The sequence below is a fragment of the Pseudomonas sp. LBUM1644 genome, from assembly GCF_059716195.1.
The window spans coordinates 1,841,352-1,955,000 of record NZ_CP166812.1 but is presented as its reverse complement, the minus strand read 5'-3'; the positions used below and the strand labels follow the sequence as shown (position 1 = coordinate 1,955,000).

Here is a 113,649-nt window from a genome sequence, read left to right as displayed (position 1 = left end):
GCGGCAAGAAGGGGCTTCATATCAACTGTTCCGGGCTTTCGTCATCCTGGGACAAGTGCTACGCCAGCGCTGCCAACTCATGTGCCCCCAAGGGATACAAGGTTATCGCCAAGTCAGGGGACTCCGTGGAAGAACCCGGCGACTATCCGTTTGGCCTCAACCCTGCCGGCTATACCAGCCGTAGCATGATCGTCATCTGCAAATAGGCCGGCTTGTCAGGTTCGTGGACCTGATATCTGGCGGCCAATCTCATCGTAACTGGACTTCAGCACCTTGCGCTGGAGGTCCGCAGTGGCCAGCATTCTCGCCACCACCAATGCGCCGATGCATTGCGACAGAATGGCCCAGGCCAGGCTGTCGCTTTCCAGAACCCGCGCCCAACTCTCGTGAAGCCGACAAATCCAGCTCTCCGCTTGCTGCCGAATCATCACGTCGGCGCGAGCAATTTCGGCGCCCAGTGTCGGCAAGGCACAACCGGACCCCGGGTGCTCGACATGGGCCATGGTCAGGTATTGTTTCAGGCAACCCTCGAGTTTGCTGCGGTCCAGGTCTCCTCCCAGCCGTGCCAGGCTTTGCCCCAGTTCACGCTCGACGATGGAAGCGAACAGTTCGTCCTTCGACGAAAAGTGACTGTAGAACGCCCCTCCACTCAGACCTATCGCCTTCATCAAACCGTCGACACCCACGGTCGAAAACCCGGATCTCTTAGCCGACACCGCGCTGCTTTCCAGCAACTTCTCTTTGGTTTCCAGCTTGTGATTGGCCGAGTATCGCATCGCATTGCCCTCCGGATTGTTCGTCTTGACGCTTGCCGAATCGTAGCATAACGTTCGTTCAGTTAACGAACGTTTAGCAAAGGGATCACCTCATGAATAATAAGAAGGTCGTATTGGTTGTCGGCGCAGGCGATGCCACAGGTGGCGCCATTGCCAAACGCTTTGCGCAGGAAGGATTTGTAGCGTGTGTCACCCGTCGTAGCGCGGATAAACTCCAGCCGCTGGTGGATGCCATCAAGGCTGACGGCCGTGAAGCCCACGGCTTTGCCTGCGATGCACGCAAAGAAGAAGACGTCATTGCGCTGGTCGAGCAGATTGAAAACGAGATAGGCCCCATTGAAGCGTTCGTCTTCAATATCGGCGCCAACGTCCCCTGCAGCATTCTCGAAGAGACCGCCCGCAAGTATTTCAAAATCTGGGAAATGGCCTGTTTCTCAGGTTTTCTTAATGCCCGTGAAGTGGCCAAGCGCATGGCCAAGCGCCAACGGGGCACCATTCTGTTCACCGGCGCCACAGCCGGCATGCGCGGCGCGGCCGGATTTGCAGCATTCGCGGGGGCCAAGCACGGGATTCGTGCATTAGCCCAAAGCATGGCCCGAGAATTGGGCCCAATGAATATCCACGTCGCCCACGTCGTCGTCGATGGAGCCATCGATACCGACTTTATCCGCAACAGCTTTCCCGAGAAGTACGCGACCAAGGATCAGGACGGCATTCTCAATCCCGAGCACATAGCCGAGAACTATTGGTACCTGCACAGCCAGCCCCGAGACGCCTGGACCTTCGAACTGGACCTGCGCCCCTGGAGCGAACGCTGGTAAGCCCTTCCCCACAACAATAAACAGAGCGCATCGACCATGAGCAAAACCGTGGAGTTCTACTTTGACCTCGGCAGCCCGGCCACCTATCTGGCCTATACCCAACTGCCAAAGATCTGCGAACAAACCGACAGTCAACTGATCTACACCCCGATATTACTGGGCGGCGTTTTCAAAGCCACCGGCAACGCCTCCCCGGCAACGATACCCGCCAAGGGTCGCTACATGTTTCAAGACCTGGACCGCTACGCCAAACGCTATGGCGTGCCGCTCAAGTTCAACCCGCATTTTCCCATCAACACCCTGATGCTGATGCGCGCCGTGACCGGTGTGCAATTGCGCCTCCCGGAACGCTTCCAGGCTTTTATCGATTGCCTGTTTCAGGCGCTTTGGGTTGAAGGTCGCAGCCTTGATGACCCGGCGACCGTCGTAGTCGTACTGACACAGAACGGTTTCGATCCCAACGAGGTGCTGGCCCTGACGAACGATGAAGAAGTCAAAGCCACCCTCAAGGACAACACTGAAAAAGCGGTGCAACGAGGCGTGTTCGGTGCACCGAGCATGTTTGTCGATAACCAGTTGTACTTCGGCCAGGATCGACTCGACTTCGTCCTGGAAGCCCTGCGTTAAATCTCGACGACCAACCGCCCCTGCGCCGCTCCCGATACGAGCAGTTCATGGGCGGCCTCGGCGGTTTGTAACGTGAATTGCCGAGGGTCGAGCAACGGTTTCAGCTTGCCCGCCTCAATCAACCGCGCCGCCTCACGAAGAATCTTCCCGTGATGCTCGCCACCCTTGCCCGTCAATAACGGTAACAAGGTAAAAACCCCGGAATAAGTCGCCCCGCGAAACGACAGCGGCGCCAGGCTGTGCTGCCCCCAACCGAGGCAACTCACTACATGGCCGTGATAAATCCTAGCGGCCTTGAACGACGCATCCAGTGTCTCACCGCCCACCGTGTCATAAACGATATCGAAGCCTTCCCCGGCCGTGTGCTCGGCCACATAGTCTTCAACTGAAGCGCTTCGATCGATAAACGTCGCCCCAAACCCTTCAATGATTGCTTGCTGACGGGCCGAACCCGTGGCGAACACTTCGGCGCCCAACGCGCGGGCTATTTGCACAGCCACCTGCCCGACACCACCCGCGCCGCCATGAATCAATACTTTCTGGCCCGCCCGCACCCGAGCCCGATCTACGAGTCCTTCCCAAGCGGTAATCAGCACCAGCGGTAACCCTGCCGCTTCGCGCAGGCTCAGATTGCGTGGTTTAGGCGCCAACAACCGCGCATCCACTGCCGCGTATTCAGCGAGCGAACCTTGGGCACCGCCGATTCCGGTTGCCATCGCGTAGACCTCATCGCCCGGTTGCCATCCGCTGACGCCCTCCCCCAACGCTTCAACAACTCCCGCAAGATCGATGCCCAATACCGCAGGCAACGGCTGTCGTGCATGGGCGGCCTGGCCCGCACGGATTTTTACATCCAGAGGATTCAGCCCGCTGGCCTTGATCCTGACCAACACCTGACCCGCTTCAGGCACGGGCCGTAATACTGAGGCCAAGCGTAGCGGCCCATTAGCCGAGTCAACAATCAGAGCGCGCATTTCAAGTGAGTCAGTCATTTCGCAAATTCCCGTCAGAGGTGGCTGTGAGATAAATCTTGCGCCCAATCACTCATGCCGATAAGCCGTCATATCGCTATAGTAATCATGCCCATTTGGCATGAATGAGAACGACCATGGACAAACTCAATGCAATGGCGATCTTCGTCCGAGTGGTTGAGCGCGGGAGCTTTTCGGCGGTTGCCCGAGAGTTGCAGACCAGCCAGCCGACCATCAGCAAAGTGCTGCGGGCGCTGGAAACCGAACTGGGTGGAAAGCTGATTGCCCGCAGTACCCGACAGCTCTCCCTGACCGATGAAGGTCAGCGGTACTACAGCGAATGTCGACACATCCTCGCGGCCGTGGACGCCGCAGAACACAGCTTTCAATCAGGCCGCGAAACCGTTGCTGGCAACCTGAGAATTGGCTCATCAGTGAGCTTCGGACGTTTGCAGATTGCCGCGCGTCTTCCGGGTTTTCTCAAAAAATACCCGCAGGTGCAGATTGATCTGCAATTGAGCGATCAAAACCTGGATCTGGTCAGCGAAGGGCTGGATGTCACGTTCAGGATTGGCGAGCTGAACGACAGCGGCCTGATCGCGCGCCGCATCGGCACCACGCACCGCATAACCGTCGCAGCACCTGACTACATCGAGCAACACGGCCAGCCGCAAACACCGGAAGAACTCAGCGGGCATAACTGCCTGCAGTTCAACCTGCTGAACAGCCAGAACCTATGGGTTTACGAGAAAGACGCTCGACGTTACGACGTGCGGATCAAGGGCAATGCGCAAAGTAACAATTCCGAGGCGATCCGCGAGATGGTGCTGGGCGGATTGGGGATTTCGCTGTCGCCGGTGTGGCTGTTCAGCGAGGACCTGAAGGCTGGCCGAGTGACCGCGATATTGCAGGACTACAGCGCACAGTCGCTGCCGATTCATGCGGTGTCCCCGGCCAATCGTCGCCAATCCGCCAGGGTCAAAGCCTTTGTCGACTACATGAGCCAGGCGCTGGAAACAGCGCCTGAACTCACGCCTGTCAGATAGCGGCGGTGCGGGTGTTCAGCCACTCAAGGGCGGCACCGTCGAGCAGTGGGCTCAAACGGTCGCGCACTTCAGCGTGGTAGGCGTTGAACCACTGCTTCTCGTCGACCGTCAGCAACGACGGCTCCAGGCAACGCGTGTCGATCGGGCACAGGGTCAGGGTTTCGAATTTCAGGAATTCACCGAATTCGCTGCTTCCGGCCTCGCGGTTCAACACCAGGTTCTCGATCCGCACACCCCAGCGGCCCGGGCGGTAAGTACCCGGTTCGATGGACGTGATCATGCCTGGCTGCATCGCAGTCTGCGGTGCTGGCGCGGCTTGATAGGCGATGACTTGCGGACCTTCGTGCACGTTCAGGAAATAGCCGACGCCATGGCCGGTGCCGTGGCCATAGTCGACGCTTTCAGCCCAGATCGGTGCCCGGGCGATGGAATCCAGCAATGGCGACAAGATACCCCGAGGGAATTGCGCACGGGACAAGGCAATCACGCCTTTGAGCACTCGCGTGCAATCGCGCTTCTGCTCGTCCGTCGGTGTACCGACCGGCACCATCCGGGTGATGTCGGTGGTACCGCCCAGGTACTGACCGCCGGAGTCGATCAGCAACAGGCCATCGCCTTCGATCACCGCGTGTTCTTCTTCGGTGGCGTGGTAATGCGGCATCGCGCCATTGGCGTTGAACGCGGCAATGGTGTTGAAACTCAGCGACACATAACCCGGACGCCGGGTACGCGCAGCCGTCAGGTGTTCGTCGATGGTCAGCTCGGTGATGCGCTCACGCCCAAGCGCCGTGTCCAGCCAGGTGAAGAATTCGCACAGCGCTGCGCCATCCTGCTCCATGGCCTGACGAATGTGCTGGGCATCGGCCAGGCTTTTCTGCGATTTGGCCAGGGTAGTCGGGTTGAGGCCTTCGACCAGTTTGACGCCGCTGTCCAGGTTATCCAGCAAACCTGCCGTGACCCGTGCCGGGTCGACCTGCAGGCTCGCCCCGCTCGGTACCGCGCGCAAGGCCGCGGCCACTTCGCTGTAATCACGCAGGGTCACGCCGTCTTGTTCGAGGACTGCACGCAGGTCGGCGTCGACCTTGCTCAGCGCCACGAACAGCGTCGCCTGCTGCTGGCTGATCAAGGCAAAGGACACGAACACCGGGTTGAACGACACATCGCCGCCGCGCAGGTTGAACAGCCAGGCGATGTCGTCGAGGGTCGCGATAAAGTGCCAGTCGGCACCGCGATCTTTCAAAACCTCACGCAGCTTGGCGAGTTTTTCGCCGCGGCTGACCGTCGCCTGGGGTGGCAAGTGTTGATAGATCGGTTCGTTCGGCAGCGTTGGGCGGTCGCCCCACACTTCGCTCAACAGATCGATGTCGGTGCGCAGGCGCGCGCCACGCTCTTCGAGCTTGCCGCCCAATGTACGCGCCGACGCGACAGCCATCACCGCGCCGTCTACGGCGACGACGCCGCCTTCAGGGGTTTGCTCGGCCAGCCAGTCCAGCGGGCCGGGTTGGCCCGGTTGCAGCTTGACCAGTTCGATGCCGCTGCCGTTGAGTTCCTTGCTTGCTTGCTCCCAGTACCGGCTGTCAGCCCAGACGCCGGCGAAGTCAGGCGTGACGATCAACGTGCCGACCGAGCCATGGAAGCCCGACAGCCATTGCCGCCCTTGCCAATAGCCCGGCAGGTATTCCGAGAGGTGCGGATCGGCCGACGGCACCAGCAAGGCGTGAATGCCTTCCCGGCTCATCAGTTCGCGGGTTTGCGCCAGGCGCTGGGGCACCGATCCATTGATCGAAGGCTGCGTAGTCATAGTGTCTCCTGCTAACCACTTCATCATTATTGTTGAGTGCCGATTCGGGTCGGCGCTATAAGGCGCTACTGCCAGAATGCCGGAGCACTGGCGCAGGCCGCTTTAATCAGGTGTGCCGCTTGGTCGATATCCTGCTCGGTGGTGAAACGCCCGAGACTCAAGCGGATGGTGCGACTCGCCGAGCGAGCGTCATGCCCCAATGCCAACAACACATGGGACGGCGCATTGCTCGCGGAATTGCAGGCCGAGGTCGCGGAAAACGCGATCGACGAGCTCAGCGCTGCGGAATTGAACTCACCTTCATTGAAGGTCAGGCTCAACGTGTGAGGAATGCGTTGAGTCGGGCTGCCGTTGAGGCTAACGCCGGGAATGCTCAGCAGTTGCTCGAGCAGGCGCTCACGCAAGCGCACGATCGTGGCTTTCTCTTCATCGAATAATGACGCCGCCAATGCGAAGGCGACGCCCATGGCAGCAATCTGGTGGGTCGCCAGGGTACCGGAGCGCAAACCGCCTTCGTGACCACCGCCGTGGATCTGCGCCTGCAAGCGCTGTTGCGCGCGAGGGCCGACATATAACGCGCCGATGCCTTTGGGACCGTAGACTTTGTGGGCCGAGAAGGACATCAAGTCCACTGGCCATTCGGCCAGGTCGATCGCCACTTTCCCCGCGCCCTGGGCCGCGTCGACATGGAACAACGCATCGCGATCACGCACCACCTGGCCGATGGCCGGGATGTCGTTGACGGTGCCCAGCTCATTGTTGACCAGCATCAACGAGACCAGGAAAGTGTCCTCGCGCATTGCCTCGCTGACCGCTTGGGCGCTAATCAACCCCTCGGCGTCAGGCACCAGATACGTCACCGCAACACCCGCATCCTGCAGTTGTCTCGCGGTGTCGAGAATCGCCTTGTGTTCGATCTGGCTGGTGATGATATGTCCGCCGGACACACCCCGCGCCTGAGCAACGCCCTTGAGGGCGAGGTTGTTGGATTCGGTGGCACCGGAAGTCCAGACGAACTGGTCTGCCTGGGCGCCGACCAGTTCGGCCACTTGACGCCGCGCCTGCTCGACCGATTGCCGGGCCTGTTGGCCAAACGCGTGGGAGCTGGACGCCGGGTTGCCGAAGTTGCCGGAAAAACCCAGGCACTCGACCATGACGTTGATGACCCGCTCATCCACCGGCGTGGTGGCGGCGTAGTCGAAATACAGCGGACGTTCATTCATAAAAAGACTCGCAGAGCTTGTTCCGGGATCAGGTGCCGGAAACCCGTGCGCCAGCAATACCTGATCGGATGCGTTAAAGAAGTACGACTTCAGTGAAAAGTGCGTAGGAACGCTCCTGAAGTCGAGCTTAACAGGCATCGGGCAACCGGTTGAAGCAATGCGTCAGCTAAAGCTTTCGAGCAACAACGGGTACAGCGAAATCACCAGCAGCGCGGCCATGCCCCAGTTGAACAGGCGCAGCCAGCGGCGGTCCTTCAAAACGTTGCGCAGCAGCGTGCCACACGCGGCCCAGACGCTGACGCTCGGCAGGTTGATCAGGGCGAAAACCGCGGCGATCACAATCACATTGGTGAAGTAGCCCTGCATCGGTGTGTACGTGCTGATGGCACCAATGGCCATGATCCAGGCCTTCGGGTTGACCCACTGAAACGCGGCGGCGCCGAGGTAGCTGATCGGTTTGCTCTCGCCCTTTTCGCTCTCGGAGACGGGCCCGGAGTGGGCGATCTTCCACGCCAGGTACAGTAAATACGCCGCCCCGACGTATCGCAGCGCGCTGTAGAGCAGTGGATAAGTTTTAAACACGGCGCCCAGACCGAAACCCACCGCCACGACCAGTACGAAGAAGCCGCAGGTAATGCCAAGCATATGGGGAATGGTGCGGTTAAAGCCGAAGTTCACGCCCGATGCCAGCAACATGGTGTTGTTGGGGCCCGGCGTGATCGAGGTGACGAAGGCAAACAGGGCGAAGCCCAGCAGCAGGTCGAATGAGAGTGTCATGAGCGGCAGTCCATCAAGGTCAGTCAGGTATCGACCCTATCGCACGCCTTGAGGGAAACCCATGGACAGTTAGGTAAAACTTCGACCAGTACAGTCTCAGCTCGCGCGGCCGTGAAGCTTCACTGTGCGCTCGGCGTTCATCTCGCCCTGGTTGTCGAAACTGAACGATTTCTGCGGCTGGCCAAGCAATTCGGCTTTTTTCGCGTGGTATTCGTCGAAGGACAAACCGCGACGATTCAGATCCTCCAGCGCCAATTCCTTGGTTTCTTCTGCGGTGTATGGGCGCAATTCCGGGGAGACGTGGCTGGCACATCCGGCGAGAACGGAAACGGCGAGCATCAGGAAAGTGGCGATAAGAGGTTTCATGTCTGGCGTCCTGGCATCTGGGTTCGGGGCAATGAACACAGGCTACGCCGGGGGTTGGATCAGCAGAAATCAACGCTCTCGATAGTGAGTATTGGGGATCGCCGAAGATGATGAGAATCAAAAGATCGCAGCCTTCGGCAGCTCCTACAGGGATATTTGTTATTCGTTAACGATCTATAAATATTAATTAACAGTCTTTTACGGAATAACAATCAACCTTTATAACAATCCCCATCGCTTTACCAACTGTTGCTCACGCAACTGTTTGTCGGGCAACAGTCATTCAACAAACAGCCCTGAAAATCGAACAGCGCTTGCCGACCAATGCGTTGAAAGCACCGTAATACGGGGCTCCGAGGGATTGGTACAGCTCTTGCTCAGCCTAGTGACTACTCACTGCTCCTTGAGCAACTGTTTAAAAAGGAACTGATCATGACGCGTCCGTTGAAAGTCGTTGCCCTCTCCGGCGGCACTTGGCGTCCGTCCCGCACACTGGTGCTGACTCAAGCGCTGCTGGCCCAATTGGCTGAACAATTGCCGATCGAGAGCAAGCTGATTGAACTGGGTGACATCGCCCGGCCATTGGGTGCTGCGCTGTCCCGTCAGGAACTGAGCGCCGAGATCGAAGCCGAACTGCACGCCATCGAAAACGCCGACCTGCTGATTGTTGCGGCGCCGGTGTATCGCGGCTCCTACCCTGGCCTGCTCAAGCATTTGTTCGACCTGATCGACCTGAACGCGCTGATCGACACCCCGGTGTTGTTGGCCGCCACCGGTGGCAGCGAGCGACATGCGCTGGTGCTCGATCATCAGTTGCGCCCGCTGTTCAGTTTCTTCCAGGCCCTGACCTTGCCGATTGGCGTCTATGCCACCGAAGCCGATTTCTCCAATTACCAAATAACCAGTGAGCCCTTGAAGGCTCGCATTCGCCTGGCTGCAGAACGCGCCGCGCCGTTGTTCGGCGTGCATCCCAACAATCTGCTGAAAATCGCTTAAGGATTTCTTCATGGATGTTTTCTGGTTCCTGCCGACTCACGGCGACGGCCATTTCCTGGGCACCACTCAGGGCGCACGCCCGGTGACCCTCAACTACCTGAAACAAGTGGCGCAGGCTGCCGACAGCCTCGGCTACCACGGCGTGCTGATTCCCACCGGACGTTCCTGCGAGGATTCGTGGGTCATCGCTTCGGCGCTGGTGCCATTGACCGAGCGCTTGCGTTACCTGGTGGCAATCCGGCCGGGGATCATCTCGCCCACCGTCTCGGCACGCATGGCCGCGACGCTGGACCGCTTGTCCAATGGCCGCCTGCTGATCAACGTGGTGACTGGCGGCGACCCGGATGAAAACCGTGGCGACGGGATCTTCCTCGATCACAGCGAGCGCTACGAGGTCACCGACGAGTTCTTGCAGATCTGGCGCCGGGTGCTGCAAGGCGAATCGGTGGATTTCGAAGGCAAACACCTGCAAGTGCAAAACGCCAAGGCGCTTTATCCGCCGGTGCAGAAACCCTATCCGCCGTTGTACTTCGGTGGTTCTTCCGAAGCGGCCCATGAGCTGGCTGCCGAGCAGGTCGATGTTTACTTGACCTGGGGCGAACCGCCGGCCGCTGTGGCGGAAAAATTGGCCGACATTCGTGAGCGCGCCGCGCGAAACGGACGCACGGTGAAATTCGGGATTCGCTTGCATGTGATCGTCCGCGAAACCGCCGAAGAGGCCTGGAAAGCCGCCGACAAACTGATCGAGCACATTAGCGACGAGACGATCGCCGCCGCGCAAAAATCGTTCTCGCGCTTCGACTCCGAAGGTCAGCGCCGCATGGCCGCGTTGCATGACGGGCGCCGCGACAATCTGGAAATCGCCCCCAACCTGTGGGCCGGTGTCGGCCTGGTGCGTGGCGGTGCCGGGACGGCGCTGGTCGGCGATCCGCAGCAGGTGGCGGCGCGGATCAAGGAATACGCAGACCTTGGGATCGAGAGCTTCATTTTCTCCGGCTATCCACACCTTGAAGAAGCGTATCGCTTTGCCGAGCTGGTGTTCCCGTTGTTGCCCGAACCGTACGCCAGTTTGGCGGGGCGCGGCGTGACCAACCTCACCGGGCCGTTCGGCGAAATGATCGCCAATGATGTGCTGCCCACCAAAGCCAAGGCCTGACCCAGCCCGCTGGATCTGCTCCGGCCCCGATCCTGTAGGAGCTGCCGCAGGCTGCGATCTTTTGATCTTGATCTTTGAAAGTCAAAAGATCGCAGCCTGCGGCAGCTCCTACAGGGGGTCATCGACATGAAGGAACCCTGCGTGACTGCCAAGCCGCGAAGCGCCCTGTTATCCCCACTGCACACCGCTCGCCTGTTAGCGGCCGAGTTTGCCTTGACCGCCGTCGAGCGCGACGAGCGTGGCGGTACGCCCAAAGCCGAACGCGACGCCTTGCGCCACAGCGGTCTGCTCGCGTTAAGCATTCCTACCCAGTTCGGTGGCCTCGGTGCCAGCTGGAGTGAAACCCTGGCCATCGTGCGCGAATTCGCCAAGGTCGACAGTTCAATTGCCCATGTGTTTGGTTTTCATCACCTGATGCTCGCCACCGTGCGCCTGTTCGCCCGGCCTGAGCAGTGGCAGCCCTGGTTCGAGCAGACCGCGCGCAAGAATTGGTTCTGGGGTAACGCCCTTAACCCGCTGGACACGCGCACCGTGGTGAAAAAACTCGGTGGCTGGCGTGAGTTCTCCGGCAAGAAGAGCTTCTGCTCCGGAGCCAGCGACTCGCAAATGCTGATTGCTTCGGCGGTGGATGAAAGCGCTGGCGGCAAGCTGCTGATCGCCGCGATTCCCAGCGGCCGCAGCGGCATCACCTTGCACAACGACTGGAACAACATTGGCCAGCGCCAGACCGACAGCGGCAGCGCCAGCTTCGAGCGGGTACGGGTCGAAGAATCGGAACTGCTGCTCGATCCGGGTCCGTTGAGCACGCCGTTCGCCTGCCTGCGGCCACTGATCGCCCAACTGACGTTCACCCACATGTTCCTCGGGATTGCCGAAGGAGCCTTCGAGGAAGCGCGGCAATACACACTGACCGAGACCCGGCCATGGCACAAATCCAGCTCTCAGGATGTGCGCCAGGACCCTTATGTGCTCGCCCATTACGGCGAATTCTGGGTCGCGCTCGAAGGTGTGCGGTTGCTGGTAGAACGCGCCGCCGACTTGCTCGACAAGGCCTGGGCGAAAGGTCCGAATCTCAGCGCCGAAGAGCGCGGGCATCTCGCGACGGCGATCGCCACCGCGAAAGTCGCAGCCACCCGTAACGGGCTGGAGTTGTGTAGCCGACTGTTCGAAGTGACCGGCGCACGCTCGACTCACGCGTCCCTGCGACTGGACCGTCACTGGCGCAACCTGCGCACGCAAACCCTGCACGACCCGGTGGACTACAAACTCCATGAACTGGGTGACTGGGCGCTGAACCAGTCCCTGCCGATTCCGACTTTCTATTCATAGCCTTCTCATGGAGCCTGCCCCATGCAACTGCTGACCTTACCGCCATCCCCCGCCCTGGCCACCTCGATCCGCGCCACGGCCCAGGTGTTTGAAGACCCGAAGTCCCAGGCCCTGCTCGCGCACTTGCAACAAGTCGCACCGAGTGAAGCCAGTGTGCTGATCATCGGCGAAACCGGCACCGGCAAAGAATTGGTGGCGCGGCATATCCACAACCTCAGCGCCCGACGCAACCGGCCGTTCGTGGCAGTGAACTGCGGCGCGTTCTCCGAATCCCTGGTGGAAGCCGAGTTGTTCGGCCACGAAAAAGGCGCCTTCACCGGTGCGCTGAGTGCCAAGGCCGGCTGGTTCGAAGAGGCCGACGGCGGCACCTTGTTCCTCGATGAAATCGGTGATTTACCCATGGCGATCCAGGTCAAGTTGCTGCGCGTGCTACAGGAACGCGAAGTGGTACGACTCGGTTCGCGCAAGAGCATTCCCATCGACGTGCGCGTGCTGGCGGCGACCAACGTGCAACTGGAGAAAGCCATCAACGCCGGGCACTTTCGCGAGGATTTGTACTACCGCCTCGACGTGGTCAGCCTGGAACTGAGCCCGCTGCGTGATCGTCCCGGGGACATCTTGCCGCTGACCCGCCACTTCGTCGAAGCCTACAGCCAGCGCCTGGGTTACGGCACCATCACCATCAGCAAAGAGGCCGAACTGAAATTGCGCGGCTACAGTTGGCCGGGCAACATCCGCGAACTGGAAAACGTGATTCACCACACCCTGCTGATCTGTCGCAATGGCGTGATCGAACGCGACGATTTGCGCCTGTCGAACATGCGCATCGAGCGTCAGGACGATCACCAGGCCAACGTCGACGATTCGGCGCAAGCGTTGCTCGAGCGGGCTTTTCAAAAGCTGTTTGAGGAGCAGGCCGGGGCGTTGCACGAGAAAGTCGAAGATGCGTTGCTGCGCGCGGCCTATCGCTTCAGCCATTACAACCAGGTGCACACCGCTGCGCTGCTGGGTTTGAGCCGCAACGTGACCCGCACGCGATTGATCAAGATTGGCGAGCTGGCGGTAAACAAGCGCCGCCCCACGGAAAACGTACAGGGCGAACGCTTGATGCAGTTGTCGATCTAGGCGCTTACCGGGAGGGAGCTTGGGCCAGGTGCGCGGCTGCTGGAATCGGGGGTTGGTCCGAAATAGCGGTGCGGCCTTCGCGAGCAGGCTCGCTCCCACAGGGGATTTGTGTCGTTCACAGATCCAGTGTGGGAGCGGGCTTGCTCGCGAAGGCGTCCGCCCCGTCAACGAAAGGTTAGAACCCCGGCGCGATCTGCCCTTTGTAGCGCGTCAGGATGAACTGCCGCACTTCATCGGAATTCAACGCCTTGGCCAGTTTCTGAATACCCGGGTCGTTGATGTTATCCGGCCGCGCGACGAGGAACTCGATGTACAGACTCTTGCCCTTCTCGACGATCAGCGCGCTGTTGGTGTCGATCCCCGCTTCCAGTGCGTAGTTGGCGAAGACAAACGCCAGGTCCACCTGACTCACCGAACGGGCCAGCAATGCGCCTTCCAGTTCACGAATCCTCAGGTGCTTGGGGTTTTCAATGATGTCCCGTTGCGTCGCCAGGGTGTTGCTCGGGTCCTTGAGTTTGATCAACCCGGCTTCGTCCAGCAGCACCAGTGCGCGACCGGTGTTCACCGGGTCATTGGGAATTGAGACGGTGGCGCCATCCTTGAGCTCGGCGATGTTTTTGATTTTGGTCGAGTAAGCCCCGAACGGTTCGATGTGCACGCCGACCACCGGCACCAGGTCGGTGTGGCGGGTCTTGTTGTAGTCATCGAGAAACGGTCGGTACTGGTAATAGTTGGCGTCGAGGTTCTTCAGCGCCAACTGCTGGTTGGGCTGGATGAAGTCGGTGAAGACCTTGATGTCCAGGTCCACGCCTTCCTTGGCCAGGGTGGGTTTGACGAACTCGAGGATTTCCGCGTGCGGCACGGGAGTGGCACCGACGGTGAGTTTTTCATTGGCGTGAACGCTCAACGACACGATGGCAGCCAGAATGGCCAGGGTCATTTTCATGCTGTGCTCCTAGGCAGTTTGAGTGGCCGTCGTGGGGTGGACGTGGGGCCGGAGTGCTTTTTTTTGTATAAAAGTGGATCGAAATCGAATGCTTATCGTCGGCTATAGCGCGCCACCAGTCGGTCGCCGGTCATTTGCAGGGTCTGCACCAGGATCAGCAACAGCACGACGGTGACCACCATCACGTCCGTCTGAAACCGCTGATAGCCGTAGCGGATCGCCAGGTCACCCAGGCCTCCGCCACCGATCACTCCGGCCATCGCCGTGTAGTCCACCAGCACAATCGCGGTGACCGTGACCGCCGCCAGCAACCCGCCTCGTGCCTCGGGCAACAAGGTGTGGCGGATGATCTGCCAGGTGGTGCCACCCATGGCCTGGGTCGCTTCCACCACCCCGCGATCGACTTCGCGCAATGCGGTTTCCACCAGTCGCGCGAAGAATGGCGTGCAGCCGACCACCAGCGGCGGAATCGTCCCCGGTACGCCGAGCGAGGTGCCGACCAGCAAGGTGGTCAGGGGAATCAGCACGATCAGCAAAATGATGAACGGCAGCGAACGCAGCATATTCACGATCACCGACAACACGCGGTAAACGCCGACCGCTTCGTGCAACTGGCGCTTGCCGGTGAGGAACAACACCACGCCCAGCGGCAAGCCCAGCAGCACGGTAAACCCGAGGGCGGCGCCGAGCATGCTCAACGTGTCGAGGCAGGCCTGGGCGATGTCGGCCCAATAAATGTTTTTCAGCAGCTCGGCCATGATCAGGACCAGTCGTGGCGCGGCGGTTTGATGCCGTTAAGTAACCAGTTGCCCACCACATGGTACTTCCAGCGCACCGGATCATGCAGGGTGTGGACCCGGGCATTGCGCCAGTGGCGGTCGAAATTGTGCTTCTTCAGCGTCGAGCGGGTGCCGCCCAGTTCAAAGAGTTTGTTGCTGGCCTCGATGGCGATTTCCGTGGTCAGCACTTTGGCCTTGGCCACCGCCAGAGACGCTCGGGCGACGTTGTCTTCGTCGGGTGCCGGACGCGCCGCATCCAGCGCTCGACCGGCGCGCTCGAGCAAGGCTTCGGCCGCTTCGAGACGAATCTCCAGGCCGCCGACCTGAATGATGGTCAACGGGTCTTCGCTGGCCTTTTCCACACCCGCGTCGATCCACGGCCGGGCAAATTGCTGGACGAAGGCGATGGTGTCGCGCAGGGCGGCACGGGCGATGCCGGCATCGATGGCGGCGGTGGTCAATTGCGCGAAGGGGCCGGCCAGGGTCGGGCTTTCATACGAGCGATAGGTCGGAAACAGGTTGAACGCCGAGACGTGCAGGTCCTCGGCGAGCACGGTGCCGCTGGAGGTGGTGCGCTGACCGATGCTGTCCCAGTCGTCGACGATCACCAGTCCCGGGGTTCCGCGCTCGACGAACGCCAATTGGCCCTTCTGCTCTTCATCCAGCGCCAGCACCGCCAGCCAATGAGCGTACAGCGAACCGGTGCAATAACCCTTGCGGCCATTGATCACATGGCCGTCGCCATAACGGCGAATGGTCGCCTGAATGTCCTGCACGTTTTTCCCGCCGGTTTCCGACAGGGCATTGGCAAACCGGTGGCCTTGCAGCGCCAACGCGAAGAAATGCGCTTGCTGCTCCGACGTGCCTTGCAGGCGAATGTCTTCCAGCAGGCAATAGTGATTTTGCGGGATCTGCCCCAAGGACGGATCGGCCGCCGAGATGATGGCGATGACCTGAGCCAACACCGCATACGACACCTGCGCGCCGCCGAATTCCCTGGGCACGCTGATGCCCCACAAACCGCTGTCGGAATACAGGTCGACGATTTCGGCGGGCACTTGGCGGGTGCGGTCGCGTTCGGCGTCCTGCTCCAGCAAGACGGCGGCCACGCGTTCGGCAACCTGCAGGGCTTCGGCTTCATCGGCGATCCGATGGGCGGCCGGAGGATTGATCGGATAAACGGCAGATTCAGGCATGCAAGATTCTCGGTACAGGTCAATACCGAGGGTATTGCAGCTTCTGTGCCTGACAGCCAAGGCCAATGCTTTCGGGCAGTTGCGGGGTATTTTCAAGACATGGAGAGCTGCAAGCCGAACAATCTGTTGCTTCACTGTTGATGGCTGAACAGTGGCGTTGATATGCCGCGAACTTGTAGGAGCTGCCGAAGGCTGCGATCTTTTGATCTTGATCTTCTGTTGGCCCTACCGACGCCAAGGTCAAAAGATCGCAGCCTTCGGCAGCTCCTACTATATTTGTTCGCTCGGAATAACAACAAAAGGGAGATCCGTCATGAGCGTCAAACCCATTCCAGAGGGTTATCACAGCATCACCCCGTATCTGGGCATTCAGAAAGCTGCCGAAGCGATCGAGTTCTATAAAAAAGCCTTTGGCGCCATCGAAGTCATGCGCCTGTCCATGCCCGACGGCGGCATCGGCCACGCCGAACTGCGTATCGGCGACTGCCCGATCATGCTCGGCACGCCGTGTGATCAGGGACCGTTGAGCAACCCGGACACCTCACCGTCCGTGGGCCTGCATCTGTATGTCACCGATGTCGACAAATCCTATAAACAGGCGATTGACGCCGGCGGCAAGGTGGTGTCCGAGGTCAAGGATCAGTTTTATGGCGACCGGTCGGGGACGTTGAAAGATCCGTATGGGCATTTGTGGTTCCTGGCTACGCGTAAAGAGGATTTGACCCAGGCGCAGATTGAGCAGCGGGCGAAGGAGATGTTTAGCCAGGGTTGAATTTTTGTAGTGAATGTTCGGGCCCCTTCGCGAGCAAGCCCGCTCCCACAGTGGATCAGTGTCGAACACCTATATTGTGTCTGTAGCCGATTCCTGTGGGAGCGGGCTTGCTCGCGAAGGGGCCCGGCCAGGCGCCACATCGCTCCTTGAACACACTTCATGAACAAACGCACCACGCTTCGCGCCTTGCCCTAACCGCGCAACACTTTCAGGATGCAGGCAACCACAACAAGGAGCCCCCCATGTTTGCCGGATTCCTGAAAGATCAGCGCCACGTCAACGGCGTGGACATTGCCTACCGCATCGGCGGTAGCGGGCCGGGCCTGCTGTTGCTGCACGGTCACCCGCAGACCCACGTCATCTGGCACAAGGTCGCCGAACAACTGGCCGAGCATTTCACCGTGATCGCCGCCGACCTGCGCGGTTACGGCGACAGCGGCAAACCGCTGGCTGACGAACACCACACCCACTATTCCAAACGCGAAATGGCCAAGGACAGCGTCGAGTTGATGCAGGCCCTCGGCTTCGAGCGGTTTTCGGTGCTGGCCCACGACCGTGGCGCCCGCGTTGCCCATCGCCTGGCGCTGGATCATCCGGAGGTCGTGCAGCGCCTGGTGCTGCTCGACATCGCGCCCACCCTGTCGATGTACGCCCAAACCAATGAAGCCTTTGCCCGCGCCTATTGGCACTGGTTCTTCCTTATTCGCCCGGCGCCGCTGCCGGAAACCCTGATCGAAGCCGACCCCGAATCCTATCTGCGCAGCGTGATGGGCAGTCGCAGCGCCGGGCTCAAACCGTTCACGCCCGAAGCCTTTGCCGAATACCTGCGCTGCCTGAGCCTGCCGGGCACCGCGCGCGGTATCTGCGAGGACTACCGCGCCAGCGCCAGCATCGATCTGGAGCAAGACCGCGCCGATATCGCCGCTGGCCATCATCTGGACCTGCCATTGCTGGTGCTGTGGGGCGCCGAAGGGACGGTCGGACGTTGCTTCGAGCCGCTCAAGGAATGGCAACTCGTGGCCACCGATGTTCGGGGCAAAGCGCTGCCTGCCGGTCATTACATTGCTGAAGAAGTCCCTGAGTTGCTGCTCGCCGAGGTGTTGGACTTCCTGCGCTGACCTAGAAGGTTCGCTGGCACCTGACGTGAACGCAACCCCCTTGTCGGAGTGAGCTTGTGGTGAGGGGATTCATCTGTGGCGAGGGGATTTATCCCCGTTGGGGCGCGAAGCGGCCCTGACCCTGTGACTAGGGTGTTTCAGGTAAACGGCGTTCCCCGGGTTTGCGACTGCTTCGCAGCCGAACGGGGATAAATCCCCTCACCACAGATAAATCCCCTAACCACAGATAATCTCCTCACCACAAATAAATCCCTTCACTACAGATAAATCCCCTCACCACAGATAAATCCCCTAACCACAGATAAATCTCCTCACCACAAGCCCGCTTGCCTGCTTGCTGGAACGCGAAACATTTTCTTTCATATCCCGGTTCGGGATTTCGCCCCCTCATTCGTCTTATAGAGATGCAGTCAGGCCGCGTAGGCAAAAGCCACGGCCGACTTTTATGGACCTGCGCGCGATGAAACCCACAGCAAAGGCCCTCTCATCGATACAAGACCTTTAATCATGTCGAAGAAATCCCGTTCCAAACTCTGGTTTCTGGTCCATAGCTGGCTGGCATTGCCGATCTGGTTTTTTGTCCTGATCGTCTGTGTCACCGGCACTTTGGCGGTGGTCAGTCAGGAAATCGTCTGGCTGGCCAACCCGCAAATGCGCGCCACCCAGCCTTCGGACGATGCGCCGCTGCTCAGCTATGACCAGATCGTCGCCGCCATCAAGAAAGCCGAGCCGAACACCCTGGTCGAAGAAATCAATCGGCCCGATGAGTCGCACTTCGCCCTCGACGTCAACGTCAGCTATCCCGATGGCCGCTCGGTGACGGTGTACGTCAATCCGTACAGCGGCGTGATTCAGGGCACGGCCCCACCATTCAACTTCAAGGCCTTCACTCGCGCACTGCACGGTTGGTGGCTGGTGCCGTTCACCAACGGTTACAGCTGGGGCTGGTACCTGGTGTCGTTCCTCAGCCTGCCGTTGTTGGCGTCTTTGGTGACCGGGCTGGTGGTCTACAAGAAATTCTGGAAAGGTTTCTTCCGACCGACCTTGCGCATTCGTCATGGCGCACGGATTTTCTGGGGCGACTTTCATCGGCTCAGCGGCCTCTGGTCGATCTGGTTTATCGCGGTGATTTCCATCACCAGCACCTGGTTCCTGATTCAGGCGTTCCTGTTCGATAACCAGATTTCAATCTCCACCGCCCCGGTGGCCGCAGTGGTCCCGCGTGAAAGCGTGCCGCTGACCGCCGACGGTGCGCGGGCACCGATGATCAGCCTGGAAACAGCCATCCGTGAAGCCAAGGAACGCATACCCGGCCTGGAGGAAAGCTTTGTCAGCCTGCCGGCCAACGCCTACAGCTACCTGTCGGTCGGCGGGCGCAGCTGGTATCCGCTGATGTACCAGACTGCCGACATCAATCCGTACACCGGTGAAATCGCCGCGACACGCCTGCTGTCCGACCGCTCGGGGCTGGAGTTTGTGACCGAGTCCATGCGTCCGCTGCACACCGGTGATTTCGGTGGCATCTGGATCAAACTGATCTGGTTCTTCTTCGGCTTGATCCTGAGCATGATGGTCCTCAGCGGCCTGCTGATCTGGACCAAGCGCACTGCCCTCGCCACGGCCAACGCCCTCAAACGCAGCAACAAGCGTCCGCGCACGGCCGATGCCACTCAGGCCTCGAGCCGCGAAACCACGGAGGTCAGCCAATGAGCCTGTTCGCCGCCGACAAGCCGTCCTCGGCATTGAGCCGCTTCTGGCACAAATGGCGCTTCCATATCAACGTCCTGTTGTTGCTGGTGCCGCTGGGATTCATGCCCAAGTATTTCGCCGATGCCGCGCTGTTTCGCGGTGACACCGGCCTGGGCGAACGGGAAATCGGCGAAGTTCAGGTTGGGCCGTGGAGCCTGCGCCTGGCCGAGTTGCGCAACGAAGAACCGCGGCTCGATGGCCCAGCCGGTCACATGAAAAATTTCAACGCGGCGCTTTGCGACAGCTGTCGCGACCAGGTCAAGGCCACTTACCTGCGTATCGGCAAACCGCGCAGCCTGCGCGCCGCCGGGGTGATTTTCTTCGGTACGCCGTACCGCATGGGCGCGATGTTGCCGATCCCGGACAAAACCAAGGCCGACGCTGAACTGTGGATCACCATGGAAGGCTGGGACGGCGCCATGCATCAAGCGTCCATTCCGCTGAGCCAGGCATCCCCGGCCACCGTCGCGTGGCTCAACAAACAAGGAGGCAAACCATGAATTTTCGTCCTCTGAACGCCGCACTGCTGGTGCTGTGCAGCGGTTTCAGCGCCAGTGCCCTGGCCCACAATCCGATGTGCGAGTGCAAAGCCATTGATGCCGAGCAGATCCAGTGCACCGGCGGTTTTTCCGACGGCAGCGGCGCGCCGGGCGTGACCCTGGACGTGATCGGCTACGACGAAACCATCCTGGTGCCGGGCAAACTCGGTGCCGATTCGACGTTGACCTTCAAAAAGCCCGGTGCCGAGTTCTACGTGCTGTTCGACGCCGGTCCCGGCCACGTGGTCGAGATCGACCAAGCGGACATCGAAGCCCCATGAGTAAGCCTACTACGCACGTCGTCCGCCCGGCCGGTGCCGGCCATGAAACCCTGTATGTATTGCTGTTGTGCCTGATGATCCTCGCGGTCGCCGGCTCGGTGGTCGCCTGGCGCCACGAGTCCCAGGAAACCAGCAGCGTCAACAGCCATCAACTGGATGCCCGCCGCGACCTCAGCGCTTCCGAGCAAGGCATCTACGCCGACCTGCGGGTGACGCTGGACGAGATTCACCTGCTGCGCCAGGAACAGCACACCCTGCCAACCCCTGAAGCCCTCGCTGATGAAGGTTTTGCGCCGTTCGCCCGGGACGCCAGTTCCGTCAGCCGTGGCGGTCATGCCTGGCAGTTGCTCGACGCCAAGGCTTACTTCGGCCAGAGCCAGGTGCCCGCCGTGGCCGGTTCGTTTCTGATGCGCCTGAGCGCTGACGACGATGCGCCGGACGTCTGGCTCAACCGTGCCGCCGACCTCAAAGCCCCGGCCGACCTGACTGACGCCACGCTCGAAAGCGCTGGCTGGCAGCAGATCGTCGCGCAATTCGATGCCGGCGTGACCCGCCAGCACCGGCACTGAACCCTCGCCTTCACCCGAGAGAAGACCGCTTTCCCATGCCAATTTCATCTCAACGCTCATTCCTGCGCCTGCTGCTGGTCGGCCTGCTCGCCTGCCTGCTGACGCCACTGGCCAACGCCGACGAGGCCAAGCGCCTGCGCATCGGCATCACCCTGCACCCTTATTACAGCTACGTGGCCAACATCGTCGGCGACAAGGCCGAGGTGGTGCCGCTGATCCCGGCCGGTTTCAACCCGCATGCCTACGAGCCCCGTGCCGAAGATATCAAGCGCATCAGCGGGCTGGACGTGATCGTGCTCAACGGCGTCGGGCATGACGACTTCGCCGACCGCATGATCGCCGCCAGCGAAACCCCGAACATCCCCGTGATCGAAGCCAACGAAAACGTGCCGCTGCTGGCCGCCACCGGTGTCGCCGCGCGCGGTGCCGGCAAGGTGGTGAATCCGCACACGTTCCTGTCGATCAGCGCCTCCATCGCCCAGGTCAACAACATCGCCCGCGAACTGGGCAAGCTCGACCCGGCCAACGCCAAGACCTACACCCAGAACGCCCGCGCCTACGGCAAGCGCTTGCGGCAGATGCGTGCTGATGCGTTGGCGAAACTGACCCAGGCGCCGAATGCCGAACTGCGGGTGGCCACTGTTCACGCGGCATACGACTACCTGTTGCGTGAATTCGGCCTGGAAGTGACGGCCGTGGTCGAACCGGCGCATGGCATCGAACCCAGCCCGAGCCAGCTGAAGAAGACCATCGATCAACTGCGGGAACTGGACGTGAAGGTAATCTTCTCAGAGATGGATTTCCCGTCCACCTACGTCGACACCATCCAGCGTGAGTCCGGGGTGAAGCTGTACCCGCTGTCGCACATTTCCTACGGCGAATACACCGCCGACAAATACGAAAAAGAAATGACCGGCAACCTCAACACCGTGGTGCGGGCGATTCAGGAGTCCGGCTCATGACCGCGAAAGAAATCATAAATGCACAACCTCCCATCCCGACCCACCCCGAATCCAATGTGGGAGCGGCGGTGCGACGATTCGACTTGCTCGCGAAGGCGTCCAGTCAGCCAACATCATCGCTAAATGACGCACCGCATTCGCGAGCAAGCCCGCTCCCACAGGGTTCCGGGCCGACGCTGGATTTTGCGGAGGTCAGCCTGACGCTGGGCCGCACGGCGATCCTCGACAAGGTCACCTTCCAGGTCCAGCCCGGCAGCGTGCATGCGCTGGTCGGCCCGAACGGGGGCGGCAAGAGTTCGTTGATCAAGACCTTGCTCGGGCAGATGCCGCATCAGGGGCGCTTGAGCCTGCAATGGCCGGGCACTCCCGGAACCATCGGCTATGTGCCGCAAGCCCTGGAATTCGACCGAGGCCTGCCGATGACGGTCGACGATTTCATGGCGGCCATGTGTCAACGGCGTCCGGCGTTCCTTGGACTGAGCAAGCATTACGCCGCCGCCATTGGCGAGGCGCTGGAACGGGTCGGCATGCAGGATAAACGCAAACGGCGCATGGGCGCGCTGTCCGGTGGGGAACGCCAGCGCGTGTTGCTCGCCCAAGGGCTGATCCCGGCACCGCAGTTGCTGGTGCTCGACGAACCGATGTCGGCCCTTGATGAAGCCGGCATTCAGGTGTTCGAACGGCTGCTCGGCGACTGGCGCCAAAGCGGCATCACCGTGCTGTGGATCGAGCACGATCTGGCAGCCGTCGCGCGCCTGGCGGATCGGGTCACCGGGCTCAATCGCCGCGTGCTGTTCGATGCCACGCCGAAACAGGCCCTGACCCCGGAGCGCTTGCTGACCCTATTTTCAACCCATCCACGGAGCGCTGCCTGATGAGTTTTGAAGCCTTTCGCTTGATGGTTCAGGGCTGGGCGTCTTCGGGTTACCTGCCTGAGGCGTTGGCCTATGGATTTGTCGTCAACGCACTGATCGCCGGTCTGTTGATCGGCCCGGTGTTGGGGGGGCTGGGCACGCTGGTGGTGGTCAAGCGCTTTGCGTTTTTCTCCGAAGCGGTGGGTCACGCGGCATTGACCGGTGTGGCCATCGGCATTCTGCTCGGCGAACCTTACACCGGCCCTTATGGCAGCCTGTTCGGTTACTGCCTGCTGTTCGGGATTTTGCTGAACTACCTGCGCAATCGCACGGGGCTGGCGCCGGATACGTTGATCGGCGTGTTTCTGTCGGTGTCGCTGGCGCTGGGCGCGAGCCTGCTGCTGATTCTGGCGGGCAAGATCAACGTGCACATTCTGGAAAACGTGCTGTTCGGTTCGGTATTGACGGTGAATGGCAATGACCTGCTGGTGTTGGCCATCGTCGGTTCGCTGGTGATGGCGCTGGCCTTGCCGCTGTACAACCGCATCATGCTGGCCAGCTTCAACCCGCAACTGGCGGCGGTGCGTGGGGTTGCGGTGAAGACCCTGGATTACCTGTTCGTGATTCTGGTGACGCTGATCACCGTGGCAGCGGTGAAAGTCATCGGCGCGATTCTGGTCGGTGCGCTGTTGGTGATTCCGGCAGCGGCGGCGCGGTTGCTCAGCCAGTCGCTGAAGGGCTTCTTCTGGTGCTCGGTGTTGATCGCCACGGTCAGCACGTTGTGCGGAATTCTTGCGCCGATTGTGTTCGACCTGCCTATCCCGTCCGGCGCCGCGATCATTCTGGTGGCCGGTATCGCCTTCGCCCTGGCCGCCATTGCGCGCGGTGTCGTCCCCAGCCTGAAAGGGAACCTTGGATAAATGTCATTTTCTCTGCGTCAACCGACCCTGGCCGTGGCCCTGTGTGGGCTGTTGAATCCTTCCTTTGCTGCCGACAGCGCCAGGCCGTTGCATGTGCTGGCGTCCTTGCCAATCACCTACGGCCTGGGCGAAGTGTTGCTCAAAGGCACGAACGTCAACCTTGAACGTGCGGCGCCAGCGAACCTGCCCGGCAGCCGTCAGACCGCTTATTTCACCGGGCGCGGTGCCCCGGCACTGGCCAAACTGGCGACCGACGCCGATGCGGTGATCGGCCTGCGTTCGCTGTGGGCGGACGATCCGCTGTACCCGATTTCCCGTCGCAGCAATATCCGCATCGTCGAAGTCGATGCTGCGCGTCCAGTGGACGGCGCCCTGCCCGGCATCGCCGTGCAACCCGGCAACAAGGTTGAGGGGTTGAACAGTCAGCCGTGGCTGTCCAGCAACAACATGGGACGGATGGCGGATGTGATGGCGGCGGACCTTGTGCGTCTGGCACCGGCAGCCAAACCGACAATCGAAGCCAACCTGGCGGCGCTCAAGCAGCGTTTGCTCAAGTTCAGCGCCGACAGCGAAGCGCGGTTGGCCAGCGCCGATAACCTGAGTGTGATGAGCCTCAGCGATCACTTCGGTTACCTGATCGGCGGGCTCAATCTGGAGCTGATCGGCACTGATGCGCGACCGGATGCCGAGTGGACACCCGAAGCGCTGAAGGAATTGGCCTCAACGCTCAAGGACAATAACGTGGCGGTGGTGCTGCACCATCGGCAGCCTTCCGACGCGGTGAAAGCGGTGATCGCCGAGGCCGGGAGTCGGTTGGTGGTGTTGAGCGTGGATGCGGCGGATCCGGTGGCCGAGCTGGAAGGGAATGTGGATTGGGTGATCATGGGGTTGAGTGGCGGGCCTTCGGCCTAGGATCAAAAGATCGCAGCCTTCGGCAGCTCCTACAGTGACCGTATACAACCGTGGTGTCCCCATCCCTGTAGGAGCTGCCGCAGGCTGCGATCTTTTAATGTGTCACACAAAAAACCCGCTGACCTTATCGGTTCAGCGGGCTTTTTGTTGGGCGATGACTCAGCGAGCCACAGCCGCCTGCTCTTCCATCTTCTTGCGCAAACTCAGCGGACGCATATCGGTCCAGGTTTCTTCGATGTAGGCCAGGCATTCCTTCTTCAGGCCGCTTTTGCCCACGGTACGCCAGCCTTCAGGCACGGCTTTGTAGTCGGGCCAGATCGAGTATTGCTCTTCGTGGTTGACCACGACCTGAAAGAGGATGTCCTCGCGGTCGAATACTGACGTCATGGTGTCTCTCCATCGCTGTAGGGTGGGCTGCACGCCGTGCGCAGCCGGTATGTAGAAGGAACGTTCGGAGTGCCGAAAAATTTAGAGATTGGCGGTAGCGGCGGCCATGGCCCGGCCGAAAATCTCGGCCACCTGGTCGATTTCTGCGGCGGTGATCACCAGCGGCGGCAGGAAGCGCACGACGCCGCCATGACGGCCGCCCAGTTCGAGAATCAGCCCACGCTTGAGGCATTCCCGCTGCACCAGCGGCGCCAGACGACCGAAGATTGGCGGATGCCCTTGCGCATCCGGCGCGCCGTTCGGGTCGACCAGTTCCACGCCAAGCATCAGGCCACGGCCGCGAATATCGCCGAGTTGCGGAAAGTCTCGCTGCAGGATGTGCAGGTGTTCGCTCAAGCGTTCGCCCATGGCGGTGGCGTGTTCGCAGACCTTGTGTTCGGTCAGGTAACGCATCACCGCGGAGCCTGCGGCCATCGCCATCTGGTTACCGCGGAAGGTTCCGGCATGCGCGCCCGGCAGCCAGGTGTCGAGCCAGTCGCGATACACCACCACCGCCAGCGGCAGGCTGCCGCCGATGGCCTTGGACATCACCACCACGTCCGGAATGATCCCGGCGTGCTCGAAGGCGAACATCTTGCCGGTGCGGGCGAAACCGCTCTGGATTTCATCGACGATCAGCGCCACACCGGCCTTTTCGGTGATGCGCCGCAAGCCGCGCAACCACTCGAGATCGGCCGGGATCACCCCGCCCTCGCCCTGAACGACTTCCACGATCACGGCGGCCGGCAATTGCACGCCGGCCTCGGGGTCGCTCAACAGATTGTCGAGATAATTGAGGTTGACCTGCACGCCCTGAGCCCCACCGAGGCCAAACGGGCAGCGGTAATCGTAGGGGTAGGGCATGAACTGCACACCGCTGCCGAGCAAGGCGGCCAACGGTTTTTTCGGCCCCAGGCTGCCCATCAGGCTCAGCGCGCCCTGGCTCATGCCGTGATAACCGCCCTGGAACGACAGCACGGTGCTGCGCCCGGTGGCGGTGCGCACCAGTTTCAACGCGGCTTCCACGGCGTCGGTGCCGGTCGGGCCGCAGAACTGGATCTTCGCTTCAGCGGCCAAAGCCCGCGGCAGCAGGCCGAACAGGTCCTGGACGAACTGATCCTTGACCGGAGTGGTCAGGTCGAGGGTGTGCAGCGGCAGTTCATCGGTCAGCACTTGCTGGATCGCTTCGATCACCACCGGATGGTTATGCCCCAACGCCAGCGTGCCAGCACCCGCCAGGCAGTCGATGAAACGGCGGCCTTCGACGTCTTCGACATAAATACCCTTGGCACGTTTGAGCGCCAGGGGAATGCGTCGCGGGTAGCTGCGGGCATTGGATTCCTGCTGGTTTTGCCGCGCCAGCAATGGTGACTCGTTGAATTGATAAAGCGTTTCGGCCGGCGCCGGCGTGATCCGGGCCGACTGATCTTCCATAAGGCTGGTAGCGACTGACATCTCTCGACCCCTCAAAAAGGTTTTCCTGTTCTGGAAACGCATCAGGGCGCCGAGGATTTAGACCCTCGATCAGCTTTCTATGCAGGGGGCGACAGACCTTTGTGCATGGGAATGGCATGGAGCCCGGCGACGGTGAAGGTTTCGGCGCAGGGCTGGTAACCCAGATGCCGGTAAAACGCTTCGCTGGTCCGGGTGCTGTTGAGTCGAGCCAGATGCAGCCCCTGGCCTCTCATCCAGCCTTCGAGGTCCCGCACCAGCGCTTGGCCGGCACCGCGACGGAACCATTCCGGCTGGACATAACAGAACGCGACCTTGCCGCTGATCGCCGCCATCGCGACGCCGACCGGCTTGTCCTGCAACAGGGCGATGTTCAGGTAGAGCCGCTGGTCGGTGAGCCAGGCGTTTATGTGTTCGACGGTTTTGGTGTGGGTCCAGGCCGCGACGAGTTTCGCATCGTTGCGGTGGTCGAGCGCGCACCCGATGCGGATGGAACGCTCGACAATCCGGCTGATAATGCCGGCATCGGCAGGGGTTGCGGGGTTGATGTGAATCGATGCTTCCATGGCGCTGTTACCTCAATCCATTGAGAAAAAGCTGCCGGGGACAATAGCGCTGTGGAAGGTCAGGTGGCTAATGGAGAGAAGTTACATTTGATGTACCCGCAAAACACTGTATTTGATGAACCCGCAAAACACTGTAGGAGCTGCCGAAGGCTGCGATCTTTTGATCTTTTTTTTGAAGATCAAGATCAAAAGATCGCAGCCTGCGGCAGCTCCTACAGGGGGGTTGTGGTGTCAGACGGGTTGCAGGGGCATGGTCAGTTCGACCCGCAAGCCGTCGGGCCGACTGTCAAAGCGCAGGGTGCAGCCGCAGCGCTGGACGATCGCCTGGACAATCGCCAGCCCCAGGCCGCAGCCGGTGCTCTGGCCGTTGCGCCAGAAGCGTTGGGTCAGGTGTTGCAAGTCGTCTTTGGCGATACCCGGGCCATGGTCGCGTACCACAAACTGCACGCGATCGGCGGTGGTTTCCAGGCTCAGTTCCACCGGACCGTCGTTCGGGGTATGGCGCAACGCGTTGTCCAGCAGGTTGCGCAAGGCGGCAATCGACAGCACGGCGGGCATTTGCACCGGCGCATGGGAGATCTTCGGCGGCACGTTGAACTTGATGCGCTGCCGATCGCCACTGGCCGCATCCTGAATCGCCAGTTTCGCCACCTGCTCGGCGCTGCATTGCACGCCGTCGTCAAACGACAAACTGCCCTCGACCCGCGCCAGCAACAGCAATTGTTCAAGGGTTCGGTGCAGGCGGTCGGCGCCCTCTTCGGCCCGCGCCAGAGACTGATCCCGGGCCGCGCCCTCGGTCATGCGCGCCACTTGCAGGTGGGTCTTGATCGCCGTCAGCGGGCTGCGCAATTCGTGGGCCGCGTCGCCGGTCAGCCGGCGTTCACGTTCAATGGTCTTGCCGATGCGCTGGAACAGCTGGTTCTGGGTATCGAGCAACGGTTGCAATTCACTGGGCAGCGGCTGAATCTGCAACGGCTCCAGCGAATCGGCGCTGCGGCGCATCAAGGCATCGCGCATGCGATTGAGCGGCGCCAGCCCTTGTCCGATCCCGAGCCAGAGCAGGCACAGGCAACCGAGCAACGCCACGCCCACCGGCACCGAAGCCGCCAGCAGGATCGACATGTTCAGCGCTTCACGCTCGATCTGCCGGTCTGCCGTGGTAATGCGCAGATCGCCACGAGCCAAGGTGAAACTGCGCCACGGCGCGCCGTCGATCATCTGATCGTGGAAGCCCATTTTCTCGGCTTCCAGGGTTTGCTGGGGATCGGTGTGGCTGCGGGCGAGAATTTCGCCGCGCAACGAACTGACCTGACAGGCCATGCCCCCGGGAATGTTCAATTGCTCCGCGCTGAAATGGGTGCCCTCGCCCTTGGTCGGCAGCGCCGGCAGTTGTTCCATTAGCCCGGCGACCATGCGCGCCGAGGCGACCAGGCGCTGGTCGAGGGAAAACATCATCTGATTGCGCAGGTCGCTGAGCATCCAGGCCGCGGCCAGGGCCCAGATCAGCGCAAAGGCGGCGCCGAGTGTCAGGCTCAGGCGCAAACGAAGGCTCATCACTTCGATTGATCTCCGCCACCATCCGCCGGCCCGAGGCGATAGCCCAGGCCGCGCACGGTCTCGACAATGCCGTTGCCGAGTTTGCGTCGCAGGTGATGGATATGGACGTTGAGGGCGTTGCTTTCCAGTTCGTCGTTGAAACCGTAGACGCTGTCCTTCAACTGCTCGGTGGACAGCACTCGGCCACGGTTATGCAATAAGGCTTGCAACAGCGACTGTTCGCGACGGGACAAGTCTACCGGCTGACCGCCGAGCAGGGTTTCGCGGCTGCTGGGGTCATACGTCAGGGCGCCGTGCTCGATCAGATTGACGCTGCGCCCCGCCACTCGTCGCAACAACGTGTGCAGACGGGCGGCGAGTTCGCGCAGGTCGAATGGCTTGAGCAAGTAATCGTCGGCCCCCGCTTGCAGGCCGTCGACGCGATCGGTGACCGAATCCCGGGCGGTGAGGATCAGCACCGGGATTTCCAGGCCGCTGTGACGCAACTGCTGCAACAACTTCAGTCCGTCTTCGTCCGGCAGACCGAGGTCGAGGACCATGACGTCGAATTCGGCGACCTTAAGCATTGCCCGAGCGGCCGAGGCGGTGGCAACGTGCTCGACCGTCAGGCCCTGAGCCGTCAGGCCGGCAACAATGCCGCTGGCGATCAGCTCGTCGTCTTCGCAAACCAGTACGTGCATGGTAAGACCTGTTGAAAAAAGGTGATTAGGCCGGTGGCCGATTAAGCGGACATTATGCCGCAAGCACCCTGGCTACAAGGCCATCGCGGTTAATCATCGGTTAATCGCCGCCACCCATTGTGCACCTCACTTGCACAGGGACAAGGCTTACCCAATGCGTCGACTGTTTCTCTTTTTTGTTCTTTTGATCTCGACTGTGGCCCAGGCTGGGACCAATCCGTTCGAGACCAAGCCCGACTTTCTGCCCGTCGGCAAAGCGTTCATCTTCACCTCCGAACGCCTTGAGTCCGGTGAAACCCAGCTGTATTGGCAGATCGCCGACGGTTATTACCTGTATCAGCAACGCCTGAAATTCGACGGCTTACCGGTGGAGCACAAACCCGCACTGCCGGAAGGCGAAGCGCATAGCGATGAGTTTTTCGGCGAACAACAGGTGTATCGCCAAGGGCTGGAGCTGAAGATTCCCGCAGGCGCCACCGGCCAGATCAAGGTCGGCTTCCAGGGCTGCGCCGATGCCGGCTTGTGTTACCCGCCGCAAACCCAGGTCGTGGATCTGGGTGGCAGCGCTGCAACGTCTGCGACCGATCAAGCACCGGATCAAGCCTTGGCCAGCGGCCTGCAACAACGGGCATTGGGCTGGAGCTTGCTGGTGTTCTTCGGCCTGGGACTACTGCTGGCCTTCACCCCTTGCACATTGCCGATGCTGCCGATTCTGGCCGGTTTGATCGTCGGCAGTGGCGCCACGCCGAAACGAGGTTTCGCCCTCGCCACCAGTTATGTGATCAGCATGGCGCTGGTGTATGCGGCGATGGGCGTTCTGGCGGCAATGCTTGGGGCGAACCTGCAAGCGCTGTTGCAAAACCCTTGGCTGCTAGGCAGTTTCGCGGCGGTGTTTGTATTGCTGGCGCTGCCGATGTTCGGCTTCTTTGAGCTGCAACTGCCGGTGGCCGTGCGCGATCGGCTGGAAAACGTGTCGCGCAACCAACGCGGCGGCAGCCTGATCGGCGCCGGTGTACTGGGCGCGGTGTCCGGGCTGCTGGTCGGCCCGTGCATGACCGCCCCGCTCGCCGGGGCCTTGCTGTACATCGCGCAAAGCGGCAATGCGCTGCACGGCGGGTTGATTCTGTTTGCCATGGGCATCGGCATCGGTGTGCCGCTGCTGTTGCTGGTGACCGTCGGCAATCGCTTCCTGCCCAAACCCGGCGCATGGATGAACCTGCTCAAAGGTGTGTTCGGTTTCCTGTTCCTCGCGACCGCGCTGCTGATGCTGCGCCCGGTGCTCGATGAGTCGTTGTGGGTTGGCCTGTGCGGCGCGTTGCTGTTGATCGCCGCCTACAGCGCCTGGAAACAGTCCGAAGGCTACGGTCGCGTCGCTCATCTGTTCGGTGCCAGCTCATTGCTGCTCGGTGTGTGGGGCAGCCTGCTGGTGATCGGTGCCGCGGGCGGTAGCGATGATCTGTTCAAACCGCTGCGGGTCTACAGCGCTGCCAATGCGAGCACTGCCGCCCGCCCGGTCGGCCACGACGCCTTCACCACGATCAACGACCCGGCCGCACTGCAACGGCAACTGGACGCGGCAAAGGCGCAAGGCCAGTGGGTGCTGCTGGATTACTACGCCGACTGGTGCGTGTCGTGCAAGGTCATGGAAAAACAGGTGTTTGGCAAAGCCAAGGTGCTCGACGCCTTGAGCGATGTGCGCTTGCTACGGCTGGACGTCACCGCCGACAATGCCGCCAGCCGCGAACTGCTCGGCCGCTATAAAGTGCCGGGGCCACCGAGTTTTCTGTGGATCGGTGCCGACGGCGAAGAGCGTCGCAGCCAGCGCATCACCGGCGAGGTCGATGCCGACACTTTCCTGCAACGCTGGACCACCACCCGAGACGCTCGTTAATGCTGACTTTTACCCTCGGCACGTTTGCCATCGCGCTTAACCACCTGCTGCTGATCAGTGCGCTCGCGCTGGCGACGTTTGTCGGCTGGCGAGTGGCCAAGCGCGGTGGCGAGAATCCCGAGTCGGTGCTGTTCACCTTGTTCCTGATCGGCCTGCTGGCGGCCCGGATCAGTTTCGTGGCGCTGTACTGGGCGCATTATCGCAATGATCCGTGGCAGATCATCGACCTGCGCGACGGTGGTTTCCTGGCGCTGCCCGGGGTGATCGTGCTGTTGCTTGCCACCCTGTATCGGGGCTGGCGGCGACCGGGTTTGCGCCGTCCGCTGGGCTTCGGCGTGGCCAGCGGCCTGGCCTTCTGGCTGCTCGCGACGTTCTCCCTGACGATTTACGAACAAGGCACGCGCCTGCCGGACATTGCCCTGCGCAATGCCGCCGGGGACACCGTGCAACTGGCCGACTACCAGGGCGGTCCGTTGGTCATCAACCTGTGGGCCACCTGGTGCCCGCCGTGTCGCCGGGAAATGCCGGTGCTGGAAAACGCCCAGCAACACCGCCCAGACCTGACCTTCCTGTTCGTCAATCAGGCTGAAAGCATGCAAAGCGTCAGCACCTTTCTGGAAACCCAGGGCTTGAGCCTGTCCAACGTGCTGTTCGATGGCAGCGGCCGACTGGGCCAGGCCGTCGGTTCCATGGCATTGCCGACTACGCTGTTCTATAGCCCCGACGGTCGTCTGCTGGGCAGCCACCTGGGCGAGCTGTCGGAAGCCAGCCTGGCCCGCGCCCTGGAAAATTTCGACACCCCGAATCCTGCCACACCTTCCACTTCTTCAAGGAAACTGCCATGCCCCGCCTCCGCCACCTGCTGACGCTGACCCTCGGCGCCGCCCTGCTGCATTTGCCGGCGGTACAGGCTGCCGAAGAATTGCCCGAAGCGATCAAGAAGATCGAAGCCAAGGGCGCGAAAATCGTCGGCCAGTTCGATGCCCCCGATGGCTTGCGCGGTTACGCGGCGCAATACCAGAACCGCGGGATGGCGCTGTACCTGACGCCGGACGGCAAGCATGTGCTGCTGGGCAATTTGTATGACGAAGCAGGCAACGACCTGAGCAGCGCGCCGTTGCAAAAACTGGTGTACGCGCCGATGTCGAAAGAAGTCTGGGGCAAGATGGAATCGAGTAGCTGGATCGGTGACGGCAAAAAAGATGCGCCGCGCGTCGTGTACCTGTTCAGCGATCCGAACTGCCCTTACTGCAATATGTTCTGGGAACAGGCACGGCCGTGGGTCAAGGCCGGCAAGGTGCAACTGCGGCACATCATGGTCGGGATCATTCGTGAAGACAGCCCCGGCAAGTCCGCCGCGCTGCTGGCCGCCAAGGACCCGAGCAAAGCGCTGGAAGACCACGAAAAATCCGGCAAGGAGAGTTCGCTCAAGGCGCTGAAAGAAGTACCACCCGCGATCCAGGCGAAACTGGCGGCGAACATGCAGTTGATGGAAGAGCTGGAGTTGTCCGCGACTCCGGCGATTTTCTACATGGACGACAAGGGCGAACTGCAACAGCAGCAAGGTGCGCCTTCGCCGGACAAGTTGCTGAAGATTCTTGGGCCTAAGTGATTCAAGATCAAAAGATCGCAGGCTTCGCCAGCTCCTACAGGGGTTCGGTGTCATCCTGTAGGAGCTGCCGCAGGCTGCGATCTTTTGATCTTTAAAATGTTACAACAGCCGGTGACGCCCCATATAAACTTACCCACCAAAATTATAAAACCGTTAATAAAACGCAACAAACCCTTCGCAAAAAACAATTAAAACTTCAGATAAAAACAAATAACCTATCGACCACCAGGAACAACACCCAGCAACTAAAACATATCAAGGACGATCGAATGACCTGCACATACACCCGAACAATAGACCGCACCGCCGAGATTACAGAACTCAGTATTACTGCCAAAATCAAGGATGAGTCATGGGCCGGGACTGACGACAATATCTTTATCAGCTTTAATGACCAGCCTTCCGTAAACCTGCTTTTCAATGCGCCCAGAGTCGGTCAAGTCAGGACCGTTGATATTAATTTACCCAGCATTTTTGGTCGCAGCGGCATTCCTCTCAGCGAGTTGCAACATGTCGTGTTGTACCAGGAACCGGGCTCCCACCCGATTGCCAGCGATGATTGGGAGCTTGAGTCGCTGATGCTCAAGGTCAACGGTGTATTTACTAATGCATCGTTACATAAGGTTGATAAGTGGCTCGGCACCCAGTCCAACTACATGGACAAGATCTGGACCGGCTTCATCAATCAAGCAGACTGGTACAATTCCGACGCTCGCCCCATCGACTTGAATGCCCAGACCTATCCTGTCAGATGGATGCCCTATCTCGCTGATCTCAAATCCTGGCGAACCTATGACCCGTCGACAATCGACGGTGTTGGTCAATTGATCGGCATGGTCGATGGGCACTTAATCGGGAAACTCCTTAAAACAGGCCAAAGTGAGATCCTTGGACCCAATGGACAGCTCGATAGTTACACTTGGGTTTACACCCCCGAAGGTTCGATCATTTATAAGCGATGGGATCATCGCGCCCCTGCAGACTACACACGACATAGTCAACTAGGCAGTGGAAAACCAGTGATATGCGCTGGAGAATTTATAATCGAACGTACACAGCACACTCATATCATCCGCGACGTTATCACCATGATTAATGACGCATCGGGACACTATCAACCCGATGGAGCTAACTGCTTGAAATATATTTCTGAAAAGTTAGAGACCCTGGGGTTGGATATGAGCGATACACAATGGACCTGGAGGTTCAGCGACTCTTAAATTATTTAAAGATCAAAAGATCGCAGGCTTCGCCAGCTCCTACAGGGGTTGGCGTAATCCTGTAGGAGCTGCCGCAGGCTGCGATCTTTTGACGTTAAAGCCCCTCCAACTCGGGACTATGTGATTTTTAAGATCAAAAGATCGCAGGCTTCGCCAGCTCCTACAGGGGTTTGGCGTAATCCTGTAGGAGCTGCCGCAGGCTGCGATCTTTTGACGTTAAAGCCCCTCCAACTCGGGACTATGTGATTTTTAAGATCAAAAGATCGCAGGCTTCGCCAGCTCCTACAGGGGTTGGCGTAATCCTGTAGGAGCTGCCGCAGGCTGCGATCTTTTGACGTTAAAGCCCCTCCAGCTCGGGACTATGTGATTTTTAAGATCAAAAGATCGCAGGCTTCGCCAGCTCCTACAGGGGTTGGCGTAATCCTGTAGGAGCTGCCGCAGGCTGCGATCTTTTGACGTTAAAGCCCCTCCAGCTCGGGACTATGTGATTTTTAAGATCAAAAGATCGCAGGCTTCGCCAGCTCCTACAGGGGTTTGGCGTAATCCTGTAGGAGCTGCCGCAGGCTGCGATCTTTTGACGTTAAAGCCCCTCCAACTCGGGACTATGTGATTTTTAAGATCAAAAGATCGCAGGCTTCGCCAGCTCCTACAGGGGTTGGCGTAATCCTGTAGGAGCTGCCGCAGACTGCGATCTTTTGACGTTAAAGCCCCTCCAGCTCGGGACTATGTGATTTTTAAGATCAAAAGATCGCAGGCTTCGCCAGCTCCTACAGGGGTTGGCGTAATCCTGTAGGAGCTGCCGCAGGCTGCGATCTTTTGACGTTAAAGCCCCTCCAGCTCGGGACTATGTGATTTTTAAGATCAAAAGATCGCAGGCTTCGCCAGCTCCTACAGGGGTTTGGCGTAATCCTGTAGGAGCTGCCGCAGGCTGCGATCTTTTGACGTTAAAGCCCCTCCAGCTCGGGACTATGTGATTTTTAAGATCAAAAGATCGCAGGCTTCGCCAGCTCCTACAGGGGTTGGCGTAATCCTGTAGGAGCTGCCGCAGGCTGCGATCTTTTGACGTTAAAGCCCCTCCAGCTCGGGACTATGTGATTTTTAAGATCAAAAGATCACAGGCTTCGCCAGCTCCTACAGGGGTTGGCGTAATCCTGTAGGAGCTGCCGCAGGCTGCGATCTTTTGACGTTAAAGCCCCTCCAGCTCGGGACTATGTGATTTTTAAGATCAAAAGATCGCAGGCTTCGCCAGCTCCTACAGGGGTTGGCGTAATCCTGTAGGAGCTGCCGCAGGCTGCGATCTTTTGACGTTAAAGCCCCTCCAACTCGGGACTATGTGATTTTTAAGATCAAAAGATCACAGGCTTCACCAGCTCCTACAGGGGTTGGCGTAATCCTGTAGGAGCTGCCGCAGGCTGCGATCTTTTGACGTTAAAGCCCCTCCAACTCGGGACTATGTGATTTTCAAGATCAAAAGATCGCAGGCTTCGCCAGCTCCTACAGGGGTTGGCGTAATCCTGTAGGAGCTGCCGCAGGCTGCGATCTTTTGACGTTAAAGCCCCTCCAGCTCGGGACTATGTGATTTTTAAGATCAAAAGATCGCAGGCTTCGCCAGCTCCTACAGGGGTTGGCGTAATCCTGTAGGAGCTGCCGCAGACTGCGATCTTTTGACGTTAAAGCCCCTCCAACTCGGGACTATGTGATTATTAAGATCAAAAGATCGCAGGCTTCGCCAGCTCCTACAGGGGTTGGCGTAATCCTGTAGGAGCTGCCGCAGGCTGCGATCTTTTGACGTTAAAGCCCCTCCAACTCGGGACTATGTGATTTTTAAGATCAAAAGATCGCAGGCTTCGCCAGCTCCTACAGGGGTTTGGCGTAATCCTGTAGGAGCTGCCGCAGGCTGCGATCTTTTGACGTTAAAGCCCCTCCAACTCCGCCATCAGGTCATTCAGGCGATCCACCTTGTCCTCGGTCATATCGCCCGCCGCCAAGCCTTCGATGTACTCGGCCAGTTCCTCCACCGTGCTGCACTCGAACATCGCCCGCAGCGGTACATCCCGTTGCAGCGACTTCTGCACCCGTGAAGCAATCTGCGTCGCCAGCAGCGAATGACCGCCCAATTCAAAGAAGTTGTCGCGGATGCCGACCTGCTCGATCTTCAGCACTTCGGCCCAGATAGCCGTCAGGGTCTGCTCCAGTTCATTGCGCGGCGCTTGGTAATCCTGGCTCTGCAACTGGCCGATCTCAAGCGCCGGCAGTGCCTTGCGATCCAGTTTGCCGTTGGCGTTCAGCGGCATGCGCTCGAGCCACAACCAATGCAGCGGCACCATGTATTCCGGCAATTCGGCGCGCAGGCGCTGCTTGATGCGATCCAGGCGTTCGGCCGGATTGAGCGCTGAATCCGCTGCCACCAGATAACCCACCAAGTGCTTGCCGTTAACACCTTCCTGCGCACTAACGGCTGCTTCGCGCACTTCCTGTTGCTCGTGCAGACGCGCCTCGATTTCACCCAATTCGATGCGGTAACCGCGAATCTTCACCTGATGATCGATGCGCCCGACGTACTCCAGCACACCGTCACTGCGTCGACGGGCCAGGTCGCCGGTGCGATACAAACGGTCGCCCGGTTCGCCAAATGGGTTCGGCACAAACACCTGTGCGGTGCGCAGCGGATCACTGACATAACCGCGCCCGACCCCGGTGCCGGCGACGCACAACTCGCCCACCGCGCCCAGCGGCACCAGCTCCAGCGCGCCATCGAGCAGGTACAAACGGTTGTTATCGGTCGGCGTACCAATCGGCAAATAACTGCCGCGAGTCGAGGCCATGTCGACGCGGAAGAACGCGACATCGTCCGAACATTCCGCTGGCCCGTAAGCATTCACCAGGCCGATGTCCGGATAACGCAGCAACCATTGATGTGCCAGCTCCGGCGGCATCGCTTCCCCGGTCGGCAGCATCCAGCGCAGACCGTCGAGGCTCATGCGCTCCTGGGCAAGCATGCCCTGAATCAGCGACGGCACGCTTTCCAGTACGGTAATGCCCTGGTCCTGTACATGGGCCAGCAACCCCTGCGGATCATGGGCGATGGCGTTCGGCACGATGTCGACCCGCGCACCGAACAACGGCGCAGCGAGGAACTGCCAGACCGAAATGTCGAAGCTTTGCGAAGCGGTTTGCGCGATCACATCGGCGGCGCTCAGGTTCAGGTAAGGCACCTTGCTCAACTGGTTATTGAGCATGCCGCGCTGCTCGACCATCACACCTTTGGGCAGACCGGTGGAGCCAGAGGTGTAGATGACGTAGGCCAAATTATCCGGGGCACTGTAGATGCCCGGGTTCTGCACCGACGCATCGCTCGCCTGCACCTCCTCCCAGACCAGCAACCGTGGCCGATTGGCACACCCCAATTCTTCCAGCAGCGCAACGGCCTGATCACGGCAGGCCTGAGTGCAGACCAGCAACGGCGTGCGGCTCAAGTCGATGATCCGGCTCAGACGCTGACTCGGCAGCGCCGGATCCAGCGGCAGGTAACCCGCGCCCGCCTTGAAGCTGCCGATGATCATGCCGAGCAGATCGAGGTTACGTTCAGCGAGCAGCGCCACCGGTTGATCCAGCCCGACACCTGCGCCGATCAACGCATGTCCGAGGCGATTGCTGCGCTGATTCAGCTCGACGTAACTGTGCAACCTGTCGAGGCAACTGGCGGCAATTCGCTGTGGATGCTGCGCAACCTGGGCTTCGAACAACTCAACATAGCTTTGCTCCAGCGGGTAATCGTGTTCGCTCTGGTTGCAGCCATGGATCAAGAATGCCTGTTCCTCGGCCCCCAGCAACGGCAAGTCCGCCATGTCGCCATGGAAACCGTCCACCAGCGCCAGCAGCAAGCGCTTGAACTCGCCGAGCATGCGCTCAACGGTGGATTCATCGAAATAACGCTGGTCGTAAGACAGGTGCAAACCGAGGTCATCCCCCGGATAACACACCGCCGTCAACGGGAAGTTGGTGTGGGTCCGGCCGGAATCCGAGGTGGCGTTGAGGCTTTGCGCACGGCCCAGCACCGAGACTTCCACCGGGGCGTTTTCGAACACGAACAGGCTGTCGAACAATGGCTGGCCCTTGGGCAATTCACTGTTTTCTTGAATAGTCACCAGCGGCAGGTATTCGTACTCGCGCAGTTGCATGTTGCTGTCGAGCAAACCGCTGAGCCACTGACGAACACTGCAACGCTGATCGTCTGCCGGCATTTTCACCCGCAGCGCGATGCTGTTGATGAACAGCCCGACGGTGCGTTGCATCTGCGGCATGTCCACCGGACGCCCGGCCACCGTGACACCGAACAGCACGTCACGATCACCGCTCAAGCGTCGCAACACCAAGGCCCACGCCGCCTGGGCGAAGGTGTTGATGGTCAACTGATGCGCCTGCGCCAGTTCACGCAGTCGGGCGCCATCGCGAGCATCCAGTCTTGTGTAGCGGTCGCCGACGATCATGCCGCCGCTGTCACCGGCGTGTTCACGCAGGAACGGCCGGTCGCTCGGAATCGGCGTAGTACGTTCGAAGCCTTGCAGATTGGTTTTCCACCACTGCCGCGCTTCGGCCAGGCTCTGGCGTTGCAGCCAGCCGATGTAGTCGCGGTAACGCGGCGGCACGGCCAATTGCGCCTCTCGACCTTCGCCGAGCGCCATGTAGATCTCGAAGAAATCGTTCATCAACAGCGAGCGGCACCAGGCATCGATGAGGATGTGGTGGTTGCTCATCATGAACCAGTAGCGCGCCTCGCCGACGCGGATCAAACGCAGGTGGAACGGTGCCTGGTTGAGCAGATCGAAACCGGCCTCGCGTTCGCTTTTCAGCAGCGCTTGCAGCTTCGGCTCTTGCTCGGCCTCGGTAACTGCCGTCCAGTCGAGGTACTCGATCGGAGTGCTGCCCGGCTTGTGGATAACCTGCAGCATGTCTTCGCCGACGTTCCAGCAGAACGATGCGCGCAAGGCTTCGTGACGGGCGATCACGGCTTGCCAGGCCTGGGCAAAACGCTGCGGATCGAGCTCGCTGTTGATGCGGTAGCGATCCTGCATGTAGTAGAGGCCGGTGCCCGGTTCGAGCAAGGTGTGCAGCAACATGCCTTCCTGCATCGGGGTCAGCGGGTAGACGTCTTCGATCAGCGCCGGCGGAACCGGCAAGGCATCGAGTTGCGGCTGGGTGAGTTTGGCCAGCGGGAAATCCGAGGGCGTCAGTCCGCCCGCGCCTTCGTGCAGGCAATGCTCGATCAGGCTCTGCAATTCACCGAGGTAGGCGTCCGCCAGATCGCTGATGGTCTGCGCAGCGTAGCGTTCGGCACTGAAGGTCCAGCGCAGCACCAGCTCACCGCCATACACCTGACTGTCGACACTCAGCTCATTGGGCAGCGGCGCACGTGGATCATGAGCCGCGCCGATGGCTTCATCGAGCGGCAGGAACAAGGCATCCGCACCGAAGCTCTGGTCGAACTGACCGAGGTAGTTGAAGGTAATCGGCGCCACGGGCAACACAGCCATGGACTGACGGCACAGGTCATCGGCGAGATAACGCAACACGCCATAGCCCAGACCTTTGTGCGGAACAGCGCGCAGCTGTTCCTTAATCGCCTTGATCGACGCACCCTGCTCGTTTGCCGGCGTCAGTCGCAGCGGGTAAGCGCTGGTGAACCAGCCGACCGTGCGCGTCAGATCGATCTCGTCGAACAGCGTTTCACGGCCATGGCCTTCCAGTTGAATCAGTGCTGATTCGTGACCGCTCCAACGGCACACCACGCGGGCCAATGCCGTCAGCAGCAGGTCGTTGACCTGCGTCCGATATGCGCTCGGCGCCTGTTGCAACAATTGGCGCGTACGCTCGGCATCGAGGCGCACGCTGACGGTGTGCGCATGGCGATTCTGCCGGCCACCTTCGGGTCGATCACAGGGCAAATCCGCGCTCGGCCCGGCCAATTGCGCCTGCCACCCGCTCAGTTCTTCGCGCAGGGATTCGCTGCCGGCATACGCCTGCAAGCGCGCCGCCCAGTCCTTGAAGGCGCTGGTTTTCGCCGGCAGTTTGGCCGGTTGTTGAGCCTCCAGTTGGCGATACACCGTTTGCAGATCGTCCAGCAATACCCGCCAGGACACGCCGTCCACCACCAAGTGGTGAATGGCGATGAACAACCGCTGCTGGCCCTCGGGACCGTCCACCAGCAGCGCACGCAGCAACGGCCCTTCCTGAAGGTCGAGGCTGCGCTGGGCATCGGCGAACAGGGCGGCGCATTTATCCATGGAGGACACGCGCACTTGCCACAGCACCGCCGCATCGGAAACCGCCTGGTGCTCGGCCTGCCATTGACCGGCGACTTCTGTGAAGCGCAGGCGCAACGCGTCGTGTTGTTCAATCACCGCCAGCAGCGCTTGCTCCAGGCGATGCGGTTCCAGCGTCATCGTCGTTTCCAGCAGCAAAGCCTGGTTCCAGTGCTTGCGTTGCGGGATATCGGTGTCGAAGAACCAATGCTGAATCGGCGTCAGGCGCGATTCGCCCGTCAGCAAACCCTGCTCGGCCGTGATCTGCTCGGTGCGGGTCGCGACAGCGGCGAGGGTCTGCACGGTCTGGTGCTGAAACAGGTCGCGCGGGCTGAAGTGAATGCCCTGCTGCCGCGCGCGGCTGACCACCTGGATCGACAGAATCGAATCGCCGCCCAGTTCGAAGAAGTTGTCGTTGAGGCCGACCTGCGCGACGTTCAGCACGTCGCACCAGATTTGCGTCAACGTCAGCTCCAGCACATTGCTCGGCGCCACATAGTGTTGACGGTTCAGCTCCGGGTGTGGCGCTGGCAGCGCACGGCGGTCGAGTTTGCCGTTGGCGGTCAGTGGCATGCTCGTCAGCAGGATCAGGTGGGTGGGCACCATGTAATCCGGCAATTGCGACTTGAGGTGCGATTTGAGGGCTTCGCGCAGTGCGGCTTGTAGAGCTTCGTCCTGTTCCGCGATGTCGGTGACCAGATAGCCGACCAGTTGTTTGCCACTCGGCGCATCCAGCGCCAGCACCACCGCTTCGCGGATCGATTGATGTTCCAACAGACGGGTTTCGATCTCGCCCAGCTCGATGCGGAAACCGCGAATCTTCACTTGATGGTCAATGCGTCCGAGGTATTCCACCAACCCGTCGGCACGTTGCCGCACCAGGTCGCCGGTGCGATAAATACGTCCTCCGTCGAGCGCAAAAGGATCGGCGACAAAACGCTCCGCCGTCATGCCCGGACGCTGGTGATAACCCTGCGCCAATCCCGCACCACCGACGTACAACTCGCCCGTCGCGCCTTGCGGCACCAACGCCAGATCGGCGTCGAGGATGTACGCCACCCGCGCGCCAATCACGCTGCCAATCGGCACGCTGCCCAGGCCTTCGTCAAGCTGCTCCGGCGCGAGGCTGGCCAGCGGCATGACCACGGTTTCGGTCGGGCCATAGGCATTAAAAAACAGACTCGGCGTGAACGCTGCGCGAATCCGCGCCAAGTGTTCACCGGTCAACGCTTCGCCGCCGGTGATGCACATGCGCACCGGCAAGGTTTCGCCCTGGGTCGCCAGCCATTGCGCCAACTGGCTGCCGTAGCTTGGGGTGAAGCCGAGGATGTTGATGTGATGACGGCGAATCAGCCCGCAGATTTCTTCCGCGTCCCATTGGCCTTGGGCACGCAGAACGACTTGGGCACCGCTCAACAACGGCACCAGCAAACGCTCGGTGGCGGCGTCGAAGTTGATCGAATAGAAATGCAGTTCGCAGTCGTCCGGACGCATGCCGAAGCGTTCGATGACGGCTTGGCAATGCATGGCGATTTCACCGTGGGACACCACCACGCCTTTCGGTTTACCGGTGGAGCCCGAGGTGTAAATCAGGTACGCCTGATGCTGCGGCAGGCTGATCAATGGAAGCTCGCTGGCCGGGTAATTCGCCAGTTCGGCGCTGTCTTCTTCGAAGCACCAGCGAGCAACGGCGGGCGGCAGCTCACCCAGCGCGTCGAACATCGCCGCATCGCTGAGCAGCAAACCGATGCCACTGTCTTCGATCATGTAATGCAAGCGATCCAGCGGGTATTCCGGGTCCAGCGGCACATAGGCGCCGCCAGCCTTGAGGATCGCCAGCAGGCCGATGACCATTTCCAGCGAACGCTCCAGCGCCAGGCCAACGCGAACCTGCGGGCCAACGCCCCGCTCGCGGAGCATCCAGGCCAGTTGATTGGCGCGGCTGTCGAGCTCGGCATAGCTCAGGGTTTGCCCGGCAAAGGTCAGGGCCGGCGCTTCTTTGCGCACCAGTGCCTGCTCGCTGAACAGGTGATGAATGCACTGATCCAGACGATGCTCGCCCGGCTCGACGCCGAGACTATCAATCAGTTTTTGTTGTTCACTGGCTTCCAGCAACGGCAGTTCGCTGAGGCGTTGCTGCTGATCGGCCAGCAGCGCTTCCAGCAAGTTGCGCCAATGCCCAGCCATGCGCGCAATGCGCGGTTCGTCGAACAAATCGGTGCTGTAGGTCAGGCAGCAACCCAGGCGATGGTCGAGGTCGGTAACTTCCAGGTTGAGGTCGAACTTGGTCGCACGCGCATCGTTGGCCAGGTATTCGACGGTCATCCCGGCCAGGGTGCGGCTCTGCTGGAACTCCCAGCGCTGCACGTTGCACATCACCTGGAACAGCGGGTTGTACGCGGCGCTGCGCGGTGGCTGCAACGCTTCGACCAAGTGATCGAATGGCAGGTCTTGATGAGACTGGCCTTCGATCACGGTGTGACGCACCTGCTCGAACAATTCGCCGACGGACATCTGCCCATCGAGTTGGCAGCGCAGCACCTGGGTGTTGAGGAACGCGCCGATCAGCCCTTCGCTTTCCGGGCGAATGCGGTTGGCCACCGGCGCGCCGATGCGCAGGTCAGTCTGGCCGCTGTAGCGGTAAAGCAGCACGGCCAACGCGGCCGTCATGGTCATGAACAGGGTCAGGCCGTGTTGCGCGTTAAAGGCGCGAACCCGGGCCGCGAGGTCGTCGCTCAGGTCGAAACGGAACAGCTCGCCCTGATGGCTTTGCACCGCTGGACGCGGACGATCCGCCGGCAATTCCAGCAGCGGATGTTCGCGGCCCAGTTGGGCGGTCCAGTAATCGAGCTGGCGCTGACGCTCGCCGGATTCCAGCCATTGACGCTGCCAGACACTGTAATCCAGGTAGTGCACCGGCAGCGGCGCCAGCGGCGATTCGCGGTCATCGACGAAGGCTTCGTAGAGCGCGCTCAGTTCCCGGGCGAAAATGTCCATCGCCCAGCCTTCGGTGACGATGTGGTGCAGGGTCAGCATCAGGTAGTGTTCCTGCTCGGCGGTCTTGACCATGCAGGCGCGCAGCAGCGGTCCGGTTTCCAGATCGAAGGGTGTGTGCGCTTCGTCGTCGGCCAACTGCTGGACGCTTTGTTCACGACTGTCGGCATCCAGCGCAGAGAAGTCTTTCCAGTCCAAACGCATCCCGGTTTGCGGGTGCACCCGTTGCTGCGCCACGCCATCGATGCTCGGGAACGTGGTGCGCAGGGTTTCGTGACGCATGATCAGCGCTTGCAACGCCGCCTCGAAGCGTTCGACATCGAGCACCCCGCGCAGCCGCGCCATGCCGCCGACGTTGTAGGCCGGGCTGTCCGGTTCCATCTGCCAGATGAACCACATGCGCTGCTGCGAATAGGACAGCGGCACCGGCTGGGTGCGGTCGACCTTCTCGATCGGCGGCTGCTTATTCGTTTTACCGCTGGCCTGAATCAGGTAAACCTGCCCGGCGAAGGCGCCCAGCTCACTGTGTTCGAACAGCGCGCGCAGCGGTATCTCGACGTCGCAGGCCTGACGGGTGCGCGAGATGATTTGCGTGGCCAGCAACGAGTGGCCGCCGAGGGCGAAGAAATCGTCGCGCAGACCGATTTGCTTTAAGCCCAATACTTCACGCCAGATCGCAGCGATGTGTTGTTCCAGTGCAGTGACCGGCTCGACATGTTCGCGGATTTGCCACTGCGGCTCGGGTAAGGCGCGGCGGTCGAGTTTGCCGCTCGGGCTCAAGGGCATAACGTCCAGACGCATCAGTTGCGCCGGGACCATGTATTCGGGCAACTCAGCCGCCAACGCGGTTTTCAGGCGGGCGAATTGCGCGTCTTCGGTTTCACCGGTTTCGGTGGCGGTGTAGTAACCGATCAACTGCCCGCCCGCTGCCGTTTCGCGCACCAGCACCACGGCTTGCGCAACACTTTCCTGAGCCAACAAACGCGCTTCGATTTCTTCCGGTTCAACACGGAAACCCCGCAGCTTGATCTGCTGATCGAGACGGCCGAGGTATTCGATCACGCCATCGGCAGTCCAACGTGCACGGTCGCCCGTGCGGTACAAACGAGCGCCCTGCTCGCCCAGTGGATCGACGACAAAGCGTTCGGCGGTCAGGCCCGGACGGCCCAAATAGCCGCGAGCCAAACCGACGCCGCTGATGCACAGCTCGCCCGGCACACCGGCCGGAACGGGATTGAGATCGCTGTCGAGCACGCGGCAGATGACATTGCCCAACGGACGGCCAATCGGCGAGCGCTCGCCATCGGCCGTTGTGCAGTGCCAATGGGTGACGTTGATCGCGGTTTCGGTCGGGCCGTAGCGGTTGTGCAGCTGAACGGCGGGCAGTTGTTCCAAAACACGGTTGCGCAGTTCGGCCGGCAAGGCTTCACCGCCGCTGAATACCCGGCGCAGACTGGTGCATTCGGCAGTCAGCGGCTCATCGATGAACAACGAAAGCAGCGGCGGCACAAAGTGCAGCGTGGTCACGCCGTATTGCTGAACCAGCTGGGCGATGCGGTGCGGATCGCGGTGTTCGCTGGAACCGGCGATTAGCAAGCGTGCGCCGGTGATCAGCGGCCAGAAGCACTCCCACACCGACACGTCAAAACTGATCGGTGCCTTTTGCATCAGCACGTCGGTTTCATCCAGCCGATAAGTGTTCTGCATCCATTGCAGGCGTTCGGCGAGGGCGGCATGGGTGTTCCCGACACCTTTCGGCTGGCCGGTGGAACCGGAGGTGTAAATCACGTACGCGAGGTTGTCGCCGTGCAGGTGCAGGCCTGGCGCCTGACTCGGCCAGTTCTCCAGATGCAGCGCGTCCATGGCAATCACGCTGACGCCGTCGGTGGCCGGCAGACGGTCAAGCAATTGGGTTTGAGTCAGCAGCAATTCGACGCCGCTGTCGCTGAGCATGTAGGCCAGGCGCTCGGCCGGGTAATCCGGATCGAGCGGGACATAAGCGCCGCCGGCCTTGATGATCGCCAGCAGGCCGATCAGCAACTGCGGCGAACGCTCGGCGGCGATGGCCACGCACACATCCGGGCCAACGCCCTTGTCGCGCAGGTAGTGCGCGAGCCGATTGGCCTGGGTGTGCAGTTCGGCGAAGTCGAGGCTGCCACCGTCCCACACCAGCGCGGTGCGTTCCGGCGTCAGGCGCGCTTGTTCGTTGAGCAATTCCGGCAGCCATTGGCTGGCCGCTGGGCACGGCGCAACGCTCCAGTGTGCGTGTTGCTCGTGTTCGCTCGGCGTCAAAAGTTGCAGGTCGCCGATGGCGGTTTTCGGTTGCTCGCAGATGGCGCGCAACAGGTGGCTGAAATGCTCGGCCAGACGCTCGATAGTTGGCGCATCGAACAGCTCGCTGGCGTAGTCAAAGGACACACTCAGGCGCCCGTTGCGGTCTTCTTCACTGTGCAATTGCAGGTCGAACTTGGCTTCGCGGCTGTGCCACGGCAGCTCTTCCGCGAGCAACCCCGGCAGCCGACGCAGCGCGCTCAGGTCCCGTTGCTGATGGTTGAACATGACCTGGAACAAGCCTTGCTCGCGAGCCTGCGGGAAAGCCTCGAGCAGTTGTTCGAACGGCAGATCCTGATGGGCTTGCGCCGCCAACGCCGCATGACGGGTGTGTGCCAGCAGCTCGGTGAACGGCAGCCGTGAATCCACCTCGGCGCGCAGCACCTGGGTGTTGATGAAGAAACCGATCAGCCCTTGGGTTTCCAGGCGCGGACGGTTGGCGTTCGGCACGCCGATGCGGATGTCGCGCTGGCCGCTGTAGCGGTGCAGCAAGCTCTGGAACGCGCTGAGCAAGAGCATGAACGACGTGGAGTCGTGGGCCTGGGCGGTCTGGCGAACGGCATCGCTCAGGGTCGCGCCCAGCTTGATGGAATGACGAGCCGCGCTGTGGGTGTGTTGAGCCGAACGCGGATGATCGGTGGCCAGGCTCAGGGTCGGATGCACATCGCCCAACTGTGCTTTCCAGTAGGCCAGTTGACGCTCGCCCTCCCCTTGCGCCAGCCATTGGCGCTGCCAACTGCCGTAGTCGGCGTATTGTGTTGGCAATGCCGCCAGCGTCGCTTTTTCTCCTTGAGAGGCTGCGGCATACAGGCGAGAGAATTCGTCGAGCAACACATTCAGCGACCAGCCATCGGCGATGATGTGGTGCATCGTCACCAGCAGTTGGTGGTCTTCATCATCGAGGCGCACCAGCGTTACCCACAGCAGCGGGCCCTTCTCCAGATCGAACTGGGTCCGCGCTTCGTCCTCACGGATGTGCTGCGCCCGCGCTTCACGCTCGTTGGCTGGCAGGTCGCTGATATCGATCAGTTGCAGGTTGAATTCACCCAACCCATCGACCTGTTGCAACGCCACGCCGTCACGCTCGAAGAACCGCGTGCGCAGGGATTCGTGGCGCTCGATCAGCTGCTGGAAACTGGCGCGCAACGCATCGGTATCCAGTTCGCCGCGCAGGCGCAGGGCGCCGGGAATGTTGTAGGCGCTGCTTTGTGGATCGAGTTGCCAGGTGATCCACAAACGGTTTTGCGCCAGGGATTGCGGCATGGCTTCGCTGCGCGAAAGCGTGGTGATCGCGCCTTGGGCGAGGCCGCCGTCCTGCTGTTGCCGAGCCACGACTGCAGCGAACGCCCCCAGCGTCGGTGCCTCGAACAGCAGGCGCAGGTTCAGCTCCAGACCGAGTTCTTCACGCAGACGCGCGACCACTTGAGTGGCCGCAATGGAGTTGCCGCCGAGCAGGAAGAAGTGGTCATCGGCGTTGACCTGATTGACGCTTAATTGCTCGCCCCAGATTCGACCGATCAAGGCTTGCAGCTCAGAACCCGATTCAGGTTTGTCTTGGCTTTCCGTGGCCGCCGACGGGAACACCGCGTAGCTGTCGAGGCTGCCCTCCGCCAGGCGATTGCGGCAGGCCGAACGCTGCAGCTTGCCGCTGGACGTCTTGGGCAGCGCGCCCGGATTGAGCAGCACCACCACGCTCGGCGCTTCCTGATACGCCTCCGCCACCGCTTGGCGAATGGCTTTGATCAGCGCCTCGGGCGCAAGGATTTTCTGCACGCTGCGACTGATTTCCGCCGCGATGCCGATGCCTTCCTGACCGTCGATATAGACAGCGAACGCGGCAACGCGACCTTTGCGCACCACCTCCACTTCGCGCTCGACGGTCTGCTCGATGTCCTGTGGATAAAGGTTGTGACCGCGCACGATCAGCAGGTCTTTCAAGCGACCCGTGATGAACAGTTCACCGTCGCGCATAAAGCCAAGGTCGCCCGTGCGTAGCCAGGTTTTGCCGTTGTGCTGAACAAAGGTCTTGGCGCTGGCCTCGGGGTTGCGCCAGTAACCGTGGGCGATGCTCGGCCCGGTGGCCCAGACTTCGCCGACCGAGTTGCCCGCCAATTCGTTAAGTGCCGCCGGATCGACGATCAGCACCGCGTGATCCGGCTGACTGATGCCGCAACTCATGATCGCCGCGCCCTCGCCCGATTCGGCGCGGTTCTGCGCCAGGGCCTGATCGTCGACGCGCAGGTTGCCAATGCCTTTGCCTCGAGGGCTGCCGGCGACAAACAGAGTCGCTTCGGCCAAACCGTAAGACGCCATGAAACTGTCCGGGGTAAAACCGCTGGTGGCGAACTTCTCGGCGAAGCGTTCCAGAGTGTCGAGACGAATCGGTTCGGACCCGGAATACGCCACCCGCCAGCCACTCAGGTCGAGGCGCTCCAGCGCGGATTCACTGACCCGCTCGCTGCACAATCGATAAGCAAAATCCGGCCCGCCGCTGATGGTGCCGCCGTATTCGCTGATCGCCTCCAGCCAACGCAGCGGACGCCCGAGGAAGTACGCCGGCGACATCAACACGCACGGCACGCCGCTGAAAATCGGCTGCAACAGACCGCCAATCAAACCCATGTCGTGGTACAGCGGCAGCCAACTGACAATCACATCATCGGGGTTCAGGTCGATGCCAAAGCCGTGGCGAATTATCAGCTCGTTGGCCACCAAATTGCCGTGGCTGACTTGCACGCCCTTGGGCAACGCGGTCGAACCCGAGGTGTATTGCAGGAAAGCGATGTGCTCATCCTGCAGATCCGGCGCGACCCAACGTTCAGCATGCACACTGTCGAGCGTATCGACACAGAGCAGCGGCGGCGCGCCTTCGATTTGTAGCAACGCATCGCCCAGGCTCGCGCTGGTCAGCAGCAGACGCGGCTCGGCATCGCTGATGATCGACAGCAGACGCTCCTGATGATGACGCTTGGCCGACTCCGGCGGATAAGCCGGCACCGCGATCACGCCTGCATACAAACAACCGAAAAATGCCGCCACGTAATCCGGCCCGCTGGGAAACAGCAGCACCGCGCGATCACCCAATCCAGCCTGAGCCTGCAACGCGCCGGCAATGATGCGAGCGCGCTGATCCAGCTCACGATAACTGAGCACCACAGCCTGATCCTGGGTTTCGGCAAGAAAACGCAAGGCCACCCGATCCGGCGTCAGGGCCGCACGGCGCTGAAGGGCTTGGACCAGAGTGCTGGGGAGTTCGAACGCGTCGGTCATGAGGTTTCCTGCCTGAATTCGGCTTGGTAGGAGCGAGCCTGCTCGCGAAAATCCGGAGAACGCCGCGGGGTGTCAGGTACCCATCGTCATCGTTGACGACCATCGCGAGGGAGCTCGCTCCTACGGGGTGATGAGGGTTGCGCTGTGCAATTTCTTCCTTTGAGAACGGATGACGTCTGGAAATAATTAGTCGCCAGGCATGAGCACCAACCAGGCCGTGATGCGACAGAGTGTCGCAGTTCTCACTCTGCACTTTTGAGGCGCATCAATTCTTCTTCTCATTTGACAATCATTATCATTAAGAATAATTTGTCGCTCGATGTGTAGGACGACCCCGCTCTTCTAGCCGTCCCACAAACCTATTTGGCAGCAGGGTGATTTCCATGACGGAACAAGTATCCACAAGCAGGTGCGATTCACCGCTACTTCAGGCATTCGTCGACAATCGACTGATACTGGTCAAAATCGCAGCCCGCATCACCGGCTGCCGCTCGCGTGCTGAAGACGTGGTACAGGATGCGTTTTTCCGGCTGCAATCGGCGCCGGCTATTACGTCATCCTTTAAGGCTCAGCTGAGTTACCTGTTCCAGATCGTGCGCAACCTGGCGATTGATCACTACCGTAAGCAGGCGCTGGAACAGAAGTATTCCGGGCCTGAAGAAGAAGGGCTGAATGTGGTGATTCAGGGGGCTTCGCCGGAAACTTCGCACATCAACTTTTCGACGCTTGAGAACATTGCGGATGCGTTGACGGAGTTGCCGAGTCGGACGCGGTATGCGTTTGAGATGTATCGGTTGCATGGGGTGCCGCAGAAGGACATTGCCAAGGAATTGGGGGTTTCGCCGACGTTGGTGAATTTTATGATTCGGGATGCGTTGGTGCATTGTCGGAAGGTTTCGGGGAATCGGGCGGATACGTTTGCTCGGCGGTGATTGAGTTGTTAGCGGGACAGTGGATAGTAAAAAGGGCGCTCTTGAAGGGGCGCCCTTTTTCGTTTTGGTTTGGGTGGTGTGTGGTGGGTCAGTCGTCGTGTAGTAGGCCTGAGCTGTATTGGTTGAAGCTGTTGCCGAGTGCGCTGCCGTGGAAATTGAGGGTGTTGGGGGTGTTGGTGTGGGTTGGGGTGAAGCCGGCAGAGGGTAGGCATTCTTCTGAGTCACAGCTGCTGTGGGTGCTCGCCCCCGAACAGGCGCTCAACAGCAAAGCACCGGTGATTAGGGCTACTTTGGGTAGGTTTGAGGTCACTTTTCGGATTCCTGTGTAGGAGCGGCGGGTTGGTTTTGTGTGTTTATCCTAGGCTGTTGAGCTGGCGTCTATTATGAAACTTCGATGAGTGACAGGGTTTGTTCAGGTGCGGTGGTGTCTCGGATAAAAAGGACGCCTCTCAGGCTAATGCCGATCAGTTAAGCAAATTTACCAGCAACAAAGACATAGCAGCTGGAAAGCATGCGTCCGGCTGCGCAGCAGTCGTAAACGCTGAGTACGCGGTGAATCTGACGCACAGCATTGTCTGACTTTACGACTGCTGCTACGGATCGTGTTTTGGCTTAACTGATCGGCATTTGCCTCTCAAGTACAAAAATAAATCCGTCACCTTTTATCGCTCTGCGCCACAGCCGAGGTACGTATACCCCACGAAAAGCTGCGCGAGGCAGCTACTCCTGATGCAACGCCGCCCGCCCGCAGCCTGCTTTAGGGTACAGGGCGCTACTGCATGTCTATAGACGTATCATGTTCTTGATCTTCAGAACGACGTTGAAAGGCGACTCCCGCCGCCGTGGCTTTACGCCAATAAAGAACTGCAATTGTTTTTCTCGCACTCGCCAGTTCATCGCGACGGTAGTCAAGCTCTTGAATATCGCTCTGACTCTGATAGCTCGCTATCTCATAGTTTTTTTTCACTCGCTCTGCAGTACGCAAAGCATCAGAAACATGTTCCTGAACGATGAAAATCGAGCTAAAAGCATCTGCTGGAAGTGGTCTATTCGCCAACCCCCTCAGCGTATGCTGGACTCCTTCCAATCGTCCCAGCCCAATCATGTAAGGCGCACTCATCGCAAATCCTGCCGCCTGATTGACAGACGAATAAGCTTCATATGCGGCACTTTCAGCGAAATGAAGGGCGTCTATTTCGGCCTGGATAACTTCGTCAGACCTAGTCTTTTTCTCTAATTGATGTGTATGCTGAGCTACCAAGAAAGCCCCCAAGATTGCAGCGATCGAACCAAAAGCCTGCACCCACGCCGCCGCTTCCGCCGTTGCGTGAAAAGCATCGAGCAGCACAAAGAACGCCCCCCCCAAAGCACCGATGGCCAAAAACAACCACACCACCCAAATTGTGGCCACAGTCATAATCGGTGGAAACTTGAACCCTTTCATACAACTTGGCCCCATGCCCTCAAAAGAGCCGGGAGATTGCCTGCATTCGTCGCGTCCGTCCATGGAGAAAAGGGGACCGATTTATTTTCCGTGCGGCGACCCTCTCTAATTCTGAAATTGTTTTACACCTTTTTTTGGACTAGACAACGCAAGAAGGCACCTCAGAGAAAATAATCTGCCCCCTTTTCCTTGGATACTATGCTTGTTGATCAATACCGTGACAATCAGCGAACCCCTACCATTCCGTGATTTTTCGACTAGTCTCCTCTTGGCAACAGGAAACAAATAGATAACAAACTGTAACTTGTCCCCTGCATATTGAGTATCGATCTCTCGACTTTTATTAGGAGACTTTGCATGACACCAGAAACTCTAGCTCAAGCCCAATTAACAGTAGCCCAATGGCAACTATGGGTAACAGCAATCGCTATTTTTGCTGGGCCACTTACGGGGATTATTTTTACACTGTGGTTTCAATCAAAAAAAGATAAGCTTGAAGCAAAGCGCAAACTATTCCTTACTCTTGTAGCCGAGAGAAAAGGTCTTCTAATTTCCCAGAAAGTCGCCCAAGCACTGAACACAATAGATGTGGTATACGCAGACAACGCAAATATCAAAAACCTTTGGCACAAATATTATGCTTTGCTATCTCATCAACCTAGCCAAGAGCGCGACCACACTTGGATCGAACTAATCGGGGCAATGTCACAAGAACTTAAATATACAAAGTTCAGTCAAACCGATATTGATAAGTTCTACATTCCTCAAGGGCATGCGGATGATATCGAATTCCAGAGAAAAATCGCGCAGCAGTGGTCGAGGGTTCTTGAGAACACGGAGCATCTTAATGTCGCGACTAGAAAAGATGAACTTCCTCCATCTAAAATCTGACCACTGGCACAACAACCAATAAAATGTTGGCTTGGTCAAAAAAGGACTGTAAAAAGAAAACTGCGGACAGATTTATTTTTCCATGAGGTCTCGTACCAAAAATAAATCTGTCCCCATTTCTAATTCTTCTAGTTTAGCTAAAGAACAACCCTAAAAAATACATCGTCACGTGGGAAAAAGAATAACATTTCATCCATATGTACCCACCTAAAATCGCGAAAGCCATGGACACCAATGACCCGAGCAAACCCAGATATGCACGCGACACATCTGTGTTAGCGTCGGTGAAAATTCTGTAATGTACCTGCCCTTTCATCGCAATCCAGGCAACTGCAGCCTGAAGCGCTCCATTTCCATCTAGTGCCCAAATAGCGAATGTAAAGAAAAATCTTTCCACTATCCCCATCAGCACACCAGTGATAATAAACTCCGGAAAAGATTCTTTTGGGCCTTTCGAACCAATCAATATTTTTTTGAATATCCAAAAAAAAGTAAAAATAAATAATGTTCCGGTGGCTCCTAATATTCCCGAGACCACTACCAAACCAAAAAACCATGGCAACTCAACTAAACTTTTCCAATCCACCGCCCGAACCCTCCAAAGCTTAACAGATCGATACTCCGTCATTGCCATATGGGAGTGTAGGCGCTTTAAGGTTGACTGCAGAGGTTTGCATGGTCGAGAAAGGGTACAGATTTATTTTTCAGACATGAGCAATAAAAGCAATCTGTAAATGCTATCGACACATAGCCTACTATAGTAACGACCTATCAAGCGCCGCCATTGACTCTTTCCGCTGCGCAAGAAGAACGATCTTGTCCGAATCAGAAAGGTTTGAACCAGGTGTGGGAAAAGCAGAGGCGGTGGCCTCGCACCAGCGAACGAAGGTATCACTGCTGGCGAACGCTAGTGCTTTCGCCTTCCGTACTAAGGCCATCTTTATATGTGCGGCGATGACTGGATTAACTCTGGAATATGCAAACCGCGAAGAGGGGTGGTTCACCACCGCCACTGGGACATCCCCAGCGAGCGACCGAATCCGATGACCGTTCCGCGCGCTAAGGCAAACAATCAAATCCGGTGCTAATACGTCCAAGACTTCGGCAAATGCACTTTTGCCCCTCTCCCAGGCTTCTTTTGGTGGATGGACGCGAGTATCGCGTATGAATTCCTGCAGGAAATTGTAATAAGCAACGCTATTCCAGAACTCCCTTCTTTGTATGCTCGTGAAGCTTTGTCTGACGTTTTTCACCGCACTCATTATTTTGGTGAAGTGCGGGTGCCGACGAAGCTTGCTGGTTGCCCTAGGGTGCTTCTCGCCTAACGCTAGAGCTTTCACGATTTCGGGTGTAGCTGTTGGGCGTTCGTGTTTTTTATCGCCATAGTGAGACTCGCACACTAGAAGAATGCGTAGATCGCAAAACCCTTCCGCATAATGGGAGCCGACCCAAGGCGCAAAGCGGACTTTATTTTTCTTCATGGTTATCCATACCTTTAATACCGTTTATTCGCGGTTTGTTTACGACGGCATTGAACCCGAGGAATGTTTCGTTGAGCACTTTGACAGCCAAACAGGACTCAGCCTTTCCTGGGGGATAGTGCCAACGACTCCTACATTCGTCACGCTATATCTGTTAAAAACACTCCGCTACGGCCCTAGGCCGTGTCCGCTTGCGAACCGTAAAATGTTTAATCTTGCGATGAACCGCCACCGGAATACTGGCCCTAACGACCGGCTGGTTTTGGCCGATTTCTGCCTTCCACGACTGGCTGAAACAAACCCATAGCCGCCGGTGAGCAACGGCAAATTCGGCCAGTTGACGTCGGTCATGAGGGGTAGCAATCGACCCGAAGCAAAATAGTGCTCCGCATTTAAGCACCCTACATGAAATCGATCTTTTGTATCCTGAAAATCTAAAAGCCGGTAATCAGAAGCTTGAAGATTGCGGCAGTTAATAATTGTTGAAGGTAAATTACGGGCTTCTCCTAGGATAGCGCCAATAATTTTAGACTTCTTTTTGCGCCTCAAGTGCGATATGTTCAATGTGCTGGTCGAGCGAGCGAATCATTTTGTTAATTCTTGGCTTGTTGAAGATGAAGCGAAAAACGCTGACTATTCCTGTGGCAATTACGCCAATAGCACCAAAAAAGAAATTTGTCGCCGCTCCGAATATTATAGATGCAATAAATAATATTGTTGTCGGAGTGGATGAGATAACATCTAATTTTAGGTGTTTATTCAGGTCGCTTGCGTTGCTTATGATGTGGTGGTTTTTCGCGCTATGATTAACTAGAGCAGTGTAGTAAGTGGATTTTGCATCGTTGGTGGTAGCAGAAATCAAGGTAATAAATTGGCCCTCCCGTAGAGGAATATCATACCCGGTCAGCTTGACGCTTTTTTCGGTGCCGTCAGCTTTTTTTATCCAGAATTCCTGCTTTTTAATTATAGTCGTCTGGATTTTAGGTGCTTGTACGTGACCGCCTTGCTTGCCAATATAGCCTCCGCCTCCACTGGACGAAACGCGCGTTTCTGAGTACTTGTTTTGGCTTAAAACCTCGCCCGTAACCTTCGAGAACTCAACCGCTTTGTTTTTATGCTTGAAGCTTTCCATCGCTTTTTCCTTATCGTTATTATCGTTTGAAGGCCGTTTGACAATATGTGATCTATTTGGCGCGTTTCAATGATGGCTTTTTTGGTCATCATTTCCGATTACTGCCTGCCGCAAATGGTTGCACTCTTAGAGACGGCGGACGCCAAGTCGCCCCTAATACCTAGGCAGCGCGTAAATCTATAGCAATCAAATGAACCATCTAGAATGGCTGTAAGCAATATAGCTGCTTAGGAATAACCCGTGAGCACCAAAAAAGTGGAATTAAAAAGCTATGTAGTTATGCTCTCAAGATCAAAATTTTCCTGAACTTTTAAATTTAATTTGTTCACAACCACACCCGAATTCTGCCCACGCTTGATCATCACTTAGTGCGAGAATTGCATCACGCGACTTTGTATACATCTCGATTCTAGATTTGATTTGAGCGATCATTACGTATTTAATATTGCTCTCCGGAGAGCTTTCAAAACCTGACAGTTTAACCTGCAGTTCATCAATTTCTTGTTGCTCGACTGCAGCGTGCCGATCACGATTCCATTTGATGAAATATGTCTTGGTATCGGCGATGTCAGGCTTCAAATCTTGCAGCGTCCTTCCGCCGAATCGCTTGGCGAACTGATCGCCCTCAGAGTAGCGGCTCTTCAACATGGCCACATCATTTTGCCATTGAATCGACTCGCCATCTGGCATGGTGTTGATCATCTTGTCCAACGATCGCTGAGCCATGGCATTTGAGGTGCCATCAATCTTCGGTGTTGAGTCGCCGCACGCAGCCAAAATTAAAAAAGATGCAACTAGAATAGCTTTTTTCACTTAAAACCTTCCCTGAGTGATAGTCGTCGATTTTTTATCAGGTTATTAGAGTCAAATCAATGGCCTATGGCTATCACCGATCATATTCTTAGCCGCCGGCAAGGAGTTTGCTCACGTAGCGCGCTAGAGGAACCTAATTTGAGAATTCGACAGGCAGCTTTTGGCCGATTGCTGCCAGTCACGATGAGTATCATCAGATTTTTCGGTGATGGATCGGATCTACTAAATGCCAGACCAACGAAAAGGCAGAGCGTGTCCTTTCGTTAAACATCGCCAGAGGGTGTTTGTTTAAGCGCCCTCAAGCTTACGTCCTTAAAGCTACAAAACCTTGCGCCTTTGCCTACGCCTACGCCAGAATCCGCCGGCTTGTGCGCCTTGGAGCCCACCGGTAACTTGACTCCTGTCGCTGCCCATCAGTGATCGGGTTTAGCAGCCCGTGGTTTTTCTAGTGAAGTGCGCAAGCTCTATCAGCCAGGCATTCCCATGCCTGCACTTGATGGTAGCTGTGCGCAGGGCGCCTTCGGGCGCGCCGGCTTGCTAGATCCCCGGTCTGCTAACCTGCGTACAGCTGCCTCCCCTTTCGTTTAGCAGCAAGAGGGGTGGCACTCCATACAAGGATCTAGTTAATGATAAAGCCTTCACCCAACCCACCGGACACCGATCCGGTCTCCCCGTACGAACCCGATTCAAACAAACTCAACGACGCCGCCGAACGGGCCCTTGATTACCACTTCCCCTCGACTGCCGATATCAAAGCGAAGCCGCGTACGCCCAGCACGCTGTTTACCGTGGACCCAGCGGTGACGACTGAAACCCTAGTGGTTTACTTGGTCGAGACGCTGGCCTCGGTCGACGTGATGGTCCATCACTTGGTGGATCTTCTGGACGGTGGGTCGCGCAATGCCCTGCTGGGTATATCCAACAGCATCATGCTGGCGGAGATCACGGCTAACCGGGTGTTGGATCAGATTGATCCGCGTGAGTAGGCCGGGTTCGATCTGACGAGGGGCTTGTCGATGTGGGTTGCTGTGCAGCCCAACAGGGGCAAGCCCCTCGCCACAGTTATTTATCGAAAGGGACCAGCTGATAGTTAGTAACCGTCCGGCCAAGTCATCTACCCAGCGCTGTAAAGCCAAGACATGGTGTGCACTTAAATTTAAGTGGGCACCAGTTCTAGCCTTTTAAGCGGGTATTTCATGCAGCCAACACGCCGTTCCTATTCCAAGTCCTTCAAAGTCCAGGTCATTCAAGAGTGTGCCCAACCCGGTGCTTCGATTGCCAGCATCGCACTCAGGCATAGTCTCAACGCAAACCTCGTCCACAAGTGGATTCGCCTGCAAGCGCAGAAAAGCACACCGCTGCAACCTGCATTCATTCCGTTACCCGTGCCGCTGGCCGGGGCAAAGTCCCACTCATCATCATCGAATATCTGCGTTGAAATACAGCACCCGTGCGGCACCGTCAAAGTGAACTGGCCCATTGAAAATGCTGCTGCCTGCGCGACCTTTATTAGAGACCTTCTGCGATGATTCACATCGACTCTATCTGGCTCGCCACCGAGCCGATGGACATGCGCGCTGGTACCGAGACCGCGCTGGCCCGGGTGATTGCGGTGTTCGGTGCGGCGCAGCCGCACTGTGCTTATCTGTTCGCCAACCGCCGCGCCAATCGCATGAAAGTGCTGGTGCATGACGGTTTCGGAATATGGCTGGCGGCGCGCCGGTTGAACCAAGGCAAGTTTCACTGGCCTGGCATTCGTCATGGCTCTGAAATGGAACTGGATACCGAGCAACTTCAGGCATTGGTGCTGGGTCTGCCATGGCAACGCGCGGGTTCTGGAGGCTCGATCACACTGCTTTAAGGGTTGCCATTAGCCTATCGGTCTATCGCCGCGAAGCGCCTGCTCTGGCAAAATCCGGCGCATGACTTCTTCGCCCAATCTCGACCAAATGTCCCCCGACCAACTGCGTGCTTTGGCAGCGCAGTTGCTGTCGCAAGTCGACACAATGGGCAAGAAAATCAACCGTGATCAAACAGTCATCGAGAAACTGACCTTCGAGATCGCACAGCTCAAGCGCTTGAAATTTGCCAAGCGCAGCGAGCAGATGAATCCTGAGCAGGCCAGTTTGCTCGATGACCTGATCGACACCGATATCGCCGCGATTGAAGCCGAGCTTCAGGCTTTGCAAACAGCGCCAGCGGCGACCGAGAAAAAGCAGAAGCCCAAGCGCACTGCATTACCGGCTGAGTTTCAACGCACACTGATCCATCACGAACCGGACAACACTCACTTCCCATGCGGCTGCGCGCTGAAACGCATCGGTGAAGATGTCAGTGAGAAGCTGGATTACACACCGGGCGTGTTCACCGTCGAGTGTCATGTCCGTGGCAAATGGGTCTGTGATGACTGCGAAACGCTCATCCAGGCACCGGTTCCGGCGCAGATCATCGACAAGGGCATCCCAACTGCTGGGCTGCTGGCCCACGTCATGATTGCCAAGTTTGCTGACCATTTACCGCTTTACCGTCAGGAATCAATCTTCGGTCGAGCGCGCCTGGCGATTCCACGCTCAACCTTGGCTCAATGGGTTGGCGTGACCAGGGTTCAGTTGCAGCCGCTGGTCGATGCGCTGCGCGAAGTAGCACTCGGGCAGCAGGTTATTCATGCCGATGAAACACCCGTGCAAATGCTCATGCCGGGAACAAAGAAAACCCACCGTTCCTATATTTGGGCCTACGCCACCAGCCAGTTCTCGGATGCGGCAGCGGTGGTTTATGACTTCAGCCCCAGCCGCGCCGGAGAGCATGCTCGCAACTTCCTGCAAGACTGGAAAGGCAAGTTGGTCTGTGATGATTTTGGTGGTTACAAAGCCAGCTTTGAACTTGGCGTTACCGAAATCGGGTGCATGGCCCATGCACGGCGCAAATTCTTCGAGCTGCACGCTACCAATAAAAGCACGCTTGCTGAGCAAGCACTGCGCTATATCCAGTTGTTGTACGAAATCGAGAGTGAAGTCCGCGACCTGGAGCCGGATTTACGGCGCCGAATACGGCAAGAAAAAGCAGTACCGGTGATGAATATGTTGCATGCTTGGATGATCGCCCAGCGTGAACTCGTGCCCGAAGGCTCAGCCATCAGCAGAGCACTCGATTACAGCCTGAAACGCTGGGCAGCGCTGTCGCGCTACCTCGATGACGGGGCCGTGCCCATAGACAAAAACTGGGCCGAAAATCAAATCAGGCCATGGGCTCTTGGTCGCAAGAACTGGCTCTTCGCAGGGTCGTTACGCAGCGGAAAACGGGCGGCAGCGATCATGAGCTTGATCCAGTCAGCGCGGCTGAATGGGCATGATCCGTATGCTTACTTGAAGGACGTTCTCACTCGTCTGCCGACGCAGCGCGCCAGTGAGATCGCCGAGTTGTTGCCGCATAACTGGTTGCCGTTGCGCGACCTGTAATGCCCGTTAATTTACAGTAGTGGCCCAAGGGTACGGACTTGTCGGTACACAGCCAGGAAGCGTTGGACGCCATCTCCTACCAAATGAATATTCGCCCTCGTAAACGCTTCGGTTATAAATGTCCAATTGAAGTCATTACAGAGGTGATGGACATGCATCATGCGACTCCCACTTCAGTTCAACAGCCGTGTTGCGCTCAACTCTTGCAACCGCCATGCCTCATCGAACAGCACCGGGAAGGTCTAATGGTTGGCTCGGAAACAGGGGATAAATAACAAATCAAAAACGACTACCACATTTTTTTGGGGGAAGGCATCGGTACGGTACCTGTGCCAGCGACCGATCATTCCAGATGCAAGACGCCGGTAGGTCATTTTATTTTGCCAAATCAAGGTGCCTTGTCTAGCATCTGTTGGATAATCTTGTATGCCTTCGTATTCCTACCGTCGGTAATTTCAACATAGAACTTGCTATAGGCTTTCGAGAGATCGTCATATTGTTGCAGATCTGTATCAGCGAACAGCCGATAGCCTGGGATGTCTCGAGGTTCGAGTTTTTCCTGAATCATCTCATTTTCGTCTGCTGAAATTAAAGGTTCCATCTGTATATGCAGAGCTAGTACGGAGAGATCTGTCAACTTGTAAAATTCAAGCTTTTTACGTAAATCCAGAGCTGCTTGCTTCAATAATGACGTATCCATATGCATTCCTAATTGTCGATTTCGACAATGAGTTTTGCGGCTTTTGCCCGATGTGAGCGTGGGAAGCGAATAGCCAAGATTGGTTGTCGAGATACTGCAGGTCGGTCGTTTGCATCTGCGGTGCCCGAGGTAAGAGAAATGGTGATGCTGGGGGAATCGTGTCCTTTGCCAGCGATACATCATTCAAGACGCAAGATCACCGTTAGCCGCTTTTTCGAGACAGTTGGCTGATCCCAAATATCATACTGGCTGTAGCAGTCGCGGCAAGGCACACAAACGATTCAAGCATTCTTATAATCTGCTTTTTCTTAACATCTCTTGTAACATTTTGAAGGCCTCTGAGTTTCTGCCATCATTCAGCTCAATAAAGAAATTATTATAGGCTTTCGAAAGGTCAGAGTATTGCTCTAAATTTGACTCGACAAAGGTACGGTATCCAGGAATGTCTCTCGCTTGCATTTTTTCTTTGATCATTCCACGTTCAGCAGCTGATATTAAATGTTCAAGCTGTTGATATAAGGCTAGCGCGGCCGGATCTTTGTCTTTGTAAAAATCCAATTTCTCACGAAGATCAATAGCGCTCTGTTTTAAAGCTAGAATATTCATACCCATTCCTAATTATCGATTTCGCCGATGAGTTTAGCAGATGACCACTCATTTCTGTTAGGTACTAAATACTGCGCCGCTTCGCCAGTTCTTGTGATTTTACCTCCGAACTCTACCGTTGGCGCGACCTTACTAACAAAAATATCGGTAGGCTCGAGTGGTGTGATTTCAAAAATTGAATATCTAGCGTCTTCACTGATCACTGGTAGGCCGAGCGAATCGGCTAAAGTTTTATCACTTCTAGCTGCAGCCTTTAACTCATCCATGGTGGTGAAAAAAGGCGAGTAGTCGGAAATTCCTTCTGCGCCCTGAGGTACGATCTTCACCAGCGGCGTTGACATACGAGTTGTTACTGGCACAGTGCTTCCTGAGGCGATCTGATTAAGAGCCCTGTTGTAAAGCGCTTCATCAGTCAGTGTCGGGTCTGCTGCAATTAGTTTAGCTGAGTATTTCTGCCCCTCTGCGCTAAGCAAATAGTCATCGACTTGCTGGTCACTCAATCCTACCGGCTTGAATGTTTTAGCAAGCTCTCGCTGTTTTTCGACTGCCACGAATTTCGGATCCTGCTGAGCATAGAACTCACGCATCTCCTTTTCCTTCGCAAGCCTCTCCAGCGAGGTCACTCCCCTAATCTGTAGCTCCGGATGCTCCAAAAGTAGTTTTTCGTTTTTCGTGAGCCATACAGCGAACGGCTTGTTGGAAATCTCTGATCGAAGCTTGGCACTTCTCGTCGCGATACTTTCCAGGCTGTTGACCACCCCCGCTTTCATCTGCCCTCGGGTGAGATAGGTGACAATCGCCGTCAGTAACAGCAACACCAATTGCTCTTGCCCTTGGGCCAACTGTCTGGCTGCGCGTTCTTTGCGTTCCTGAATCATCGCCGCTGAACCGCCAGTCGGGTCGAGGCCTGGATTTTTCAAGCCGTCTTCCGCTCGCCACGCGGTACGGAGACCTTCAAATATCGTTGATAGGCAGGGCCCTATTCCCGCCGAGAAATAACCGGTGATGGCGTACAACCCCAGCGCTGCCATGATCAAGTTACCGACCTGCAATCCGACACCGGCGCCGATTGCTGCGCCAGGCACTGCGCCAGCACCAAAGGCAAGCGAGCCGACCGCTCCACCCAGAGCGGCGCCGATCGTCACGCTACCGCCCACGATCATCACAACTTCCTGCAACAGTTTGAGCAACACCGGCAGAATTTCGTTGATATTGATCGACGCCCATTTGCGGCTGATGTTCATCTGCATGATGGGTGCAGATAGGGCCATCGCGTGGCGGACGTTATCGATCCGATGCCCGCCCACGTACCCGTAGGCTTGAGTGGCGCCGTTGCTGACGCGGCGGGTAAAGCCGTTCCAGCCGTCGTGGGCGCTTTGGAAGCCGTCATCAACGCCCTCATTCAACGCATTGAATTTCTGGTCGAAATTTCGTTCGATGTCGTCCCAGCTGGGCAGGTTGGTTAAAAGATCCATTTACTCGTGACGTCCTTGAAAGGAGGCGGGGCTGCCACACTTGTTGAAAGCTCGGCCGGGTACTGGCAGGGTTGCCCATTTATGACCGCAAATGCTCGAAAACATTTTCAAACGGGGGCTATTTTTCTCATCGGCGTTACAAAGGCAATGATGTCAAACAGGCATTATGGGTATTTACTTATTGCTCAAATGCTCGCAATCCCTGTGCGGCAGGGGTTCAAGGCTGTTCTGATGCGCACGTTTTCTTTTGAATTTCCTCGAAAGGGGGAATTGGGCGGATGATCGTGATCCGCTGGTGAGCGCCTAATGTCGGCTGCTCTTATAAAGCGGTGTACGTAAAGCGCGCATAGACGATCTGTTCGATACGCACATGCCAAAGGGTGTCCTCACGCGCCTGCCCACACAGCGGGGGAGTGAAATCGAGCAGTTGCTTCTACATAAGTGACAACCGGTTTAATCACGCAAGACGTGATGCCCGGACGCATACGATAGTTAAGCCGAAAAACGGTCTGTAGCATTTGGCGAGGTCTGCGTTCGGCCGCGTAGCAGTCGTAAGATCAAGCGATGCGGTGTTTCAGGAAAACCCTGTGCTCAGGTTTTACGACTGCTGCGCAGCCGAACGCAGGCTTCGCCAGCTGCTACATAAATCGTGTTTGGCCTGCTATTTCTAAACTGATCGGCATTACCGGCTAATGGATGTCCCTTTTTTCCGACCCAAGCCTGACCGAGGACGCTCCCTCAATGATTAAACGTTGCACTTTGCTCGACCATAACGGTTGGCTCCCCCTGCGTGTTGCCCTGTGGCCTGATTCCGCCCCGGCCAATGACCACGACAAACAGACCATACTGAGCGCGCCAGATCGCTATCTGATACTCATCTTCGCTGATGAGAACGGCAACGCTCTAGGGTTTGCCGAGGCGTCGATCCGAGCGGACTACGTCAACGGTACCAGCTCCTCGCCCGTGGCCTTTCTCGAAGGTCTGTACGTCCAGCCCGCCAGTCGGGGCCAAGGCATAGCGCGGCAACTCGTGGTGAGCGTCCAACAGTGGGCCGAAGAAATAGGCTGCACCGAACTGGCTTCGGATGCACTGCTAGATAATCAGGGAAGCCACGCCATGCATGAGGCCTTAGGCTTCGCGGAGACGGAGCGGGTGGTTTACTTTTTGAAGCCATTGGGGGCTATTAAGGCTTAGTCGTGGGTGCATAACGAGCAGTAGGTTATTCTGATGACCAGCCTGCCAGCCGCGCGGCCTCAGTGCTGATGCATTTGATCCTGAACCTCGTGGCATACCTTTCTGAGCCAGAATGCTTAGCGCAGCTTGAGATACACCTCGCGACAACCTGCCGGTCCCGATTGTGTTTGACGGTATCAACATACCCAATCACCACCCCACGCCGAGGTTGCCATGGCCGGTATATCGCTAAACCTTCCGGAAGACCTATCCAACTCTCTCGCAGACCTCGCAAGGACCAATGGCCAAAGTGCGAGCTATCTGGCTATGGACGTTCTTCGTGACTACATCGAACACGAAAAGACGCTGACCCTGCAGATCGAGCAGGCGGTGAAGGAAGCCGACGAAGGTAAATTCGCGAGCGATGAGCACGTAGCGGCGATGCGTGCTCGGCGCTGGAGCCGGAATGCGGATTGAGCGGCTGGAAAAAAAGGCCTCAATATTCTGAAATACGTAGCAGCTCAGTAAAAGCCAGGACTGGATTTTCGAGTCATTCCGCGAGTTTTTTCTTGAGTTTGTCTCGCAAGGTGTGGCTCGGTTTGTCACTCATTACGTGCTGAAGACAGAAATTCAGGCTTATAAATCATCCAGTTCTACCGGCACGGGTGTTTCGTGGCGGCGAGCGCGGACCAGCTCCGCCAGATCCAGGTCATCCAGGCGCTCCATCATTGCCTCGAAGAAATCAGTGGGCACCATATAGCCCATCACCCGATTATGGTTGAGTACCGCCACCGGGCTGCCATGCGCCCCGTTCAACACGGCAGTGGGGTTTTTCTTCAGTTCGGACACGCTGACTGCAAAATCCGCCAATACACTTTCCATAATTAAGACTCGAGGTCGGGAGGGTCGCGCGAATGTGGTTGCTGCTTGCTGAGGCGGGCTGCGGGCTGCGGGCTGCGGGCTGGAAGTGATCTTGTACCACCCCGGCACCCCGCTCGCGGCGAGAAAAAGCTCGCCGCTTGCTTTGATCACCGCTCGGCAGATTCTGTGTAGCTGAATGCGTTACGTGTAGACATCTGCTACACAGCAAACCTATGATTCATTTGCGGGGCGAGCCAATGCACCCCAGCCATTTAGTGGCTTAAGCGGCACTGCCGCCTATTTGAGGAGCAACCTGATGAACACCCTAACCTGCGTAACTATCAAGAAATGAGTTTAAGGAGGTAACCCGCCCCCCTTCTGAAAGCAAGCAACAACAGGACCAAAATCATGACCACAACTCTTTTGCCTGCGAAGGCCGCTGCAACAGAAAAAACCAAAGCCGTCCCTATCAATATGCGGGTCGACTTTAGAAAGCGAGACTTGATCGACGTGGCAGTAGCCATTTCTGGAAGCGATCGGACCAGCTTCATCTTGGACGCTGCCTGTAAAAAAGCAGAGGAAGTCATCCTGGATCAGCGCCTATTCAGCCTTGCAGACAATGAGTTTGACGCATTCGAACAAGCCTTACAGTCGAATCCCGTAAGGAACAACGAATGTCTTCGCCAACTGCTCGAACGACCACCTCGGTGGAGCTAAGCGCCCCGGAAAAACTGACTGTAAGCCACGATCTGAGTTCTTTTGATTGTGGTGAAGAATCGATCAACGAGTACCTGACAAAAAGGGCTCTCAAAGCTCAAAGTGCCAAACACGCTTCCGTATTTGTGACCTGCATAAAGGGCACCAGGACCGTCGTCGGCTACTACACATTGTCGAACGGCGTGGTGATGCGCGCAGACGTGATGCCCAAACGAGCGCAGCGCAACTCACCAGACCAGCACCCGGTGACCATCTTGGGTCGCATGGGGATATGCAAGACTGCCCAGGGCACGGGACTCTCCCTCGATCTACTCAAGGATGCCATTCTTCGTGCAATTACCGCGTCCAGCGACGTCGCGTCGACGGCTCTCGTGGTGCACCCGCTCACTGATCGTCTGGTGGGGTATTACGAGAAGGCTGGATTCATTCGTTGCCCGCAACTGTCCCCCATTACCATGATGCTTCCTTTTACCTGATCAGCGCTGGGTCAGCACTCTGGCCGCAGGCCACTGGGAAAAACAAAAAAGAGGAAAAGAGACAGAGGAAAAAGGGACACCCTGTCTAGCCCTGAAGCAGGTGTAAATCTTATTCAGGACGGGACACCCTCCAGAAAAATAGTGTTATTTGCTGGACAGATTTTCCTGCGTCAGCCGCACTCGTCTGAGCCCACCAACCCCAATCCTGATAAACTCCCCCACCTCCCAGCCTCACCGATTCCAGATCCCCCATGTCCGCATCCAACGCCACACCCGCCCCGCTCTCCCGCCGCTTCTCCGTCGCCCCAATGATGGACTGGACAGACCGCCACTGCCGTTTCTTCCTGCGCCTGCTCTCCAAGCACGCCCTGCTCTACACCGAAATGGTCACCACTGGCGCCCTGCTCAACGGCGATCACGAGCGTTTCCTCCGTCACAACGAAGCCGAACACCCGCTCGCGCTGCAACTCGGTGGCAGCGTGCCGTTGGACCTGGCCGCCTGCGCACGCATGGCCCAGGACCACGGCTACGACGAGGTCAACCTGAACGTCGGCTGCCCGAGTGATCGAGTGCAGAACAATATGATCGGCGCGTGCCTGATGGGGCATCCACAGTTGGTGGCGGATTGTGTGAAGGCGATGCGCGATGCGGTGTCGATTCCGGTGACGGTGAAGCATCGGATCGGGATTAATGGGCGGGACAGTTACGAGGAGCTGTGTGATTTCGTAGGTACGGTTCGGGATGCCGGGTGCACGAGTTTTACGGTGCATGCGCGGATTGCGATTCTGGAGGGGTTGTCGCCGAAGGAGAATCGGGATATTCCGCCGTTGCGTTATGACGTGGCGGCGCGGTTGAAGGCGGATTTTCCGGAGTTGGAGATTATTCTCAACGGCGGGATCAAGACGCTGGAAGCGTGCCACGAGCATTTGCGGACGTTTGACGGTGTGATGCTGGGCCGTGAGGCGTATCACAATCCGTATGTGATGGCCGAGGTGGATCAGCAGTTGTTCGGCAGCACGGCGCCGGTGATCAGCCGGGCCGAGGCGCTGGCGCAGTTGCGGCCATATATCGCGGCGCATATTGATGCCGGTGGTTCGATGCATCACATCACCCGGCATGTATTGGGGCTGGGCACCGGGTTTCCGGGGGCGCGCAAGTTTCGGCAGTTGTTGTCGGTGGATATTCACAAGGCTAAAGAGCCGTTGGCGTTGCTGGATCAGGCCGCCGAGTTGCTTGAGGGGCGTTGATCGCCCCGCTTCGGCAACGTCATCGTTACGTTCAATCCGCCCCATTCGCTTTCGCGCAACGCTAAAGCGCCGCCCCACGTGTCGACGATGTCGCGCACGATTCCGAGGCCCAGGCCATGCCCGTCAGTCTGTTCATCAAGCCGCGTGCCACGGCTGAACACCTGATCGCGCTGGTCCTCGGGAATGCCCGGGCCGTCGTCTTCCACGCTTAGCTCAAAGTGTTCTGCGGTTTCGGTCACGCTCAATCGAACCTCGGCGTCTGCCCATTTGCAGGCGTTGTCGAGCAGGTTGCCGAGCAGTTCCAGCAAGTCCTCGCGGTCCCATGGCAGTTGCAGTCCTGAGGGTGCGACGTAACTGAGGTGCAGATGTTCGCCGTGAATCATGCTCAACGTGGCGAGTAGCCCGGGCAATTCAGCGTCGCAATCAAACAACGCGCCGGGCAGTGCGTCGCCGGACAAGCGGGCGCGGTTGAGTTCGCGATTGAGTCGGTTCTGGACCTGCTCCAGTTGTTGTTTGAGGATTTTGCGCAATTGCGGGTGAGCGTCGAGCTGCTCGCTGGACGCCAGGCTCAACAACACCGCCAGCGGGGTTTTCAGGGCATGGCCGAGGTTGCCCAAGGCATTGCGTGAACGCTTGAGGCTGTCTTCGGTGTGGGCCAGCAAATGGTTGATCTGGGCCACCAGCGGTTCCAGTTCCACGGGCACTTGATCATCGAGTTGCGAGCGTTGGCCCTGTTGCAACTGGGCGATTTGTTCGCGGGCCTTTTCCAGTGGACGCAGTGCGCGGCGCACGGTGATTCGCTGCAACAGCAAAATCAGCAACAAGCCCGCCAGCCCCAGGCCGAGACCGACCTGCTGCATGCGCAGGAAACTCTCGCGTACCGGGGTGTAATCCTGGGCCACGCTGATGGAAATCTGCTGACCCAGTCGCCGGTAGTCCGAGCGCAGCACCAGCAACTGTTGGCCTTCGGGGCCGAGCTGCAGATGGCTCTCCAGGCCGGGGGACTCGAGGCGTGGCAGTTCCTGATCCCACAACGAACGCGAACGCCAATGGCTATCGGCAAAATCGATGCGGAAGTAGTGCCCGGAAAACGGTCGCTGATACGCCGGCGCCAGGTGTCGCTCATCCAGTTGCAAACCCTGCGGCCCACGCACCAGCGCCACTAGCAGGTTTTCGCTGTCGTTGCGCAGCCCGGCTTCGAGGTAGCGTTGCAAGCCCATCTCGAAGAGCCACAGGCTGGTTTGCGCCAGCACCAGGCCGACGATGACCATTACGCTGATCAGCCCCAGGCTCAAGCGACGCTGGATCGACTTCACTCGGCTTGCCCGCCGAACAGATAACCCTGGCCCCGGCGGGTTTCGATCACGCTGCGGCCGAGTTTGCGTCGCAGGTGGTTGACGTGGACTTCCAGCACATTGGAATCGCGCTCGGTTTCACCGTCGTAGAGGTGTTCGGCGAGGTGGCTTTTGGAGAGGATCTGTTCCGGGTGCAGCATGAAGTAACGCAACAGGCGGAATTCGGCGGCGGTGAGCTGGATGTCGGCGCCGTCGCGGGTCACGCATTGACGCCCCTCATCCAGGTGCAATCCGGCCGCCTTGAGCGTCGGCTGATTGGCTTGGCCGTGGGACCGGCGTAACAACGCCTGTACCCGCAAGTGAAGCTCTTCGGGGTGGAAAGGTTTGGTCAGGTAATCGTCGGCGCCGGCCTTGAGGCCTTCGATGCGTTCGGCCCATGAACCGCGCGCGGTGAGGATCAGCACCGGCGTCGACAAACCGCCGGCGCGCCATTGCGTCAGCACTTCAAGCCCCGGCAAACCCGGCAGGCCGAGGTCGAGGATGATCAGGTCGTAGGGTTCGCTGCTGCCCTGGTAGACCGCGTCGCGACCGTCGGCCAGCCAGTCCACGGCATAACCCTGGCGGTTGAGCCCGGCCATCAATTCGTCGGCCAGGGGCACGTGGTCTTCCACCAGCAACAATCGCATCGGTCAATCTTCCTTGTCTTTCAATAAGCGGCCAGTGGCGGCTTCGATGTCCAGTTCACGGACCACGCCTTCGGTGGTCAACAGCTCGACTTCATAAATGTAGACGTCGTGTTTTTCTTCGAGCTCGGCTTCCAGCAGTTTCGATCCGGGATGGCGGTCCAGCGCCTGCTGCAGCAATTGCTCCAGCGGCAGGATCACGCCTCGCTGACGCAGGCGCAGGGCTTCGTCCTGATCCAGGTCGCGGGCCATGACCACCGAGCAAAACGCCAGGAGGACCAGCGCCGTGCGTGAAAAAGAAAGCGCCTTCATTACGTATCCTGATGATCCTTGAGAACCTTCCCGCTGACAGCGTCCAATTCCAGGTCCCACTCAACGCCCTGCGGGTCGCGCAGTTCCACCTGGTAGATGTACTTGCCGTACTCTTCTTCCAGCTCGGTTTCGCTGACCTTGGCGCCGGGATGCTTGGCGAGGGCGATGGCATTGAGTTTCTCGAAAGACACAATGGTACCAGCGTCGCGCAGCCGCAGGGCTTCGTCGGGGCCGAGGTCGCGGGCGTGGGCGATGCTGGCGGTCAGGCCGATGATTGATGCGGTGATCAGGGCAGTCAGGGTTTTCATGGGTGTCTCCGTATTTTTTGTGTGTTGCCTACGGGGGCCACCTTAGCGATCCGAACTTAATTGAAACTGAATTGCCATCATGGAAGATCGATCGTTTATTGGGCCAACACCTCATCAGCCCTTCCACCTTCCTGCTGAATCACCAGATGGATGAAGTGCAGCTTGGCGATCACTGCCGGCGGCAAGACGAACGGATAGAAATCCGGCTGGCCCATGCTGCGCGACAGTTCGTTGAGCATGCCGGCCAGCTCGATCCACGCATTGACGAATGAAAGGAACGCCGCACCGCCGGGGTGTTGTGGATCGTAGAGTGTGCTGGACGGGAACGGCTGGTAGTCGAAATCCATTTCCCGGGCGCTCATGCCAAAACCCAGCGCCGTGTCCACCGCGTCCATCATGTGCAGATAGTGAGCCCAGGTTTCGGCCCAATCTTCCCACGGATGCATGGTGGCGTAGGCGCTGACGTAGTGTTGTTGCCAGTCGAGGGGCGCGCCTTGCTGATAGTGCCGTTCGAGCGCGTCGGCATAACTGGCGCGCTCGTCGCCGAACAACCCGCGAAACGGTTCCAGCCACGGGCCGCTGGCGATCAATCGGTCCCAGTAGTAATGCCCGACTTCATGCCGAAAGTGCCCGAGTAACGTGCGATACGGTTCGTGCATCTGCACCCGGACGTGCTCGCGGTGGGCGTCGTCGGCTTCCTTGATATCGAGGGTGATCAGGCCGTTGGCGTGGCCGGTGGTCGGCGGCTTGCCTTCGAGGTCGACGCCGATGAAATCGAAGGCCAGGCCGGTTTCTTCGTTCACGGTTTTCGGGATGACTTGCAAACCGAGGCTGATCAATTGAGCGACCAGACGCCGTTTGGCGGTTTCGACCTTGCGCCAGCGCTCGTGGTTTTCGGCAATCGATAAATCGGGGATGGTGTGGTTCAGGCTGCAGGCGATGCAGAGCGCATCGTGGTCGTTGGCCGGGAGAAGCCAATTGCATGCGGCGGGGGTATCGAGGTTGGCGCAGCGACGGAACACGCCTGCTTCGGGATCGGCGTCGAGGGTCCAAGTGTCCGTCTGCTCGGCTGGCTGAAGGGAGGACAGGCGACTCTGTTCCGGCTGATAACCCAACATCGCGGAACAGGCCAGGCATTGGCTGTTGCGGAAAAACAGCGATTGCCCGCAACGGCAATGCCAGACCTTGCTGTTGCGCGAGCTCTCGCCGATGAAGGGCGCGGCGATGCGTGAGCTGAGCTGTTCGAAGAAGCGGTGCATGGCGATCTCTCCCTGGGGGTTGCCAAGACTAGATCATTCCCTGGCCGTGATCGTTCCCGTGTGTTTGTGGGGTCGATCAAAAGATCGCAGCCTTCGGCAGCTCCTACAGGGATTGGCAGTTGCCGCACGTTCGGTGGAAACGACATCAATTGGCGGTCGGCGCTCGTTTCGTGGAAACGACATCGATCTACTGTAGGAGCTGCCGAAGGCTGCGATCTTTTGATCTTGGCCTCCCCAGCGTCAGACCGTAATACCATGCCCTTTCAGAAACCCGACAAACGCTTCTTCATCCAACACCTTCAACCCCAACTCATTGGCCTTGGCCAACTTCGACCCCGCCCCCGGCCCGGCCACCACGCAATGGGTCTTGGCCGATACCGAACCCGCCACCTTGGCGCCGAGGCTTTCGAGTTTGTCCTTGGCGATGTCGCGGCTCATCAATTCCAGCGAACCGGTCAGCACCCAGGTCTGCCCGGCCAGCGGCAGGCCTTCGACGACTTTCTTCTCGCTCTGCCAATGCATGCCGAAATCGCGCAGCTGCTTCTCGGCGGCTTCTGCGATCTGGCGATTTTCAGCGAGAGCAAAAAACTCGCGAACCGAATTCGCCTGTTTCTCCGGCAGTGCCTGGCGCATGTCTAGCCAGTCCGCACTGAACACCCCTTCCAGCGAACCAAACCTGTCGGCCAGTTTCTGTGCCCCGCCCGGCCCCACCGAAGGAATGTGCAGCTTGTCGAGGAACCCGCCCAGCGTGGTGCTGGCGGCAAACTCGGCGCCCAATTCGCCCTGATCCTGAATCTGCAGGCCGTGCTTCAGCAGTTCGGCGATCACCTGTTGGTTGTGCGCATCCTCGAAGAAGCTGTGAATCTCGTGCGCCACTTCCAGGCCGACATCCGGCAAGTACGTGAGCACTTGCGGCAACGCTTGCTGAACCCGCTCCAGCGAACCCAGAGAGCGCGCCAGCACCTTGGCCGTCTCTTCGCCGACGTCGGGAATGCCGAGGGCGTAGATGAAGCGCGCCAGGCTCGGTTGCTTGCTGTCTTCAATGGCGCTGAGCAGGTTCTTGCTCGACAGCTCGGCAAAGCCTTCCAGATCGACGATCTGTTCGAACGTCAACGCGTAGAGATCGGCCGGCGAACTGACCAGACCTTCGTCAACCAATTGCTCAACGCTCTTCTCGCCCAGACCTTCAATGTCCATGGCGCGGCGGGAGACGAAGTGAATGATCGCCTGCTTGAGTTGCGCGCCACACGCCAGACGACCGACGCAGCGGTACACCGCGCCTTCGCTGACGGTCTCGCGACCCTTGCTGCGCTTGACCAGTTGCGTGCGCTCGACATGCGAGCCGCAGACCGGGCACTGCTCGGGAATCTGCACTGGCCGCGCGTTTTCCGGACGACGTTCGAGGACCACTTGCACCACTTGCGGGATCACATCGCCGGCGCGGCGGATGACCACGGTGTCGCCGATCATCAAGCCCAGGCGCGCCACTTCGTCCATGTTGTGCAGCGTCGCATTCGCCACGGTGACGCCGGCCACTTTCACCGGTTTCAGACGCGCAACGGGGGTGACAGCGCCGGTACGACCGACCTGGAATTCCACGTCGAGCAATTCGGTGAGCTCTTCCATGGCCGGGAATTTGTGGGCAATCGCCCAACGCGGTTCGCGCGCGCGGAAACCCAGTTCACGCTGCGAGGCGATGCTGTTGACCTTGAACACCACGCCGTCGATTTCATACGGCAGCGCGTTGCGGCGCTCGCCGATGTCGCGGTAGTAATCCAGGCATTCGTCGATGCCGTTCGCCAGTTTCAGTTCATGACTGATCGGCATGCCCCAAGCTTTGAGTTGCTGCAGATTGCCGATGTGGGTGTCGGCAATATCCGCCGAAATCTGGCCGATGCCGTAGCAGCAGAATTCCAGCGGACGGTTGGCGGTGATCTTCGAATCCAGCTGACGCAAGCTGCCGGCCGCTGCGTTGCGCGGGTTGGCGAAGGTCTTGCCGCCGACTTCCAGTTGCGTGGCATTGAGCCGTTCGAAACCGGCCTTGGACATGAACACTTCGCCGCGCACTTCCAGGGTCGCCGGCCAGCCGCTGCCTTGCAGTTTCAGTGGAATATTGCGCACGGTGCGCACGTTGACGCTGATGTCTTCGCCGGTGGTGCCGTCGCCGCGAGTCGCGCCGCGCACCAGTACGCCGTCTTGATAAAGCAGGCTGACTGCCAGGCCATCGAGCTTCGGTTCGCAGCTGTATTCCACCGCCGCGCCGCCACCGAAGAGGTCGCCTGCCGGCAGGTCCAGACCTTCGGTGACCCGGCGATCGAACTCGCGCATGTCGGTTTCTTCGAAGGCGTTGCCGAGGCTGAGCATCGGCACTTCATGACGCACCTGGGTGAACGCCGACAGCGCCGCGCTGCCGACGCGCTGGGTCGGCGAGTCGCTGGTGATCAGTTCCGGGTTAGCGGCTTCGAGGGCCTTGAGCTCGTGGAACAAGCGGTCGTATTCCGCGTCGGGGATGCTCGGCTCGTCCAGCACGTGGTAGCGATAGTTGTGCTGATCCAGCTCTGCACGTAGCTCTAGAATGCGGGTTTTGGCGGCGGTCATGGGTGTTCTCTCATAAAGCAAAAGAGCAGCCGAGGCTGCTCCTATTTATCCATTCAAGATCAAAAGATCGCAGCCTCGTTGCACTCGGCAGCTCCTACAGGGATCGCGTTCCCTGTAGGAGCTGGCGAACCCTGCGATCTTTTGACTTTAGCGCTTCTGGGTCAACGCGCGACGTTCGAATTCGACGATGCGCTGACGGTAATGCTCGATCGTCTGCGCGGTCAGTACGCTACGCTGGTCGTCTTTCAGTTCGCCGTTCAGCTCCTGGGACAGTTTGCGCGCGGCAGCCACCATCACGTCGAAGGCTTGCTTCGGATGACGCGGGCCTGGCAGGCCGAGGAAGAAGCTCACGGCCGGGGTGCTGAAGTGGTCGATGTCGTCCAGGTCAAAGATGCCTGGCTTGACCGCGTTAGCCATCGAGAACAGCACTTCGCCATTGCCGGCCATGCTTTCGTGGCGGTGGAAGATATCCATCTCGCCAAAGCGCAGACCGCTTTCCAGAATGTTCTGCAGCAGCGCCGGGCCCTTGAAGCCGGCAGCGTCGCGGCAGATCACGCTGATCACCAACACTTCTTCGGCTTGCGGTTGTTCTTTCTCGCTGACCGAAGGCGAAGCTTTGGTGTCATCCGGGAAATCGTCGTCGCGGCTGCTGAAACTAGGGCCGCCGTCCAGGTCCAGACTCAGGTTCATGTCGCCTTGCGATGGCTCACCATGACTACGCTTGCCGCGCTTGGAACCCGATTCACGCGGTTCACGGGCCGGCATGCTCACCGACGGCAGATCGTGCTCGTCCAGTTGCGGTTCTTTTTGCGCATCCAGCACGCGGGGCGGGCCCAACAGCTCCGCGCCGGTGTCCTCATCCGGCAAATTGGACAAACTTCGGTCAAGACGGAATTTCAGTTTTCCCTTGCCGCCGCGCATACGGCGCCAGCCATCAAAAAGAATACCGGCAATGACAATAATGCCGATGACGATCAGCCACTCGCGCAGACCGATTTCCATGTAATCCCGTGCCTCTATAAAAAATGCTGAAAAATAAGGGGTTTACAACTCGTAAACCGCTTTAAAACGTGGCGCCAACTCTATGTTCTGACAGGCGTTTTGCCCACGTATACGAAAAATTGACATTAAACTAGCACGACCAAAGGCAACTTTACACCGTCAGTCGAAAAGGGCGCGCAAATTGTGTCAATTTGCCAGCCTGGGCAAACCCAGCTTGAAGCTTCAAGCGTGTAGCTTGTCGCTGCGCCGCTAGGCGTCCACCATCGCCATCGCCTCCTCGACATCCACTGCCACCAGACGCGAACAACCCGGTTCGTGCATCGTCACCCCCATCAGTTGATCGGCCATTTCCATGGCGATCTTGTTGTGGGTGATATAGATGAACTGCACCGTCTGCGACATCTCTTTGACCAGCCGAGCGTAGCGTCCAACGTTAGCGTCATCCAGTGGCGCGTCAACCTCATCGAGCATGCAGAACGGCGCAGGATTCAACTTGAAGATGGCAAAAACCAGGGCCAATGCGGTCAGGGCTTTTTCGCCACCGGAGAGCAAATGGATGGTGCTGTTCTTCTTTCCTGGCGGCTGCGCCATGATCGTTACCCCTGTATCGAGTAGATCTTCGCCCGTCAGTTCCAAATACGCGCGTCCGCCACCGAAAACTTTTGGGAAAAGCGCCTGTAAACCGCCATTGATCTGATCAAAGGTATCTTTGAAGCGGTTGCGGGTTTCCTTGTCGATCTTGCGAATCACGTTCTCGAGCGTGTCGAGCGCTTCCACCAGATCGGCGTTCTGCGCATCCAGATAACGTTTACGCTCAGATTGTTGCGTGTATTCGTCGATGGCCGCGAGGTTGATCGCACCGAGGCGCTGAATGCGTGCGGCAATGCGTTCGAGTTCTTCCTCGGCGTCCTTCTCGCTGGCCTCGCTCGTCAGCGTGGCGAGTACGCCATGCAGGTCGTAGCCGTCCTCGAGCAATTGGTCTTCGAGAGTTTTGCGGCGCACGGTCAGGGCTTGCCATTCCATGCGCTGGACTTCCATCTGGCCACGGATTAATTGCGATTGCTGCTCGGCCTGATTCCGGCGCTTCTCGGCGTCGCGCAGTTCGCGGTCGGCGTCTTCCAGGGCGACTTGCGCGGTCTTGAGTTCTTCGTCGACGGTCATGCGTTTGTCGAGGAGTTCTTCAAGCTTGAGGCGCAGCTCTTCCAGCGGTGCTTCGCCCTCCTCCAGATTCAGGCTCAGCTGTTCGCGTTTTTCGGTCAGGCGCTCGGACTGCATCTCCAGCCGCTCCAACGCCTGACGCGTTGAGTCGTGTTGCGCCTTGAGCGAACCCAGACGCACTGCCAGTTGATGCGCATGATCCTTGTGCTGCCGCGCCTCCTGCCGCACCCGATCAAGGCGCTCGCGCAAACTGTCGCGCTGGGCCAGCAGCAACTCACGCTGCTCGGTGTCCAGCGCCATGGCGTCGAGGGCGTCCTGCAATTGCAGGCGCGCCTCGCCGATATTTTCGTGCTCCAGCGCGCGTTGCTCGGCCAACTCAGTGAGTTCTTCGTCCAACCGCTTCCGGCGCAACGTCAGTTGTTCGGCCTTGGCTTTGCCGGCGGACAATTGCGCCTTCAACTCGCCTTGCTGGCGGGCTTCGTCTTGCAGCAGACGGCGCAAATGCTCGCGACCGTTTTCCTGCTGACGCTGTTGCGCACGCAGGGTTTGCAATTTCGTTTCCAGGGTTTCGACCGTGGCTTCGCGCTCTTCACGCTCCAGGCTCAGTCGCTGGATTTCCTGACCACGGGCGAGCACGCCGCTTTCCGCTTCGCTGGCCCGTCGCACGCGTAAAAAGTGTCGACCCACCCAGTAACCGTCGCGACTGATCAAGCTCTCACCGGCACTTAACTGGCCGCGCAGCGCCAAAGCCTGCTCAAGGCTGTCGACCGGCTTGACCTGCCCCAACCATGGCGACAGATCGATCTGCGCCTCGACCTTGTCGAGCAAGCTGCCGGGCACGCGCATGCCATCGCGGGCCGGGCTCAGCAAGCGCAAGTCGCCCTGGGCAAAACCGGCCAGATCGAAAGCGCCGAAGTCATCCACCAGCACGGCTTGCAGGTCGGCGCCGAGCACGGTTTCCACCGCCAGCTCCCAGCCCGCTTCAACTTTCAGGCCTTCAGCCAGACGTGGACGGTCCGCCAAGTGCTGTTCGCGCAGCCACTCGGCGGTGCCAGTGCCGGGATCGAGCGCGGCTTGCTGCAACGCTTCAAGAGACGCGAGACGACCGTTCAGGCGCTGCAAATCCCCCTGCGCCTGCTGCTGATTTTGCAGGGCCAGCTGTAATTCCTGACGCAGTTGCTCAAGGCGCTCGACCTGCGCTTCTTCGCTGGCCTGCAAGTCTTCGAGCGTGGCCTCAGAAGCGGCGAGTTGCTCGCTGAGCTCCATGATCGCCGCGTCCTCCGGATCCGCCGACAGCAACGCGCGCTCTTCGCCAAGGCGCTTCTGACGATCGGCCAGGCGTTCCATGCTGGTTTCCAGCTGCTGGATGCGCGACTGCTGAACTTCAGACTGACGCAGCGGCTCGGCGGCCGTGAGGTTGAACGTGTCCCACTGCTCCTGCCAGCCGTGCATGGTGGTTTCGGATTCTTCCAGCGCGGCGGCGGCTTCTTCGGCCGCAGCGCTGGTGACTTCCTGTTCCGGCGTGAGCATGTCCAGCTCTTCGCCGAGGGTCTGGAGCAACGTGCGGTCGAGGCCCAAGTGAGATTCGGTTTCGAGGCGCGCACGCTCGGCTTCTTTCAGATCGTCCTGCAACTGACGCAAACGCTGCTGGCCGTGCTGGATGCTCTGCTCGACCCGGGCAATGTCGCCGCCGACCGAATAGAAGCGCCCCTGCACCAGATTGAAGCGCTCGGACAGGTCGTGGTGCCCGTCACGCAAGCGTTCGATGCTCGCGTCGGCGTTGCGCTGCTCGGCGACCAACGCCTCGAAGGTGACTTCCTGATTGCCGATGACCGCTTCGCGCTGCCCGACCTGCTCGTTCAACGCCTGCCAGCGCAGCGCTGACAACTGAGCCTTGAGCTGGCGTTCTTCGCCTTTGTATTCCTGGTATTTCCTGGCGGCTTCAGCCTGACGGTGCAGGCGTTCAAGCTGACGCTCCAGCTCTTCACGCAGGTCGGTCAGGCGGGCCAGGTTTTCGTGGGTGCGGCGGATGCGGTTTTCAGTCTCGCGCCGGCGCTCCTTGTACTTGGAGATGCCCGCCGCCTCTTCGATAAAGTTGCGCAGGTCTTCGGGCTTGGACTCGATCAGCTTGGAGATCATCCCCTGCTCGATAATCGAGTAGCTGCGCGGACCAAGGCCTGTACCGAGGAAAATATCGGTGATGTCACGACGACGGCATTTGGTGCCGTTGAGGTAGTAAGTGGTCTGGCTGTCGCGGGTCACTTTGCGGCGAATGGAAATTTCCGCGTAGGCCGCGTATTCGCCGAGCAAGGTGCCGTCGGAATTATCGAACACCAGCTCAATGCTGGCCTGACTCACGGGCTTGCGGCTGGTCGAACCGTTGAAGATGACGTCGGTCATCGACTCGCCGCGCAAGTTCTTGGCCGAGCTCTCGCCCATCACCCAGCGCACGGCGTCGATGATGTTCGACTTGCCGCAACCATTGGGCCCGACCACTGCCGCCATGTTGCTGGGGAAGTTTACGGTGGTAGGGTCGACGAAGGATTTGAATCCCGCCAGCTTGATGCACTTGAGCCGCACGCTTAAGCGTCCGTCAGGGCAGAGACCACCAGATCGCAACTGCGCTGGGCGTAAGCCGTCAGCACCACGCGGATCTGCGGAAAGTCACGGGCGATCACGGCGGCGAGCAAACGCTCGAACAACTCCAGGAACTCGCTCATCTCGGCCTTGCGCTGTTCCAGGGCGAGGAAATACGCGCGGCTCATGGCCGGCTGCAGATTCTCGACGGTTTCCTGCAAGTACGGGTTGTTGGCGAACGGATACGCGGCGCGCATCACATTGAAGCTGTCGTCGACGAAGGTGCGAATGTCCTGACGCTCGTAGCTGGCGGCCAGGCGCTGCTGGATCTGCACGAACGGCGCGAGGTCGGCCTGCACCTGCCAGTGGGAGGCCACGGCGTTACCCAGCAAGATATAGAGTTCGCTCATCAGCGTGCACAGGCTCTGCACTTTATGCGCAGTGAGTTCGGTCACGTGGGCGCCGCGTCGCGGCAGGATCGCGATCAGGTGGCGGCGTTCGAGGATCAGCAGGGCTTCACGGACCGAACCGCGGCTGACATTGAGGGCCAGCGTGACCTTCTGTTCCTGGATGCGCTCCCCGGGCTTCATTTCGCCGCGAATGATGCGTTCGGCAAGGTGGTGAGCGATTTGCTCGGCGAGGCTGTCCGGCGCCTTGAACGTCATGGTTGTCCTTAAAACTCTTTCGATCTGCACAGGCGGCGCAGTGTATCGCACATGAGGGGTCATGGCGGAGTGCCCACTCGGCGGTTTTTGGCACGATTCAAGCAAAAAAGCAGGCTATCCCGTGAGGGTCAATACTAATGGAACACGTTGTTGATCGCGAAAACGTTATTTCCTGACCTTTAAGTCAGAAAATCATTGACCGAAAAGTCAGACCTGATAAATTCAGTTCAAAGCGGTTAACAACAATAATGAGTCTGCGAGGCCTTCCGTGATCCAGTTTTTACTAAACCAGGAACTCCGTAGCGAGCACGCCCTGGACCCGAACCTGACCGTGCTCAATTATCTGCGCGAGCATGTGGGCAAACCCGGTACCAAAGAAGGCTGCGCCAGCGGTGACTGCGGCGCGTGCACGGTGGTGGTCGGCGAGCTGCAAACGGATGACGATGGCCGCGAACACATTCGCTATCGCAGCCTCAACTCGTGCCTGACGTTCGTTTCGTCGTTGCACGGCAAACAACTGATCAGCGTCGAAGACCTCAAGCACCAAGGCGAACTGCACAGCGTGCAGAAAGCCATGGTCGAGTGCCACGGCTCGCAATGCGGTTTTTGCACCCCAGGCTTCGTGATGTCGCTGTTCGCGCTGCAAAAGAACAGCGATCAACCGGACTCACATAAAGCCCACGAGGCCTTGGCCGGCAACCTCTGCCGCTGCACCGGTTATCGACCGATCCTGGAAGCCGCCTCGCAGTCCTGCTGCGGCAAGCAACCGGACCAGTTTGACGCTCGCGAAGCAGACACCATCGCCCGCCTGAAAGCCATTGCCCCTACCGACATCGGTGAACTCAACAGTGGCGACAAACGCTGCTTGGTGCCGCTGACCGTCGCCGATCTGGCCGACCTCTACGACGCTTATCCACAGGCCCGCCTGCTGGCTGGCGGGACCGATCTGGCGCTGGAAGTCACGCAATTCCACCGCACGCTGCCGGTGATGATTTACGTCGGCAACGTCGCCGAAATGAAGCGCATCGAGCGTTTCGACGATCGCCTGGAAATCGGCGCCGCGACCGCCCTCTCCGATTGCTATGACGCGCTGAAAACCGAATACCCGGACTTCGGCGAATTGCTGCAACGCTTCGCTTCCCTGCAAATCCGCAACCAGGGCACCCTCGGCGGCAACATCGGTAACGCCTCGCCGATTGGTGACTCGCCACCGCTGCTGATCGCCCTCGGCGCGCAAATCATCCTGTGCAAAGGTGAAACCCGCCGCACCCTGGCGCTCGAAGATTACTTCATCGATTACCGGGTCACCGCGCGTCAGGAAAGCGAGTTCATCGAGAAGATTATCGTGCCGCTCGCCAGCGCCGAACAATTGTTCCGCGCCTACAAAGTGTCGAAACGTCTGGACGATGACATTTCCGCAGTCTGCGCCGCCTTCAACCTGCGCATCGACAACGGCGTGATCGCCGATGCCCGCGTGGCGTTCGGCGGCATGGCAGCAACGCCCAAACGCGCCAAGAGCTGTGAAGCGGTTTTGCTCGGCGCCACCTGGAACAACGCCACCGTCGAACGCGCCTGCGCCGCACTGGCCGAAGATTTCACGCCGCTCTCGGACTTCCGCGCCAGCAAGGAATACCGCCTGCTCAGCGCACAGAACCTGCTGCGCAAATACTTCATCGAACTGCAAACGCCGCACATCGAGACTCGGGTGACCGCTTATGTCTAATCATCACGCTGTAGAGAAGACCCAAGCCGAACTGGCTGAACTGTTCGCCAAGGACCTGACCACCGGCGTCGGCCGCAGCGTCAAGCACGACAGCGCCGCCAAGCATGTGGCCGGTGAAGCGCAGTACATCGACGACCGGCTGGAATTTCCGAACCAGTTGCACGTTTACGCACGGCTGTCGGACCGCGCCCATGCGAAAATCATCAGCATCGACACCACGCCGTGCTACGCGTTTGAGGGCGTGCGCATCGCCATCACCCACGAAGACGTGCCGGGCCTGAAAGACATCGGCCCGCTGCTGCCGGGCGATCCGCTGCTGGCCATTGATGACGTGCAATTCGTCGGTCAACCGGTGCTCGCCGTTGCCGCGAAAGATCTGGAAACCGCGAGAAAAGCCGCGATGGCCGCGATCATCGAATATGAAGATCTGGAGCCGGTACTCGACGTGGTCGAAGCCCTGCGCAAACGCCATTTCGTGCTCGACAGTCACACGCATCAACGCGGTGATTCTGCCGGTGCCTTGGCGACTGCCGAACATCGCATCCAGGGCACGCTGCATATCGGCGGCCAGGAACACTTCTACCTCGAAACCCAGATCTCTTCGGTGATGCCGACTGAAGACGGCGGCATGATCGTCTACTGCTCGACCCAGAACCCCACCGAAGTGCAGAAACTTGTCGCCGAAGTGCTCGATGTGTCGATGAACAAGATCGTGGTCGACATGCGCCGCATGGGCGGTGGTTTTGGTGGCAAGGAAACTCAAGCGGCCAGTCCGGCCTGCCTGTGCGCAGTCATCGCGTACCTCACCGGCCAGCCGACCAAGATGCGCCTGCCGCGTGTTGAAGACATGCTGATGACCGGCAAGCGTCACCCGTTCTACGTCGAGTACGACGTCGGCTTCGACAGCACCGGACGGCTGCACGGTATTGCCCTGGAACTGGCCGGCAACTGCGGGTGCTCGCCGGACCTCTCGGCGTCGATTGTCGATCGCGCGATGTTCCACGCTGACAACTCGTACTACCTGGGCGACGCGACCATCAACGGTCATCGCTGCAAGACCAATACCGCGTCGAACACCGCGTACCGTGGCTTCGGCGGCCCGCAAGGCATGGTCGCCATTGAAGAGGTCATGGATGCGATTGCCCGGCATCTGGCCCTCGATCCGCTGGCGGTGCGCAAGGCCAACTACTATGGCAAGACCGAGCGCAACGTCACGCATTACTACCAGACCGTCGAGCACAATATGCTCGAGGAAATGACCGCCGAACTCGAAGAAAGCAGCCAGTACGCCGAGCGCCGCGAAGCGATTCGTCGCTACAACGCCAACAGCCCGATCCTGAAAAAAGGCCTGGCGCTGACCCCGGTGAAATTCGGCATTTCCTTCACCGCCAGCTTCCTCAACCAGGCCGGTGCGCTGATCCATATTTACACCGACGGCAGCATCCACCTGAACCATGGCGGCACCGAAATGGGCCAGGGGTTGAACACCAAAGTCGCGCAGGTCGTGGCCGAAGTGTTCCAGGTGGAAATGGACCGTGTGCAGATCACCGCGACCAACACCGACAAAGTGCCGAACACCTCGCCGACAGCGGCGTCCAGCGGTGCCGACCTCAACGGTAAAGCAGCCCAGAACGCGGCTGAAATCATTAAGACGCGCTTGGTCGAATTCGCCGCGCGCCACTACAAAGTCAGCGAAGAAGACGTCGAATTCCACAACGGTCATGTGCGGGTCCGTGATCACATCCTGACGTTTGAAGCGCTGATCCAGCAGGCGTATTTCGCCCAGGTCTCGCTGTCGAGCACCGGCTTCTACAAGACCCCGAAAATTTTCTACGACCGCAGTCAGGCTCGTGGTCGTCCGTTCTACTACTACGCCTTCGGTGCGGCGTGCTGCGAGGTGATCGTCGACACCCTGACCGGCGAATACAAGATGCTGCGCACCGACATTCTTCACGACGTTGGCGCCTCGCTGAACCCGGCTATCGACATCGGCCAGGTCGAGGGCGGTTTCATCCAGGGCATGGGCTGGCTGACCATGGAAGAACTGGTGTGGAACAACAAGGGCAAATTGATGACCAACGGCCCGGCGAGCTACAAGATTCCAGCCGTCGCCGACATGCCGCTGGACCTGCGGGTGAAGCTGGTGGAAAACCGCAAGAACCCGGAAGACACGGTGTTCCACTCCAAGGCTGTAGGTGAGCCGCCGTTCATGTTGGGCATTGCGTCGTGGTGTGCGATCAAGGACGCCGTGGCGAGTTTGGGCGACTACCGGCATCAACCGAAAATCGACGCACCGGCGACACCGGAGCGGGTGTTGTGGGGCTGTGAGCAGATGCGGCAGTTGAAGGTGGCGAAAGCTGCCGAGGCTGAGCCGGAGTTGGCTTCGCTCTAAGACCGAGGTGCGGCCATTCGACTTGCTCGCGAAGACGGCTGAACAGACAACAAAGATGTCGAGGTGAATATGTACAACTGGATCGACGCCCTCGCCGACCTGCAATCCCAGGGTGAAGCCTGCGTGCTGGTGACCATCATCGAAGAGCTCGGCTCCACGCCGCGCAATGCCGGTTCGAAAATGGTCATCAGCGCCACCCAGACCTTCGACACCATCGGTGGCGGGCATCTGGAATACAAAGCCATGCAGATCAGCCGCGAGATGCTGGCCAGCGGCAAACAGGACACACACCTGGAGCGCTTCAGCCTCGGCGCCAGCCTGGGTCAGTGCTGTGGCGGCGTGACCGTGTTGCTGTTCGAACCGATGGGCCAGGTCCAGGCACAGATCGCCGTGTTCGGCGCCGGCCACGTCGGTCGCGCATTGGTGCCGTTGCTCGCCAGCCTGCCCTGCCGGGTGCGCTGGATCGACTCGCGGGAAGATGAATTCCCGGAGCAGATCCCACACGGCGTGCGCAAGATTGTCAGCGAAGAACCGGTAGACGAAATCGATGAGCTGCCTGTGGGCAGCTACTGCATCGTCATGACCCACAATCACCAGCTCGACCTCGAACTCACCGCCGCGATCCTCCAGCGCAACGACTTTGCTTACTTCGGCCTGATCGGTTCGAAGACCAAACGGGTGAAGTTCGAACACCGCTTGCGTGACCGTGGTTTCGACAGCAGCGTGCTGCAACGCATGCGCTGCCCGATGGGCATCGGCGAAGTCAAAGGCAAGTTGCCTGTGGAAATCGCCATCTCCATCGCCGGCGAAATCATCGCCACCTATAACGCGAATTTCGGCCAGCAGACTGCCAGCGCCGGATCATCGATTGCCAAGCTGCTGCCTGCTTCACGCCGCAGCCAAGCCTCTAATTGAGAACCCTCATGCCTCTGACTCGCAAAGCCTACCGCGCCGCTATCCTGCACAGCATCGCCGACCCCGCCGAAGTGGGCATCGAAGCCTCGTACGAGTATTTCGAAGATGGCCTGCTGGTGGTCGATAACGGCCAGATCAGCGCGCTCGGCCACGCCAGCGACTTGCTGCCAACGCTGCCGGCCGACATCGAAATCACGCAGTATCAGGACGCGCTGATCACCCCTGGCTTCATCGACACCCACATTCACCTGCCGCAAACCGGCATGGTCGGTGCCTATGGCGAGCAGCTGCTGGACTGGCTCAACACTTACACCTTCCCCTGTGAAAGCCAGTTCGCCGACAAGGCTCACGCTGACGAAGTCGCGGGCATTTTCATCCAGGAACTGTTGCGCAACGGCACCACCACCGCGCTGGTATTCGGCAGCGTGCACCCGCAATCGGTGAACTCGTTCTTCGAGGCGGCCGAACAACTGGACCTGCGCATGATCGCCGGCAAAGTGATGATGGACCGCAACGCGCCGGACTACCTGACCGACACCGCCGAATCCAGCTACGTCGAAAGCAAGGCGCTGATCGAACGCTGGCACGGCAAGGGCCGCTTGCATTACGCGGTCACCCCGCGCTTCGCTCCGACCAGCACCCCGGAACAACTGACCCTCGCTGGCCAGTTGCTGAGTGAATATCCGGATCTGTACATGCAGACCCACATCAGCGAAAACCTGAAGGAGGTCGAGTGGGTCAAGGCACTGTTCCCGGAGCGCAAGGGTTACCTCGACGTCTACGATCACTACCAGTTGCTGGGCGAACGCTCGGTGTTCGCCCACGGCGTGCACCTGTGCGACGACGAGTGTGCGCGACTGGCAGAAACGGGTTCGGCAATTGCCTTCTGCCCGACCTCAAACTTCTTCCTCGGCAGCGGGTTGTTCAACTTGCCGATGGCCGAGAAGCACAAACTGAATGTCGGCCTGGGCACTGACGTCGGGGGCGGCACCAGTTTCTCGCTGCTGCAGACGTTGAACGAAGCGTACAAGGTCATGCAGATGCAAGGTGCGCGACTGAGCCCGTTCAAATCGCTGTACCTGGCGACACTGGGCGGCGCCCGTGCGCTGCGCCTGGAAGACAAGATCGGCACGCTGCAACCGGGCACCGATGCGGACTTCCTGGTGCTGGATTACAACGCCACGCCGCTGCTGAGCTATCGCTTGAAGCAGGCCCAGAACATTGCCGAGACGTTGTTTGTGTTGATGACGCTGGGGGATGACCGGACGGTGCTGCAGACGTATGCGGCGGGGAATCAGGTGCATCAGCGCTAGGGTTTACCGGGAAAAAAAATCCCCCGCAGCTTTACAGCCCGGGGGATTTTTATTGCCTGTCAGATTGCCAAAAGATCGCAGCCTTCGGCAGCTCCTACAGGGGGAATGCGTCCACCTGTAGGAGCTGCCGAAGGCTGCGATCTTTTGATGTCAGAGTTTGGCTACAGGTCGCCCTGGCTTCTTGGTCTGCAACAAATGCGAGAACACCGCATGCAAATCATCCGACGCACTTTCTTCGTCGAGGTTGAGTTTGCTGTCGATGTGATCCATGTGATGCATCATCAGGTTTACCGCCAGCTCACCGTTGCGCGCTTCGATCGCATCGATCAACTGGGTGTGTTCGTCGTAGGAACAGTGCGAACGGTTGCCACTTTCGTATTGGGCAATGATCAACGACGTCTGGGAAACGAGGCTGCGCTGGAAGCTGATCAGCGGGGCATTCTTTGCCGCTTCGGCCAGTTTCAGGTGGAACTCGCCCGACAAACGGATACCGGCACCGCGATCGCCACGGGAGAAGCTGTCGCGCTCGTCGTTGACCATTTGTCGCAATTCGGCGATCTGCTCGGCGGTGGCGTGTTGTACCGCCAATTCGGTAATCGCCCGTTCCACCAGTCGCCGCGCCAGGAACACCTGACGGGCCTCTTCAACGCTAGGGCTAGCGACAACAGCGCCGCGATTAGGTCGCAGCAGCACCACGCCTTCATGGGCCAGGCGCGACAGCGCGCGGCGAATGATGGTGCGACTAACCCCGAAAATTTCCCCCAGCGCTTCTTCGCTCAACTTGGTGCCGGGCGCCAGGCGCTGTTCGAGGATGGCCTCGAAGATATGCGCGTAGACAATATCGTCCTGGGTACCGCTGCGGCCGGCTTTGCCTGCTCGCGGTTGTTTCTTGAGGGGCTGCAACTGTTCGTTCATGGGCACTCGAGTCGGGAGAACTGCGGCGAATTGACCGTGACTGTAATACGGCACAGTGGGTCGCTGGCAAGTATCGCGTAAAAAACACGTCGATTGTACACAATGGATGGTGGCAACACGACTGTACGGCTGTTTGTCGCCTCTGCTGTATCGCAACGGTCCGTTACATTTGAGTTTAGGCTTGAACCCAGATTCCGCCGCAACGCGATCCCTGTAGGAGCTGCCGAAGGCTGCGATCTTTTGATCTTGATTTTTTTTAAGATTAAAAGATCGCAGCCTTCGGCAGCTCCTACAGGGAACCGCGACATCTTATAAGGAACACCGCTGTCATGAACGACGCCACGCACACGCTGCTTCGCCCCCTGGCCGACACGTCACCCTCGGCTATCGTCGCCGGGTTCATCGCGATGATGACGGGCTACACCAGCTCTCTGGTGTTGATGTTCCAGGCCGGGCAAGCGGCGGGCCTGACCAGCGGGCAGATTTCGTCGTGGATCTGGGCGATTTCGATTGGCATGGCGGTGTGCTCGATCGGCTTGTCCCTGCGTTATCGCACACCGATCACCATTGCCTGGTCGACACCCGGCGCCGCGTTGCTGATCACCAGCCTGGGCGGCGTGACCTACGGCGAAGCCATCGGCGCCTATATCACGTGTGCGGTGCTGGTGACTATTTGCGGCCTGACCGGCAGCTTTGAACGGCTGGTGAAAAAAATTCCGGCTTCTTTGGCCGCCGCCCTGCTGGCGGGGATTCTGTTCAAGATCGGCAGCGAGATTTTCGTCGCGGCGCAACACCGCACCGCGCTGGTGCTGGGGATGTTCTTCACCTATTTAGTGGTCAAGCGCCTGACGCCGCGTTATGCCGTGCTGGCTGCGCTGCTGGTCGGAACAGCCTTGTCCGGTTTCATGGGGCTGCTCGATTTCAGCGGCTTTCATCTGGAAGTGGCGACACCGGTGTGGACCACGCCGCACTTTTCCCTCGCCGCGACCATCAGCATCGGCATCCCGCTGTTTGTGGTGGCGATGACCTCGCAGAACATGCCGGGCATCGCCGTGCTGCGTGCCGACGGCTACACCGTGCCGGCCTCGCCGCTAATCACCACCACCGGCATCGCCTCGTTGCTGCTGGCGCCGTTCGGCTCCCACGGGATCAACCTGGCGGCCATCAGCGCGGCGATCTGCACCGGGCCACATGCCCACGAGGATCGCAACAAACGCTATACGGCGGCCGTATGGTGCGGGATTTTCTACGGGATTGCCGGGGTGTTCGGCGCGACGTTGGCGGCGTTGTTTGCCGCACTGCCTAAAGAGTTGGTGTTGTCGATTGCGGCGTTGGCGTTGTTTGGCTCGATCATCAATGGCTTGAGCATCGCCATGAGCGAAGTGAAGGAACGGGAAGCGGCGCTGATCACGTTCATGGTCACGGCGTCGGGGCTGACGCTGTTTTCCATTGGTTCGGCGTTTTGGGGGATTGTGGCGGGGGTGTTGACGTTGGTGATCTTGAATTGGCGTAAACGCTGAAAAACGCAGCCTCGTTTCACTCGACAGCTGCTACATGGAATGCGATTTCCTGTAGCAGCTGTCGAGTGAAACGAGGCTGCGTTCTTTTTATTTTCATAAAAAAAACGGCGACCCGTGGGTCGCCGTTTTTTTACAACATCAAGCTACCGGATTGATCGGCTTTTCCGGGTACCAGACGTCGAGCAGCGGGCTGACGGTTGCTTCGGTCAGTTCGCTGCGGCCTTTGAGCCAGGCTTCAACAGCGGCACGCTGCTCTTCGGAAACCGAGCCACGCTTCTGCAGGCAAACCAGACCGAAGTCGTCGCCGCCAACATAGCCCAGACCGTTGGCTTCCATGGCTTCTTTCAGGAACGCGTCGAGGAAAGCATCAATGGCTTCATCGGCCAAATCTTCTTTGAAATCCAGGTTCAGTTCGAAACCCAGCTCTTGAAATTCATCGACGCACAGTTTTTTGCGCAGACGCTGGGAACGGTTAGTCGCCATTGGAACAATCCTCATAAGTAATAACGGGCGGCACTTTAGCAGTTTAAGCCGGCAATTGCCCGAATCTCTGGGCTTCTGGGCCTACCATCGGTAAAAAATAGCGTATTAGAGGGCCAGGGCACGGCACAAGCCGCTACACCTTGGGGCATAATGCCGACACTTTCGTGACCACTGAGGGAATTTATCTTCATGCCCTCGTCTTTTTCCCCTCGGCTGTAGGGTTTTATTTCCGATGATCAAATCTTTGCGTCCATTATTGCTGGCCGGTTTTCTTCTCCCTCTGGCCCTTCCCGTCTGCGCTGACCCTATCAATACCGCCCTGTCGCCCAACGTTGAAAAAGCCCTCAAGGCCAGCAAGCTGCAGGACAACGCCCTGTCGCTGGTGTTGATCCCGCTCACCGGCCCTGGCACCCCAACCGTTTTCAACGCTGACGTCTCGGTCAACCCGGCGTCGACCATGAAACTGGTCACCACGTATGCGGCGCTGGAAATGCTCGGCCCGAACCACCAGTGGAAAACCGAGTTCTACACCGACGGCACCCTGAGCGGCGGCATTCTCAACGGTAACCTCTACCTAAAGGGTGGTGGCGATCCGAAGTTGAACATGGAAAAACTCTGGCTACTGATGCGCGACCTGCGCGCCAATGGCGTGACGCAAATCACCGGCGACCTGGTGCTGGACCGCAGTTTCTTCGTACAGCCTCAACTGCCGGAGTTCAACGACGACGGCAATGACGAGAACAAACCGTTCCTGGTCAAGCCTGACTCACTGATGGTCAACCTCAAGGCATTGCGCTTTGTGGCGCGCAACGACAATGGTCGGGTGCTGATCTCGGTCGAACCACCGATTGCCACCATCAACATCGAAAACCAGGTCAAGGCGATCAACTCCAAGCAATGCACGGGCGGCGTGCGTTACAACCCGGTGACCCAGGCCGATGGCAGCGTGACCGTGACCGTTGGCGGTCAGTTGGGCGATGGCTGCAGTTCGCAGACCTACCTTTCGCTGCTCGACCATGCGACCTACACCGCGGGCGCCGTGCGGGCGATCTGGAGGGAATTGGGTGGCAGCATTCAGGGCAAGGATCGTCTGGCGCCGACGCCGAGCAATGCCAAGGTCTTGGCTCGGGCCTTCTCGCCGGACCTTGCGGAAATCATTCGTGACATCAATAAATACAGCAATAACACCATGGCTCAGCAGCTGTTCCTGAGCCTGGGCCAGAAATTCCGCACCGACGCCGACGGTGACGATGCCAAGGCTGCCCAGCGCGTGGTGCGTCAGTGGCTGGCGAAGAAAGGCATCACCGCGCCGCACCTGGTGATGGAGAACGGCTCCGGCCTGTCCCGCGCCGAACGTGTCAGCGCCCGTGAAATGGCCGCGATGCTGCAAGCCGCGTGGCACAGCCCGTACGCCGCCGAGTTCATCAGTTCGATGCCGATTGCCGGCACCGACGGCACCATGCGCAAACGCCTGAAGACCACCGCGATGCGCGGTGAAGCCCATGTCAAGACCGGCACCCTGAACACCGTGCGGGCGATTTCCGGCTTCAGCCGCGACGTCAACGGCAATACCTGGGCGGTGGTGGCGATCCTCAACGACAAGGCACCGTTTGGCGCGTCCTCGGTGCTGGATCAAGTGCTGCTGGATCTGTATCGCCAGCCGAAACTGCCGACTACGGCTTCTGTGTTGTGAGCCTTTGAAGTCAAAAGATCGCAGCCTTCGGCAGCTCCTACAGGGAATGCGTTCCCCTGTAGGAGCTGCCGCAGGCTGCGATCTTTTGTTTCACCTAACTCATCTCCCCCTCAACCCGGTCCCGCCCGCTCTGCTTCGCCGCATAAACCCCCGAGTCCGCCCGCAACAACAGCGCATCCGCGCCCTCGCCGACGCGCCAACTGGCTATCCCGAAACTCGCGGTGACGATGCCTACGCCATCGATCGGTGAGCTGCGCAGCGCTTGCCACAATTGCTGGGCCAGCACATGCGCGTGCTCAACGCTGATATCCGGGCACAGCACCATGAACTCTTCGCCGCCCAGGCGGCAGAACACGTCAGTACGGCGCAGCCGATGACCGATCCGCTCACACACCGCCTGCAATACCCGATCCCCCACTGCGTGACCGTGCTGGTCATTGATGCGCTTGAAATGGTCGATATCGAGCATGATTACCGACAGTTCACCGCCGCCACGCTCGACACGGGCCATTTCGCTGGTCAGGCGTTCCTGGAAATAGCGGCGGTTATGGATGCCGGTCAGGGAATCGGTAATCGACAATGCCCGCAGCTCTTCTTCGACCCGTTTCAGGTCGGAGATGTCCGAGATGTAGCCATGCCAGAGCACGCCGCCACCGGGTTGTTCTTCGGGGGTAGCCTCGCCCCGGACCCAGCGCAGCCCCCGCACAGGCAGTTGCACGCGATATTCCTCGCGCCACGGGCTGAGGGTGTCCGCCGAGGACCGGATCGACGCGCGGACCCGGGTAGAATCCTGAGGATGAATCCGCGTAAAAATCGCTTCGGCATTGAGCAGCAGCACGTCCGGCTCGAGTTCATAGATTTCGCGAATGCCATCACTGGCGTAGATCACACTGAAACGGCCATCGAATTCCATCTTGAACTGATAGATCCCGCCGGGCACATGGGCACTGAGTTTTTTCAGCAACAGGTCCCGCGCCGCCAACGCCTCGTAGACGCGCTTGCGCTCGGTGATGTCGATACAGATGGCCAGGTGGCCGACCCACAGGCCTTGCTCATCGAGCACCGGAGTCGCCAGCATGTTTACCGCCAGATGGCTGCCATCACTGCGCACAAGCGTCCACTCCCGCGCTTCGTGCCCCCCCTCCTCGCCACCCTCGACCAGCATGGCCTGGCACGTCGGCACCGGCTTCCCATAACGAGCGCTCAGCTCCGCCGAACGTGCGGCAAGCTCCCGGGGCAGGTGCAGGTTTTCCAGGGTCATGTGCCCCACCACCTCAGCGCTCGTGTAACCGAGCATTTGCTCGGCGCCGGCATTGAAGGTGCTGATGACCCCGCGCAGATCGGTGGCGATGATTGCCACCTGAGTCGCGGCATTCAGCACGCCGCGCAACTGGCCGTGCGTACCGCGCAACTCCTGCTCACGGGCGCGCAGTTCCTGGGTCCGCTGCTCGACCATCTTCAACGCCCGTTGACGCTGGCTCACCAACACATACAGCAAGGCACTGAGCAACAGGCTGAGCAAGCTGCCCAGTACCACCAGGCTGCTCACGGATGAATGGTTGGCCTGCAGGAAGACCTCACTGGGTTGAACGTCTACTTGATAATTATGGTCGGCCAGGCTCAGGAGCCGGGTCGCCGACAATTCACTGACCGCTGGGGGATTGGGGGATTCGTACAACACTTCGTGCTGATCGTTGGTGGACAAATCGAGAATGCGCACCGACAGGTAATCGTGGCCGGCCTCCGGCAGCCCGTCCGCCAGCAACTGGCGCATGCTGATGACCGCCATCACGTAACCGAACGGTTTTTTCGTCGCTGGTACCGAGTTATCGTGATGCTGAAGTTTGACCGGTGCAACCAGCAATACACCTCGGGCATACGCCGGCTCGATACTGACCAGATGCATCGGTTGCGACACCGCCATGCCGTCATGCTCGTCGGCACGTTCCAGGGTGGCACGGCGCAGGGGTTGGGCGAGCAGGTCGTAACCCAGCGGGGAGCCGAGCTTGCTTTGCGTCTGGCTGTACAGCACTGCCACGTACTCATCGCGTTCGGCCGCCAGTTGCAACTGGCCATCGGCATTCAGTTCACGAAGGGTGAAATCACGCAAACCTTCATCCCGTACCCGACGCTCGAACGCCTCGCGCTCGCCACCGCTGACCCGTTCAGCGAAGGAGTACGCCTGGGTCCGGTGCAACAGCGGTCGGGTGTAACCGTCGAATTCCTCTCGGGACACCGCGTCGGAATTGGCAAAGAACCGGCGCACGCCATCGAGGCGCTGCTCCTGATCTTCGAAACGTTCTTCGATACGGCTGTAACGTTCACTGGCCAGCAGTTGGAAACGTTGCCGCAATTGATGGTGAAACAGATTCAGCGTCGACCAGGCCAGCAACCCTGTGAGAATCCCGCCGACGAGCAATACAAATAGCGCGACCAGCCAGGCCGAGACATCTTCACTGATAAATCCCAGGATCTTGGGGCGCACGGCGTGCAACGACATAAATACAACTCAAAACGCCAGGTGCGGGAAAGCCCTTTGGCCCTGAGTTGAGTTATAGCTATTAGCCACTAATTTGACCAGCCCTGTAACTGTAGGAGCTGCCGCAGGCTGCGATCTTTTGATCTTGCTTTTTTTAAGATCAAGATCAAAAGATCGCAGCCTGCGGCAGCTCCTACAGTAAATCTAACTAGCGTGCGGTGATTTTCCAGGCGCGGTGGATTTTGCCGTTACGGGAAAAGTCCGGGTCGATGGTCTGGGCCGTGATTTCCTCGACCGCGTAACGCTCGCTGAGGTTTGGCTCCAGTTCGAATTTGCGGAAGTTGTTGGAGAAGTACAACACCCCGCCCGGTGCCAGGCGCGCCATGGCCAGATCGATCAATTGCACCTGGTCACGCTGCACGTCGAAGATCCCTTCCATGCGCTTGGAGTTGGAGAACGTCGGCGGGTCGATGAAGATCAGGTCGAACTCGTCACGGCAGGCGTCGAGCCAGACCATCACATCGCCCTGCTCCAGACGGTTCTTGTCGGAGAAACCGTTCAGCGACAGGTTGCGACGTGCCCAGTCCAGATAGGTCTTCGACAAGTCGACGCTGGTGGTGCTGCGCGCACCGCCCTTGGCCGCATGAACACTGGCAGTCGCGGTGTAGCTGTACAGGTTGAGGAAGCGTTTACCGGCCGCCTCCTTCTGAATCCGCATGCGCATCGGCCGATGGTCGAGGAACAGCCCGGTGTCGAGGTAGTCGGTGAGGTTCACCAACAGCTTTACGCCGCCTTCATTCACTTCGACGAACTTGCCCTGCGCCGCCTGGCGCTCGTACTGCTTGGTACCGCTTTGACGCTCGCGACGTTTGACCACGACGCGGCTCTTGTCGATGTTCAAGGCCTGCGGAATGGCTGCCAGGGCGTCGAACATGCGTGCCGAGGCTTTTTCCGGATCGATGGATTTCGGTGCGGCGTATTCCTGGACGTGGACCCAATCGTGGTACAGGTCGATGGCCATGGAATATTCCGGCATGTCGGCGTCATACACGCGATAGCAGTCGATGCCTTCACGCTTGACCCATTTGCCCAACGCCTTCAGGTTTTTTTGTAAACGGTTGGCGAACATCTGCCCGCCCTCGCTCAAGCGCGGTTGCTCGACGACCACCGGTACCGGCTTGATCGGGTTGCCGTTCTTGTTGTACTTCTCGTACTTGCCCGGCGCCACGTCGTTGCTGGCGACTTCAACTTGAGCTTGCTCGCGCTCGACCTGACGTTGTTCCGGGGTGCGACGTTCGCCGGTGACGAACTGATCCGGGGTGACCTTGATCAGCAGCAATTTGCACGGCAACGCGCCGTTCCAGAACGAGTACTGTTTGTGGCTGCGGATGCCCATGCGCTTGCCCAGGTCCGGGGCGCCGGTGAACACGGCGGCTTCCCAGTTCAGGCAGGCCTGACGCAGGCGTTCGCCGAGGTTTTGGTAGAGGTAGAGCAAGCTCGCCTCGTCACCCAGACGCTCGCCGTACGGCGGGTTGCAGATGACCAGGCCTTTCTGGTTCTGGTCCGGGCGCGGCTCGAACGTGCCGACTTCGCCCTGGTAGATCTTGATCCACTCGCTCAGGCCGGCACGTTCGACGTTGTTGCGGCCCGGTTGAATCAGGCGCGGATCAGCTTCGTAACCACGAATCCACAGCGGTGGCTTGGCCAGGCCGGCAGCGGCGCGTTCGGTGGCTTCTTCGTGGAGTTTTTTCCACAGGGCCGGCACGTGACCGAGCCAGGCAGTGAAACCCCACTGTTCGCGACGCAGGTTCGGTGCCATATCGGCGGCGATCATCGCCGCTTCGACGAGGAACGTACCGACACCGCACATCGGGTCAGCCAGTGCACCGCCGTCCGCCGCAATGCGCGGCCAGCCGGAACGGATCAGGATCGCCGCCGCGAGGTTTTCCTTCAGCGGCGCCGCGCCTTGCTGCAAGCGATAGCCGCGCTGGTGCAGGCTGTGACCGGAGAGGTCGAGCGAAAGGATCGCTTCGCCACGGTCCAGACGCAGGTGAATGCGCAGGTCCGGATTGAGCTTGTCGATCGACGGACGGTCGCCCTGCGGCGTGCGCAGTTTGTCGACAATGGCGTCCTTGACCTTCAAGGCGCCGAAGTGAGTGTTGTCGATGCCCGAGCCGTGACCGCTGAACTCGACGGCCAGGGTGCCATCGTTGAGCATGTGGTCTTGCCACTCGATATCGAGCACGCCGTGGTACAGGTCTTCGGCGTCTTTCATCGGGAAACGCTTGAGCACCAGCAGCACCCGGTTCGCCAGACGCGACCACAGGCACAGGCGATAAGCGGTTTCCATGGTGGCCATGCCGCGCACGGCAGAGGTGTGTTCACGCGCTTCTTCAAGGCCTAGCCCGACGGCTTCCTCGATGAGCAGGCCTTCAAGGCCTTTGGGGCAAGTGAGGAAGATTTCGAATTGATCGGACATTGGAATATCAGAACCTTTAGCTGAGTGAACGGGCAACGCATTGCCGGTCCGGTTTTCAATCAGGCGCTTTTCTCGAAGAGCGCCCGTGTGGCACGAAGGTGTGCCGTACCACCCCTGCTGCCCGGGTTAAATGAGCTTAGATGCAAGGACAGATAAAAAAGTAGATGCAACAAAATGTCATAAGTCGACCCTTCGTCGAATAGTCCCCCAGTGCAACGGGAGTCATTCTCACTAAAGGATTAACCCCATCATTCAGCGCGGGGCCGATCATACCGGGGTTTTGCTAATAAATGCGCTGTAAGCATCCTGTTACTTATGGCCATACCACCTTAATGGTTACGTCCTTATGACAAAACGATCATTCCCTCGATGTGACGCATTGGTTAGAACTCAACACAGGTTGGCGCCACAACGGACGTCAACACCTTGGCTCGCCACGCCGGCAGCGAGCCCCCAACGGCAGACATTTCTGCCAGACCTCGATTGAGGTCGACGCGATAAATACAGTCAACAAGTGAGGGCAACACCCTATGAGAAGACTTAAGCGTGATCCGTTGGAAAGAGCATTTTTGCGCGGATATCAATATGGCGTTGGTGGCAAATCCCGTGAGCTTTGCCCATTTACTCTACCGTCGGTACGCCAAGCCTGGATCAACGGCTGGCGAGAAGGACGCGGCGACAACTGGGACGGTATGACCGGCACTGCGGGAATCCACAGACTCAACGAACTTCACGCCGTCGGCTAATTAATGACAGGGCTTTACACTCCGACACGACAATCTGATGACTGCATGAATTAACCACGCACGTCCCATCCGGACGGCGGGCTCCGGCCCAGGGGCTCCTTCGAGGAGCCCTTTTTTATGCCTGCTCCAAACGCAATTCCCTGTAGGAGCTGCCGAAGGCTGCGATCTTTTGATCTTGCTTCTCGGCGATGCGCCTTGGGCACAAAATCGAGATCAAAAGATCGCAGCCTTCGGCAGCTCCTACATTTGCAGCGTGCACCATGATGTAAGGGGTGCGCGCGGTAATCGGTTATCTCAGAGCTGCAATCGCATCCACGGATTCACGAATCAGCGCCGGCCCTTTATAGATGAAGCCCGAATAAATCTGCACCAGGCTCGCACCCGCGGCGATTTTCTCAGCGGCGTGCTTGCCTTCGGTGATGCCGCCCACCGCGATGATTGGCAAACGACCCGCCAATTCCGCGGCCAGCACCTTGACGGTGTGGGTGCTCTTGTCACGAACCGGAGCGCCGGACAGGCCGCCCGCCTCGTCACCGTGTTCCATGCCTTCGACGCCGACGCGACTCAGCGTGGTGTTGGTAGCGATGACCGCGTCCATCCCGGTTTCGATCAGCGCTTGCGCAACCTGAGCGGTTTCTTCGTCGGTCATGTCCGGTGCGATCTTGATCGCCAGCGGTACATGTTTGCCGTGACGCAGCGCCAGTTCCGCGCGACGTGCCGCCAGGTCAGCGAGTAACTGCTTCAACGAATCACCGAATTGCAGGCTGCGCAGGCCCGGGGTGTTTGGCGAACTGACGTTGACTGTCACGTAGCTGGCGTGGGCATACACCTTGTCCAGGCAGATCAGGTAGTCGTCGACCGCACGCTCAACCGGGGTATCGAAGTTCTTGCCGATGTTGATGCCCAGCACGCCCTTGTACTTGGCCGCCGCCACGCGGGCCAGCAGGTGATCGACGCCGAGGTTGTTGAAGCCCATGCGGTTGATGATCGCCTCGGCTTCCGGCAATCGGAAAATCCGTGGTTTCGGGTTGCCCGGCTGCGGACGCGGGGTAATGGTGCCGATTTCGACAAAACCAAAACCCAGCTGGGCAAAACCGTCGATGGCCGCGCCGTTCTTGTCCAGACCGGCCGCCAGCCCCACCGGGTTCGGGAAGTCCAGGCCCATGACGCTCACCGGCACTTTCGCCGGCGCCTTGCACAGCAAGCCGTTGAGGCCCAAACGCCCGCCCGCGCCGATCAGGTCCAGGGACAGATCGTGGGAGGTTTCCGGGGAAAGTTTGAACAACAGCTGACGGGCCAGGGTGTACATGGGCGGGTTTGACTCTGGGCTACGAAAAGTGGCGGCGATTATAGCCGGGGAGGAGCGTTGCAGGCGAGCAACCGATTGCTGCCTGCATTTCGCTTGGGCCTAAGGAACGGCGGTTTCCTCCAGCGTATAACTGTTGTCCGTGCGCTTGACGCTGCCAAAGACCAGCGGGAAATAAATGAGCATCAGCATCATGGCAAGGCAGCCATTCAGAATGTGGCCCTGATAATCCTCACCCACCTCGGAATCACCCAGTAAAGTCGCCGCCGCGGCAACGACGAGACTGATGGCGTGCCCCGCCGAGAGACGCAGTGCTCCGACGTTAAGCAATGCGTCAGCCAGTTGTGTTCGAGTCGGTAGCTGAACGCCGGCACGTACTTCCAAAGCCATGTGCTGCAAAGATTCCGGGTCGGAAAAAACCGAGTCCAGGCCCGGCGACGGCGACAACACATGCCAGCTTTTGCAAAGAATGGAGATGAAGTCATCCACCACAATGCCAAGGGCATTCAGTCCCCCATTAATGACGTCCGCGCCCAGGCTGTAACCCAGTTCCGCCGCCGACCGGCCTGCACCACTTAGCGGCAAAAGACTCCCCAGCTCTGCCAGTAGAAACTGGGCCGCACCATAGGCGGCGGTCGTTACTCCGGTTGCCACCACAGTGGGCCTGCCCGCATTGTCAGGCAAGGTAAAGAAGGCGTTAGCCAGGCCCCTGGCCAAGGTATAGATCGTCACACCGGTCATGGCGGGAAGCAGATTTTTTGAGGCGCCAGTGAGATGCGCCATCAAGAACGCCCCCATCGTGATGCTGGCCATGCAGATACGCCCCAGCCGCGAAGACAGTTTCGCCATCCCGCCACACTCGTTTCGAAGGGCACCTGCCAGGATCAGCGCCGGGCCGGTCATGGCTTGCGCTGCCACGAGCCATGCGCAGGCCGCTTCAGGTGAATCGCCCTCGCGCAACGCTTGCTCGACGTGGTAACTCACAACCTGGCGCAGCACTGTGGTCAGCGCAATGATCAACCCGGTGCGCCCGACGATATTGAGTAGGTTGAGTCCGGGCCCTTTGGCAGCCTCTAACACTTCCATGCCCGCTTCGAGCACTGCACGCATTCGGCTTTCACGGGTTTGCTCGGGATCTGCGGAATTCAATTCGGCGATTCGAGCAAATAACTCCTCATTGATAGGCCCTTCGGGTAAATGCCCATGCTCGATGAAGTCGTTAGCAAGTCCCACTACAATTCGGTCCGTTTCACCTAATTGCGTATAGCACTCCTCAATCTGCAGGGTTACCTCGCGCTCCATGCCCAACATCGCCACTCCGATTTGCCGTGGGGTCCCAAGCGTGGCCACACGGAAATCCCTGCTCAGCGCCGAGGGATCAAGTGTCATGCGGGAACGGCGGTCAGTCGCAACACTCGCAAGTGAAGTGAAGTCGCCCGCCAGCGTAATCACTCGTCCAGCAGATCCAGCAATCGGTAAAACCATCCTAGTTTTCCTTATTGTTATTAATCGTCAGGCAGGCGCTTTTGAACTCACCTCACCACTCACTCTTTTCCCAGGCCTCGTCATCCATCGTCGCGAACACATCGCGCATGAAGCCCTTGACGAAAACATCCATGCTGAACGCCAGGCCATTGGCGCCTTTCACCTCCTTGAAAATCAATGTGTCGCGCAGTTTCTCGTCGTCCAAACGCACCAACACCTGAAGCGTCACGGCCATTAATGCCTTGGCGGTCGGGTACGCCGGGGTGACGCCGTCCGCACTGCGCAGTGAACGAATGAACGCGTAGATGTCTTTTTCACCCTGCCCTTCCATGGCCAACAGTTGTTGATAGAGCCAATCGAATTCAGGGTCAGGACGCCTGCTGTCGGGCAGTCCCTGACTGGCCCGCAACAGGCGAGACTCCAATGGCTCAACCGCTGGCGTGTTCTGCTGTTTGTGCACGTCGGTCATGGCTTCAATCTTCATGGCGCACCTCACCAAAGCTCAAACACACTTCGCCAAGCCGCCGTAATGAGGCCTGATCGAGGATCCGAACCGACTTGGGCAAGTTCGCCAGGCCAGCCAACAATTTGGGCTCCAGGCGCTGGCGGGTTGTCTCGATATCGAACTCGAGCAATTGGTCGGCCAGGCGAAACACGTAACGTTCCTGCGGTTGATAGTCGAGCGCCAGCGTGCCCGGCCAGAGCGCCTGCAAGCGTTGTCGCAGTTCCTTGCCCTGTGACTTGCAACGCGACGGCAACAGCACCTGCAACACCGCCTCTGTGTGGCCAGGTTGCTCAGCCAGCCAGCGTTCGAGCATCTCGTCCAGCCATTCGCTGCGACTCAGCAAGTCGCCGAGTAACTGCCGGGCAGCCTGGGTGAGATCTCTGCGCAATTGCAGCCCCAGCGCCTGAGACTCCAGCAAGCCGCTCGCCAGATTTTCAGCCGCGCGCAAGACGCCTTCGGCATAACCTTCCTGGAAAGCCTGGGCGCGGACCGCTTCCGCGTCCCTTTGCGCCTGGTCGACACATTCACGGGCCCATCGCTGAGCCTGTTGCTGCAATGAGTGACGCTGGCGCGTGGCGACGATGTCTTCGCGGGGGATGCGCGCGTCACTCGGCACGGGCAGGTCAGTCAGGGTTCGGATGGAGTCGAGCATGCTGCACCGCCAAAAAGAAAAGAGCCGCATCGGGTTCTGCCACGGGCCATTGCCTGTGCAGGTCGACGACCTGTTGGGAAAACTGCAACGGCAGCCGTTCAAGCAACAGCTTCGGTATGGAATCGGACAAGCCGCACAGTGAATTGAAACCGGCAGCCTCGACGTGTTGCATCGACACTGCCGACGCTTCGATCGGCAGGTCGCCGCGAGCCCCCACTCTGCAGCCGGCAAATCTGCGCAACGACAATGGCAATTGCTGCAAGGCCCCGCCTCGCGCCAGTTGTGGAAAAAGCCGCCAAGCGCCCAACAGCGCGGCGATGTAGGGCAACTGGCGCCATTGCCGAACCCACAGAGCGGCCACGGCATTCAGCGGCGCCGCCGGCCATGGGCCTTGCAGCTCCAGACCCTCGAGCACGATCTGATTGAGGACTTGTCGTGCGTCAGGCCCCGCTAAATCCACCGGTATGGACAGGCGCTCAACGTGCACATAATCCAGGGGCTCGGCGAAAATCTGCTGCAAGCGCTCAGCGCACGACATCACGTTGCACTCTGCTCAAGTGTCGATACCCAAACCCTGCGCCAGCCGCCATCAACACCAGCGTCAACGCGGCCAACAGCCACAACCCGCGCGAAGGGCTTTGCACCGACTCCACCGATGGCGCCACATGTTGTGTGGGCGAGCGCCGGGACAGGACCACCGAGATGTTTTCGTACTCGACGGCCGCAAAACTGTTCTTGAGAAAACGCTTGATGTCGGTGATCAGCAATTGCGGCTCGATGTCCCGCTCATGAATTGCCAAGGCCGACAGGTGAATGGGCGCCGACTTGCGCCCACCTTCACCGGCATCCAGGTCATAACTGACATGCACCCGCGCCGACACCACCCCTTCCAGCACGCCCAACGATTGTTCGATCCGCTGTTCCAGCGCCGAGTACAGCCGGGCTTTTTCGGCTCTGGGCGAGGCCACCAGCGTATCGCTGGGGAACATCTCGGCCACTTGCAAGCGTGGCCTGGACGGCAACGAATAGAGGTTGAGCAAGTCGACGGCAGCCGAAAAATCGACCTGATTGATTTTCACCGAGTACCCGGTTTTGCCAGCATCGATTTTTGTCGCCGTAATATTGTTTCGCAGCAGAACCGAGAGCACCTCGTTGGCCTGTTGCTGGTCCAGCCCTTCGAGCAGGGCCGGTTGCCGACAACCCAGCAGCGCCACGCACAGAACCATCAGCAGCGCGCTGGCCTTCATGAAGCACGCAACAGGGTTTCAGCGGTGCCCACGGCTTTGCGCACCAAGACGTTAAGCAGGTTGATATCCACGTTGTACTGCCCTACCCGCTCCTGCAATTGGGTCAAGACTTCAGGGCTGCTGATATCGGGGTTCTGCAACAGTTGATTGATCGCCGACACTTCCTGCCCGCTGTTCACCGCGGAACCGGCGAAGGCTTCGATCAGTCGGCTCTCGAGTGAAACGACAGGGCTTTCCTGCGAACTGCGTAATTCAGCGAACGCGGTTTGATGGACGTTCGAATGGAGAATGCTTTGAGGAGACATGCGGTGCACTCATGAAAATGGCCATCGTCAGGCACGATGGCCGGTCGAAAGGGAAGAATCAGCGAGCGGCCTGGATGATCGCCATGTCGATGTCCTTGAAGCCCTTGATCGTGTTGGTCTGGGCGTTGCGGAATACCGTGTAGGACGAGAACGCCGCCTGGTAAGCCGCTAGCAAAGAAGGATTCGATGCATCGCCTTCGAGTTTTTTCAGCGCCTCATCCAACACGTCCTTGAGCTTTGTGGCGCCTTTTTCGAACGCATCGGCCTGACGCCCGAGAAAATCATCGGCAAAGTCGATGGGGATACCAATTTCAGCCATGAGTCACCTTCTATCGTTGTGTAGGAAAATGCCAAGACGACGTCGTCATCTTGATGTAGCCCAGCGGGCCGGTTTGAAACGATTTGCCCTTGAGCCCGTCGTCCTTGAGGTCGATGGCGAAGTGCACGTAACGATCACCCCACTGCCGGTAAAACCCGTCGACGTAGAGACGCGCCGCCGCCAATTCGGAATCCTGAAGGTTGCCTTCAACGGCAAACGTGACGCTGTCACCGTGCTCGACCCGGTTGAACACCAGCGAAAGACGTTGCAAGCCCTCTTGAGCAAGCGTTGCCAACAGTGCGTCGTCCTGCAGCTGTACCGCCACATCCCGGGCATAGGGCGCTGCTTCGAGCAAGGCATTGACCAGCCTCGTTTGCACCTGCGGTGTGAGCAGATTGCGCTGAGCGCTGATCAGCAGCCGTGGCGCCGACGGGTCCTTGAGATCCAGGGAATGCCAGGCCAGTTGCGGGTCATGGTCGACCAATAGCTGCTCCAGGCGACGCCGCTCCTGATCCCTCACCAGCACCTTGCCGGACAGCAGGTTGTTGCGCATCAGCACCTGTCGGCTCCAGCCGGCATCCCGCTCGGAAGACACAAACACGTAGACCGTCTGATCTCTCCCATTGAGCACCTCCACCTCGGCGCTGACGCCGGTGATCAAGGCGCGCACATCGGTTTCGGGGGTCGGCTCGGGCACTGACCAGACGCCGATGCAGGCAAGCAGAACACCCAACGCCAATCCGCCACCGAGCCATTTGACGAGGGTGTTTCGCCCCCATGAATGGTGGGTTTTTTGAGTAAAAGAGGGTTGCTGCAGGCCGAGGCTTTCAGGTGCCCAATCCTGGTCAGGCGAGCGCACGGCAATCTGCAAACCACCGACGTGCTCGCTACGTTGGAACACGCAATGGCGAGTCTCCGCTTGCTCGTCGAGGAGTCGCAAAGTCACGCCGCCCGACATTACCTCTTCCAGCAGCACTTCGAAATTGCATCCGCCGTGGTCCAGCGGGACGAAGATCGCCTCCGGCGGCACACTGACGGGGCACGTCGATTTCCCCAGCAGGCCTACGGGCGCCACGATGAACAACGTTCGGGGCTCAGTGAGCGGGAACTCGCAACCTTGCAGCGGACCGTTGAGGACCCGCAGAACGCAGGGTTGTAGAGGTGGGGCCGACAGGTCTGTCACCGATCACGCTCCAGGCAATGAATGAGCGCCCATGCTAAAAACATCACCCTGGATGTTCCTGATCGAATTCTGCCGAACCTGAGCGAGCGCGATCAGAATCCATCCGTATGCCCTGCAATGGCGAGTCCGCGACCGCACTGCGGGTCAACGTCTGGTAACGCTTCCAGACCTTTCGTGCATAACGAAGACGGGCCGTTTGCCGATCAGGCGCATTCCCGGCGTTGTAAGCTCCCACCGCGGTCCAGTTATAGCCATACAGGGCAACGAATCCGGCCAGCACGGAAGCGCCGACTTCAACGGACAGGCACGGCTCATCCAACAGTCGCTGCTCGGTAATACCCTGAGCGCGCAAACGCGGTAGATGGATGCTGTTGATCTGCATCAGCCCAATATCGCGAGAGCCATTGGTGTTGTAGTTCATCGCGTCCGGCCGTTGTGCCGACTCCACGTCGGCAATGGCCTGCAGGAGCTCGGGTTCGAGCGCGTGCAGCTGCCCTGCCCGCGCCCAACAAAAGGCCTGCGCCTGCCCGGCGCCGAGACACACAAACAGCAATAACCATGAAGCCTTCGTCATGCCAATCGCCGCCCGTTTTGGAGTGACGGCACGCCAAGCCCCCGCAAATCCCGCAGGGGTGTTTGACGCTGCATAGACCTCCACAGCGGAGAAACCATGGGCCCGTCGATCACCCCGGACCAAAGCGGCAACGGCGTTTCAGCAGGGGATTGAGGCCGCGCCGAACGCAGCCAATTCGCGTATTGGTTGCGGGCGATCAGCGGATTGACCCCGAACAGCACGTTCCAGGCCGCCAGACCTTGTTCACCGAGCGCGCTTTCACTCATGCCGGCTTGCTCGAGTTCATGCCAGGCAGCCGCGTGCTGGCCAAAGTAGGCCAACACCACGGCATGCAAAATCACCAACAGCGGATGCCCGGATGCACCTTGCTGCAAGGCTTGCCGAGCCATCAACGCAGCATCCTGAGGGTTGCCGGTCAGCGCGATGCGGACCCGCAGGATTTGCGCCCGCACACAACCTGGGTCATGCCGCAAACAGGTGTCGATGCTGTGGGCCGCTTGCTCGTTGCGCCGCCAAAACCAATGATGCCAGGCATGGAAGTAATGGACGTCGGCCTGATCGGACGTCAACAGGCACCGTCGAAAAAGCGCCTGCGCGGCGTCCTCGCAACCTCGCAGGCTGGTGAGCAGCGCCAGACGCGTCAGCGCCAAGGTGTTGCAAGGGTCCAGTAGCAATGCCTTGGAGATGGCGGCATCAGCCTCATTGGTCGCGCGAGCCTGCTCACATAACCCGAGCATCGCCTTTCCCAGCCAGGCATCTGCCAGGCCACACCAGGGTGGTGAATAACCGCTTGCCAATTGCAGGCACTGGCGAAACTGCACCAGCGCATCGCGCAGGCTTTGCGGCGTATGCCGCTGCACGCTGCACACCCCATTGAGGTAAGCCACCGCTGCCGGGTAGGAAGAACAGGAATTACCAGTAGGACGAAACCCGGGAAGACGCTGAGCGATCAGGCAGGCCAACTCCGCGAGCGACTGATCCAGCGCACTGCCATCCAGCATTTGCCCATGAATCAACGCGTGATCGCTGCCGCGAACGAGCTCGATCGACCATTGCAGCTGCTCACCTTGACGGATAAAACGACCGCTCACGTAATAATCCGGCGCCAACCTTTGCACCAGAAGCCGGGCATCGACGGGAAGGTCAAAAGCCGCCATCAATCCACTGGGGACGAAACGTACAGACTCGCCGAAGGCAGTTGTCAACTGGCGGATCATCGAGTCCTGCAGATCCAGCGCCTCGGATTCGCCCGTACCACGAAACGGCAGCACCGCTAGCGATGGCACCGCGACGGGTTCCTCGCAAGGGGTATCGAGCGCAACTGCCGGACAGGTGAATCGATAACCTTGACCGTACACCGTGGCAATGAAGCCCTTGTTTTCCTTGAGCAGCTTGCGCAGTGCGTAGATGCAGCGGGTCAACGATTCCTCGGCGGCATCGGTGTCGGGCCAGACCGAGTCGAGCAGTTGATCTTTACCGATCACCGTGCCCGCCGAACTGAGCAGCAGGCGCAAAACGTGTAACTCTTTGGGGGGGACGTGTGTTCCTTTACCGTCTCGCATCAGCGTTCCATCGCTTTGCAGTAGCCATTGGTCAAAAACGAATGACCTGAATGGTGGTTGATCAGTTGCACTGTCCATACTCGAAAACATCTCTATAGAAAGGTACTGAAACGCAATCAAGCCGTTAGTAAAACGGCTTGAAGATGACAAGCTGCGCGACTATAGAAAGATGAGCGAGACTATTCCGTAGGATAATTCGCCTTAAACATAGCGAATATGCGACATGCGATGTAGGACGAATCGCCAAGCACTACAAAGACCGCCTACATTCATACAACCTCAAAAATACGCATATCGAAAAATGACATTGAATGAAGCTATCAACGCGTCTGCCTGGACACGCTAACCGAACGGCTAATATCCATCACCGTTTTCCACTCTGCCACTCCAACCGCGGGCAGCTCAATATCGAATGCTTCATTAAGTGCCATAACAATCTCCACAACACTCATCGAATCAACATACAAGTCCTCTACCAACCGCGAACTGGCTTCTATTGTCCGACGCCCCACGGGAAAATAGTCCGACAGTACCCTGATCACCTGACGCTCAACTTCAAGTTCATCACTTTGCATACTCAGTACTACCCTTTATAAAAATCACAGCTAAAGCAGGCACAGCTCCAACTGAAACAAATCGGAACTGCGCCCCTCATTAATATTAAAATCTGCGACTTATGCGATAACTTTCCGCATCAGAAATTCAACATAGCCTTAAGCATGTCCGAATACTGATTAATATGAGAAGACAAAGTCTTATTGAAATTATCGTGATAGGAGTTAGCGTTCGAGTATTTCTGCGTGAAGGATTGCAGCGTGTTTTTCATGCGTTCCTCCTGGGCATTGAAGCCGGTTTGCCAAGCCTGGAATTTGGCAGTGTCCCAGGTCACGGTGCCACCGGCTGGCAAACTGGCCAGCATGGTCGATAACGGCCCGGTGTCCATGACCACACACCAAGTGCCGTCAGCATTTTGCTTGAGGCAACTGTCAGGCAGGCCCAGCGCTTTGCGCCAGTTGTCCGCCTCCTCCCGGCCCACGCCCTCTTTGCCTGGGGCCGGGAACAGTACGGCGGCGGGGTTGGGATGGGAGTATTTGTTGAGCAGGCTGGTCAATGCGGCTCTCAGCGCGCCGGCGTTGAGCTTGACCTCTTTACCGTCATTCGCGCCGTCGATCCATTCCTTCATCTTTGCAGTGATTTCTTTATTGAAATCGGCAAAGAAATCCGAATAGGCCGCGATGATGTGTTCGTAGCCTGCCAGGTAACCGTTCTTGATCAGGTCAATCAGTTCAAGCAGTTTGTCGAAGAAATCATTCGATGATTTCACGCCAGCATCGAATGCATCCGCAATCTCTGGCGGTACGTGCATCTTGCTCAGTTCGCTCAGGATACGGTCCTGCTCGTCCACAAGGTTCTGACGTTGTTCCATCGGCAACGTGTGCAGACAAAACGTCATCACCGAACCAGACTGGCGCAGTTGCTGAGACCACATCAGCCATCGTATCTCAGACGCGCCTGACTGACTCCGCAGCATATTTTCGTATTTTCTGTGCAGCGCCTTGGTAGAGCGCTCCAACAATTCACCGGGTGTGAACGCCGCCGGAACATCAGGCGGCATCGGAGGTGGCAAAGGTGCGGCCCTAGACACTTGGACGTCCGCAGGAGCCCGGCCATTGGGAGGTGTAGAGTCAGATATTTTCATCAGTTTCTCCTATCAGCCGCGCGTCAGCGCGCCAATGACTTCAATGCGCGATTGGAAAAGTTGCATCACGATGTCCATGAACTTTTGCAGCAACGCTGCGTCCGCCGCATCCTTTTGTCCGACTTCATCGGCCAGGCTTTTTTGGGTGTTTTGCGCACTTTGTTGCAGCACTTCTTTTTCGCGCGCGGCGTGCTCGGCGATCCGCACCATGCTCGACACCACCTGGCTAATGGTCATCGCCATGGTATTGAGGGCCCGACCGATGTCGAGTTTCTTCTCGATGCCCTTGCTGCACATCTCGCTCAGCCAACCCGACGTCTGGCCTACCTTCTGCGCCTTGAGGATTTCAGCATCGAACCATGCCTGTTCCTTGGCGGTCAGCGTGGAGCCCTGGGGCTTGAAGTCCACGGACGTCGATCGCCCGAAATCATCGAACGTCTTTATTTTGTAGGTCGTTTGCGGGCTCCAGTCTTCCCTCGCCCGAGCAGACCTCAAGTCCTGCTCGAGGTGGCTGGCATCCAAGGCATTGCGTTTATGCAGGTTGATATCCGCATGTTTCAGCCCTTGCCCGTTAAGCATCTTGACCAACGCAAAGCCCGCTATCGCCCCGGAAACCACCGCGGCAGTGATGGCGCTGTACATGGCCGCCTTGCCGGATTCAACAATGGCAGCGCCTTGGGACTTGGCGGCGTCGGCCGCCATGACACTGAAATGGCCTCGCAGGATGCTGTTGGCAACCCGCGCAACATTCAACGCAATAATGGCGGCGACCAATACGTTGGCGTGTTTTTCCCAGGCGCCAGGGTCGAACGCCAGATCGTTGCGCACTTCATCGCTGAGCGTCGTCGTGGCGAAGACCAAGTCCTGCCAGTCAGATTCGCTGGGCTGATACGCGTCAATGTCCCTTTCGAGTTCCGCTGCCGAAGGAGCTGCCACTTCAGTTTTTTCGAGAATTTGCTGCTGGCCGATTACGCCGCTCAATACGGATGCGGGCGAATGAAATACTTTTTCGGCCACCGCAGTCGCTTGCGTATGGATAAGCGAACGGAAAGCCAATACACCATTGGAAATCATGAGAGATACCTTTTAGCGGGTGGGTTCAAACGTGCCGGACCATTTGCAGGCTGACCGAATGGCTGCGTTGCATATCGGCAAAAACCTGTTCGATCTGCCGGGTTCTGTCTTGCATCGCTTTGCCATAGTCCTCGACCAGTCGGGTGAGGTAGGCGGTGATTTCTTCACTGATCGCCATGCGGATTCGCACGTCGGCCAGGTGCTCGGCGGCCTGGGCCTGATGGGCGCCGCTTGCCACCTGTAAGCCGCCCTGCGCCGCGACGTTGCCGAATTCGGTGACGGCCTGAGCGATTTCCAGATTGGCCGCGTAGCGGGCCAGGGATACGGGATCGGCGCCGTTGGTGATGAAACTGCGTAATTGCGTCAGCATTTGGGTGAGCGTGTTGCTGACCGATGACGCCACTTGCTTCATCGCCTGCACGGCAGCAGGCGCGGCCTGAGCAACCATCGAAGCCAGTTTCGAAGCGACCGCGCTGATCATCGGCCCAATCACCTGAACCCCGACAACCACCGCCAACGCAATCGCTGCAAGGGTGGCGACGATCCCCTGAATCATCCCGGCGATCTGTGCGATATCCTTCGCTGTTTCCGGATCGACGCCAAACGCGATCAGCAGCTTGGTATAGAGCTCGGTAAACAACTTGATGGCTTCCTGCATCACCATCATCAGCGGTTTCATGGCTTCAGACATGAACGACACGCCCGTAAGCTCCTTGACCACTTCGTCCGAGATCATCACCACAGCGCCAATCACCCCCACCGCAATGAGCACCGGGTTAGCGGTCAGAACACCTGCGGCAATGGTGGCAATACTCAACAAGGCGCCAACGATCTTGCCGATGCAGCCCATGGTCTTCTGCAACGCCTCGGCCTTGCGCACCTCTTCCAGATACTTGTCCGACTCCAGCTGCATCTTTTCCTGCAACTTGGCCTGTAGCTCCATGAAAAGCTCCTGATTGCGCTTTTCCTTGTTCTCCTCCGCCTCCCCCAGCAACTCGATGTTCATCAGTCGGTGAAACAGCGCCAGTGCGCTGCTGCTCAGTGCCTTTTCGTCCAACGCTTTGATCTGTGCTCCACCGAGCCCCGCCGCCTGCACGTTCGCGGCCACGACGGACAAGGTTTTAGCCGCGGCGTTTGCGATCTCGATCAATTTCAGATGAGCAACGGTGGCTTTTTCAAAGGCCTGGGTATGGCCCGCGAGCTCGCCTTTTAGCCGATCTCTAATCGCCAACTCGCTCGCATACTCTGGCGAATCGGGATCAAGCCCGGCCAGACGGGCTTCGCTTTCATCCAGCAGGCCCTGGAAGTGCTGAACCCGCTCGCGCAGCTTCTCGAGCTGTTGCTGGCTGCCACCGACCGCCTCCTCAGCCGCCGCGAAGGCTTCGACAGCCGCGGTGTACTCAGCGGCCAGTTTTTCAAGACCTTGTTGCTTGGCGCCGGCCATGTTTTGCAGCATGGCCAATCGGTTTTTCAGCTTGCTCCCTTCGACCTCGCCAATCAGTTCGCAAATCATCGCCATCAACAGCGTGAACAGGTCACCGTCCGACTCTTTTTTGCCGTCAGCGCGCGCCAGTGGCGCATGCAGCTGCGGCCTGCCTGTTCCTGCGGTTGATTTGCCATGCTCACCCGACTCGTAATTCACCGACATCAGGTCTGCAAAAGCCTCTTGGCTAGCCTTCTGAAAGTCTGCCGTTCTAGCGGCCTGACTCGCGGCTTGACCGTAGATTTCAAATGCCTCGGCACGGCCCTGTGCGCCCAGAAAACCCGGGGTTGAAACGTTTCTGATTTCGCTCATTTTCCATCCTCTGAACAGTGCTTTTCCATGTGACCCAGGGTGTCGAGATACACCTGGGCTTGCGTGCGCAGTTCCTCTTCCGTGGCCTGCTCGATTACGTATTCGAAACACAACCTGGCCTTGCCGATCTTGCCCAGGGCGAGCTGACACTGACCGGTGTAGAACATCGGTCGGTAGTCGTTGTTGCCTTGGGCGAAGGCGATGGCGTACAGGTCGATTGCTTTCTGGTGGTTCTGTTTGAGCTGGTGTACGGCGGCCAACCCCATCCAGTAATGGCTGTTGTAAAAGTCGTAAATGCACAGGAAGTGGAAGAACTTCTCCGCATCGTCCAGCCGGCCTTGCTCATAGAACTGGAAAGCGAAGGCATAGAGGCCATCCATGTGCTCGTCGCTGATGCCCCGAATGTCCTTTAACGCCGCCCCTGCGAGCACCGCATCCACGACCGCCAGAGCGACCTGTTCATCTTGTTGGTTGTTGCGACTCATCAGCCACACTCCTGAAAAAACGCCAGCGTCGCTGACGAACGCATTGAGCCAAAGCGCTGGCGGTCACGCTGCCAAATTGCGCTCATGCCAACGATGGGATGGATAAAGAAAGGGGGATCAGGCCTGCTCGACTTGCTCGAGCCAGATCAACAGGCGCAGGACTTCTTCGATTTCCTGCACCTGGAGGAAGCTGTAGCGCTGATGGGTCTTGAAGATGCGCCGCGCCAGGGCGATGTCATTGATCACCGGCACTCCGACCTCGGCGGCGTACGCCCGGACCGCGAGTGCACGCTGGTTGGTTTCCATCAACGAGATGAACGGCAACAGGGTGATTTCCGGGCGGAAATACACACCGATCGCGATGTGGGTCGGGTTGGCGATAATCATGCGCGAGCTGCGCACGTCGGACTTGACCTGCTCCGACAGCAACTCCATGTGCAAGTCGCGGCGGCGGCTCTTGATTTGCGGATTGCCGTCCTGTTCCTTGTGTTCGCGCTTGACCGAGTCCTTGTCCATCATTTGATCTTTCATGAACAGCCAGTATTCGCTGAGGGCATCGAGCACCACGATCAGCAGCACGCACCCCAGAAATGCCAGCACCAGCACCAACAGCAAATGGCCCCAGATCGCGAACAGATCCGGTGCTTGGGCGAACAGCTGAGCGAACAGCAATTGCCGCTGCGTCATCCAGACAATCCACAACGCAAGGGCAAAACTGCCCAGATAAAGCAACGCTTTGACCGTGTCCTTGACCGTGCGCATGCTGAACAGTTTTTTGAAGCCATTGATCGGGTTCAACGCGCCCAGATTCAGCTTCAAGGCCTCACTGGCCAACGCAAAACCGCTTTGCAGCAACGCGGGCAACGCGCTGGTCAAGACGCACACCAACAACAATGGCAGCAGCGTCTTGAGCCCGACCACCACCAACATCGCCGCGTACTTTTGCAGGTCGGCATCAAAGCCGCTGGCGATGATGCGCCGGTAGACCTCCATGACTTCCAGCAGCGAACTGTTGAGCACCATGTAGGTGATGCCGCACAAGGTCAGGCAGGTGACCACCAGGTCTTTGGCCTTGAACGTCTGCCCTTTGCGCGACGCATCCCGCAGTTTCTTGGCGGTAGGCTTTTCAGTTTTCGAGGCGCTGGAAGACATCTCCACTCTCCCCTTTCAGGTAACGCTCCAGCGCCTGGGATTTCGTCGCCATGCGCAGGACTTCGTCGGGCAGGTGCACGCCGAAATACAGCATCAACACCACCAGCGCCACCAGGCTCTTGACCGTCAGCGACACCGAGAAGGCGTTCATTTGCGGCGCATACCGCGACAGCAATCCGAGCAGCGCTTCGCTGATCAACAGGGTGGCCACCACCGGTGCGCTGATCACCACGGTCTTGCTGACCAGTGCATCCAACAGGTTCAGGATTGGTTGCAATTGCATCTCGCAGCTGGCCGGCGCGCAAATGCGATAACTGTGGCCGACGGTTTCCAGCATCAACAGCATGCCGCCGCCTTCGAGGTAAACCGCCGCTGCGAACAACTGCAGAAAATTCGCAAGCTCCGAGGTATCCGTGCCGTTGGCCGGGTCCACGGTGCTGCTGAGCATAGCGCCGCGCTGGTTGTCGATGAGATTGCCCATGGCGTGCAGTACCCAGAATGGCCAGCACAGCAGCAACCCAAGCAATGCGCCGATACCTGCCTCACGCATCAATAGACCGAAAAACGCCAATCCGTCGAGGCGTGGCAACGGCTCACCGACCGACGCCCAAAAACCCAGCGCCACCAGTATGATGACGGCCTGACGTGGAACCCCTGTCAGCACCCCGCTGTTCAAAAACGGCAACATGAAAAATATCGGCGCCAGCCGCGCGAATCCCAGGGCGGCGCCAGCGAGCAAGGCGTACAGATCGAAAAACAGCGAAACCGACATCGGCCTAACTCAAGGCCAGGCGCATGACTTCACGACTGAAATCAAGCAAGGTTTCGCCGTACCAACCCGAAAGCAAAAACAGGCACGCTGCGACCGACATCAATTTGAAACCGAACGGCAGCGTCTGTTCCTGCAACTGGGTCACGGTCTGAACCAGACCGACCACCAGACCGACCACGGTTGCGACAATGATCGGCCACGCCACCATCAGCAGGATCAGGTACAAGGTTTTGTTACCGGCATATACCAGATCGTTCATCGAGCCCCCTAAACCAGTAAGGTCAGGTATTGCTTGACCAAACCGGTGGACAGCAGCGCCCACCCATCCAGCGCGACAAACAACACCAGTTTGATCGGCACTGAAATGATCACCGGGCTCATCATCATCATGCCCAGCGCCAGCAGGATGCTGGAGATCACCAGGTCGACGATCACGAACGGCAGGTACAGATAGAAGCCGATCTTGAACGCGCTCTTGATTTCACTCAGGGCATAGGCTGGCAACAACGAAAACAGCGAAGGTTCGAGGGCTTCTTCGCCATGCAGTTCGGTATCCTCTTCACGCTGTGCCGCTTGTGCGCGCTCAAAGAACTGCGCCAGTTCCGGATCGGTGTATTTACGCAGGTAGTCCTTGTAGCCACCCAAACCGTTCTCGGCAAAATTCACCACCGATTCAACGTCGGTAAAGGCCACCTGCTCGTCCTTGTAATAGCCGTAACCCTGCTTCATGACCGGCGTCATCACGAAAATCGCCAGCATCAGTGCAATTGCATTGAGCGCCATGTTCGATGGCACCTGCTGCAGCCCCAGCGCATTGCGCACGATGACAAACACGATGGAAAACTTGATGTAGCAGGTGCCGGCTGCCACCAGGAACGGCAGCAATGACGCGAACGCCAGCAGCGCAATCAGCGACACATCATTCATCACGGGTATTCCGATAGACCTCAAGCAACTCGACGCCCAGTTGCTCGTCCAACTGGACCAACTCCCCGCGCGCAACCCGCTTGCCATTGGCGCGCACTTCAATGTGCTGCGCTGCATTGGCGGCCAGTGGTATCAGTTGGCCGGCGATGAACTGCTTCAGCGTGCCCAACTCGATGTCGTGGGTCGCCAGAACGAACTCCAGACGAACCGGTAAATGATCAAGCCCGACAACTTCCTGCGCGCTCGAATCGGCGACCGTCAGTTCCATGTGTAACCCCTCTTCATTGAACGTGAAAACGCCGATGCCACAATTCGCCAACAGACACTGATGCGTCAGCCGGGTTATCCGCAGTACATCGCCCACCCCGAGCCGCAAATGGTTTGCGCCACTGAGGTCACTGACGCCCAGCCGCAACTCCAGGTGCAACGGCAAATCGGTCAGCCAGGAATCCAACACGCCGTTATCAGGGCATTCAGGCGGCAGCAGCGTGAACCACATCCGGCCCCGAGCGGTGTCGAGCCACGGCAACGCCTGCGCAGGCAAGCTCGACGGCTCAATCAACTCGACGTCAGACAGGTTCTGGTAGTGCAACTCATCCAGGTTGATGACCAAGGGATGCGGCACCGCGCGGAACAACCCGGCGATACTGGCCGTGGGACACTCAACCGTCAGCAGTAATGGCAACTGCGGCAGCGAGTGATGCAGCCACTCGCGGGCCATGATCAAGCCCTGCCAATCGCCCTGTTCGCCCTGTGCGCAAAAACGCAAAAAACCGCAGGCCCCCTCGGGCCTGCCTACCCCGGCACGATGACCGCCCCGCTGCCAGCGCTGAACCGTCTGCGAGCGGGTATGTGCCAGCGCATTCACACCGCGCAACGCCAGCGCTCTCATGCCGGACGGTCCTCTTGTTCTTCCTGCTCATCGTCCGGCGCTTGATGCGAGCCTTGATGCGGTTGCTCATCCGTCGTATCGGCGAGGCGCCAGTGGCTATCCGAAACCTGTGAAAAAGGCTCTCTGAGGTGTTCGAAGACCTGAGCATTACTTGGACTGAGCACCAGGTTCGGCACCGACTCGCCTGGCATTCGAGTGATCGTCACTTGTCCGCTGGCAGCACCTTTGTTGAACGGAACCTGGAGAAAATCACGACTCGCGCTAACGACTGCTTCGACGATGATCTCGAGCGGTGGTGCAGGCGGCATCGCGGGGGCTGAAGTGCTGGAGAGACGCGTAACCGTCGGCGCACTTCGACTGTCAGGAGCAATTGGCGGGACGTCAGGAAACTCGACATCGTCGGTTGGAATGACCTGTTCGCTGGACGTCGATGAGGACAATTGCGGCAATGACGGATCAATCGGGCGCGACGGGCGTTCAATCGACGGCAACGGCGCGTCAGACTTCGGCGTCGACATCGACATCGCAACCGGTTCAAGGCTCGAAACGACAGGCTCCAGACGATTCGGTACGGATCGCTGATGCGTGACGGCCCCTTCCGGGCGTATCGGTGATACAGGATTCTCGACAACGACTTGCTTTGACGAGTGAATCGATGCCTGTACCGCTCCGCTACCGGTTCCTGCCCTTGCCCGATGGCGCACTGCCAATGTGGCAAGCAAATCCAGCACACCTTGCGGCAGTTCATCCTCTTCAGCGGGTACAAACTTGTCCTCAAGTTCATCCACAGAACCCTGAACGCCAGGCTCGACACCTGGAACCGGTAACCGTGGCACTACAGAAACCTCTTTCATCGCCGAACTCCGGTCATTTCTTCTATTT

101 protein-coding genes and 1 pseudogene (2 of these 102 running past the window's edge) are annotated in these 113,649 nt (G+C 58.8%); 41 read left to right on the top strand and 61 right to left on the bottom strand.

Annotated elements, in window-relative coordinates; all coding sequences use genetic code 11:
- On the top strand, positions 1-206 hold the 3' portion of the coding sequence (locus ACA052_RS08885; protein WP_497649324.1) for a hypothetical protein. The gene continues 76 nt to the left of window position 1, outside the view; 206 of the gene's 282 nt are visible here — the last part of the coding sequence; its start codon lies off the left edge, out of view; it ends in the stop codon at positions 204-206.
- A 9-nt stretch (positions 207-215) separates the two neighbouring features.
- Here the strand turns inward: ACA052_RS08885 and ACA052_RS08880 are convergent, their stop codons facing one another.
- Complete coding sequence (locus tag ACA052_RS08880) at positions 216-776, bottom strand: TetR/AcrR family transcriptional regulator (RefSeq protein ID WP_497649323.1); 561 nt, start codon at positions 774-776, stop codon at positions 216-218.
- Positions 777-868: 92 nt separating this feature from the next.
- Between ACA052_RS08880 and ACA052_RS08875 the strand changes: the two genes are divergently transcribed.
- Positions 869-1,597 carry an SDR family oxidoreductase gene (locus ACA052_RS08875; RefSeq protein WP_497649322.1) on the top strand — a complete coding sequence of 243 codons (729 nt, stop codon included), beginning with the start codon at positions 869-871 and terminating at the stop codon, positions 1,595-1,597.
- A 36-nt stretch (positions 1,598-1,633) separates the two neighbouring features.
- The gene (locus ACA052_RS08870; RefSeq protein ID WP_497649321.1) at positions 1,634-2,224 is read left to right on the top strand and encodes a 2-hydroxychromene-2-carboxylate isomerase; all 591 of its coding nucleotides are present in this window, start codon (positions 1,634-1,636) and stop codon (positions 2,222-2,224) included.
- On the opposite strand, the gene ACA052_RS08865 is transcribed toward ACA052_RS08870, so the two are convergent.
- The gene (locus tag ACA052_RS08865; RefSeq protein ID WP_497649320.1) at positions 2,221-3,216 is read right to left on the bottom strand and encodes a zinc-dependent alcohol dehydrogenase family protein; all 996 of its coding nucleotides are present in this window, start codon (positions 3,214-3,216) and stop codon (positions 2,221-2,223) included. The genes ACA052_RS08870 and ACA052_RS08865 overlap by 4 nt on opposite strands.
- A gap of 116 nt (positions 3,217-3,332) precedes the next feature.
- On the opposite strand from ACA052_RS08865, the gene ACA052_RS08860 reads away from it, so the two are divergent.
- Complete coding sequence (locus tag ACA052_RS08860) at positions 3,333-4,241, top strand: LysR family transcriptional regulator (protein ID WP_497649319.1); 909 nt, start codon at positions 3,333-3,335, stop codon at positions 4,239-4,241.
- On the opposite strand, the gene ACA052_RS08855 is transcribed toward ACA052_RS08860, so the two are convergent.
- The 4 genes from ACA052_RS08855 to ACA052_RS08840 form a co-directional block, all read right to left on the bottom strand.
- Positions 4,234-6,042 carry an aminopeptidase P family protein gene (locus ACA052_RS08855; RefSeq protein WP_497649318.1) on the bottom strand — a complete coding sequence of 603 codons (1,809 nt, stop codon included), beginning with the start codon at positions 6,040-6,042 and terminating at the stop codon, positions 4,234-4,236. The two genes, ACA052_RS08860 and ACA052_RS08855, sit on opposite strands and share 8 nt — an antisense overlap.
- A 65-nt stretch (positions 6,043-6,107) precedes the next feature.
- Entirely contained in the window at positions 6,108-7,265 is a 1,158-nt protein-coding gene (locus tag ACA052_RS08850; protein WP_497649317.1) for a cysteine desulfurase family protein, read from the bottom strand.
- A gap of 162 nt (positions 7,266-7,427) precedes the next feature.
- A complete protein-coding gene (locus tag ACA052_RS08845) occupies positions 7,428-8,042 on the bottom strand; it encodes a LysE family translocator (protein WP_497649316.1) in 615 nt (204 codons plus the stop codon).
- A gap of 96 nt (positions 8,043-8,138) precedes the next feature.
- Positions 8,139-8,408, bottom strand: a complete 270-nt coding sequence (locus tag ACA052_RS08840; protein WP_497649315.1) for a hypothetical protein — start codon at positions 8,406-8,408, stop codon at positions 8,139-8,141.
- A gap of 432 nt (positions 8,409-8,840) precedes the next feature.
- Here ACA052_RS08840 and msuE point away from each other — a divergent pair, with 432 nt between their 5' ends.
- From msuE to ACA052_RS08820, 4 genes are all read left to right on the top strand, one after another.
- Positions 8,841-9,404: an FMN reductase gene (gene msuE, locus ACA052_RS08835; protein ID WP_497649314.1), complete on the top strand. Its 564-nt coding sequence runs from the start codon at positions 8,841-8,843 to the stop codon at positions 9,402-9,404.
- Between the two features lie 10 nt (positions 9,405-9,414).
- On the top strand, positions 9,415-10,560 hold the full coding sequence (ssuD, locus tag ACA052_RS08830; RefSeq protein WP_497649313.1) for an FMNH2-dependent alkanesulfonate monooxygenase: 1,146 nt from the start codon (positions 9,415-9,417) through the stop codon (positions 10,558-10,560).
- 141 nt (positions 10,561-10,701) lie between these two features.
- The gene (locus ACA052_RS08825) at positions 10,702-11,889 is read left to right on the top strand and encodes an acyl-CoA dehydrogenase family protein (RefSeq protein WP_497649312.1); all 1,188 of its coding nucleotides are present in this window, start codon (positions 10,702-10,704) and stop codon (positions 11,887-11,889) included.
- Positions 11,890-11,910: 21 nt separating this feature from the next.
- Entirely contained in the window at positions 11,911-13,014 is a 1,104-nt protein-coding gene (locus ACA052_RS08820; RefSeq protein WP_497649311.1) for a sigma-54 interaction domain-containing protein, read from the top strand.
- Positions 13,015-13,189: 175 nt separating this feature from the next.
- Here the strand turns inward: ACA052_RS08820 and ACA052_RS08815 are convergent, their stop codons facing one another.
- The 3 genes from ACA052_RS08815 to ACA052_RS08805 all read right to left on the bottom strand — a co-directional run bounded on the left by ACA052_RS08815 (position 13,190) and on the right by ACA052_RS08805 (position 15,935).
- Positions 13,190-13,960 (bottom strand): MetQ/NlpA family ABC transporter substrate-binding protein, encoded by a 771-nt coding sequence (locus ACA052_RS08815; RefSeq protein ID WP_497649310.1) that lies wholly within the window; start codon positions 13,958-13,960, stop codon positions 13,190-13,192.
- 92 nt (positions 13,961-14,052) lie between these two features.
- On the bottom strand, positions 14,053-14,718 hold the full coding sequence (locus ACA052_RS08810; protein ID WP_497649309.1) for a methionine ABC transporter permease: 666 nt from the start codon (positions 14,716-14,718) through the stop codon (positions 14,053-14,055).
- A gap of 2 nt (positions 14,719-14,720) precedes the next feature.
- Entirely contained in the window at positions 14,721-15,935 is a 1,215-nt protein-coding gene (locus ACA052_RS08805; protein WP_497649308.1) for an SfnB family sulfur acquisition oxidoreductase, read from the bottom strand.
- A 313-nt stretch (positions 15,936-16,248) separates the two neighbouring features.
- Between ACA052_RS08805 and ACA052_RS08800 the strand changes: the two genes are divergently transcribed.
- The 10 genes from ACA052_RS08800 (at position 16,249) to ACA052_RS08755 (ending at position 24,611) form a co-directional block, all read left to right on the top strand.
- Entirely contained in the window at positions 16,249-16,707 is a 459-nt protein-coding gene (locus ACA052_RS08800) for a VOC family protein (RefSeq protein ID WP_497649307.1), read from the top strand.
- 242 nt (positions 16,708-16,949) lie between these two features.
- Positions 16,950-17,825 (top strand): alpha/beta fold hydrolase, encoded by an 876-nt coding sequence (locus ACA052_RS08795; RefSeq protein ID WP_497649306.1) that lies wholly within the window; start codon positions 16,950-16,952, stop codon positions 17,823-17,825.
- 507 nt (positions 17,826-18,332) lie between these two features.
- On the top strand, positions 18,333-19,535 hold the full coding sequence (locus ACA052_RS08790) for a PepSY-associated TM helix domain-containing protein (RefSeq protein ID WP_497649305.1): 1,203 nt from the start codon (positions 18,333-18,335) through the stop codon (positions 19,533-19,535).
- Positions 19,532-20,074, top strand: a complete 543-nt coding sequence (locus ACA052_RS08785) for a PA2404 family protein (protein ID WP_497649304.1) — start codon at positions 19,532-19,534, stop codon at positions 20,072-20,074. The genes ACA052_RS08790 and ACA052_RS08785 overlap by 4 nt, the downstream gene beginning before the upstream one ends.
- On the top strand, positions 20,071-20,394 hold the full coding sequence (locus ACA052_RS08780; protein ID WP_497649303.1) for a hypothetical protein: 324 nt from the start codon (positions 20,071-20,073) through the stop codon (positions 20,392-20,394). The genes ACA052_RS08785 and ACA052_RS08780 overlap by 4 nt, the downstream gene beginning before the upstream one ends.
- Positions 20,391-20,963 (top strand): DUF6162 family protein, encoded by a 573-nt coding sequence (locus ACA052_RS08775; protein WP_497649302.1) that lies wholly within the window; start codon positions 20,391-20,393, stop codon positions 20,961-20,963. Before ACA052_RS08780 ends, ACA052_RS08775 begins: the two co-directional genes overlap by 4 nt.
- 35 nt (positions 20,964-20,998) lie before the next feature.
- The gene (locus tag ACA052_RS08770) at positions 20,999-21,925 is read left to right on the top strand and encodes a metal ABC transporter substrate-binding protein (protein WP_497649301.1); all 927 of its coding nucleotides are present in this window, start codon (positions 20,999-21,001) and stop codon (positions 21,923-21,925) included.
- Positions 21,922-22,800 (top strand): metal ABC transporter ATP-binding protein, encoded by an 879-nt coding sequence (locus ACA052_RS08765; protein WP_497649300.1) that lies wholly within the window; start codon positions 21,922-21,924, stop codon positions 22,798-22,800. Before ACA052_RS08770 ends, ACA052_RS08765 begins: the two co-directional genes overlap by 4 nt.
- Positions 22,800-23,699 (top strand): metal ABC transporter permease, encoded by a 900-nt coding sequence (locus ACA052_RS08760; protein ID WP_497649299.1) that lies wholly within the window; start codon positions 22,800-22,802, stop codon positions 23,697-23,699. The genes ACA052_RS08765 and ACA052_RS08760 overlap by 1 nt, the downstream gene beginning before the upstream one ends.
- Positions 23,700-24,611, top strand: a complete 912-nt coding sequence (locus ACA052_RS08755) for a metal ABC transporter substrate-binding protein (protein WP_497649298.1) — start codon at positions 23,700-23,702, stop codon at positions 24,609-24,611.
- A gap of 159 nt (positions 24,612-24,770) precedes the next feature.
- Here ACA052_RS08755 and ACA052_RS08750 read toward each other — a convergent pair whose 3' ends face one another.
- The 5 genes from ACA052_RS08750 to ACA052_RS08730 all read right to left on the bottom strand — a co-directional run bounded on the left by ACA052_RS08750 (position 24,771) and on the right by ACA052_RS08730 (position 29,292).
- The gene (locus tag ACA052_RS08750; protein ID WP_262162804.1) at positions 24,771-24,998 is read right to left on the bottom strand and encodes an MbtH family protein; all 228 of its coding nucleotides are present in this window, start codon (positions 24,996-24,998) and stop codon (positions 24,771-24,773) included.
- Positions 24,999-25,079: 81 nt separating this feature from the next.
- Positions 25,080-26,492, bottom strand: a complete 1,413-nt coding sequence (locus ACA052_RS08745) for an aspartate aminotransferase family protein (protein WP_497649297.1) — start codon at positions 26,490-26,492, stop codon at positions 25,080-25,082.
- 77 nt (positions 26,493-26,569) lie between these two features.
- Entirely contained in the window at positions 26,570-27,055 is a 486-nt protein-coding gene (locus ACA052_RS08740; protein WP_497649296.1) for a GNAT family N-acetyltransferase, read from the bottom strand.
- Positions 27,056-27,286: 231 nt separating this feature from the next.
- A complete protein-coding gene (locus ACA052_RS08735; protein WP_497649295.1) occupies positions 27,287-28,612 on the bottom strand; it encodes an ATP-binding protein in 1,326 nt (441 codons plus the stop codon).
- Complete coding sequence (locus ACA052_RS08730; RefSeq protein WP_497649294.1) at positions 28,609-29,292, bottom strand: response regulator; 684 nt, start codon at positions 29,290-29,292, stop codon at positions 28,609-28,611. The genes ACA052_RS08735 and ACA052_RS08730 overlap by 4 nt, the downstream gene beginning before the upstream one ends.
- Positions 29,293-29,446: 154 nt before the next feature.
- On the opposite strand from ACA052_RS08730, the gene dsbD reads away from it, so the two are divergent.
- The 4 genes from dsbD (at position 29,447) to ACA052_RS08710 (ending at position 34,015) form a co-directional block, all read left to right on the top strand.
- Positions 29,447-31,183 carry a protein-disulfide reductase DsbD gene (gene dsbD / locus ACA052_RS08725; protein WP_497649293.1) on the top strand — a complete coding sequence of 579 codons (1,737 nt, stop codon included), beginning with the start codon at positions 29,447-29,449 and terminating at the stop codon, positions 31,181-31,183.
- The gene (locus ACA052_RS08720; protein WP_497649292.1) at positions 31,183-32,049 is read left to right on the top strand and encodes a prolipoprotein diacylglyceryl transferase family protein; all 867 of its coding nucleotides are present in this window, start codon (positions 31,183-31,185) and stop codon (positions 32,047-32,049) included. Before dsbD ends, ACA052_RS08720 begins: the two co-directional genes overlap by 1 nt.
- Positions 32,025-32,795, top strand: coding sequence for a thiol:disulfide interchange protein DsbG (dsbG, locus tag ACA052_RS08715; RefSeq protein ID WP_497649291.1), 771 nt, complete (start codon positions 32,025-32,027; stop codon positions 32,793-32,795). The genes ACA052_RS08720 and dsbG overlap by 25 nt, the downstream gene beginning before the upstream one ends.
- Before the next feature lie 269 nt (positions 32,796-33,064).
- Entirely contained in the window at positions 33,065-34,015 is a 951-nt protein-coding gene (locus ACA052_RS08710; RefSeq protein WP_497649290.1) for a hypothetical protein, read from the top strand.
- Between the two features lie 1,913 nt (positions 34,016-35,928).
- Here ACA052_RS08710 and ACA052_RS08705 read toward each other — a convergent pair.
- Positions 35,929-48,912 carry a non-ribosomal peptide synthetase gene (locus tag ACA052_RS08705; RefSeq protein ID WP_497649289.1) on the bottom strand — a complete coding sequence of 4,328 codons (12,984 nt, stop codon included), beginning with the start codon at positions 48,910-48,912 and terminating at the stop codon, positions 35,929-35,931.
- Positions 48,913-49,295: 383 nt separating this feature from the next.
- Between ACA052_RS08705 and ACA052_RS08700 the strand changes: the two genes are divergently transcribed.
- Entirely contained in the window at positions 49,296-49,844 is a 549-nt protein-coding gene (locus tag ACA052_RS08700) for an RNA polymerase factor sigma-70 (RefSeq protein ID WP_497649288.1), read from the top strand.
- Positions 49,845-49,932: 88 nt separating this feature from the next.
- On the opposite strand, the gene ACA052_RS08695 is transcribed toward ACA052_RS08700, so the two are convergent.
- The gene (locus ACA052_RS08695) at positions 49,933-50,154 is read right to left on the bottom strand and encodes a hypothetical protein (RefSeq protein WP_497649287.1); all 222 of its coding nucleotides are present in this window, start codon (positions 50,152-50,154) and stop codon (positions 49,933-49,935) included.
- A 462-nt stretch (positions 50,155-50,616) separates the two neighbouring features.
- Complete coding sequence (locus tag ACA052_RS08690; RefSeq protein ID WP_497649286.1) at positions 50,617-51,288, bottom strand: hypothetical protein; 672 nt, start codon at positions 51,286-51,288, stop codon at positions 50,617-50,619.
- A 357-nt stretch (positions 51,289-51,645) separates the two neighbouring features.
- Between ACA052_RS08690 and ACA052_RS08685 the strand changes: the two genes are divergently transcribed.
- Positions 51,646-52,179 carry a DUF6680 family protein gene (locus tag ACA052_RS08685; protein WP_497649285.1) on the top strand — a complete coding sequence of 178 codons (534 nt, stop codon included), beginning with the start codon at positions 51,646-51,648 and terminating at the stop codon, positions 52,177-52,179.
- 133 nt (positions 52,180-52,312) lie between these two features.
- Here ACA052_RS08685 and ACA052_RS08680 read toward each other — a convergent pair whose 3' ends face one another.
- The 4 genes from ACA052_RS08680 to ACA052_RS08665 form a co-directional block, all read right to left on the bottom strand.
- On the bottom strand, positions 52,313-52,765 hold the full coding sequence (locus ACA052_RS08680) for a hypothetical protein (protein ID WP_497649284.1): 453 nt from the start codon (positions 52,763-52,765) through the stop codon (positions 52,313-52,315).
- Between the two features lie 169 nt (positions 52,766-52,934).
- Positions 52,935-53,660 (bottom strand): hypothetical protein, encoded by a 726-nt coding sequence (locus ACA052_RS08675; protein ID WP_497649283.1) that lies wholly within the window; start codon positions 53,658-53,660, stop codon positions 52,935-52,937.
- Positions 53,661-54,186: 526 nt separating this feature from the next.
- Positions 54,187-54,792, bottom strand: coding sequence for a hypothetical protein (locus tag ACA052_RS08670; protein WP_497649282.1), 606 nt, complete (start codon positions 54,790-54,792; stop codon positions 54,187-54,189).
- A 291-nt stretch (positions 54,793-55,083) separates the two neighbouring features.
- Positions 55,084-55,605, bottom strand: coding sequence for a hypothetical protein (locus tag ACA052_RS08665; protein ID WP_497649281.1), 522 nt, complete (start codon positions 55,603-55,605; stop codon positions 55,084-55,086).
- Positions 55,606-56,231: 626 nt separating this feature from the next.
- Between ACA052_RS08665 and ACA052_RS08660 the strand changes: the two genes are divergently transcribed.
- The 5 genes and pseudogenes from ACA052_RS08660 to ACA052_RS08640 all read left to right on the top strand — a co-directional run.
- Entirely contained in the window at positions 56,232-56,591 is a 360-nt protein-coding gene (locus ACA052_RS08660) for a DUF6124 family protein (protein ID WP_497649280.1), read from the top strand.
- Between the two features lie 210 nt (positions 56,592-56,801).
- Positions 56,802-57,134 (top strand): IS66-like element accessory protein TnpA, encoded by a 333-nt coding sequence (gene tnpA, locus ACA052_RS08655; RefSeq protein WP_497649279.1) that lies wholly within the window; start codon positions 56,802-56,804, stop codon positions 57,132-57,134.
- Positions 57,131-57,466 (top strand): IS66 family insertion sequence element accessory protein TnpB, encoded by a 336-nt coding sequence (tnpB, locus tag ACA052_RS08650; protein ID WP_497649278.1) that lies wholly within the window; start codon positions 57,131-57,133, stop codon positions 57,464-57,466. The genes tnpA and tnpB overlap by 4 nt, the downstream gene beginning before the upstream one ends.
- Positions 57,467-57,527: 61 nt before the next feature.
- The gene (gene tnpC / locus ACA052_RS08645; protein WP_497649277.1) at positions 57,528-59,063 is read left to right on the top strand and encodes an IS66 family transposase; all 1,536 of its coding nucleotides are present in this window, start codon (positions 57,528-57,530) and stop codon (positions 59,061-59,063) included.
- 23 nt (positions 59,064-59,086) lie between these two features.
- A pseudogene (locus ACA052_RS08640) lies at positions 59,087-59,245 on the top strand (IS30 family transposase); the annotation flags it as partial.
- Positions 59,246-59,451: 206 nt separating this feature from the next.
- On the opposite strand, the gene ACA052_RS08635 reads toward ACA052_RS08640, so the two are convergent.
- From ACA052_RS08635 to ACA052_RS08625, 3 genes are all read right to left on the bottom strand, one after another.
- Positions 59,452-59,763: a hypothetical protein gene (locus ACA052_RS08635; RefSeq protein WP_497649276.1), complete on the bottom strand. Its 312-nt coding sequence runs from the start codon at positions 59,761-59,763 to the stop codon at positions 59,452-59,454.
- A 291-nt stretch (positions 59,764-60,054) separates the two neighbouring features.
- Entirely contained in the window at positions 60,055-60,369 is a 315-nt protein-coding gene (locus ACA052_RS08630; protein WP_497649275.1) for a hypothetical protein, read from the bottom strand.
- A gap of 8 nt (positions 60,370-60,377) precedes the next feature.
- Entirely contained in the window at positions 60,378-61,844 is a 1,467-nt protein-coding gene (locus ACA052_RS08625) for a DUF6861 domain-containing protein (protein ID WP_497649274.1), read from the bottom strand.
- Between the two features lie 741 nt (positions 61,845-62,585).
- On the opposite strand from ACA052_RS08625, the gene aac(6') reads away from it, so the two are divergent.
- Entirely contained in the window at positions 62,586-63,038 is a 453-nt protein-coding gene (gene aac(6'), locus ACA052_RS08620; RefSeq protein ID WP_497649273.1) for an aminoglycoside 6'-N-acetyltransferase, read from the top strand.
- A gap of 213 nt (positions 63,039-63,251) precedes the next feature.
- Entirely contained in the window at positions 63,252-63,494 is a 243-nt protein-coding gene (locus tag ACA052_RS08615) for a CopG family transcriptional regulator (RefSeq protein ID WP_497649272.1), read from the top strand.
- 159 nt (positions 63,495-63,653) lie between these two features.
- On the opposite strand, the gene ACA052_RS08610 is transcribed toward ACA052_RS08615, so the two are convergent.
- Complete coding sequence (locus ACA052_RS08610) at positions 63,654-63,899, bottom strand: type II toxin-antitoxin system Phd/YefM family antitoxin (protein ID WP_497649271.1); 246 nt, start codon at positions 63,897-63,899, stop codon at positions 63,654-63,656.
- Between the two features lie 387 nt (positions 63,900-64,286).
- Here ACA052_RS08610 and ACA052_RS08605 point away from each other — a divergent pair, with 387 nt between their 5' ends.
- The 3 genes from ACA052_RS08605 to dusA all read left to right on the top strand — a co-directional run bounded on the left by ACA052_RS08605 (position 64,287) and on the right by dusA (position 66,318).
- A complete protein-coding gene (locus tag ACA052_RS08605; protein WP_497649270.1) occupies positions 64,287-64,595 on the top strand; it encodes a type II toxin-antitoxin system TacA family antitoxin in 309 nt (102 codons plus the stop codon).
- Complete coding sequence (locus tag ACA052_RS08600; RefSeq protein WP_497649269.1) at positions 64,553-65,071, top strand: hypothetical protein; 519 nt, start codon at positions 64,553-64,555, stop codon at positions 65,069-65,071. Before ACA052_RS08605 ends, ACA052_RS08600 begins: the two co-directional genes overlap by 43 nt.
- A gap of 251 nt (positions 65,072-65,322) precedes the next feature.
- Entirely contained in the window at positions 65,323-66,318 is a 996-nt protein-coding gene (gene dusA / locus ACA052_RS08595) for a tRNA dihydrouridine(20/20a) synthase DusA (protein WP_497649268.1), read from the top strand.
- Here dusA and ACA052_RS08590 read toward each other — a convergent pair.
- From ACA052_RS08590 to ACA052_RS08550, 9 genes are all read right to left on the bottom strand, one after another.
- Complete coding sequence (locus ACA052_RS08590; protein ID WP_497649267.1) at positions 66,288-67,634, bottom strand: sensor histidine kinase; 1,347 nt, start codon at positions 67,632-67,634, stop codon at positions 66,288-66,290. The genes dusA and ACA052_RS08590 overlap by 31 nt on opposite strands.
- Entirely contained in the window at positions 67,631-68,299 is a 669-nt protein-coding gene (locus ACA052_RS08585) for a response regulator transcription factor (RefSeq protein ID WP_497649266.1), read from the bottom strand. Before ACA052_RS08585 ends, ACA052_RS08590 begins: the two co-directional genes overlap by 4 nt.
- 3 nt (positions 68,300-68,302) lie before the next feature.
- Positions 68,303-68,608, bottom strand: coding sequence for a PepSY domain-containing protein (locus ACA052_RS08580; protein ID WP_497649265.1), 306 nt, complete (start codon positions 68,606-68,608; stop codon positions 68,303-68,305).
- Positions 68,608-68,916: a PepSY domain-containing protein gene (locus ACA052_RS08575; protein WP_497649264.1), complete on the bottom strand. Its 309-nt coding sequence runs from the start codon at positions 68,914-68,916 to the stop codon at positions 68,608-68,610. Before ACA052_RS08575 ends, ACA052_RS08580 begins: the two co-directional genes overlap by 1 nt.
- A gap of 95 nt (positions 68,917-69,011) precedes the next feature.
- A complete protein-coding gene (locus ACA052_RS08570) occupies positions 69,012-70,175 on the bottom strand; it encodes a zinc-binding metallopeptidase family protein (RefSeq protein WP_497649263.1) in 1,164 nt (387 codons plus the stop codon).
- A 240-nt stretch (positions 70,176-70,415) separates the two neighbouring features.
- Positions 70,416-72,773, bottom strand: a complete 2,358-nt coding sequence (gene ligA / locus ACA052_RS08565) for an NAD-dependent DNA ligase LigA (protein ID WP_497649262.1) — start codon at positions 72,771-72,773, stop codon at positions 70,416-70,418.
- 147 nt (positions 72,774-72,920) lie between these two features.
- Complete coding sequence (gene zipA / locus ACA052_RS08560; RefSeq protein WP_497649261.1) at positions 72,921-73,775, bottom strand: cell division protein ZipA; 855 nt, start codon at positions 73,773-73,775, stop codon at positions 72,921-72,923.
- A 249-nt stretch (positions 73,776-74,024) separates the two neighbouring features.
- Entirely contained in the window at positions 74,025-77,513 is a 3,489-nt protein-coding gene (smc, locus tag ACA052_RS08555) for a chromosome segregation protein SMC (protein WP_497649260.1), read from the bottom strand.
- Between the two features lie 2 nt (positions 77,514-77,515).
- On the bottom strand, positions 77,516-78,175 hold the full coding sequence (locus ACA052_RS08550; protein WP_497649259.1) for a GntR family transcriptional regulator: 660 nt from the start codon (positions 78,173-78,175) through the stop codon (positions 77,516-77,518).
- 268 nt (positions 78,176-78,443) lie between these two features.
- Here ACA052_RS08550 and xdhA point away from each other — a divergent pair, with 268 nt between their 5' ends.
- The 4 genes from xdhA to guaD all read left to right on the top strand — a co-directional run bounded on the left by xdhA (position 78,444) and on the right by guaD (position 84,518).
- Positions 78,444-79,898, top strand: coding sequence for a xanthine dehydrogenase small subunit (xdhA, locus tag ACA052_RS08545; RefSeq protein WP_497649258.1), 1,455 nt, complete (start codon positions 78,444-78,446; stop codon positions 79,896-79,898).
- Complete coding sequence (gene xdhB, locus ACA052_RS08540; protein ID WP_497649257.1) at positions 79,891-82,290, top strand: xanthine dehydrogenase molybdopterin binding subunit; 2,400 nt, start codon at positions 79,891-79,893, stop codon at positions 82,288-82,290. The genes xdhA and xdhB overlap by 8 nt, the downstream gene beginning before the upstream one ends.
- Positions 82,291-82,359: 69 nt before the next feature.
- Positions 82,360-83,205: a xanthine dehydrogenase accessory protein XdhC gene (gene xdhC, locus ACA052_RS08535; protein ID WP_497649256.1), complete on the top strand. Its 846-nt coding sequence runs from the start codon at positions 82,360-82,362 to the stop codon at positions 83,203-83,205.
- An 8-nt stretch (positions 83,206-83,213) separates the two neighbouring features.
- Positions 83,214-84,518, top strand: a complete 1,305-nt coding sequence (gene guaD, locus ACA052_RS08530; protein ID WP_497649255.1) for a guanine deaminase — start codon at positions 83,214-83,216, stop codon at positions 84,516-84,518.
- 150 nt (positions 84,519-84,668) lie between these two features.
- Here the strand turns inward: guaD and ACA052_RS08525 are convergent, their stop codons facing one another.
- Complete coding sequence (locus tag ACA052_RS08525) at positions 84,669-85,433, bottom strand: GntR family transcriptional regulator (protein WP_497649254.1); 765 nt, start codon at positions 85,431-85,433, stop codon at positions 84,669-84,671.
- A gap of 329 nt (positions 85,434-85,762) precedes the next feature.
- Between ACA052_RS08525 and ACA052_RS08520 the strand changes: the two genes are divergently transcribed.
- Positions 85,763-86,953, top strand: coding sequence for a benzoate/H(+) symporter BenE family transporter (locus ACA052_RS08520; protein ID WP_497649253.1), 1,191 nt, complete (start codon positions 85,763-85,765; stop codon positions 86,951-86,953).
- A gap of 138 nt (positions 86,954-87,091) precedes the next feature.
- Here ACA052_RS08520 and ACA052_RS08515 read toward each other — a convergent pair whose 3' ends face one another.
- Positions 87,092-87,436, bottom strand: a complete 345-nt coding sequence (locus tag ACA052_RS08515; protein ID WP_259501363.1) for a YggL family protein — start codon at positions 87,434-87,436, stop codon at positions 87,092-87,094.
- Positions 87,437-87,668: 232 nt separating this feature from the next.
- Here ACA052_RS08515 and dacB point away from each other — a divergent pair, with 232 nt between their 5' ends.
- A complete protein-coding gene (dacB, locus tag ACA052_RS08510) occupies positions 87,669-89,129 on the top strand; it encodes a D-alanyl-D-alanine carboxypeptidase/D-alanyl-D-alanine endopeptidase (protein ID WP_497649252.1) in 1,461 nt (486 codons plus the stop codon).
- Between the two features lie 94 nt (positions 89,130-89,223).
- Here the strand turns inward: dacB and ACA052_RS08505 are convergent, their stop codons facing one another.
- Entirely contained in the window at positions 89,224-91,629 is a 2,406-nt protein-coding gene (locus ACA052_RS08505; protein ID WP_497649251.1) for a sensor domain-containing diguanylate cyclase, read from the bottom strand.
- Positions 91,630-91,816: 187 nt separating this feature from the next.
- Complete coding sequence (rlmKL, locus tag ACA052_RS08500; protein WP_497649250.1) at positions 91,817-94,087, bottom strand: bifunctional 23S rRNA (guanine(2069)-N(7))-methyltransferase RlmK/23S rRNA (guanine(2445)-N(2))-methyltransferase RlmL; 2,271 nt, start codon at positions 94,085-94,087, stop codon at positions 91,817-91,819.
- Between the two features lie 530 nt (positions 94,088-94,617).
- Here rlmKL and rmf point away from each other — a divergent pair.
- Positions 94,618-94,833, top strand: coding sequence for a ribosome modulation factor (rmf, locus tag ACA052_RS08495; protein WP_003223300.1), 216 nt, complete (start codon positions 94,618-94,620; stop codon positions 94,831-94,833).
- 289 nt (positions 94,834-95,122) lie between these two features.
- Here the strand turns inward: rmf and ACA052_RS08490 are convergent, their stop codons facing one another.
- The 23 genes from ACA052_RS08490 to ACA052_RS08380 all read right to left on the bottom strand — a co-directional run.
- On the bottom strand, positions 95,123-96,142 hold the full coding sequence (locus ACA052_RS08490) for a quinone-dependent dihydroorotate dehydrogenase (protein ID WP_497649249.1): 1,020 nt from the start codon (positions 96,140-96,142) through the stop codon (positions 95,123-95,125).
- A 99-nt stretch (positions 96,143-96,241) separates the two neighbouring features.
- Positions 96,242-97,624, bottom strand: a complete 1,383-nt coding sequence (locus ACA052_RS08485; RefSeq protein WP_497649248.1) for a hypothetical protein — start codon at positions 97,622-97,624, stop codon at positions 96,242-96,244.
- A 52-nt stretch (positions 97,625-97,676) separates the two neighbouring features.
- Complete coding sequence (locus ACA052_RS08480; protein WP_497649247.1) at positions 97,677-98,108, bottom strand: hypothetical protein; 432 nt, start codon at positions 98,106-98,108, stop codon at positions 97,677-97,679.
- Entirely contained in the window at positions 98,098-98,781 is a 684-nt protein-coding gene (locus tag ACA052_RS08475) for an oxygen-regulated invasion protein OrgB (RefSeq protein WP_497649246.1), read from the bottom strand. The genes ACA052_RS08480 and ACA052_RS08475 overlap by 11 nt, the downstream gene beginning before the upstream one ends.
- Positions 98,753-99,319 carry an OrgA/MxiK family T3SS sorting platform protein gene (locus ACA052_RS08470; protein WP_497649245.1) on the bottom strand — a complete coding sequence of 189 codons (567 nt, stop codon included), beginning with the start codon at positions 99,317-99,319 and terminating at the stop codon, positions 98,753-98,755. The genes ACA052_RS08475 and ACA052_RS08470 overlap by 29 nt, the downstream gene beginning before the upstream one ends.
- On the bottom strand, positions 99,306-100,028 hold the full coding sequence (locus tag ACA052_RS08465; RefSeq protein ID WP_497649244.1) for an EscJ/YscJ/HrcJ family type III secretion inner membrane ring protein: 723 nt from the start codon (positions 100,026-100,028) through the stop codon (positions 99,306-99,308). The genes ACA052_RS08470 and ACA052_RS08465 overlap by 14 nt, the downstream gene beginning before the upstream one ends.
- A complete protein-coding gene (gene sctI / locus ACA052_RS08460; protein WP_497649243.1) occupies positions 100,025-100,333 on the bottom strand; it encodes a type III secretion system inner rod subunit SctI in 309 nt (102 codons plus the stop codon). Before sctI ends, ACA052_RS08465 begins: the two co-directional genes overlap by 4 nt.
- A 58-nt stretch (positions 100,334-100,391) precedes the next feature.
- Positions 100,392-100,652, bottom strand: a complete 261-nt coding sequence (gene sctF, locus ACA052_RS08455; protein ID WP_497649242.1) for a type III secretion system needle filament subunit SctF — start codon at positions 100,650-100,652, stop codon at positions 100,392-100,394.
- A 10-nt stretch (positions 100,653-100,662) separates the two neighbouring features.
- Positions 100,663-101,835, bottom strand: coding sequence for a PrgH/EprH family type III secretion apparatus protein (locus ACA052_RS08450; protein WP_497649241.1), 1,173 nt, complete (start codon positions 101,833-101,835; stop codon positions 100,663-100,665).
- A 43-nt stretch (positions 101,836-101,878) separates the two neighbouring features.
- Complete coding sequence (locus tag ACA052_RS08445; RefSeq protein ID WP_497649240.1) at positions 101,879-102,409, bottom strand: transglycosylase SLT domain-containing protein; 531 nt, start codon at positions 102,407-102,409, stop codon at positions 101,879-101,881.
- The gene (locus ACA052_RS08440; protein ID WP_497649239.1) at positions 102,406-104,049 is read right to left on the bottom strand and encodes a winged helix-turn-helix domain-containing protein; all 1,644 of its coding nucleotides are present in this window, start codon (positions 104,047-104,049) and stop codon (positions 102,406-102,408) included. Before ACA052_RS08440 ends, ACA052_RS08445 begins: the two co-directional genes overlap by 4 nt.
- Positions 104,050-104,291: 242 nt before the next feature.
- Positions 104,292-104,546, bottom strand: a complete 255-nt coding sequence (locus ACA052_RS08435) for a phosphopantetheine-binding protein (protein ID WP_497649238.1) — start codon at positions 104,544-104,546, stop codon at positions 104,292-104,294.
- Between the two features lie 119 nt (positions 104,547-104,665).
- A complete protein-coding gene (locus ACA052_RS08430) occupies positions 104,666-105,670 on the bottom strand; it encodes an IpaD/SipD/SspD family type III secretion system needle tip protein (RefSeq protein ID WP_497649237.1) in 1,005 nt (334 codons plus the stop codon).
- 12 nt (positions 105,671-105,682) lie between these two features.
- Positions 105,683-106,744, bottom strand: a complete 1,062-nt coding sequence (locus ACA052_RS08425; protein ID WP_497649236.1) for an IpaC/SipC family type III secretion system effector — start codon at positions 106,742-106,744, stop codon at positions 105,683-105,685.
- Between the two features lie 25 nt (positions 106,745-106,769).
- On the bottom strand, positions 106,770-108,539 hold the full coding sequence (sctE, locus tag ACA052_RS08420; protein WP_497649235.1) for a type III secretion system translocon subunit SseC family protein: 1,770 nt from the start codon (positions 108,537-108,539) through the stop codon (positions 106,770-106,772).
- Positions 108,536-109,024: a type III secretion system translocator chaperone SicA gene (gene sicA / locus ACA052_RS08415; protein ID WP_497649234.1), complete on the bottom strand. Its 489-nt coding sequence runs from the start codon at positions 109,022-109,024 to the stop codon at positions 108,536-108,538. Before sicA ends, sctE begins: the two co-directional genes overlap by 4 nt.
- A 117-nt stretch (positions 109,025-109,141) precedes the next feature.
- A complete protein-coding gene (locus ACA052_RS08410) occupies positions 109,142-110,176 on the bottom strand; it encodes an EscU/YscU/HrcU family type III secretion system export apparatus switch protein (protein ID WP_497649233.1) in 1,035 nt (344 codons plus the stop codon).
- Entirely contained in the window at positions 110,151-110,948 is a 798-nt protein-coding gene (sctT, locus tag ACA052_RS08405; RefSeq protein ID WP_497649232.1) for a type III secretion system export apparatus subunit SctT, read from the bottom strand. Before sctT ends, ACA052_RS08410 begins: the two co-directional genes overlap by 26 nt.
- A 4-nt stretch (positions 110,949-110,952) precedes the next feature.
- Complete coding sequence (locus ACA052_RS08400) at positions 110,953-111,207, bottom strand: EscS/YscS/HrcS family type III secretion system export apparatus protein (RefSeq protein WP_019689496.1); 255 nt, start codon at positions 111,205-111,207, stop codon at positions 110,953-110,955.
- Between the two features lie 8 nt (positions 111,208-111,215).
- Positions 111,216-111,875, bottom strand: coding sequence for an EscR/YscR/HrcR family type III secretion system export apparatus protein (locus ACA052_RS08395; RefSeq protein ID WP_497649231.1), 660 nt, complete (start codon positions 111,873-111,875; stop codon positions 111,216-111,218).
- Positions 111,868-112,767, bottom strand: a complete 900-nt coding sequence (locus ACA052_RS08390) for a FliM/FliN family flagellar motor switch protein (protein WP_497649230.1) — start codon at positions 112,765-112,767, stop codon at positions 111,868-111,870. Before ACA052_RS08390 ends, ACA052_RS08395 begins: the two co-directional genes overlap by 8 nt.
- Positions 112,764-113,555, bottom strand: coding sequence for a SpaN/EivJ family type III secretion system needle length determinant (locus ACA052_RS08385; RefSeq protein ID WP_497649229.1), 792 nt, complete (start codon positions 113,553-113,555; stop codon positions 112,764-112,766). The genes ACA052_RS08390 and ACA052_RS08385 overlap by 4 nt, the downstream gene beginning before the upstream one ends.
- Positions 113,556-113,617: 62 nt before the next feature.
- Positions 113,618-113,649, bottom strand: the end of a protein-coding gene (locus ACA052_RS08380) for a SpaM family type III secretion system protein (protein ID WP_497649228.1). It continues 424 nt past the right edge of the window; 32 of the gene's 456 nt are visible here — the last part of the coding sequence; its start codon lies beyond the right edge, outside the window — the gene reads right to left on this strand; the stop codon is at positions 113,618-113,620.

What these genes read in the sequence shown, in the direction of transcription:
- sctF (WP_497649242.1), bottom strand. Translation starts at nt 100,652, where the DNA reads ATGGCTGAAATTGGTATCCCCATCGACTTTGCCGATGATTTTCTCGGG.
- ACA052_RS08850 (WP_497649317.1), bottom strand. Translation starts at nt 7,265, where the DNA reads ATGAATGAACGTCCGCTGTATTTCGACTACGCCGCCACCACGCCGGTG.
- ACA052_RS08615 (WP_497649272.1), top strand. Translation starts at nt 63,252, where the DNA reads ATGGCCGGTATATCGCTAAACCTTCCGGAAGACCTATCCAACTCTCTC.
- xdhB (WP_497649257.1), top strand. Translation starts at nt 79,891, where the DNA reads ATGTCTAATCATCACGCTGTAGAGAAGACCCAAGCCGAACTGGCTGAA.
- ACA052_RS08425 (WP_497649236.1), bottom strand. Translation starts at nt 106,744, where the DNA reads ATGATTTCCAATGGTGTATTGGCTTTCCGTTCGCTTATCCATACGCAA.
- ACA052_RS08780 (WP_497649303.1), top strand. Translation starts at nt 20,071, where the DNA reads ATGAATTTTCGTCCTCTGAACGCCGCACTGCTGGTGCTGTGCAGCGGT.
- ACA052_RS08805 (WP_497649308.1), bottom strand. Translation starts at nt 15,935, where the DNA reads ATGCCTGAATCTGCCGTTTATCCGATCAATCCTCCGGCCGCCCATCGG.
- ACA052_RS08870 (WP_497649321.1), top strand. Translation starts at nt 1,634, where the DNA reads ATGAGCAAAACCGTGGAGTTCTACTTTGACCTCGGCAGCCCGGCCACC.
- ACA052_RS08795 (WP_497649306.1), top strand. Translation starts at nt 16,950, where the DNA reads ATGTTTGCCGGATTCCTGAAAGATCAGCGCCACGTCAACGGCGTGGAC.
- ACA052_RS08485 (WP_497649248.1), bottom strand. Translation starts at nt 97,624, where the DNA reads ATGGTTTTACCGATTGCTGGATCTGCTGGACGAGTGATTACGCTGGCG.
- zipA (WP_497649261.1), bottom strand. Translation starts at nt 73,775, where the DNA reads ATGGAAATCGGTCTGCGCGAGTGGCTGATCGTCATCGGCATTATTGTC.
- ACA052_RS08860 (WP_497649319.1), top strand. Translation starts at nt 3,333, where the DNA reads ATGGACAAACTCAATGCAATGGCGATCTTCGTCCGAGTGGTTGAGCGC.
- ligA (WP_497649262.1), bottom strand. Translation starts at nt 72,773, where the DNA reads ATGACCGCCGCCAAAACCCGCATTCTAGAGCTACGTGCAGAGCTGGAT.
- ACA052_RS08610 (WP_497649271.1), bottom strand. Translation starts at nt 63,899, where the DNA reads ATGGAAAGTGTATTGGCGGATTTTGCAGTCAGCGTGTCCGAACTGAAG.
- ACA052_RS08750 (WP_262162804.1), bottom strand. Translation starts at nt 24,998, where the DNA reads ATGACGTCAGTATTCGACCGCGAGGACATCCTCTTTCAGGTCGTGGTC.
- ACA052_RS08700 (WP_497649288.1), top strand. Translation starts at nt 49,296, where the DNA reads ATGACGGAACAAGTATCCACAAGCAGGTGCGATTCACCGCTACTTCAG.
- ACA052_RS08585 (WP_497649266.1), bottom strand. Translation starts at nt 68,299, where the DNA reads ATGCGATTGTTGCTGGTGGAAGACCACGTGCCCCTGGCCGACGAATTG.
- ACA052_RS08875 (WP_497649322.1), top strand. Translation starts at nt 869, where the DNA reads ATGAATAATAAGAAGGTCGTATTGGTTGTCGGCGCAGGCGATGCCACA.
- sctI (WP_497649243.1), bottom strand. Translation starts at nt 100,333, where the DNA reads ATGTCTCCTCAAAGCATTCTCCATTCGAACGTCCATCAAACCGCGTTC.
- ACA052_RS08520 (WP_497649253.1), top strand. Translation starts at nt 85,763, where the DNA reads ATGAACGACGCCACGCACACGCTGCTTCGCCCCCTGGCCGACACGTCA.
- ACA052_RS08770 (WP_497649301.1), top strand. Translation starts at nt 20,999, where the DNA reads ATGCCAATTTCATCTCAACGCTCATTCCTGCGCCTGCTGCTGGTCGGC.
- ACA052_RS08785 (WP_497649304.1), top strand. Translation starts at nt 19,532, where the DNA reads ATGAGCCTGTTCGCCGCCGACAAGCCGTCCTCGGCATTGAGCCGCTTC.
- ACA052_RS08605 (WP_497649270.1), top strand. Translation starts at nt 64,287, where the DNA reads ATGACCACAACTCTTTTGCCTGCGAAGGCCGCTGCAACAGAAAAAACC.
- ACA052_RS08630 (WP_497649275.1), bottom strand. Translation starts at nt 60,369, where the DNA reads ATGAATATTCTAGCTTTAAAACAGAGCGCTATTGATCTTCGTGAGAAA.
- ACA052_RS08525 (WP_497649254.1), bottom strand. Translation starts at nt 85,433, where the DNA reads ATGAACGAACAGTTGCAGCCCCTCAAGAAACAACCGCGAGCAGGCAAA.
- dsbD (WP_497649293.1), top strand. Translation starts at nt 29,447, where the DNA reads ATGCGTCGACTGTTTCTCTTTTTTGTTCTTTTGATCTCGACTGTGGCC.
- ACA052_RS08820 (WP_497649311.1), top strand. Translation starts at nt 11,911, where the DNA reads ATGCAACTGCTGACCTTACCGCCATCCCCCGCCCTGGCCACCTCGATC.
- ACA052_RS08390 (WP_497649230.1), bottom strand. Translation starts at nt 112,767, where the DNA reads ATGAGAGCGCTGGCGTTGCGCGGTGTGAATGCGCTGGCACATACCCGC.
- ACA052_RS08705 (WP_497649289.1), bottom strand. Translation starts at nt 48,912, where the DNA reads ATGACCGACGCGTTCGAACTCCCCAGCACTCTGGTCCAAGCCCTTCAG.
- tnpA (WP_497649279.1), top strand. Translation starts at nt 56,802, where the DNA reads ATGCAGCCAACACGCCGTTCCTATTCCAAGTCCTTCAAAGTCCAGGTC.
- ACA052_RS08440 (WP_497649239.1), bottom strand. Translation starts at nt 104,049, where the DNA reads ATGGACAGTGCAACTGATCAACCACCATTCAGGTCATTCGTTTTTGAC.
- ACA052_RS08570 (WP_497649263.1), bottom strand. Translation starts at nt 70,175, where the DNA reads ATGCACCGCTTCTTCGAACAGCTCAGCTCACGCATCGCCGCGCCCTTC.
- ACA052_RS08475 (WP_497649246.1), bottom strand. Translation starts at nt 98,781, where the DNA reads ATGCTCGACTCCATCCGAACCCTGACTGACCTGCCCGTGCCGAGTGAC.
- xdhC (WP_497649256.1), top strand. Translation starts at nt 82,360, where the DNA reads ATGTACAACTGGATCGACGCCCTCGCCGACCTGCAATCCCAGGGTGAA.
- ACA052_RS08465 (WP_497649244.1), bottom strand. Translation starts at nt 100,028, where the DNA reads ATGAAGGCCAGCGCGCTGCTGATGGTTCTGTGCGTGGCGCTGCTGGGT.
- ACA052_RS08515 (WP_259501363.1), bottom strand. Translation starts at nt 87,436, where the DNA reads ATGGCGACTAACCGTTCCCAGCGTCTGCGCAAAAAACTGTGCGTCGAT.
- ACA052_RS08435 (WP_497649238.1), bottom strand. Translation starts at nt 104,546, where the DNA reads ATGCAAAGTGATGAACTTGAAGTTGAGCGTCAGGTGATCAGGGTACTG.
- ACA052_RS08855 (WP_497649318.1), bottom strand. Translation starts at nt 6,042, where the DNA reads ATGACTACGCAGCCTTCGATCAATGGATCGGTGCCCCAGCGCCTGGCG.
- ACA052_RS08445 (WP_497649240.1), bottom strand. Translation starts at nt 102,409, where the DNA reads ATGACGAAGGCTTCATGGTTATTGCTGTTTGTGTGTCTCGGCGCCGGG.
- ACA052_RS08410 (WP_497649233.1), bottom strand. Translation starts at nt 110,176, where the DNA reads ATGTCTTCCAGCGCCTCGAAAACTGAAAAGCCTACCGCCAAGAAACTG.
- ACA052_RS08490 (WP_497649249.1), bottom strand. Translation starts at nt 96,142, where the DNA reads ATGTACACCCTGGCCCGTCAGCTGTTGTTCAAACTTTCCCCGGAAACC.
- tnpB (WP_497649278.1), top strand. Translation starts at nt 57,131, where the DNA reads ATGATTCACATCGACTCTATCTGGCTCGCCACCGAGCCGATGGACATG.
- ACA052_RS08810 (WP_497649309.1), bottom strand. Translation starts at nt 14,718, where the DNA reads ATGGCCGAGCTGCTGAAAAACATTTATTGGGCCGACATCGCCCAGGCC.
- ACA052_RS08720 (WP_497649292.1), top strand. Translation starts at nt 31,183, where the DNA reads ATGCTGACTTTTACCCTCGGCACGTTTGCCATCGCGCTTAACCACCTG.
- ACA052_RS08660 (WP_497649280.1), top strand. Translation starts at nt 56,232, where the DNA reads ATGATAAAGCCTTCACCCAACCCACCGGACACCGATCCGGTCTCCCCG.
- ACA052_RS08670 (WP_497649282.1), bottom strand. Translation starts at nt 54,792, where the DNA reads ATGGAAAGCTTCAAGCATAAAAACAAAGCGGTTGAGTTCTCGAAGGTT.
- ACA052_RS08685 (WP_497649285.1), top strand. Translation starts at nt 51,646, where the DNA reads ATGACACCAGAAACTCTAGCTCAAGCCCAATTAACAGTAGCCCAATGG.
- dsbG (WP_497649291.1), top strand. Translation starts at nt 32,025, where the DNA reads ATGCCCCGCCTCCGCCACCTGCTGACGCTGACCCTCGGCGCCGCCCTG.
- ACA052_RS08775 (WP_497649302.1), top strand. Translation starts at nt 20,391, where the DNA reads ATGAGTAAGCCTACTACGCACGTCGTCCGCCCGGCCGGTGCCGGCCAT.
- ssuD (WP_497649313.1), top strand. Translation starts at nt 9,415, where the DNA reads ATGGATGTTTTCTGGTTCCTGCCGACTCACGGCGACGGCCATTTCCTG.
- ACA052_RS08690 (WP_497649286.1), bottom strand. Translation starts at nt 51,288, where the DNA reads ATGAAAGGGTTCAAGTTTCCACCGATTATGACTGTGGCCACAATTTGG.
- ACA052_RS08675 (WP_497649283.1), bottom strand. Translation starts at nt 53,660, where the DNA reads ATGAAGAAAAATAAAGTCCGCTTTGCGCCTTGGGTCGGCTCCCATTAT.
- guaD (WP_497649255.1), top strand. Translation starts at nt 83,214, where the DNA reads ATGCCTCTGACTCGCAAAGCCTACCGCGCCGCTATCCTGCACAGCATC.
- ACA052_RS08710 (WP_497649290.1), top strand. Translation starts at nt 33,065, where the DNA reads ATGACCTGCACATACACCCGAACAATAGACCGCACCGCCGAGATTACA.
- ACA052_RS08400 (WP_019689496.1), bottom strand. Translation starts at nt 111,207, where the DNA reads ATGAACGATCTGGTATATGCCGGTAACAAAACCTTGTACCTGATCCTG.
- ACA052_RS08865 (WP_497649320.1), bottom strand. Translation starts at nt 3,216, where the DNA reads ATGACTGACTCACTTGAAATGCGCGCTCTGATTGTTGACTCGGCTAAT.
- rlmKL (WP_497649250.1), bottom strand. Translation starts at nt 94,087, where the DNA reads ATGTCCGATCAATTCGAAATCTTCCTCACTTGCCCCAAAGGCCTTGAA.
- ACA052_RS08730 (WP_497649294.1), bottom strand. Translation starts at nt 29,292, where the DNA reads ATGCACGTACTGGTTTGCGAAGACGACGAGCTGATCGCCAGCGGCATT.
- ACA052_RS08845 (WP_497649316.1), bottom strand. Translation starts at nt 8,042, where the DNA reads ATGACACTCTCATTCGACCTGCTGCTGGGCTTCGCCCTGTTTGCCTTC.
- ACA052_RS08740 (WP_497649296.1), bottom strand. Translation starts at nt 27,055, where the DNA reads ATGGAAGCATCGATTCACATCAACCCCGCAACCCCTGCCGATGCCGGC.
- ACA052_RS08470 (WP_497649245.1), bottom strand. Translation starts at nt 99,319, where the DNA reads ATGTCGTGCGCTGAGCGCTTGCAGCAGATTTTCGCCGAGCCCCTGGAT.
- ACA052_RS08635 (WP_497649276.1), bottom strand. Translation starts at nt 59,763, where the DNA reads ATGGATACGTCATTATTGAAGCAAGCAGCTCTGGATTTACGTAAAAAG.
- sicA (WP_497649234.1), bottom strand. Translation starts at nt 109,024, where the DNA reads ATGAGTCGCAACAACCAACAAGATGAACAGGTCGCTCTGGCGGTCGTG.
- tnpC (WP_497649277.1), top strand. Translation starts at nt 57,528, where the DNA reads ATGACTTCTTCGCCCAATCTCGACCAAATGTCCCCCGACCAACTGCGT.
- dusA (WP_497649268.1), top strand. Translation starts at nt 65,323, where the DNA reads ATGTCCGCATCCAACGCCACACCCGCCCCGCTCTCCCGCCGCTTCTCC.
- ACA052_RS08480 (WP_497649247.1), bottom strand. Translation starts at nt 98,108, where the DNA reads ATGAAGATTGAAGCCATGACCGACGTGCACAAACAGCAGAACACGCCA.
- ACA052_RS08430 (WP_497649237.1), bottom strand. Translation starts at nt 105,670, where the DNA reads ATGAAAATATCTGACTCTACACCTCCCAATGGCCGGGCTCCTGCGGAC.
- sctT (WP_497649232.1), bottom strand. Translation starts at nt 110,948, where the DNA reads ATGTCGGTTTCGCTGTTTTTCGATCTGTACGCCTTGCTCGCTGGCGCC.
- ACA052_RS08880 (WP_497649323.1), bottom strand. Translation starts at nt 776, where the DNA reads ATGCGATACTCGGCCAATCACAAGCTGGAAACCAAAGAGAAGTTGCTG.
- sctE (WP_497649235.1), bottom strand. Translation starts at nt 108,539, where the DNA reads ATGAGCGAAATCAGAAACGTTTCAACCCCGGGTTTTCTGGGCGCACAG.
- ACA052_RS08800 (WP_497649307.1), top strand. Translation starts at nt 16,249, where the DNA reads ATGAGCGTCAAACCCATTCCAGAGGGTTATCACAGCATCACCCCGTAT.
- ACA052_RS08745 (WP_497649297.1), bottom strand. Translation starts at nt 26,492, where the DNA reads ATGTCAGTCGCTACCAGCCTTATGGAAGATCAGTCGGCCCGGATCACG.
- ACA052_RS08840 (WP_497649315.1), bottom strand. Translation starts at nt 8,408, where the DNA reads ATGAAACCTCTTATCGCCACTTTCCTGATGCTCGCCGTTTCCGTTCTC.
- ACA052_RS08575 (WP_497649264.1), bottom strand. Translation starts at nt 68,916, where the DNA reads ATGAAAACCCTGACTGCCCTGATCACCGCATCAATCATCGGCCTGACC.
- ACA052_RS08580 (WP_497649265.1), bottom strand. Translation starts at nt 68,608, where the DNA reads ATGAAGGCGCTTTCTTTTTCACGCACGGCGCTGGTCCTCCTGGCGTTT.
- ACA052_RS08755 (WP_497649298.1), top strand. Translation starts at nt 23,700, where the DNA reads ATGTCATTTTCTCTGCGTCAACCGACCCTGGCCGTGGCCCTGTGTGGG.
- dacB (WP_497649252.1), top strand. Translation starts at nt 87,669, where the DNA reads ATGATCAAATCTTTGCGTCCATTATTGCTGGCCGGTTTTCTTCTCCCT.
- ACA052_RS08550 (WP_497649259.1), bottom strand. Translation starts at nt 78,175, where the DNA reads ATGACGTTCAAGGCGCCGGACAGCCTCGCCGAGCAAATCGCTCACCAC.
- ACA052_RS08765 (WP_497649300.1), top strand. Translation starts at nt 21,922, where the DNA reads ATGACCGCGAAAGAAATCATAAATGCACAACCTCCCATCCCGACCCAC.
- ACA052_RS08625 (WP_497649274.1), bottom strand. Translation starts at nt 61,844, where the DNA reads ATGGATCTTTTAACCAACCTGCCCAGCTGGGACGACATCGAACGAAAT.
- ACA052_RS08395 (WP_497649231.1), bottom strand. Translation starts at nt 111,875, where the DNA reads ATGAATGATGTGTCGCTGATTGCGCTGCTGGCGTTCGCGTCATTGCTG.
- rmf (WP_003223300.1), top strand. Translation starts at nt 94,618, where the DNA reads ATGAGAAGACTTAAGCGTGATCCGTTGGAAAGAGCATTTTTGCGCGGA.
- ACA052_RS08790 (WP_497649305.1), top strand. Translation starts at nt 18,333, where the DNA reads ATGTCGAAGAAATCCCGTTCCAAACTCTGGTTTCTGGTCCATAGCTGG.
- ACA052_RS08815 (WP_497649310.1), bottom strand. Translation starts at nt 13,960, where the DNA reads ATGAAAATGACCCTGGCCATTCTGGCTGCCATCGTGTCGTTGAGCGTT.
- msuE (WP_497649314.1), top strand. Translation starts at nt 8,841, where the DNA reads ATGACGCGTCCGTTGAAAGTCGTTGCCCTCTCCGGCGGCACTTGGCGT.
- ACA052_RS08760 (WP_497649299.1), top strand. Translation starts at nt 22,800, where the DNA reads ATGAGTTTTGAAGCCTTTCGCTTGATGGTTCAGGGCTGGGCGTCTTCG.
- ACA052_RS08505 (WP_497649251.1), bottom strand. Translation starts at nt 91,629, where the DNA reads ATGTCGTTGCACGCCGTGCGCCCCAAGATCCTGGGATTTATCAGTGAA.
- ACA052_RS08600 (WP_497649269.1), top strand. Translation starts at nt 64,553, where the DNA reads ATGTCTTCGCCAACTGCTCGAACGACCACCTCGGTGGAGCTAAGCGCC.